We start from the raw sequence: 115,343 nt of genomic DNA, 5'->3' as shown, positions 1-115,343 counted from the left end.
TTCTTAGAAAAAATGATAACGTCACAAGGAGGAGATTTCTCATTAATTAAAAATTATAACGATAATTTTAAAACTAAATATTCAATTCAGATAAGAGCAGATAAAGATGGGTATCTTGAATATAATTCTGCATATGATATGGGGATATTATCTGCTTTACTTGGTGCTGGAAGGTTTAAAAAAGATGATATCCTTGATTATGGCGCTGGAATATATCTAAATCGACAAACATATGATAGGGTATTAAAAGGGGACATTATTATGACTTTGTTTACAAACATTAATAATGAAGATGAATTTGTATCTAAGGCGAAAAAAATTATATCTATTAAACCAAAAATAAGCCATAAACCTATTATAATTAAACATATGACAAGTTAATTTTAAAAATATGTGTTTTTTTTTAACAAACAACATATTAATTTATGATATAATTTATTTTGTCTACTAAGGATGAAAACCTCAAGACAATTGGATTATTTATTTATGCTGATTTAGCTCAGTTGGTAGAGCAATTGACTAGTAATCAATAGGTCGAAGGTTCGATCCCTTTAGTCAGCACCATTATCGGGGGATTAGCGAAGTGGCTAAACGCGGGTGGCTGTAAACCATCTCCTTACGGTTCGGCGGTTCGAATCCGTCATCCCCCACCATTTTTATTGGGCTATAGCCAAGTGGTAAGGCAAGGGACTTTGACTCCCTCATGCGCCGGTTCGAATCCTGCTAGCCCAGCCAATATTGTCTCGTTAGCTCAGCCGGTAGAGCAACTGGCTTTTAACCAGTGGGTCATAAGTTCGAATCTTATACGGGACACCATTATTTTTTTATCCCCGGGTGGCGGAAGTGGTAGACGCACTGGACTTAAAATCCAGCGGTATTAAACTACCGTGCCGGTTCAAGTCCGGCCCCGGGGACCATTTTTGAAACAAACCAATGTTAAATTGGTTTTTTTATATACAAATTAGTGTTTAGAAATAGTAATTATAATAACAATAAAATAAAGGAGATTAAGTATACTAAATTTACATCTGGTCTCTTGTATACTTAATGAGAACTTTTAGATTTTTATAAAAAGTAGATAAATATTTACTTTGTAATTATAAAATAATAAATAAAAAAAATAATTGCAACACCTTTTATAAAGTATTTGCAATTAAATATTAAAATATATTTTATCATTAAAATGGCTTTAAATTTACAAAAAAACGTATTCTATATTTGAAAAAATATATTCAAAATTTGTACAGCTTCAATTAATTTGTATTGTATAAATTATTTGGTAACACTAATTTTTAGGTGATGGTGCTGGTGTATCTCCACCACCTTTGTTACTTCCAGCATTCGCTTTATCAATAGCAGAAATTAATGTTTGGGAATATTGTTGGTCATCAACGAATGATTCTTTGATACTTTTTGTAAAATCATCAATTCTTTCTTGTTGCGTATTATAATTTGCAGTATCTTTTATTTTTGGTGCATCCGGTTTATTTTTATCATCTGCATCTTTTGATGTATGATAAGGAACAAAATTAAGGAATTTTCCACCTCTAACTAAAAAGAAAACTGGTGAATTTGTTGGTGTTACTGGTAAACTTGAATTTAAATATGTACTAACATAAGAGACTGCAATATTATATGCAATTTTTGTTTTTATATTATTTTTTTCAAAGTTATAATAATAATAGTTCTCAATAAGACTTTGTCTTATTCATCCCCATACTTTTTTACTTCATCATTCTGCAAACATATCTTTTGCAGAGTCAACTGTTCATTCTAATTTATCTATTTTTTTAGAACTAGAAATATTACCATAGCCATTTAGGCGGTAGTCATCATTATCTGTAAGATCTTTTGGAGATGTTGAATGTATTGATAAATTTGTTAAATATTCATTATAAATACTCTTCATTTTAGAATCATAATAATTAACACCGTTGTCTGTGAATTTTATATCAGATTCATAACTAATTGACCCAGGATCATCTTTTACATGATAATATACAAGAAAAGTTTCGCTATTTTTTATTTTATTCTCAAATGCACTTCAATATCTATATGGAGAAGTACAACTCACAACCGTTGAAGAAGAACTAGCGGCAATAGAAAATGCCCCTAATATTGAAAGTATTTTTTTCATATAATCTCCTATCTTTGTATCAATACTATTATATTATATATTTAAAAATCATATCAAAAAAAAACAGCAAATATTTGGCTTTTATTATTATTTTTTTATAAGTTTTGCAAATAGAAAATAAAATAGGCCTCAATTAAAAATAATCACGTAATTCTTTAATTTATCTATTTAATCTTATTTAATTTTGATAAAATTAAATAAGATATAAAATAAGGAGAAAATAATGAGAGAGGGAGTTATATTAAGATGTGATGTATGTAAAAACGAAAATTACATCGCTAAAAATGATAAAAAAAAGGAAAAAATATCGGTTAAAAAATATTGTTCTGCTTGTGATTTGCGAGTTATTCATAAACAAAAAAAATAATTTTTAAGGTATTTGGGTTTTTTAAAAAAGGGAGTTTGTATGAAGAAAAGTATCATTAATAAGATAATAGATTCTAATAATGGAGATTGTATTTTATTATATTCACCAGAAAATAGATATTGATTTAGTAAATTTACATCTTCTCTAGGATATTTATTAATATTTAAAGATAAGTCATACCTATTTTTAGATGGAAGATATATAACAGCTGCAAGAACTTCAAAAGAATTAACAAATATCGATGAAATTGTTGAATTTTCATCACCAAATACTAAAGGTATTTATGAGTTAATTAATGAAAAGCTTGTACAACATAAGGCAAAGAATGTTATTTTTGAATCAAATTGAGTTTATTTTTCTTTTTTAAAAGAGTGAGAACAAAAGATTAAAGCAAACTTTATTGGTTATAATTTTATTGCTTTGAGGGAAATCAAAGACCAATGAGAAGTGGACCAAATAAGAAAAGCTTGTGATATTACACACGAAGTTTTTTTAGAGGTGTTAAATTTCGTGAAGCCAGGGATAACAGAAAAAGAATTAGCTAGATTTGTTTCAGATACATTTCTAAAATTTGGTGCAGATAAATTGAGTTTTGACACTATTGTTGCTAGTGGAAAAAACGGTAGCAAACCGCATGCTGTCCCTAGTGATAAAAAAATTTCTGAGAATGAGTTTGTTACATTAGATATGGGTTGTTTTTATAATGGCTATTGTTCTGACCAAACAAGAACATTTGCTATTGGTCAAAATTTTAACCCAAAACTTAAGGAAATTTATGATATTGTCTACAAAGCGCAATCTGCTGGGATTGAAATGATTAAACCTGGTATTAGGTGTGAAGATGTTCATAAAAAGTGCTTTGAGATTATTGAAAAAGCTGGTTATGGAGAGTATTTTACTCATGGAACTGGTCATGGAATAGGGATTGAAATTCATGAAGAACCACGTAATGCAATGGGCTCACAAACGCTTCTTCAAAAAAATATGTGTGTAACAGTGGAACCGGGAATATATATTCCCGGAATTGGTGGAGTAAGAATTGAAGATGATATCCTCGTTAAGGAAAATGGCTATGATTATCTTACAAAACCTTTTAGAGAATTACAAATAGTTAAGGTTAAGTAATTAAAGTGATGGACCATTCACTTAAACATTTAGCAATAATTTTAGATGGCAATGGCCGTTGAGCAGAAAGGGAGAGTAAACCACGTTCATACGGACATAAAGTTGGTTTTGAAAAAATTGAAGAATTATGTGAATGAACAATTGAACAAGATATTAGATATCTATCATTATTTTGTTTTTCTACAGAAAATTGAAAGCGTGATATAAATGAGGTTAGTTATCTATTTAATTTGATTAGCACATTTTATAAAAGATATAAAAAATTTTCAACGAAACACAAAATTAAAGTTATATGAGTTGGTAGACGTACAAAGATTTCAGCAGATATAAAAGAAAAACTTGAATTGTTAGAAAATAAGACAAACATTAAAGATCAAATTTTAACACTAAATTTATGCATTGATTATGGGAGTCTTGAAGAAATAAAATACTCTATAGCTAATATTTTAAATGATTATAAAGATAAAAATACTTTCCTTAAAAACTTTCAGGAAATAGATTTATTTAAATATATGTACACAAATCAGTCACCACCTGTTGACTTTCTTGTAAGACCTGGTGGTGAGAACCGAGTTTCAAATTTTTTATTATTGCAGTTATATTATGCAGAGTTGTATTTTTGCGATAAATACTGGCCAGAATTTAATAAGAATGATTTTCAAGAAGCAATTGAAAATTATTATAGTAGGAAACGCAGATTTGGAGATGTTCTTAAAAATGAATAATAGAAGAGTAAAAGATAAGGATAATGTTAATAATTTTGTAAAGACAAAAAGTGACAAAAAAGATAATTTTCTTTTTTCAAATAATCTTTTTTTGAGGGTTTTATCTGCAACATTCTTACTTATAATATTATTTATTTATTGTTCTTCTGGTCTCTTTTATATTTTTTACAATCAGTATAGTTTTGCTAAAATTCTTGGTTATATTTGTATTGGAATTTCCTTATTAATAATAAATATAGCGCTAATCGAGTTAACTAAATCATATAAGATTGGGAAATGATATTTATATTTATATGTTAATATTATGGGAACTGTTTTATTTCTTTTTCCAACCTCGTCACAAATGTATAATTTTGATTTCTATAATCATCTAAATCTTAGTTGATTAAAAGGTTACATGTTTTCTGTTTTGACTATTGGAGAAATTATATTATTGGTAATATTTATCTCTATATATAAAGATATAAAGGACACACTATTTTTTACAATTTTGTTTATTATTATAGTTTTTGCTTATAAAGGTTTTACAATTGTTAGTTTAAGAGTTGGAGAAGTTACTAATAAAACAAATGCATATTATTCATATAATACTAATTTATGAATTTGATTAATTGCTATATGCTCAGATACATTTGCATATTTTGGTGGTTCAAAATTTGGAAAAACAAAATTAGCTCCCAAAATTAGCCCAAATAAATCATGAGAAGGGGCATACATTGGGTATGCATGTGCATTAATAGTAAGTCTTGTTTATTGCTTTGCTTTTTATTATTCATCACCATCACATAAGAATGCGCCATTTAGAACCTCAATGATGGAGTTAAATTCTGATTGAAAAGTAATATTTATATACTTTTCATTATCACTGGTATTTCCCTTTATTGCTATATTGGGTGACCTTTTGTTTTCTTATAATAAACGAAAAAATAAAATAAAAGATTACTCAAGAACAATTCCAGGGCATGGGGGATTGTTAGATAGAGTAGACTCTGTTACCCTGTGTTTTTTCTTGATGTTTTTGCTTGTAGTGGTTTTAAATTAAATTATGAAAAAAATTGCAGTTTTTGGCGCAACTGGTTCTGTTGGTTTACAAGCTTTGTCATTATTAAGAGAAAACAGAGATTATGAATTAGTATGTGTATCTGCTTATACTAATAAAATGGCAATAAAAAAAATTATCAAAAAATTTGATTCTATTAAAGCAATAAGTTTAAGAGATTTTATAGGTGTTAAAAATATACATGAACATAATAACATATTAGATTTATTTGCATATGATTTTGACTATATAATTAATGCTGTTTCTGGTTTTGCTGGTTTAAAAATAACTTTAAAAGCAATTGAAGAAAATAAAATTATATTCTTAGCAAATAAAGAATCATATGTTACTGCTGGTAAATTAATTAATGATTTATTAAAAAAATATACTCAAGCAAAAATTTTTCCCTTAGATAGTGAACATGCAGGACTATTCCAGCTTTTAAAAAATGAAAAAAGCGAGGATATTAAAGAATTAATTATAACAGCATCTGGTGGCCCTTTTCTTAATAAGTCTCTTGATGAGACAAAATATGTAAGTTATGATGAAGTTTTTAAACATCCAACATGAACGATGGGTAAAAAAATAACTATAGATAGTGCGACAATGTTTAATAAGGCATTGGAGATTATTGAAGCATCTAATATGTTTCAAACAAAAAATATTAATGTTTTGGTTCAGCCACAATCACTAGTTCACGCAATGTTAAAATTTAACGATGATTCATATAAAATGTCATTCTCACTTCCTGACATGCAGCAAGTGATTAGTTATTTTTTAAATGATTGTCGCTTTCATTCTTTTTTTAATCAAAAAAACATTGATTTTTCAAAAATGATTAATTTTTCACTACAAGCAATAGACCGTGAAAGATTTATACCGATCAAATTAGCATTCGATGCTATTAATTCTTTTAACTCAAAGGCTATTTCTCTAAATGCTGCTAATGAAGTTTGTGTAAGTGCTTTTATTGCAAAAAAAATAAAATTTTATCAAATAACAGAGGTAGTTGCAGAAGTTTATAAAAATAGTGTAAATAAAGAACTAAAAAATTACACAGAAATTTCAAAATTTCACGAGGCAATTTGTCAAAAAACTTTACTATCTATTGAAAATATATAATAAACATTATATTAATTTATTCTTTAAGTTAAAATATAAAGGTAAATTATTTATTACAAAAAAATTAGGAGTGTAAATGGCTATTTTTCTAGGAATATTAATTGGTATTATTTCATTATTAATATTAATTACACTTCATGAATTGGGTCATTTTGTTGTTGCTAAATTATCGGGAGCATATGTATATGAATTTGCCATTGGATTTGGGCCAACATTATTTACAATCAAAGGAAAAGAAACGTGGTTTAAATTTAAAATATTTCCATTTGGAGGGTTTAATTATATAGCTTCAAAAGATGTTGACCCACCAAAAGGTAGGGAAAATGAGGATGTTCCTGACGAGAGAAAACTTGAATCTATTAATCGCTGAAAAAAAACTATTTTCATTATTTGTGGTCCACTTGTAAATTTAGTTATTGCTTTATTTTTATTTAGTACTGTTATTGGTGTTAATAAATATTACTCAAATGACATGTATTTTTATGGAGCAAATTATTCTTCAATTTCTAAAAGTTCTGCAGATGAAATAGTTAATAAAGGCGATGTTAAATTGAAATATGAACAAGATTTAACGCTGATTGGAATGAGAATTTGATCATTTAATAGTGATGAAAATAAATATTATTTAAATATTTCTTCTTTAGACAACGATAAAGACAAGGCTACTACTAATAGTGATCCTGAAATAGATTATACAAATGTCAAAAATTATTCCTATGCAGATAACTATAAAAAAGAAAATGTTTTCCTTAAAAAAGATAGTAAAAATGCACCAACTTATTACACAACCGTATATTCATTTATTGACCAAGTTGCTTCAACAAAATCATTAGATAATAAAGGTGGTAAGTTAAAATTTGACGTGCAGTTATTATTTCGTCAACGAGATAGTTATTCTGAAAAATTTATTAACAATAAAATTTTTTATTCTATGATTGGAAATCACCCATACAAACCGGGTGACAATATTGGAATATCTCCGCCAACACATTATTTTTTATCTTCATCTCAAGCATTTGTTTTTGGACTAAAAGAAACATTCATTCAAATTTTTTCAACAATAAAAGCATTTGGAAATCTTTTTGTTGGTAATTTTAAAAGTCTATCAGGCCCTATTGGTATTATTAATGTGGCTTCTAAATCTATTTCTAATTCTTCTCAATTTTTCTTATTTGTCGGTTCAATTAGTGCAAGTTTATTTATGTTTAACATGTTATTTATTCCTCCACTTGATGGATATAGAATGATTGAAAATTTTATTGAAATGGTTTTAAAAAGAGAAATTAATACAAAAACAAAATATTGGATATATGGCATTGGAATTTGTATTATGCTTGGTTTGATAATTTTATCAACAGTTGTTGATATAACACGATAGAAAAGGTAAATAATGGACGATTACATTAAAAAAATTATTGAAGCATCTAATAACAGTTTTCAAGATTCAGAGCTGGCTTTATTGTCGAAATTAAGGATCGATTCTGATAATATTGTCTATGATAAGGTAAAATCTATTGCTCGAATTAAGGTTCTAGCAAATATTTTCTTACCAACATCAATTTTAAAGAAATTAGAACCGGGTTTTGAAAATACCCATATCAGTGCGATTTATATTATTAAAGCACATTTAACAGATGAGATCTTTTTTGATTATCTAGAACACATTCATTATACAAGGGTTCGTCAAAACAATGATGGTTTTTTATCTGTCCTTTTTAAAAAACAATATATAAGGTTAGATTTGGATAATAACAATATTGATTTTATTATCCCTGATGAAAATCTTAGACAAAAAGCAAAAGAGAATATTGATTATTTAAAAATTCGTTTACAAAAATATGGTTTAGGATATTTTAATACAAAAATTATAGTTGATGAATCTATTTTAAATATAGCAAAAAAAGAAATTGATGATAGTATTGTCAAGTTAGAAACAAAACCAATTATTAATTCAACTCCTAAAAAGGAAAATAAAAAAATATGATCACAATCTTCGAAAGTTAATTTAGATGAAAAAACTTTTAATACACTATTAGAAATTGAAAAAAATTCAAGAAAAATTGTTGTTCATGGTGAATTAATAAAAATTATTATAACTGTTACATCTAGTGGTCTTAAAATATATAAATTGCATATTTTTGATGGATATTCAACTATAATTGCCAAATTATTTGAACCCAAAAATTCAAATAGTCTTAATTTCTTTAATAAATATGATGAAAATAATACCTTACACATAAAGTACAAAGAAGAATTTATCAAAATTGGTGATTGAATTTCAATTCTTGGTGATTATCTATACAGTGATTTTGAAAAGGAGTATGAATTTTCAATTACAAAGTATAAAAAAATAAAAGTAAGCAATGTAAAAATTTTGGATGATGCAAAAGTAAAAAGGGTTGAACTGCATACACATACAAATATGTCAACCTATGATGGTATTTCTACACCATTAGATTATTTAAAATACATAAAGGAATTGGGTATGAAGGCAATTGCTTTTACAGACCATCTTAATGTTCAAAATTTTCCAAATATATTTTTAGCTCAAAAGGAAATTAATAAAGGTTTAAATGATGAAGAAAAAATAAAAGTAATTTATGGATGTGAGTTAAATATTATTGATGAAAAATATAATATTGTTGAAAAACAATTTACAAAAAAAATTACTGAAGTCGATTTTGTAGTTTTTGATTTAGAAACTACAGGACTAAGTCCTGAGCTAAATGAAATTATTGAATTTGGAGCAGTTAAATATAACAGTAAATCTGGTAAGAATGAAAAAATTGATATTCTTATAAAACCTAGAAAACCAGTAAGCAGTTATATAACAAATCTTACACATATTACAAATGATTTACTTAATGACAAAAAATCTATAGAAGAAGAAATGCCAAGAATTTTAGAATTTATCGGTGATGCTGTTCTTGTTGCTCATAATGCCTCATTTGATATGGGTTTCTTAAATTCTTGATTGAAAAAACTTGGATATGACATAATGCCAAACACTGTTATTGATACATTACCATTAGCTAGATGTTTATGGCCAAAATTGAAAAGTCACCGTCTCGGAGTTGTTGCTAGAAAATATTCTGTTAATTATAATGAGGAAGATGCCCATAGAGCAGACTATGATGCTGAAGTTTTAAAAGATATATTCGAGAATATGATAAATTATGCAAGACTTAATTTTGACATACACAATATTGACGATATTAATAAATTAATAAAGCAATTTAAAAAAAATAAGGACAAAAATATAATTATTAACCGTGGGTTTCATTTAAATGTCTTAGTAAAAAATTCTCAAGGTATTAAAGATCTCTATAAAATTGTTTCCCACTCTCACACAGATGGTTATTTAGGTTCACCAAAAATAACCTGAAAAAAATTAGAAGAAATCAATAAAAATAAGAATCTTTTAATTGGATCTGGTTGCGCAGATGGTGAGGTTTTTAATTTAGGGCTATTTAATACTTCTGAAAAATTAGAAAAAGAGATTAAAAAGTATGATTATATTGAACTTCAACCTCTATCATCTTATAAATATTTAATTGAAAAAAATATAGTTTCTGAAGGAGATTTACTTTTACTAATAAAAAAAATAATAAAATTAGCAAAGGAAAATAACATATTATTAGTAGCTTCTAGTGATGCCCATTATATCGATAAAAGTTTAAAATCTGCTAAAGAAATATTTATTTATGCTAAATGATTAAAAGGGGCAAGACATCCTTTATTTGATTTTTCAAATCGAATTAAAACTTTTCCAAATCAACATTTAAGAACAACTAATGAGATGTTAGAGGAATTTAGTTTTTTAGAAGATGAAAAACTAATCGAAGAAATCGTTATAACAAATACAAATAAAATTGCGAGCCTTATAAATAAAGATATCATACCAATTAAAACAGATATGTACCCCCCGGTTATGGATAATAGTGATAATAATTTAAGAGATGAATGTTATAAAAATGCAATTAAAACCTATGGACAAAAGTTACCAACTATTGTTAGTGAGAGGTTAGAAAAAGAAATTAATTCAATTATCAACTGTAAGTATGGGGTTATTTATTGGGTAAGTAGTTTATTGGTTAAAAAAGCAAATGATGATGGTTGAGTTGTTGGAAGTAGGGGTAGTGTTGGTTCAAGTGTCACAGCTACATTTTCAAAAATAACAGAAGTTAATCCATTGCCACCACATTATTTATGTCAAAAATGTCAGTTTAGTGATTTTGATGCTGGCAAGGATTATAAATCTGGATTTGACATGCCAACAATTAGTTGTCCAAAATGTAAATCAAAATTGATTGGTAATGGCCATAATATTCCTTTCGAAACTTTTTTAGGATTTGATGGAGATAAAATCCCAGACATTGATCTAAATTTTCCTAGTGTTTACCAAGAACAAGCTCATAATTATTGTAAGGAGATTTTTGGAGAAAACAATTGTTTTCGTGCAGGAACTATTTCAACCGTTGCAGATAAAACTGCTTTTGGTTTGGTAAAAGAATACCAGGAAAATGTTGGCAGCGATGTAAATATTACAAAGGCAGAAATTGAGCGTTTATCTATGAAAATCACTGGCGTTAAAAAAACAACCTCAAAACATGCGGGAGGAATTATTATACTTCCTAATGGTTATGAAATCGAAGATTTTACACCTGTAAATTTTCCAGCAGATGATATTGATTCAGACTGAAAAACAACACACTTTGATTTTCATTCCATTCACGATAACTTATTAAAACTTGACCTTTTAGGTCATGATGACCCAGTTATGATTAGAAAATTATTTGAATTAACAGGTGTTGATCCATTACAAATTCCAATGAATGATGAAAATGTTTACTCTCTTTTTATAAATTTAAAAAAATTAAATATTGACTTATCTGACCTTGATGAAACAACTGGTGCAATAGCTTTACCAGAATTTGGAACCCGTTTTGTTAGGGGGGTACTAAAAGAGACTCAGCCTAAAAATTTTTCAGATTTAGTTCAAATATCTGGGTTAACACATGGAACAGATGTTTATAATGGGAATGCTCAAACATTAATAAAAGAAAAAAAAGCAACACTTTCAACAGTTATTGGTTGTAGAGATGATATAATGGTTTATTTAATTGAAAAAGGATTGGATAAGAAATTATCATTTTCAATAATGGAAAGTGTGCGTAAAGGTAATGGTTTAAAGCCAGAGTGAATTAATGAAATGAAAAAAGCGAATGTTCCAGATTGGTATATTGAATCTTGCTTAAAAATTAAGTATCTTTTTCCAAAAGGCCATGCAACAGCATATGTTATTATGTCATATCGCATAGCTTGGTTTAAACTGTATTATCCAGAAGAATTTTATACAGCATGACTAACACTAAGAACAGATAAGTTTGATATCCATGCTTTTTTAAATGATAAAAGCTACTCATTAAAAAAAATTAATGAAATAACATCTATGCAATATAAATTAACAGATGGAGATAAACAAATAGCTTTTTATGAAGTTATATATGAAATGCTTTCTAGAGGAATTATCTTTAAAAATATTGATTTTAATATATCTCAAGCTGCAGATTTTAAAATAGTTATTAACGAAAATACACAAGCAAAAGAAATTTATTTGCCGTTTGTTGTAATTGATTCTCTAGGACCAACAGTTGCTCAATCAATAATCACAGCAAGGGATGAATCTGAGATAACTTCAATCCAAGACTTAGAAAATAGAACAATTATTAATAAAACTCATCTTAAAAAATTTACTGAATTAGGCATTACAAGTTCATTAAAACCAAGTAATCAATTAACTTTTGAGTTATAATATATATAGATGAACTTAAAAATTGATAAAGAAAAAATACAACTATTAATTAAACCGATAATTGATAAATTAAATTTGCAGATATATGAAATAAATATGCTTAAAGAATTTGATAAGAATGTTTTGCAAATTTTGCTCCAACATGATGAAAATCATCCAACAGTTAATTTTGATCTTTTAATTAAAGCAAATGAGGAAATTTCTTTAATATTGGATGATAATGAGGATCTTTGCTCTGAATATATTTTAGAGGTCGCTTCTGCTGGTTTAGAAAGAAGAATTCATTCTAAAGAACAACTAATTAATCAAATATCTAATTATTTATATATGGAAATCAAGAAAGAAAATTTCTACCATAATGTAACATTAGAATCCTATGAAAATAATGAATTTATGTTTAGTTATTTAGTTAAAGGTGTTAATAAAAAAATAAAATGTAAATTTGAGGATATAAATTTTATTAGATTTGCAGTAAAATTTTAAAATATTGGTAACATTTATATTATAATATTAATATATGAAAAATGAGGTTATAAATGAAAAAATTATTGTCTATACTTAGTTCTTTAGGACTAACAACAAGTTGTGCTCAATCTTTTTTTTCTGTTCAAAGTTGTGGTCCAGACAAAGTAATGGCAAGCGTTTCATCATCGTTGGAAGATTCCTTATTAAATTTGACCACACAGTTTTATCCAAAGAATCCATCATCACCACCAGATCCATTAAATCCAGAAGAAGGTTCTGATGCATCAAAGCCTCTATGAAAAGATGGTGTATATAATATATATGATACAACGTACACTAAAGGCGGTGTTTCTTCTGAAAACACTGTTGTTAACCTTTCCTTGCAAACACTCTTTGCACATTCAAACAATGTGCCAAAAGATGCTACAAAACAAAACCTAATACCTTTAAATAAAAGGATTGATAATATTTACTTTGGAAATGCAAAATTATATAACGGTTTGCTACCCCAAGGTCAAGTTGATGAATCTTATTTAGATTCTTTTTATAATTTATGATTGAGTACACGAATGGACATATTAAAAGACGAAATCGCATCTGTGTTAGATAAATCAATAAAAAAATTATCAGAATCAGATATTGTTAACACGTATAATAGTTTGTCTCCAAATGTAAAATTTAATAAAGAAGTTAATGTTGGCGCTGAGAAGGGTGAAACCCCATTTGAAGATGAAAAAGATAATCCCAATCCTCCAAGTAATGATTTTCCCGTTGGTAATTGGTATAAGAGAATTTATACAAATTATGCTGAGGTATGTCAAAGTCAAATGGACCAATGAATGCATGTTATTAGTAATGATGATTTTACTAATATACAAAACAACAAAACATATTCTGCAACTATCTATTTTGGAAGAGTATCTGCTAGTCTAAAAAACCAGTCTGTTAAGTTAGAAAAAAAATTAATTTCATTTATGTTTAAAAAGTAAGATAGAGGAGAAATTTGTTTGCAAAGATATTGCCTGGATTATTATTTAAACGATGAAAAATGCATTGAAATTAAAGAAATATTTACAAAAGATTATATAGATGAGATATTTTTATTTATCCTAAGAAAACTAAAAATTTCCTATTATTGTGAATTGGCAATTTTTTGAGTTAATGACACGAAAGCAAAGGAATTAAATATAAAATATCGAAAAAAAAACTATATTCCAGATGTCTTAAGTTTTCAGGTTGATGATAATTTATTTTTACAAACAGGAGAAAGAATTATTGGAGATCTTTTTTTAAATTTTTCAGAAATGCAAAGAAAAATCAAGACTAATGGGAACACTTTAAAAAGTGAAGGTGTTTGGTGTATTGTGCACGGGATTTTACATTTACTTGGATATGACCATGAAAATAGTAAAAAAGAGGAAGAAGAAATGTTTACTTTAACAGAAGAGATTATGAGTAATTTTAACCTTACTTATAGTCTCAAATAAGTATTGAGAAGAATATTTTTTTATTGATTCTTAGGCTAGTTTATATAGTTATTATCTTAAAAATATATTATAATAATTAAAGGTAACTATGGCAAAAGAAAAAAAACATAATAATTCAAAAAGAAGAGTATCTCCCGGATTTAAGTTACGAAAAAAATTCCATAACGCGTTTAAGGGTTTGGTTGTTGCTTTAAGAGAGGAAAGTACTCTAATTTATTATGCAATAATAACAATTTTAGTTATTGGAATTGGTATTTGAGTTGAATTGGATAGTATTGAGTGAGCAATTTTACTACTAACAATCGGAGTCTTATTTGGAATTGAGTTTTTAAATACTGCTATTGAGAATTTTGTAGATTTACTTAGTTTTGAATACAATGTTCACGCTAAGAAAATAAAAGATATTTGTGCAGCAGCATCTGTCTTGAATTCAATAATGTCAATTGCGATCGGAGCATTTATTTTTTATAATCCTTTTGTTGCGAGAATTGAAGATTTTTTAAAGTAGAGAGTGATAATGAAGAAAATGGTAAATAAAGATGATATTTTTAAGGAGCTATTAGAATTGGCAAAAAGAGCATATGTTCCATATTCTAATTTTAGAGTTAGTTGTATTATTAAGCTAAAGAATAATGAAAAAGTTTATGGAATTAATATAGAAAATGCTGCTTATTCACCATCGCTTTGTGGAGAAAGAAGTGCGCTTGCATCATTAATATCTCAGGGTTATAATAAAGATGATGTTGAAAGCTTTTATCTTTATACAGACTCTAAGGGTATTGGAACAATGTGTGGAGTTTGTCGACAATTTATGATTGAAGTTCTTGATCCTAAACAATTAATCACAATTTTTAACAAATCTGGTCCTTGTTTAGAAGCAAGATTAGAAGAATTTTTACCTTATTATTTTGATAAAGGAAAATTATAAAAAAATGTATTTATTAGGTGAAATGAGGTCTTGAGTTGTTATAAGATTAGATCATATTGTCACAAACAGTTTGGCAATAATTGGTTTTATAATGATATCCTTTGGCTGCATTATTTGTATTGGTTTTCACTGACGTTTACTAAAGCGCAAGCTATTTACAGTTAAAGATGGAACAAAGTTATTTGAGAAATTAAAGTACGATTTGCGCATAGATACAAAGATAAAGGTCTCAAAAGAGAGACTGTATTCTGATCAAAATTACGCACAAACAATATTTAGAGGAGCAATGGACTATAATCGACGTGATGTCGTTGCCTATTTTAGTGAAAGATCTGCTAGAATTATGATTAGAAATTGTATAAGCAAATATGCGTGATTAACATTTTGATTATGGTTTTTATTCCTAATAATAGTTTTTGGTGGAACTTATGCAGATTTTGCTCATTGACTTATAAGAATTCGAGATTTATCTCCAGATAATACTAGCGGAATGATATCAATTTTTATTGCATTCCTATCAATTACTAGCCTTACAGTTTTATTGCGCTATTGAGAATATAAACGGCTTAAGGTATTAATTAATGATGAAATAGTAAAAATACAATTAGCAAAAAAACAAAAAGTTTGAATAAATTATCTTTGAATATACTATTCTTCAATTTTAATTCAATCTCTAGGATTAATATTTATTATTTTTAATATGATAGTTGCATAAAAAAGAAGGAAATATGAGTTCATACAGTAGATATTTAAGAAGGATAAATAGAATTGGTGGTTCCTATAAAAGAAATAGGGCAAATGTTCGCCAAGACAATATGATAAGAGGGGGAATGGGAAACTTTCTTACTCTTAAATTTTTAGCTTCTAAGTATGTTAAAATAATGTCTGAGGGAGATTATGTATATCGTGTGAGGGTTCTTGTAAGATCAATTTGATTAGCACCATTTTATCTGATGTTTTTCTGTTTATATATATATTATAAAATATTTGTTTTTAAACTTGGAACATTAGATCCTAGTCAAAACAAATTATTAAATGTTACTTTGATAATATCTGGTTATCATTTAATAATAATTTCTATGGTTATAATATATTTTTTTTATCAGTCGATGGGAAAGTATTGTTGAATTTTTACAAATCTCTGTAGTGTACTTTATATTGGTGAAGTCCTTATTATTTGTTCGGTTTTCTTTTTAGCAAAATGAGGAGGACTTTTATACAAATATAATGACATTTCTGACCTTTTATATATATTAAGAAATTATTGATTATTTATAGTTTTTTATTTCTTAGTTATTATATTTATGCGCCCATTGGGAAATATATTTCAAGATATAGATATGTGGAAAAGAGAATGAGAAAGAATTGAACGATTTCAAGACACAAAAGATAAGGAAAATGCATTTATATTTAAGAGATGAATAACCCCAGAAGAAGTAAGAGCAAGAGCGATATTACGACACGTTGCTATTTATGGAATGATTCTTTCCAATATCTTTATTTTTATTGATGTTTTTTGACCACAATTTAAATTTGAACCAATTGCATATTTTTATCTAATATTTAGCTATTTTTTATATGTTGGAAGTCATTTTTTCCCATTTAATGTATATAGTTGTATTTATTATTGGTTAGCTTTTATTGTTAGTACAGGAATGTTTATTTACTCTTTATATATGATCCAAGAATATGCTTATGACCATTATTATATGTATGCATATTTTTACTCAATAATTCCATGATTTGCTAGTTTAAGGTCTGCAATTTTATATGGTTGAATTTTAAAAGAAAAGCCAGAAATTAAGGCGATAGTAATTACTCAATTCGAGAAGCCGGAAGATTTTGAAGATTATCTAAGAGAATTAGAAGAAAATAAGGACAAATTATTACCAACAGAGTCTGTTGATGAAGAAAAAATTGATTATTCAAATAATGAAATATAGAAAGTTAGATAATGGAAGAGAAGAAATTTAAAACTGGATTTGTATCAATAATTGGAAGACCTAATGTTGGAAAATCAACATTATTAAATAAATTATTGGGTACAAAAATTTCTATCGTTACCCCAGTTGCACAAACAACAAGAGATAGAATAGCTGGAATTTTTAATTCTGACGCTGGACAAATTATATTTTATGATACTCCTGGCTATCATACATCTAAAAAGGAGATGAATAATTACATGAATAGAATTATTTTTTCTTCTTCAAAAGACAGTGATGTTATTTTATTTGTTGTGCCATGCAATGAATGAATAGGGGAAAATGATAGATTTTTATTAGAAAAAATTATTAAATTTAATACTCCAGTAATCCTTGTGGTCACAAAAATTGATCTTTTAGAAAAGGAAAATGTTGAAGCAAAGGAAAAAGAATGGCGACAATTATGAGATGGTTGAGTTGATATTGTTAAGATAAGTTCTCCAGTAAATAAAAACCTTGATCAATTAATTGAAAAAGTCTATAATTCACTTCCATATAGCGACATCCAATATTATCCAATTGAACAAATAACTGATAGAACAAACAAATTTATTATCAAAGAACTTATTCGTGAAGAAATATTAATTAAAACAAAACAAGAAATCCCACATTCTTCTGCGGTGCTAATTGAAAAATATGAGGATAGAGAAAAAACCCTCTATATTAATGCAACTATTTTTGTTGAAAGAAATTCTCAGAAACCAATATTAATTGGAAAATCGGGTTCTAAATTAAAATCCATTGGTACAGATGCTAGAATAAAGATTCAAGACTTTTTACATTGTAAAGTTTATTTAGAACTTTATATAAAAGTTAAAGAAGATTGAACAAGATCTGGAAGTCTTTTAAAGAAAATGGGTTATGATGAGATCTCTTAATTATAATTTGATTTATAATTTTCTATCTAAATTTTGTATTCTTTTTTCTAATTTATATATAATTTAATTATGAGTTTTACAAAAATTAATGCAATCGTTCTAAATAGTTCAGATATTGAATATAATAAAAAAGTTATCACTGTTTTTTCTCGCGAATTTGGTAAGATGTCAATATATGCACTTGGTGTAAATACAATGAAATCTAAAAATAGATATGCTATTCAAGATATGTCAATATCACAATTTGAAATCTTTAAGGCTAGAAAAAAAGAAAGTATGTCTAAATTAAAAACTGGATATATCATAGAGAGTAATATAGAAATTGCAAAAAACATTCAGAATTATCTTTATTTAAAAATATCTGTTGATATTCTCTCAAAATTAGTTGATGGGGAATACTTAGGGACTAAAAAAAATGCAATTATATATGATACACTAATAAAGTATTTAGAATATTTAAGAAATGATAAAAATACCTTTCAAGCATATTTATTTTTCTTGTGCTTTTTAATATCTTTTACAGGGTATATATGAATTTTAAATAAATGTATAAGATGCAATAAATTTCCTAAAAAACTAATAGCTAGATTTGATTATGTAAATAAGGGTTTTGTTTGTTACTATTGTTTGCACCTTGGAGAGGTTGTCCAACCAGATTCTTTTATCGAAATGTTAAAAGATCTTAAAGGAGAAAAATATTCTTCAATAATAAAGAAAAAGTATAATATTATTGATCTTGTCGTTCTGCATAATGTTTTAATTGAGTTTTACAATTCAGAAGTAGGGATATTTGTAAAAGAAATAGACATTTTAAAGAAAAATGCCACAACAAACTTAGACGAAAAAACTAAAAAGCTTTATATGTAATTTATTTTAAACTATTATTTTGTTTATAATCATACTTTAAATAATTTAATATATAGATATTTTATGAATGAGGAAATAAAAATACATCCAACAATATTTCCAACCATTACCGGAATAAATGAAATACTTAATTTTTCTAAGCTAATAGTATTATTTAAGCCAGGAATAAAAGGTAGTAAAACTACAAGAAACATAATAATAGACATAGTTAGTGTATAGCGATAATCTGGTTTATCCTTATAAAATAAAATTTTATTTGTTCTCAAAATAAAAAATAAGAGAATTTTAGTTATAAAAGATTCCACAAACACTGATGATTGAATTAATTTTATATTTTCTGATGTTGTGTTTTGACCTTTATATCAATCCAAACCAAAACAAATAATAACCAAATTCATTGTTGATATTATTGGTTGGACAATAGAGTTTATAAAGACATAGATAACAAGCTCGCGTTTACTTCATTTTATTGGTTTTGCTAGTTGTTCATTATCAACTTTATCAACCATAAAAGCAATATAACATATATCAACAAGTAAATTTTGAATTAAAAGGTCAATATTTGTCATTGGCACAAAAGTCAATCACATTCCATTGATTGCTAAAAATAGAAATAAACCAATATTTGTTGTAATTGCTAACTTTAAAAATTTGATTGTATTTAAGAATGTAATTCTACCTCATTTGATCGTATTATCAAATGTTGTTAATTTATTTTCCAAAATTATTATATCTGCAAATCTTTTTGCAAGAGGCATTGAGTTATTGGGTGTTATTCCTATATCCGCTGCTTTTATGGCTTGTAAATCACTTCTTCCATCCCCAAGAAATCCTACCACATGATTATTTTTCTTATAAGATTTAATAACCTGAACTTTTTGAATATTGGTTAACTTATTATAAATATTTGTGTTTGATATATTAAATCACTGTTCTTTTGCATTCATTTTTGCAAACCCTTGACTATCTAAAGGACTTATTTTATCTATCCCAATTAATGAACTAATATGAGTTAGATAATCCATACTATCATTTGATTGAATTTTAAAATCTACATTATATTTATCAAACATAAACATTGCATCTTGAGCATCATCTCGTAATTCATCATAAAATACTATAATACCTTCAAATGTTAATATATCTTGTGATTCTTTTTTATTTATATTTATTTCTTTGGTTGCAACAATGAGAGGTTCTAATCCTTGGGCCAAAATTTCACGACAATATCCATTTATTAAAAATAAGATATCTGTTGAGATATTCCATACATTTTCACCGTCGCGATATTTTTCCAATGATTTAAAAATATCATCAAGTGAAGTAACAACTATTTTTAATTCAATATTGTTTTTTCGAATGAAAACACTTCCATTCTTTTGTGTTAATGATACATAAAGTTCTTTTGAAACTTGGTAATCTTTAACAAAATCGGGGACATTTTCATAGTGGTTAAGTATTGCCTTTTCATAATGAAAATGCATTGAATGTTGAAAATAGGCATTTAAATAAGCTAATTTCATTACATTATCAGATTTATTTTTATTAATATCTATCCCCTTTATCAAGGTTGGTTTATCTTTTGTAATAACCCCCTTAACATCACTAATAAATAAATCCATTGCACCTAGATTTTGAATTGTATCTAGTTTTTTAACAATGATGTTATCATCTTTAATATGTTTGCTTCCATTTTGGAGAATAAAACCAATAATTGCTGGAAGAGCTTCGGGTATAAGGGAAACAACAATTGTAATTGAATATAAAAGTGTATCAAGAATTACTCTAAGACTCTCGACTGTTGTAAAATATGAAGTTAGAAAAATTATTGGAAAAACAATAAGGACACTTAAAAGTAAATATTTTGTTATTTTTGTAATTCCTCTTGAATAAAAGTTCTTATTTTCTTTCGATAAATTATGGTCCACATAGTTTGATAATCTTTTTTTACCTATTTCTATTGCCACACAAATAGCATAACCATCAGTAACATATGAGTGAGCCAATATTATATTTTCTAAATCATAAAATTCTTCAACATCTTTATATTTATTACTCTTTCCAACTCTTATATCCTTTCCACGGAAAAGATTGTCATTTACCTTAAAATTATGTGATCATAAAATTCTCATGTCACATGGTATTGTATCTCCAACATTTAAAATTATTACATCACCATTTGTTATTTTGTCATATTTAATTTGTGTGAGGTCGTTGCTTATTTTTTCAAATCTTATTTCATCAATAGGTGGGATCTCATTTTTAATAATAAAATAGTTATTAACCTGCATCTCACGAGATATTTGTTCTGACTTAAATTCCTCATATCGCTCAATTATATTGATTGTAAATGTCATACAAAAAATTATAATCGAAACTATAGCGGATACTATCTCTCCAATATCTTGGTGGTCCTTATTAATAACAAAATAAGTTAAAAAATCAAGGATGATAAGACAAATTAATAAAAGATTAAAAGGTTGAATACAAACTAATAAACTATTTTTTAAGAAACTAAATCTAGGTTTTTGACTAATATTTGTTCCAAATTTTGATATTCTCTTCTTTCTAGACTTGTTATTTCCAAAAGCTGGGATATTTAATTCCTTTAAAAGATCGTGATTATCTAGTTTAGAATATCTAAATAGTTGGTTTGTGAATTTTTCTTTAATATATTTTGAACTAGATTTCTTTCTTTCTTTCATTTTTTTCCCTTTCTTTAATTATATATAAAAAATTACTTATGACATTCATATTGCTATTTTTTTCAACTACAAGTTAAAAGAATTTGAAAATATTACAACTTATTAATTAATAAATAAATTTATATTTAATCTTATTTTTTATTAAATTATCACACCTTTTATAAATATGATATAATTAGATTGAGGTGATTTTATGAGACGAAAATATTATCAACATGACCATTTACGTAAAGGTTGAATTAAATGTCTTTCTATAATTTATATAATTCTGGGAGCAATTCTAATATCTGCAACATTTTATTTAAAATCAAACATTTTAGAAGATAATACTGATATTTCTAGGGAATATGCAATTACTCTAATCTATGTTGCGCAATTTATATTTATTTGTGGAATCTCATCTGCTATACTTATTTTGTATCTATTAAAATTCTCTGATGAATTTTTAATGGAGAATAAATATGCGCTAGTTTGTTTTGGGATATTGGGAGGTCAATTTCTAATTCCATTAATTATTAGTTATTGTATTCCAAACACAGAATCTACAACAAGATCTTCTACAAAAATAGTTTTATCTAAATTAACTGGAATAATATGTTCTATTATTGGAATATTAGCTTTCATTGATTTGGCTGGAATGTATGTATTAAATAATAATTATATTACAAATAACATGTTATTAAAAATAGCTATTGCACCAGGTATATTCCTTATTTATGGTTTAATAAACGTTCTATTGTTTAAAAAAGATAGAATTGATGGAATATATGAAAGTAATTCAGCTGGAGGATTTTTTAAAGGTTTATTCGCAATGATAAATATTATATTTATCACAATTGGGTTAGTAGTGACAATATGAATGTCAATACTTTCAATATTGAGCGGAATTGCTAGAATGTTTTCGGCAATCTTTGAGAGCAAAGGAATTTTATCAAGTGGTCTTAACTTCTTCTATGCACAACTTGAAATAATGAGAGGTATTTTTATTGTTAAAATGGCAACACAAACATTAAAAACAATTTACGCAAGAAAACATTATACAATGCAAAAATCATTATATCTTGAAAACCATTTAGCAAAAGCAACAAATAGTTAATAAAATTATAAATATAGCAACCTAAAATTCAATATTAACAAAAATGTTGGTATTGAATTTTATTGTATTGTTATTTAACTATTAGTTAAATTATTTAAAAAATTTAAATTTAATATAGAAATGAGAAACTATGAAAAAAAATATTTTAATTGTTGGTACAAATGCAAATAATATGAACGGACACCCAACAGGATTGTGAGCTGATGAAATTATCGAACCATGGGAGATTTTTAATGCTAACAATTTTAAAACAACAATAAGCAGTTTATTAGGGGGCAATATTCCAATTGACCAAATTTCTATTAACAATGATTATTTAGAAAAGTATGATAAGGAATTAAAAATAATCACAAATTCAAAAAAAATAACAGACCTTGATTTAGATGAATTTGATGCTATTTACTTTGCTGGTGGCCATGGTGCACTTGTAGATTTTGCAAATTCAAAACTTGTTAGTGATTTGATTAATAAGTTTTTAGATGATAATAAATATGTTGCTGCTGTATGTCATGGATTATCTGCATTATGTAATGTTAAAAGAAATGACAAATGAGTAGTAGAAAATAAAAAGATCACCGGTTTTACAAATACAGAAGAAATTAAGGCAAAACTTGAAAAAATAGTTCCATTTTCTTTAGAAGATGTTTTAGTAGAACAAAAAGCAAACTTTATCAAAACCGATGATTTTTCTGCCCACACGATTGAGGATGGTTTAATTTTGACCGGTCAAAATCCTCAGTCTAGCAAAAAATTAGCAAACCTTATTGTAAATAAGATAGATTCTAAAATTGATTAGTAAATTTTTAGATAGAGGAGCTCGATTGATTATAGTTTGAACATAAATAAAAACCCTTTTAAACCCTAAATTTTAATGAAATTTACACCTCTTCAAATAGGCTATAATTGTTTAATTAATTATTTAAAATAAATTTTTATTTTTTTGATTGCAAATATTTCTAATTAATAATCCACAAGTAGCACTAGCATTTAAGAGAGTAAAATAGCTGTAATTTAGCACACTAGCGGGTCCTTTATTTTTATTATATTTGTGATAATTTATTTATAATTAATGAGGTTGTACATAAATTTATAATAAATCAAGATATTGGTGTATAATAATAATGTGTAGTGAAAGCTACCACTCAGGAGGAAGAAATGAAAAGATTATTAGGATTTCTAGCATCTATTGGAATTATGGCTGGTGGAGCATCAAATGTTATGGCCATGACACCTATTAATAATCATCAAAAAATTGACAATAATGGAATAAAAAATTATAATTTAAAGGAAAAGGATCGTATTTCTGGTGAAAAAACATTAGTATTTCAATTTTCTGGTTGAATTGATAAAAATAAAAAATTTGTAGGTGGAGACGCTGATTATACTAGTTCATTAATTAAACAATATAATGATATACAAAAATGAGTTGTAGAAAACAAAGCTTCAAACATAGAATTAAAATCAACTATAAGCAAATTTGCTGCTACAGCAAATTATGGTAGAAGACAATTAATAAATGATGTGTCTTGATTATTTCAAAAAGATGTAAAAATCAAATCTGCAATAGCACATTCAGAAAGTGTCGGTTATGGTGATTATTCTTACTCAAATACTGTCAAGATTTTAGTAAATGGGAATGAAGAAATAAAAAATTTCAATAGTTATGGAGAAGAAGTGTTTGCTGATTTTCAATTGGAATCAAAATATACTATAGATATTAATTTTGACTATGATGTTAAAAATGATATTAATTATACTGATAGCAAATATAATTCAGAAATTAAATTACCAGATATAGGTATAAAATTTAGCGCAAATGATATTGAAACTATTTTGTCTTATTCTAAATCTACATATTCTAATTTAGTTAATAAATATATTAACTCTGTAAAGGGAACAAGTATATCTCACAATAATGTAATAAGTATATCAAAGGCTATAAAAGGTGAAGATAATAATTATACAATAGGGGATAAATTTCAAGATTCTTACATTGTAACTGACCAAATATTTTATGTTTCATTCACATCAATAGATACTGATGGAACATTTAATATGTTAATTTCTTATTAAAAAAAATTATAAACTCAATATTTACTAGTAAAAATAGCTTAAATTTGATTATCGAGTATATAATATTTATTATTAATATAAACAAATATCGCTTCTAATGGGGTGATATTTTATTATTTTTAAAGTTATTTTTTTATATCTAAGATCTAGTATATTTACTAACTATTGAAAAATCTCTAATATACGTTTACATCTTTAATTTCTTTTTTAAATTGTAAAAAAATCTTCTTTTTTATTATTGGCAGATACATTTTCTTTCTTAGAAACCCTTATTTATTAATAAATACCATTATAACTAATAAAAAACCATTATATTTTCTAATAAACTTTTAAATTATTCCCTTGCTTGTAAATACTTCTTACTAAAATATAATGGTAATATTAAAATTGGATAACTATTCTTAAATATTTCACGTTATTAGAAGATTACATTTGGATTAAAACAACAATAGATTTTTCAGCATCATAAATATTCAGTTAAATAATTTGTGTTTAATCAAAATTTCTAAATAAAAATATATTTGTAAAATAGAATGATAAGCATGGTTAACCCTAAGGGGAGAGAAGTTAAATAAATATCTCACCTCTTTTTTGTTTGTAAATATAAGTTTGTAATAAATTTTTGTTTTTAATAAATGTTTTGAATGTTTTGTAAAAATCTGAAAGTGAATTAAAGTGATTTCCAACTGATAAATAGAATTGTTCTTTAATTCAACCATTTAATGCCTCGGTTGATGAATTGTGTTTAAAACCTGAATCGGACATTGATATTATAAAATTATGCTAATGATTTTCATAATTTAGAACTTCATAGGAAAGATTAGCTGAACCTCTATCCATTTGAACTATACAATTTGTGAAGTCATTTTTTGACAGATATTTAGATATACCATATAATGTTGAAACAACAGTTTTTTTGTTTTCACCCTGACCGATTGAATATGACACAACCTTTCTAGTAAATCAATCATAAGCAATTTCACATAATAACTTAGTTCTTTTTCCATTTATAAATAGATCTTTAAATCAAGTTCCATCAATACCAATTTTTTGTCCTGGACATGTTGTATATGTATCATTTCCAATTAAATCATTTCTAATGTTTTGTTTAATTCGCACTGCCTTACTTCTCTTAGTTCAAGGAACAGCTACAGGAAATTTTAAGGGGTATTTTAATTGGTAATCTCGAATGATTTTTCGGCTAACATTAACATTATATGTAGTTTTTATCCACTTATTTATTGTAAAAGCACTCCCAGGAGCATTAAATGCTGTATAAAATTTAGTAATCATATCTTCTGTATTAGGATTAGCTTTTGATATATATTTAGGGATGAAAGGTGGATAATTTCAGTATTTGAATTCCGATTTTTTTAACAAATTAAAACGTTTTTTGAATGCATAATATTTACTTACAGATACTCCCAATACATCACACATTTTTTTAACAGTTGCAGCCCTTTTAAATTCCTTTATATATATTTCACAAAATGAATGATGCTTATATGAGTTAGTCGTCATCTTCTCCTTCATGTCACGCATCTGTCATGAAGGATCGAACTTTTTTAGCACATTGTTTTGCATCTTAAGTTTTTCATTTTCCCATTTTAATTCTTTATTTTCTTGCTTCAGTTTTTTCATTTTTTTATTGTTTAATATTTCTTCAGATTCAATTTTTGTCATATATTCTTCTTCTTTCATTGAAGATAATTTTAATTCTTCAATATTATTATACCTAATAATCCAATATGAAATAAGCGGTGCACCAGAAGTTATGTTGTATTTTTTAACTATTTCACAAATTTTCATTCCATTTGAATAGTCTAATATTGCTTGATATTTTGTTTTGTAACTATATTTTTTCATAAAAAAAGTAACCTTTCTAATAGTGAGAGGTAAATATTATTTCCTCCCTTAGGGTTACCTTTGCTAATATGAAAGAAAGTTAAAGTAGTTTTTAAATGATTAATAAAATTGTTAATTATTTAGTGATTTAGATCTTTAATTGACAAATTATTTTTAAAGTCAGAATTAGAAATTTATTCTATAAAATTATTTTTCTGTTTCATACAATTGAGAACCTCTTATGAAAGATTAGCTAAAAATCTATCTCTTTATATATAGTTAGAAAAATTATTTTTGTGAGATATTTAGATATACCATCTAATTTTTGAATAACTTTCGAGTATTTTTATATACTCCAATTTAGTCTATATATACACCGAATAAGAACCAGTTTTTATATTTTAATCTTTGTTTTAATCTTCGTTTTGCTTTTTACACTTTTTTAAATCATGTCTTTGTGTATAAAATAATAATTATTTAATATTTTTTTTACTAATTTTTAACTTTTCAATCTATTAAAAAATAAATTTTATTTTTTTTATCACCCGTACACTAAACTTTTCGTGCATAAAAAATTAGGAACTATTAACAATATGTGATAATTTCATAGATAATATAAATTTTTAGCCAATTTTACAGCAGAATCCCCTTGCTTTTTTTTTTTTTTTACAGGATAATAACTAAGTGAGGTTTTTAGTTGAAAATAAATGTACTAGAGTTATTCTCTGGAATAGGAGCACAAAGAAGAGCGTTAGAAATATTAAATAAACAATTTAAAACTAATTTTGATGTTATTGCCATAAGTGAGTGAGATATTTGAGCTAATATAGTATATAATACAATTCATAATAATAAAGAACAAAATGATATTATTGATATAAATGAGAAACTTGAATATTTAAATAATTTTACACATTCGTTTGATTCAAAAAATCCTGCAAAAAATTTAAATAAATTATCTGATAATGAAATAAGCGATCTTTATTGGTCTTATAAAAAAAATAATAATTTAGGAAGCGTTACAGACATTAATGAGGATATAATATTCTCTAAAATTGGAAATATAAAAATTGATCTTTTAACTTATTCATTTCCATGTCAGGATCTATCTAATGCTGGTAAAAATTTTGGAATGGCAAAATCAGAAAATACAAGGTCAAGTTTGTTATGACAAGTTGAAAAAATTTTAGATATTTTAAAAGTAACTAATCGCTTACCAAAATATTTATTATTAGAAAATGTAATTAATATGCTTTCACCAAAACATAGAGTTGATTATGAAAAATGAATATCGAATTTAAGTGAAAAATATGGTTATAAGACAGCAACGATGAAAATAAATGCAAAAGATTATGGTATACCACAATCTAGAAATAGGGTTTTTGCAATAAGCACATTAAATAAAAAAATAGATACTGGCTTCTTTACAAATAAATATACTAACACTATTGACACTAAATCACTTTTTAGAAATATTATGATTGAGAGTTTAAAAAATACTATATTTAAAAATACAAAGCTTGATTCGTATCTGAGGACAAATTATAAAAATATTAAATTTTTTAAAGAAGCTTATAATTCAATCCCAAATAATACTCAAAGTAGAATAAAAATGGGAAAAGAAAACCCAAAATTAAATGATAATAAGAGAGAATATTCTAGAACTATAACAACAAAACAGGATAGACACCCAAATGCAGGTGTTATTAATATAGGTTATAGTTTGCTTAAAGATTATATAGATGATAGTAAGTCAGAATATAGATTTTTAACACCAAGAGAAACTTTTTTATTAATGGGTTTTGACGATATTGATATTGATAAAATTTATGACGAATGTAGTTATATAAAACCAGATATTTTATATAGACAGGCTGGAAATTCTATTGTTGTCAATGTACTAATAGTTTTATTTTATTACATTTGAAATTTAGAAAATATAGAATAAGGTATGATTATGAGCAATTCAAATTTTGATTTAATGAGTAGAATCAAATTATTCTATTCAAATAACGATATTGGTTATAATAGTGAAATGAATTTTTGAAGAATTGGAACATCTATATCTTCAATGATTGAATCATTTATTAGTGATAATAAAAAATGTTTTTATCTAAATGGCCAAGATGATAAAGGAAAGTACATTGTTAGTTCAAAAAAAATGCCGTGTTCTGCAACAACTATACATCAATCAATTAGAATAGGTTTAATATTTAATGTATTTAAATTTGAAAATAACTTTAAAGAGTTTATAACTAAAAAAAATAAAGATTTTATCAATGCTTGAAAAACAAATAAACTTGTATTAGAATATAATGAAGATTTAAAAAGTTATAATAATGCAGCTTATTGAATCATTGATAAAAAAGAAGATATTAGAAAAAATTGAAAAATGATATCAAATAATTATCCTAACTCTTTTATATACGATGACTTAAGAGATATTATATTTAATATTAGTATATATAATTTAAATTATAACGGAGAACTCAATAATCAAGAAATTGAATGTTATTTATCAGATCATAGAAAGAAAAAAAATTTCAAAGAAGGTAATTATTTCAGAGAGTATAAATTAAACAAAAATTTATTAGATGCGTTTAAAATTTTAATAAAATAGGGGGACATATATGAGCAAACATTTTAGTTTTTTATTTGATACAGAATATAGCAATATAGCAATAGAAATAGAAGAAATAGAGAAAAAATTAATTAGCAATCCAGACGACAATTCTTTTTTTATAGATTGTGGGATAGTATTAGAAAAAATATTAAATCAGAATATTAATATAACTACGCAACTAAATCAGTCGCTTAGTAAATTAATCAAAGCATTCATAGATAGTGAATCTGCAATTATATCCAAACAATCATTAGTAAATCCTGAGTTAGAAAACGCAGGCTTTAACAATGTAATCAAGAGAGCTTTATATTTTATACGTGATGTTAGAAATAGAGCGGCTCACGCTGATAATGAAAAGTATTCATATGGTAATAATGGGATTTCCTTTAAAATTAATGCTCTTAATGCCCTTTATTGTATAATGTCTTATATTATATATGAGCGCAGTAATAAAAAATTTAATATCGAACCATTTGATGAAAATATTTATTTTGAAAAACTTAATATGCCCGCTATTAAAGATGTTGAAAAATACAATTTTAATGATTTAAGCATTGCAATCGAGTCTGCTCATCTTGCAAAGTACATATTAAATAAAACTATATACTTCATCATTCCTGAATATCAAAGAAAATATGTTTGAACTATTGACCAATGCAAAGATCTTTATTATAGTATATTAGAAAAAATAGATAAAAATGATATAAATTCATCATATTTAGGAACTATGGCATTTTCATCTGAAAGTTCTAATGAAGAAAAAATGGTAAGAGTAATTGATGGCCAACAAAGAATAACAACATCATTATTACTATTAATAGCAATTTATAATTCATATTGTAGCCTTAAAAGACAAGATATTGACAATACTATTGTAATTCCAAGTGAATTAAAACATTTTTTTGAGAACTCTAATTATACTGAAAGTAAAATTGATTATCGATATATTGCCTCAAAAGAAAAGAAAGAATTAGAAGCATTAAAGTTTTATTTAAAGTTAGATAAAAGTAAGAGTTTAAATGAAGTAAAAAATATGTTTTTTGGTACTAATGTGTATAATAATTATAATTGATTTTATGAAGAAATTAGTACTTTTGATTATGAACGTCTTAATACTTTTTATGAAACTTTTTATAATAAATATGTATTTGCAAAAATTTTTTTTGATATTGAAAAAAGTTCTGAAATGGAAATATTTGAGGATTTAAACTCAAAAGGTACAGACCTAAGTAGCTATGATTTGGTAAAAAATCATTTATTTAATTGCATTGAAAATAATTCTTATAAAGCCAATAAAGATTTAATAACTAAATCCTTTATCGATAATTTTGATATTGACCATTATAAGAAAGATGTTAAAGAAGATAAAGTTGATATGCACTATTTAGATTTTTTATATAACTTTGTAACATATAAACACGCAATTTTGGGTAGTAATGAAAATATTGATAAAAACAAACTATCAATATTAAAAAATTTTAAAATAATTTACAAAAATAATAATATTGATTTTAGTGAATATAAATTAAGATGTGATGAAATTGGTAAATATTTTAAAATATTTATGGATATTGAAACAAAAAAATATTTAAACAAAAGCAACTGCTTAAATTTTTCTTTAGTAGAATTACAAAATCTTGAACAAAAAGATTTATCAATAGTTTATTTTTGGTTGATAGATAATCTTGGGGAGTGAGATCAAGGCAGTCGTGAAATTACCATTTCTAAGGAAAATAGAAAATATTTCAGAGATTCACTATTTGCAATAGAGAAATGGATTTTATTTTTAATTCAAGTGCGTGGTACTGGTCAATCACTTAAAAAATCATATTTAATGATGATTGATTTTCTAGAGGCAAATATTGATAAAAGTGATAATAAAGATCTAGAAAATATTCCTAAATTAATCAATAATTTCATATCAAGAAAAGATATAAAAGAAGAGAAACATAAATTGAACAATAATACTTTTTTACCACAAGTAGATGAAATTCAACAGTCATTAGTTAATAAAATATTACAAACAAAAATTCAAGAAGCGTTTTTAAGAAGAATACAATATCATCTTATTAATAAATCAAATACAACTAATCAAAATATTTTTAGAGAAAAAGAAACTATAGAACATATAATGCCAAAAACATTAAGTAAAGACTGAGAAAATATGTATAAGGGTATGTATGGATATTCAGCAGAAGATTTAGAAAATAAACATCTAAAATATTTAGATTATTTAGGAAATTTACTATTAATTGAACATAAATCAAATTCAAAGTTGGGAAATAAAAAATTTGATATAAAAGTAAAGGAATATGAAAAAGATTCAATTGTATCTATTTGCGCAAACATTAATTTTACATATGAAGATAGAATGCGAAATGTGATTAGTTCTGATACTTGAAAATTTGAATATATTGAAGAAAGAACAAAAATTATGGCAAATATGCTAATTAACGATATTTATAAGCTTGATAAATAGAACCAAAAGAACAAAAGTGATAATATTCGCTAAAGATTATAACCTTAATGGTATTGAATATCATAAAAAAATGATATTTTTTTGTGTTTAAATAAACAAAAGTAACATAGGTGGAGGAAATAATATTTACCTTGTACTAAAAAGGTTACTTTTTTATGAAAAAAATATAGCTACAAACAAAGTAATTTCATTTTTAAATCATGCAACAAAATAAAGATTAAGGAAATAGATAAAAAACATAATATAACTTTCATATTAACAAAACGATGAAGAAAATATAAATTATAAGCAATTGGATATAGCAAAATTAGCAAGATAATTTAGATTCTCTAAATCTCAGTCAATGAAAATCCTTAAATTCATCTATTGAAAGGGTGATTTTAGCATTATTATCGCAATCTAAAATTAGATATGAACAAATAAAATTACAGATTAAAAAACACTTTCAAAAATTATTATTATCAAATAAAATAATAAATATATAAGAAACAAAATTTGAATAAATATTAGAGTATCATATTTTTATAAATAATTACTTAAAAAAAGATTGGATAGGATAAAAAATTCTATTTTATATTAACCCAATAAGATCTAATTATTACTTTTTTATAATCAAAAATAATATAAAATGATTATAATAGTGATTTCATCTATGAAACAGATGGCAAAATAAAAATTATTGTTGTTGGGGGTAAATAATGAGTCAATTTGATATATATGATGAAATATTAAATATTTCAATGAATAAAAATAATAAAAGTTATTACATTGCAAAATATTTCATTGATAATTTGGATAAGATATATGATATGAAAATCTCTCAATTTTCTAAAAATTCCTTTTCAAGTTTGTCATCAATTCATAGGTTTATAAAACAACTTGGATTAAGTAGTTTTAAGGAATTAAAATTTATTTCTAAAAACATTACAGATTCTAAAAAAGGAACAAGCGGTGTTAAGGAAATACTAAATAACAGTATTGTTGAAAATATATATAATGAAAATATTGAAACAGCAAAACAAACCTATAAATTACTAAATTCACAATATAAAAAAATATTTGATATATCAAATAAAATATTAAATAGCAAAAGAATAGTAATAGCAGCTTTTGGTGGAACATATAATATTGCTAGAGATTTTTACAATAAATTACAACGAATTGGTATATTTTGTAATATATCTCAGGATGTTAATAATCTTTATTTTTTAAGCAAATTACTAACATCTAATGATTTATTTTTTATTGTTTCCTATAGTGGAATAACTGAAGAAATATTAAAGGTTATAGAATATTTAAATATTAATAAAATAAATAAGCCATTTATTGTATCAATAACTAAAAATGTTGATAATCCTGTTATGTTAAATTCTAACATAAATATTGTAGTAGCTTCAAATGAATCTATTTTTATGCAATCATCTTCATCTTCTCGCAGTGCTTTACTTTTTGCCCTTGATAGTATATATTTAACAATTATAAATTCAGATAAGGAAAAATACATTGATATTTTAACTAGAACAACTCTTCATAAATAGATAAATATTCCAATTTTTGACATCTTAGTTTGTATTTATTTTTTTTATAATATTTTTTCCCAATGAGATTAAAATTAAATCATCCATAAGAAGGGAGATAAATTATGAAAGAGAAGAAAGATTCATTTAAAACCGCTAGTGATATTTACGATATTTTTCAAAATAGCATAATGTCATACACTAATTGTATGACAAGATTAAGAATTAAGGTTAATGAAGATTTATTCGATAAAATAAAAATTGATGATATAAAATCAATTAAAAATGTTATCGGGGTCATAATAAACAATACTGAATTTCAGATTGTTTTAGGAGTAGGTTTTGTAAATAGAGTTGCTAGCGATTTTAAAAAAATTTTGGAAATGAATAAGCTGAACAATATTCAAGACAATATTTTTAATGAAAATAGTAATAGTTTAGAAGCAAATAGAGAATCTAATTTTATAGATAATAAATTTGATTTAAAAAATAAAAATAAAAATAATCTAGTTTTTATTTTTAATAAATTTGGTAATATATTTACACCTTTAATTCCCGCTTTCTTAGCGGCTGGAATTTTACAGGCAATTGGAAGTATTATATTAACATCCTATGGGCAAAAAAGTCTACCAACACCAGCAACTTCTTGAGTAAAAATAACTACACTATTATTATCTTTGCTAATTCAGATACTGTGTGTTATAATAGGGTGAAATGCTGCAAAGGAATTTGGGGGGACTCCAATAATTGGCGCAATCCTAGCGTCAATGTACACCCCCTTATTTGGGCAAATAGTGGCTAATGTATTTGTTATAGAAAGTAATAAAACATCTGCTAATTTTATTGGTATTCACATTAATGACATAAGTAATAATTGATTTACCGTTGGTATTTTTAGAGATAAAAAAGCTGATGGTTTAACTGGGTCAATTTTAGGCGCTATAACAATTTCTATATTTGCATCTTTTATTCAAGTTGAAATAGAAAAAGTTATTCCAGATTCAACTAAACTTATTTTAACGCCATTGCTTGTGTGTATTATTTGCTTAATGCTTCAATTTATTCTTTTTGTACCAATATCTGGTTATATGTTTAAAGGAATGTCATTCTTTTTTAAACAAATTACAACAAATAAATGACTATCTCCATGACTTGGTGCTATTCTAGCCTTTATATTTTTATGACTGGTAGTCTTTGGTATCCATCAAGGTCTTACACCTATATATTTAATATTAATATCAGATACAGGTTTAAATACATTATTTCCAATAGTTGCAATGGCTGGTGCGGGACAAGTTGGTTCTTCTGCTGCTTTATTTGTTAAAGCAAAAAAAGGATCTAAATTGAGAGCTCAAATAGCTAGTGCAATATTTCCGGGAATATTAGGAATAGGTGAACCATTAATTTATGGAATTATGCTACCAAGACTACGCGCATTTTTAACATCTTGTTTAGGGGCGGCTGTTGGCGGTTTATTTATTGGTATGCTTCCGTTATTTGGTATATATATTGGCACAACAGCTATAGGTTGTTCTGGACTTTTAGCATTACCTTTACTTAGCAGTAGCTCAGGGCAAGTTTGAGTTGGTGTGTTATTTTACTTAGCAGGTCTTATTGTCACATACTTTTCAAGCTTTGTGATCACATATTTATTTGGTACAAAAGGGGTGGATTTAAATTAATGAAAAGTTAAATTCTAATATAGGAATTAATATTAATAAGTATTTAAATATTTCAAAAAATATAACATAGAATATGTTTCTATGTTAGAAGATATAATAAAAACGAAGAAAAAATTTCTTGTTGACTAATATAAAAAAAATAAAAAAGATCACCAGTAAAAACAAAAATTATATGATGTTAACAGAAAGAATTTTAATTTATTAGATTTTAATAACACTAAATTATATAGTATTTTATTAGATAAAATACAATTTATAAATAGTTATTTAACTTGTCACATAATAACTTTAAAACAGTTATTTAATTGTTGTCTATTTAAAAACACTATTTATATTGACAATTTATTTGCAAGTTAAAAAAATTAAAATTACTAAGAGTGTATAATATTAGTGACAATATTATTTCTTAAAGTTAGATTTAATTAATTCATAATTATAAAAATAAAAATATCAAAGTTTAATATGATGTGTATTAATAAGGGTTATATTTAATTAACACTAAAAGTGTAAAGACTATACTGGGGGCTAAATATTTAATTTAAAAATATAAAAATATTAGCGCGATAAATGTTACATTTAAAACTAAACTTGCAAAATGAATAATTAAAAATTTATATTAATGGGCAAATTTAAATCTTAAAAGGAGAAAATAATGAAGATTAAAAACATTGATACAGAAGAAAGAAACATTAATACTATAGATATTGATAAATGTTCATCAATTGAAATTATTAAATTAATTAATAACGAGGACAAAAAAATTGCATATGTTATTGAAGAGAATCTAGAAGTAATTGCAAAGGGAATAGATTTAATTTTTGACAGAATTAAAAATAATGGGAGGGTGTTTTATATTGGTGCTGGTACAAGTGGAAGAATAGGTATTTTAGATGCAAGTGAGATCTTGCCAACTTATAATGATGCAAATACATTTTATGGTATAATAGCTGGTGGTGATAGAGCGATAAAGAATCCCATTGAAGGGGCTGAAGATTCAGAAAATTCATTTGCAGAGGATATTAGTAGCTATAATTTATGTGCAAATGATGTAATAATAGGGATTGGTGCATCAGGGATGACCCCTTATGTTGTATCAGCACTAAAATATGCTAAAAAAAATAATTTATTAAGCATTGGTTTGTGTATGTCTAATTCAAATATTTTCAATAGTATATGTGATCTAAATATAAAAATAATAACTGGACCCGAAGCTATAACTGGTTCAACAAGAATGAAGGCTGGAACAGCTACAAAAATGATTTGTAATATGATTTCAACAGCTATAATGATAAAAAAAGGCAAAGTTTACAGTAATTTAATGGTTGATTTAAAAGCGAGTAATGAAAAATTAAGAAAAAGATGTGTTGATATATTTATGACTATATCTTTAATTAAGAATAAAAAATATGCAACAAAAATTCTTATCGAAAATGACTGAAATATAAGAAAATCTTTAGAAATTATAAATAAAAATAAATAATATACTATATAAGTAATAATGTATGTTAAATATGAGTTACAAATAAGCAAATATTTATAATATTTTTGAATATATTAAAAATTTTGAGAAAACTTCAAATGAAATTTCTATTTTTCTCATGTAAAAAATACTTAATTTTTAAATAAACGGCGAAAATTATCGGAATTGAATTAAAACTAAGTTGTAAACATAAAAAAATGTTTTTTTTGTATTTATTTTCTTGTTTAGATATAAAACTATTAATTGTATATGTATTTTTAATAAAATTATGTTTTTAGTTTGTAAAAGGGGATTCTAGAATCAATAAAAACAGCAAAAAAAACGATTTTAGCAAAAGACCTGTGCTTACAAGATTTTTTGTTTTACAAAATTATATAATTTGATACAAGAAAAGCCCCTAAATAAATGTTTTTAGGGAGTTTTATCACCAAAAACATAGAATGATCTATATTTTTGGCATATTTGATATCACTACCTATCCAGCTACAATAATTTTTGTTGTGTTCTTTTTTTACCAAAAATAAAAACAAGATTATATTATAAAAACAAGAATTGATTAACTTATTATACTTAAACAAGAATTGTTTTAAAACCTAACAGAAAATACCCCATATATTATATTCAACCCTATTTAATCTAACGCTTGTAAATATCACTTCTTAATGGTATAATATATATGTAAAAAAATATGAAGGGTGGAAAAGGTTTGAATGTAGGTTTTTTAAAAAGACTATTTTTCTATCGCAATATAGATGGCATTGGTGACATTGAAAAGGAACTAAATTACTTTAATTATTTTGGAATAAATGATGAAGAGTTAATTGAGATGTTATCAATGTTAAAGGAAAATGAGAATGATCTTGGTGCGTTTAGAAAAAAAATTTATGAAAAAATTCTTTACCAAATAGATTTTTATTCAACTCATTATATTGGTAGTAATGGTGAATTTATTCTTGAGAAAGATGAAAAGAAGATCCCTGCAATTAGAGCGCATTTTTCTGCAATTATATTTTTTGGCGTAAGGCTATTAGCACAGGAATATTGATATATAAGAAATATTGTTAAAACAAGTTTTAACCCCATTATTACGGTGCCCTCATTTGGAAAAAATAAGTACACATATACTGATTATCTAGAGAGTATTAAGTATTTTTATCGCGAAATGCAATATTTCCATATGTTGACTATAGATAAAAATAAAGAATCATTTCAGCTTTATTCTAATCACGATAAGCATATATATAATGGAGATTTTGATATTAAAAGCTATAAAAAAATATTTATGCTAATATGGATGCACACATATGTGAGAATTTCAGATAATATATATCAATATGGCCTTGAATTTGAAACTGAGGACCCTCGCAAACCGTATTTTTGTCCAAATCTTCTCTCGCCAATTGACATTATTATTGTTAAAAGTGATGAAGATATTAACGAAGATATTCGTAAACGTCGTGAAAAAGATTGAAGAATTCGTGAAAGTTATGAAATTAAAGGAAAAATAGCAAATGCTGCTGCAAATGCTGCTAAGAAAATCAAGCTTTATGATGGGTTACCCTATTCTGTTGATGATTTTATGATGGTTATCGGAGCAATGCAAGATGTTTTGGAATATCAATCCACATTTGAGGTTGACGATTTTGTAACAATTCTTAAAAATAGAACAGACACAACAAGACCAGACAATAAAATCCCCCGGGAGATTTTAAAATCATTTGTTATGAAAATGACTATAAAAGAAGAGGATATATTAGAAACTGATGATTTGCACGTATTTGTAAGGCCACTTATATTTTTTGAACAAGATGGAAAAGAATATGTTCATTCTGAATATGAAATAATTTATTTTACAACAACGATGATTGAAAAATATAAATTTATTGAAAAGGATAAAATTAAAGACTATTATAATGAGTATTTTCCAATTATTAACAAAATTGCTGTTGAAGAGACGATAAATGCCACACGAAGATTTAAAGTAAAGTGGCTCTCAATGCGAAAACATTACTTTTGATTAGAAAATAAGAAAACATATAAAAAATTATTTAACCTGGTTGATGATATCATATATTTTCCCGATACTAAGATGGTTGTATTTATTTATTGGGTTAATGTGTTACCATTAACAAAATCATGGGGTTTATATTGTGAAGATTTCCAATTAGTTGTTGGAAAAAATGCAATTGTTAATACAATTATAAAAAATAAAGTAACTTTAATTGAAATGCATTTTGATTTAATTAAGAAGATGTTTAAAATAAAAGACAATGTTTCAAACAAAACCACATTTCTTTTTGATGGAACAATTTCAATTGAAACAAGACAAATAGTGGAGGATCATGTTGTTAACTTATGTCCGATAAAATGTATTGCTGACTTCTTTGTTAATGATGTGTATAAAAAATAAATGGTATATTTTGCAAGTAGATTTGACCCAATTACACAAGATGAAATAAAGGTGATTGAGTTTTTAAAAAAACAATATCAAGAATTGGGCCTATTATTAATTGAAAAAAATGGTCGAGAAGGATATGAAAATAGGGTCAAAATAATCGAAAAAATATGTCCTGGATTTATAATCTTAAATAGCGATAAGATAAATAAAGATGAAACAATATTTACTTTAGATGAATTTGAAGACCTATCACAATATCAAATATTGACAAAGGAGTTTTTAAATAAAAACAATATTAAGTTAGATAATATATCTAGTGATGACATAATTTATTTAAATAACTATAATTTAGTTCATAAGGATATTAGAGATTTTATAAATTATAACCTTTTATATATCAGAGAAAGATTGTTTGTTTTAATGGATTTAAAAAGATTAGAACATAGCCTAAATGTTGGTCAAGCTGCATATGACCTTGCAACAGATATTAATTATAATGACCCTAAAAAAGCAAGATTTGCAGGCACATTACACGACATTGCAAAAAGATTCTCAGTAGAAAAAACAGAAAGATATATTAAATCTATAAAAATGGATAAAATTTTAAAAGAGCCATGACAAATCCACCATGGATTTGCAGGTGGGGGATATTTAAAGAATAACTGATTAGTTAACGATAAAGAGATTTTTGACTCGATAATATACCACACCGTTGGGCGTGAAAATATGACTGTCTTAGATAAAATAGTATTTTGTGCAGATAAAATAAGTTCGGATCGAGATTATGATGGTGTTGAAAAATATAGAGCTCAGTGCTTTTCTAACTTTGAGGAAGGTTTTAAATCTTTATTAAAGAATCAATATCAACAAGCATGTATAAAAAATGGAAAAGATTCAATTGGAAAATTATTAATTAAAACATATAATTTCTATTTTGATAAGGAGTTGTAATATTAAAACTGTATATTTATTTGCAATGGAAGAAGAGGTCCAAGATCTCCAAAATAGCTGTGATTATGTAAAAATTCTTGCACATCCTTACCAAGTGTGGGAAAATGATAAATCATTTATTGTTGTGTGTGGAATTGGAATCGCTAGAAGTTCTGCTTGTACTGGGTGAGTTATTGAGAAACTAAAACCAACACAAATAATAAATATTGGTTTATGTGGTGCAACCGAGAGTAATTCTATACTTGATGGGTTATTTATTAAAAAAGCTTATTACTCTGCTGTTGATCTCACTCCTTTTGGATATGATTATGGTCAGCATTCAAAAGGAAAAAAGTTTTATCAATCAAATATTGAAAATGTTTTAAAAGTAAAGGAAGCAAATATTGCTTCAAGTGATATATTTATAAATAATATACAAGGGTACGACAATTTTATAAAAAAAATAAATGATAAAATTGAATTATTTGATATGGAGTGTTGTTCTATCTTTCAAATTTGTGATGAATTTGGCATAAAATATGGGGCAATTAAGATAGTGAGTGATGTTTTAAATAAATATCAAGATAACAAGTTTCAATTTGAAGAAATCATCCTCCAAGGAGCAAAAAAAATAAAAGAAATTGTTAGCAAAATTAATAAAAAAATATAAGGAGAATAATATGGATATTAATTTAAAAGAGTTTGATAGTGAGCAGAGAAGAATAATTGAGTGTTGAATTGAAAAAAAATTAGACGAGCGTCTAATAAGATTTTTAGCGAATAAGAATTTTAGTGCAAAAAAAATGTGAGCAATGTTAACTGCTATTCAAAATAAAATATCTTCTGCTAATATTCGCATCTTAGCAAATAGTCGTTTTGACTCTACAAATATATATAAAACAATTGATGCTATTAACGATAAAATAATCGATGAGAATTTTTTAACTACTTATGATTTTTCTCTACCATTTAATATTCAGTTTGCAATCTATAAAAAAAACGGAGTATTATCTGATGAATGAAAAGAATTTATTATTGCCCTATTTCCAACAGATATCAATCTTTGTGAATTAGATTTTCTAATAAGTTTTATTGATGAAAATATGGATTTAAATTTAATTAAAAAATATATTCGTAAACCAAAAGATATAAATTATTTTGTTAATTTATTTTCAATTGTTAAATCAAATTTAAAAGATGATGAATTTTTAAAATTGATATTAAGGGAAAACCCAAATTATAATAAAACAGTTGTTATAATTGATCTTAAAGAATTTGTTGATAATCAAATAATTAAAACAAAACTCTTAAAATTAAATGTAAAACAATTACAAATTATTTTGGAATTATCCCAAGAAGAAAAAAGCCCAATAATTTTAGACTATTTATATAATTATAAATGTAAAATATCAAATATTAATGAAATTGAGTTAGTGAAGGAAGTGTTGGATAATACAAATTCTGTAAAGAATATAAAAGATGAAATGTTAACAACTATTTTTGATAAAAATGTCAGTCCACAAAAAATCTTGTATATTTCACAAATTATGCTAAAGTTTAAGCAATTGCCAATTGTTAAATTTGCTAAAATATTTAATTTTTCTAGTTATGAGGAATATGAGGAACTTGTTAAAAAAGTCCAAGGACATAAACTTGTTTTTGATAATATCATTAAATATTTTAAATCAACATTTAAAAAAGAAGATGCACTTAAACAAATCGAAAATATAGTGAACAAGGTTTCAGAAGATAAACTTCTTGATTATGTTGAAAACGTAAAATCCAAGACAAGCTAATTTAAAATTTTTTAGAAGTTTATATTTTAAACGCTAAATAATAATAAATATATATTAGGGTATTTTTACTATTTTTGTTGATTTACAAAGAAAAATTTATTATAATTATAATTGAGCTCAAATTAAGAGCAAATATTTAAAAGGAGGATTTATTTATATGATTAAACCATTAAATAACAATGTGTTATTAAAAAATGACAAAAATGATGATACCTTAAAAAAAGTTAACGGTATCTTTTTAAAAGAAAGCAAGGAAGATGAACAAGATAACATTTCCTTAGTAGTTGAATTGGGAGATAGCGTTTCTGATGGCAATAAAAAGTCATTAAAAAAAGGCTACAAAGTAATATATAAACAATATTCTGGTTCAAAGTTTACATTTGAAGATATTGAATATGTACTTATTAGTGAAGAAGATATATTGGGAGTAATTGAAAATTAATTTTATAATTTAAATAAGGAGGATAAATATGTCAGAGAAAAAAATAATATTTGGAGAAGATATAAGAATTTCTATGCTAAGGGGTATAGATAAGTTAGCAAATACAGTTAAGGTGACAATTGGTCCAAAAGGAAGAAATGTAGTTTTAGAAAAAAGTTATGGAAGCCCATTAATTACAAATGATGGGGTTACTATCGCAAAGGAAATTGAACTTAAAGACCCATTTGAAAATATGGGAGCAAAATTAGTTTCAGAAGTTGCATCAAAAACCAATGATCTAGCAGGAGATGGAACAACAACAGCAACAGTTTTAACACAAGCGATTGTTAAGGAAGGTATTAAAAACCTTGTTGCTGGTGTTAGTCCTATTGCGATTCGTACTGGAATTGAAAAAACAACAAAAGAAGTTCTAAAACACTTAAAAACCAATTCAAAACCAATTAATAGTAAAAACGAAATTGCCCAAGTTGCTAGTGTTAGTGCAAAAAGTACTGAAATAGGTAAATTGATCGCAGATGCTTTAGAAAAAGTTGGTAAAGATGGTGTTATAACAGTTGAAGAATCAAATACATTTGAGACTTCAATCGCAACTAGCGAAGGGTTACAATTTGATAAAGGTTACATTTCTCAGTACATGGTTACAAATGAAGAAAAAATGATTGTTGAATTTGACAATCCATATATTTTGGTTACTGATAAGAAAATATCAAATATCAAAGAATTATTACCAATTTTAGAATCTGTAGTTGAAACTGGAAAACCATTACTAATAATTGCAGAAGATGTTGACGGAGATGTTTTACCAACACTTATTTTAAATAAAGTACGTGGAGCTTTCAATATTTGTGTTGTAAAATCTCCTGACTTTGGAGATACTAAAAAAGGAATATTGGAAGACGTTTCCATTGTAACTGGGGCAAAATATGCTAGCAACGATTTAGATGTTGATCTAAAAAAACTAACTCTTGATGACCTTGGTCAAGCTAAAAAGGTAATAGTTTCTAAAAATGAGACAATTATTATTGATGGAATGGGTGCAAAAAAAGACATTAAAGCTCGTGAAGTAATATTGCAAAAACAAATTAAAGAAACAACATCTAAATATGATGTTGAGAAACTACAAAAAAGACTTGCTAAATTAACGGGTGGGATCGGTGTTATTAAGGTTGGTGCACCAACAGAAACAGAAATCAAAGAGAAAAAACTAAGAATTGAAGATGCATTAAATTCTGCAAAAGTTGCTATAGATGAGGGAGTTGTTCCTGGTGGAGGAAGTGCTTTTGTGAAAGCTGCCTTAAAATTAAAAGATTTTAAATTGGAAGGTGAAGAAAATATTGGAAGAAATATCCTAATAAGAGCTCTTGAGGCACCATTTAAACAAATAGTCGAAAATGCTGGACAAGATGCTTCTGTTATATTTGCAAAATTAATTGAACAAAAAGATAATTTTGGATATGATGCATTTGAAGATAAATGAGTTGATATGTTTGCTAAAGGAATTGTTGACCCATTAAAAGTATCTAGACTATCTCTAGAAAATGCTGCAAGTATTAGTGGATTAATTCTGACAACAGAAGCAGGAGTTTGTGAAATTAAAGATAGTGATAAAAAAATATAAAATAATTTTTAATAAAAAATAAATATTTATTTATGAAAAAAAGTGTATAATAAGAAAAGAATTGTTGTATTTTAATTCTATCTAAATACACTTTTTTTATTAAATACAAAAAGTACAAACAAATAACAAATAACAAATATAAAATAAATAAATACAAACAAACATAAAAATATAAACAAATACAAAGAAATACAAACAAATAATAAATAAAATGCTAATTTTCAAATATATATTCTATTTTTAGATTATATAATTTTAATATTAAATTAAAGAGGAGGTTAATATTAAATGATAAAAAAAACATTATTAATTTGTACAGGAACTTTTATGTTTGTAGGTGCTGCATTGGCATCATTTTTACCCACATACACATCTACCAAAAGAGATTGATTAAAAAATCTTTCTGAAATTCCAGATAAAGATTTAGCCCCCGCTATTTATAATGATGATAAGGTTCAAGCAGCTGCATGAACTGGTGAACCAGGAACTCGTCAAGGATATGGGGGCGAAGGTAGTGAAAGTGATAATTCAAATAATTGTTTATGATCAGGTCTAGCTCTACAATATTATTTATACAAGAATTCAGATGTTAGTTCAAACACTATAATTAAAAATTGACTTACAAGTATTAAAAAGAATATAGATGGTAATAATAATCTTGATGATAAATACTTTTACATGGGAGTTATTTCTGGAATTATAACAGTATCTGGCTATGCAAATACTTGCTATCAAGAATTTTGAGCAGAGTCATATACAAAATGACTTACTACACCAGATGCAATTAAAAACAAAAGTTGAGCACTTTTAAATCATTTTTTTGTAGATATTTATCCTACTTTATTAAAAAGTTACAATGGATATTTATCATTTGGACAAGATAATAGTGTTATTTTGCCATCTAAACTTACAGACTTTATAGACAATGATTATAATACTAATAATACCGAAAGTAAAAAATCAAATTATTATTATTACACAATTGGTGAAGATTTTTCTAATGCAACTAACAAGTTTTCAAACGCTGGAGATTTATATTATAAAAAATATGGCAATGATTATGCTTTTGGTCTTACAACTGAACTTGTTGCAAATCAAAATACAAACCCAGCATATATTATTTATTCAATTGTAGATATTGATTCTGCCATTAGTTACTATAGATATCAGAATGCTATTGCCTATTCATCTGCAAATAACATATTTGGAACAACAAATATGGGTGCAATTAAAAGTTGGGAAAAAGAAACTGGGATATATATATCAGACCCAAATATTGGTTATTTTAAAACAATTATGAATGATTCTTTAATCAAGGCTGATGATAGTTCTAAAACTGAGTTTAATACATTTATTTCAAAATCTAAAAAAGATTACTTTAATACATTTGATGATCTTGATTCTAAATTAACAGGTTTAACTCTTAATGGAGAAGTTGATAATACCACAGGGGATGATGTTTCAAATATTTCATGAAAAAAAGCAATTGATGCTATGACATCTGACGGAAATTGAGATAGTTCTTATATAAATGACCTAAAAGATCAATTGATTTTATTATATGACTCAACACTAGAACTTTGTGATTTTTCTGTAAAAGATAGCAACAAAGATACAAATTTGTTTTTGTATTATTTAATTGGTATTGTTATTGGTCCTGGAAATACATTAAATCCAGATGGTGATTCAAACGCTAAACCAACTAATACATTAGCTTTCACTTCAAATTATATAACTGATACTAGAGATACAAATACATTTGCATATATTGCATATACACAATCATCGTTACAAGATTATCGTGACCCAAAAAATAATCAACAATACCAACTTAATTGATGGTCATCACCAAATAATTTTACTACATTAGACCACGAATTTGGACATGCATTAGATGGTTTTTTAGGAACAATAACAAATTATCGAAAACAAATGATTGATTCAAGTGAAATGGTAAATAAAAATTATAATATTAACTCTTTATATAAGGGGGATAAATTTGGATATGGAGATTATAGCGCCAAGCCAAATTCAAATAAAAACAGTGATTTGGCTAAGTATATAGTTTTTGGCTCAATTGCTGTTGCTGGTGTTGTTGGTACAGTTGTAATTGTTTCTATAATGCGTAAAAGACGTAGAGGTTAAATTTATAAATCCTAATAAGGGTTGATGAGAGAAAATTGTATTTTAAAATGACGTTTAATTTCAAAAAAAATAGTTATTTATAAAATTTAAGAAAATCTTATTTAAACCTAAGTGATGAATTTAAATAATTAATAAGGTAAATATGTTTATTGGAGGATAAAACCTCCATTTTTTTATAAAGAAAAAAAATAATGATAAAATAAAATTATTGTAAAAATATGTAAGCTGAAAAATTTGAAAGTAATAAAAGGGTAAAAAATAGTAAAATAGCTAAATATATATTATGAATCTCGATTGGTATATATTTGAGTAAATAATATAAATAGTAAAAAGAAAAAAACTAGGCGTAATCAAGTACACTTAGATTTTTCTATGCTACTTTTTACTAATAAGATAAATATTATTTCTTTCTTATATGTATGTTTTGTTGTATACTACAAACTATATTTATAAGTTCTATTTTTATCAAAAAAATATTATCTAAATTCTAATAATGGTATAATTTAATTGTAGTTTTATTATAAAAAGGAGTATTTGACGAGAAAGAAATTATTTATACCATTATTATGTGTGATGACAACATCGCCATGTGCAATAACTTGTTCTATGAACATATTGGCAAATAACACCAATAATAATAGAAATATGTCTAATATTAAAAAAACAACTTTAGATGACAGATACCATAATTATCAAAAGTTATCGGATAATGTTATTTTTAAATCAACATATAAATATATTCAGGGTAAATCATCTTGCTATTATGATGATACAGGATTAATCTTTACTGCAGTATCTAAGATAAAGGAACTAAAAGATGAAGGAGCTAAAAATATAATTATTTTTCAACACAATTAGATGAAAGCCACGGTGGTGGATATGGATACATGAATAATATGCAGGTGCTAGAAGTGGATATTCAAGATTTTATTGATGAAGGATCTGGTGATACATCATTTTTTAAAAATTGTAATTTTAGTGGATTTGAGGAATATACTTGAAATTTTATTCCAGCAAGACCTAATTACACTTGAACATGAACGTATACAGATAGAAATAATAAAAAAATAGAGGTTCATGATTTTCAACAACATGGATATGGTGCTGGTGAAAGAGAAATGCATTTTAAAATGACATTTAATTACGAAAAATAGTTATTAATAAAATTTAAGAAAATAAGACTTAATTATATATACAATCTTATTTTCATGTAAATATTGTTAGATATTTAATAGTAAGGACATAATGAATAAAAAATTTTTAAATTTAAAAATAATTAAAAATTATATTAAACAGAACATGTGATTAATTATATCTTTTATGATTGTATTTTTATTTATAAATACAATATTTATTCTTATTAATAGCTTATCAATCATATTAAACAACGTATCAAATATGAATAAATTATTTATTAATAATTATTTTTATCAAGATACCATTAATGGGGCTATTTCTGATTTTGGTTATGGTCATTGATGTACTTTTGTATATAAAAATATCGGCTTAGTTTGATTTTGTTTATTTAATCTAATATTGGTAAATAAAATTATTGTAAATGAAATTATTAATGGCCACATAACAACGTTAATGACATCTTCATACAACAGAACAACAATAATATTGTCAAAAATATGTTTTCTTATATGTGCAACATTAATTGTATTTTTTCCAACTTTTATATTAACAATCTTATATTCTGCAATTAAAACAGAGGATTGTTATTTATATATTGGTAGAATTATTTTATATCAAATATCATTTATTGCATTCGTGACATTACTAACATGTATTTATGTTTTTATTGGTAATTTATTTACTGAAATAAATTATCTTTCATTAACAGTAAATATTTCAATTACATTATATATAATAATTATGTGCCTTGTTACTTCATTTATAAATGAAGATAACCAGTGAGTACAATATTTGTCCCCAGAGTCACTTGTCCCAAATATTCTAAACTTTACAATATTCAATAGTGATGAAAAATATAAGGTGGGGTTCTATGGTTTTGGTGAACCCAAAATAAAAAATCTCACTTTTTCAGTGGTAAGTGTATTTTTAAATATTGGTCTTGCAGGACCATTTGTATACTTTTCTATTTACAATTTTAATAAAAAAGAACTAAGTCTATAATTCAATAGTAATATCAAATGTATTAATCAATTTTTATTTACTAAAAATTGTTGTAATTGTTTTAAATTTATAATTTGTATGTAAACAATTAATTAAAATTAAAAAATTGGATATAATATATGTATAGAAAAATTTTACGTTTTAAAAATTAATAGTTTTATATTAAAATGGGGAGATAAAATATGGTCAAAATTAAGGATATAACAAAAGTTTATGGGCCAAAAAATGGTAATTTTAAGATAAATATTAATATTGAAAAAGGTCAAGTTTATGGCATTGTTGGACCAAATGGTGCTGGAAAAACAACACTAATAAGACAAATTTTGGGATTTATTAAACCCAATTCAGGGTCAATAACTATTAATAATCTAGATGCTTGGAAAAATAGGGATTTAGTTATGGAATTTACTGGCTATGTGGCGGGAGAAATAGCTCTTTATCGAGACTTCACAGGCATAAAATACTTAAACTTGGTTGCAGACTATAAAAAAAATATTGATGGAGAATTTGTAAATAAATTAATTGCACATTTTGAAATCGATACAAAAGTAAAAATTAAAAAAATGTCAAAAGGAATGAAGCAAAAAATTGCAATAATAGCTGCAACTATGCACAAACCAAGCTTTTTAGTGCTTGATGAACCTACATCTGGGCTTGATCCTGTTATGCAAGGACAATTTAACACTTTGATAGCCAAACTTAAAAATGATTATCAATCAACAATAATTATTTGTTCACATATATTTGAAGAAGTTGTGACTCTTTCAAATAGAGTTGGATTTTTAAAGGAGGGAAGTATAGTTGACGAATATGAGGTTAAAGAAAATGATATTAATACATTAAACGCAAAATTTAGGGAAATCTTTAAAAAAGAAAGCATTTTATAATGAATGATATATTAACTAGTAAAATTAATTTTAAAATAATTTGAACTCAGTTTAATCGGTATTGAAGATTGATTTTATTTTTTGCAATATGTTGATTTTTTATAAATTTATTTATTATTTTAATGTGTTATTTAATTACAAAAGATAAATCTATCAGCCCATATTCTACATATAATTTTATTCGTGATGATAATACAAATGAATTTATTAAAAATGGGGGTGATTATTATTCTGGAATAGGGTCTTATTTTCCAACAATTTATTATATATGTGGACTTATTTTATTTTCAATGTGTAGTATTTCTTTTATAATGATTACTATTTTATTTGATATTAGAGAAGGCTATATTTCACAAATAATGACCACAACAATTAAAAGAAATGATATTTTGTTCTCAAAAATATTTTTTTGTTGATCGGCATTATTTGTTTCTTATTTACCAGGATATTTAATTAATATTATACTTTGTTCTTTTGCAAGTGATGCAAATATTTATTTAGGAAGAATTTTTTTAATAGGATTATCATTTTTTATCTTCATATTAGCTTTATCTTCATTATTTATTTTTATTATTCTTATTTTTAATGACTTTATTTTTATATCTTTGTCAGTTTGTGGTGTTATTGTTGTTTACCTTCTAGTTGTTAATATTTTGCAAATGATGATTACAAATAAAGAAATTTTTAATAAAATTGGTATGATGTTAATCACACCAAATCCATTAGAGTTTAGGCATATAAATTTTAGTTTACCTGCCAATTCTGATCTTTCACAATATAAAATAGAGGTGTATGACACTATTAATAATGAAAGTCTAAAACAAGAATGAATAACATTACCAATAAATATGACATTTGCAGTATTTATTTCCTATTCATCTATTATTTATTTTAAAAAAATGGATTTAAGAATCTAATAAAAAAAGGAAGCTTAATTCATTATTAATAATATTTACATTTATTGTTTGATGACAATAAATCAAGATGTTAGATATTTAAAAAAATATAAATTTATTTTTGAAAAAAATAGCAAAAATAAGGAAAACTAGGTAAAAGGAGTATAAACCTCTATTTTTTTATAACGAAAAACTAATAATAAAAATGCATTATCAAAAATATTTAAAAAATGCCAAAGTGAAAAAATTGTAAAATTCTATATATATCTTCTAAAACCAAATCGGTATTATTTGAGCATGGCAAAAAATTTTAATATTTTATTTTAGAATAAATTATAAAAGTTAAAAATTAGGCTAGAAAATCCAAAAATGTAGTTAATAAAGGATAATTAAAATTAAGAATAAATAAATTAAAAAATAAAAAAAGGAATTTAATTGCTAAAAAAACAACAGAAAAAGTACAATTAAACAACTGTTATAAAAAATAAATATTAAATTACTATTTTTAAAAATATATTAGTCTTGTAAATATGGGACATAAAAATTAATAATTCATTTATATTATGGTATTTTTTTTGTAATGAAAGTATTTTAATTTTCTCCAAACGAATAACAAATTAAATGTTTATAAAAGACCAAAACACAATAATATACAGAGATTGGACAGTTTAATAAAATAAAAAATTAAAAATTTAACTCATGCTTTTAATCGCCTTTTAAATTTTATAAAACATTAATTTAATGAAAGAAATGGATTGAATATTATTAGTGAAAAGATAAAAAACTAGGTGTAATTTGGCGCGCTTAGATTTATTTTATTCTTATCAATATGTTATATTTTTTATAAAAATCACTATTATATAGGAAAAATATATTATAATATATATAGATAAATATTAATTTACAAGCTTCTTTTCGCTGTGTTTATTATTTATTCTTATTCAATACAGTAATTAAATAACCTTACCAATTTTATATTATATAATATAGGAGGTATTCGTGTAATGAAAAAATTAATGATATTATTGGGTTCAATTAGTTTATTTGCCCCATCATCGGCTATGCTGATTTCTTGTTCTAAGGCAAAGAAAGAAGAGTCTAAATTTGATGTTAAATTTGAAAAATCAGATTATACTGTTCTAACCGGGGCGGCGGTTACTGTTAATATTTCAAATTTTTCATATTTACAGAAAGTTGGATACACTAACAATTGTAGTGTTGTTATTGACGATCCTACAATAGCAAAATTTGTAGATACACAAGAAAATGATGTTAATAAAAATTATCAAACACTTCAAATAAGTGGGATTAGTGCTGGCACTACAAAAGTAACAGTTGAATTCACAAATTTAGCTAACACCGACGTTAAGGAAGGTACATTTAATATAACTGTTATGGATTTTTCACAATATCAAGTTAACTGAGATACAGATACAAAAACAATTGACCCACTTGCTGAAAAAATAAAGGTAGGAAACCTACCAGAATATCAAAAATTTACCAATTTAAACTATAAAGATTTTTCAATTAATATGAAATCGGAAAATGAAAATAGTACAGACATTAATCTTTTGTTGAATGGTTGTGAAATTGATGAAAAAGGAGATATATATCTTAATGTTGACTATTCACAATTGCCACCTTTGGGTGAAAAACAAAAAGAATACACTCTTGGTACAGTTACTTTCACATTATTAAATACATCAGCAAATTACACTTCAAATACAGGAGATATTTCCTTTAATCCTTTTAAAGGAGTTAGAAATTTTACAATAGAGAAATCTAATGAAAATGATATTAACTTAAAAAACCCACAAGATTTTACTGTTAAATTTAATGATAATATTCCTTTTAGTGATATTGAAAAATCTAAGCCTAAAATAACATTTAGTGGTGGTAGTGATGGTGATTTTACAGCAACACCAAAATTTTCTGAAGCATCTACATTAGTGGATGTGGAAAATAGTTCTTATACTCTTAATCTTACATTTACATTCCCACCAACAAGTTATGCATCAGGGAATATTACAATAGATATTCGTTTTAGTTCGGGTCATTTCGTTTATTATACAAATCAAAGCTTTAAATACAGCGCAAATAGAGTAAGCGCTGGAGGTCAATATGATAAACCCACAGATAATGATATAGGCTATGTTAGCAAATATTCAGATTCTAATATTTTTAAAGCCTGGCAAACAGATAAACCTGCGCCCCAATCTATATCTATTACAACATCATCTAAATTAGATGATATCGTAAAGGGTGGGTATAAATATAAAGATACGTTAACAATTGCAGATAATCAAAAAGGCAGCGATGCTGATTATTACAGCTGGAGTAAACTTAACAACTTTGATCTTTCAGAATCAGAAAATGCTAAGAATTTTAAAGCCTTAGATTCAAAAACATCATTTTCTAAAATAACAGCTTTTTCAATTGACACAATCTCAGTCAATGCTGATAATAATTTAATTTTAAATATTAAAAAGTTAGAAAAACAAGTTACCGATGGGGGAACAATCCATTTCATATCTAGATTTTATGATGATATTGGAAATGTGTGCTGTGCAACAGCAAAATTTACATATTCACAATCAAATATACCAGTAAATATAGCAACATTTACAAGAGGAAAAATTCCATATAGTGACCAATCAACAAATCAAGGAGATTCGCTATCTAATTCAATTCATTTGACAGATGATGATCTTTCTTTTGACTCATTTAGTGTTTCTGCCGATGACCCAGAGAAGTTAGCAACATCTACAATAAGAAGTGATAATCCAGAGATATTATCAGTTGAAAATAATTTAGAAAAAAAATATGACAATAAATATTATATTAAAATGAAACTTATTGGTCAAAAAGGAAAAGATGTAGAACGAGGTAAAGCAAGACTAACACTTAAATATAACGATAATAACTTTGCATTAGATGTTTACTATGGAACATTTATTGGTGCTGATGCAAGTTCAGGAAATTATGAAATTTTAAACAATAAAACTTCTGGGTCTGTAAATTATTTTATTAGTTCAAACGCTTCAAATAGAGCAATTGATGTTAGTTATTCAAGTAATTATGGTGTGAATAATGCTCCTAATTTAGAATTTGCAAATGGTTATAATTACTCTGGTAGTGAATCACCATTTAAATTTAATGATTATTCAAGTATCATTGGAGATGTTACTTTTGATGGTGATATAAATGTAACTGGTAGAGGTGTTGTTTCTGTTTCATATGCAAATAAGATTTATGGAAACATATTATTTAAAGGAAACGTTACATATACTGCAAATAACGATAAAGATTCTGAAGCATGTGGAGTTATAAGTGAACAATATCTTAGTGATGCTTATAATAGTACAAGAATATCAGAAGATAAAGAAATTAATTTTATGAAAGATGTTAAAGCTTATGCAACTGATAATATTGGTTCTGGTGTTGGCATTATCAACACAATTATGACTGGTGCAATTGGTCAGGTAAATGTTGAAGGTTCTGTGTTTACTGGTCAAGTCTCTTCAGGTGGTTGACAAAAACTAAAACCTGTTGGAATTATATATTCAAAAAGTTCAAGTTGACAGACACGACAGGGATTTGATAGTCTTAAAGGATTAAATGTAAAAGGGTCTGCAAGTATAGACCGTTGTCAGCATCTTGTTTATGATTATGGGGCAATAATTTATAATTGTGATCAATTTTGCTCACCGATTGCAAATATAAATATTGGAGGTGAGGTGTCTGGTGGTCCACTTCTTTATTCGATCTCATCTACTTCTAATCCATCTAAAGTTTTTTCTTTATATTCAATTAATATTAGCAAATTTACTCTAGTTAATTTTTTTTATAGAACCGTTGTTGAATTACAAACTGGAGCTGGATTTAGTTCTTATTTTACTGTTAAAATTGGTGATAAGACTAAAGAATTTCATCCAAAACGATATGCATCATTAGAAACATTTACACTTGATCAATGAAACATATAGAATACATCAAATTGGAGAAGTGTTAAGAGGAATTTATAACTATTTATCATATTATTTTAAATAGTTAGCTAAATTTATAATCAATTATTTAAAGAAAAATATAAAAACCAAGTGTAACTTATTTCACTCTATTTTTCTTACTAATTCAAATTATTCCCAATTATTTTAAAAAAATAAGATTTTAAATAAAGAAATAATTTATAATATATAAGGTGATAAAAATAGGTCAATTGGTTATGTTAATCTACATTTATTTTTATTAGTTTTTTATACATTTATTATAGTAATAAAAAATTTGCAAGGTTTTGTATTAAATATAAACATAGAAAGTTATTGAAAAATGAAAAAATTAATGATATTATTAGGTTCGATTAGCTTATTTGCCCCATCAACAACTATGTTGGTTTCTTGTTCTAAAACAAAAAACCCAAAAAATGTAGTAGTAAAAAATGATGTTAAATTTGAAAAAACAGATTATAATGTTTTGGTTAAAGGAACAGTTAGTGTTAATATTGCAAATTTTGCAGATCTAGAAAAAGCTGGGTACACTAAAAATTGTAGTGTTATTGTTGAGAAATCTGCAGTAGCAAAATTTGTTGATACACAAAAAGATGTAACAAATAAAAATTATCAAACAATCCAATTAAGTGGAATTAGCGCTGGAACTACAAAAGTAACAGTCCAATTCACAAATTTGAATAGTATAGATGTTAAAGAAGGTTCATTTAATATAACTGTTGTGGATTTTTCACAATATAATGTTACTTGAGATACAGATAAAAAAACAATTGACCCAAATGATAAAGAAATAAAAGTAGGAAATCTATCTAATTATCAAGAGTTTGTAAAAATGAACTATAAAGATTTTACAATTAATATGAAATCAAAAGATGATGGTGTTACAGATATTAATCAATTGCTAAATGGTTGTGAAATTAAGGATAATGGAGATATATATCTTAATGTTGACTATTCACGATTGTCACCTGCCGGTTCTGCAAATGGAGAATACAAACTTGGTACAGTTACTTTCACATTATCAAATACCTTTGCAAATTATACTTCAAAAAGCGGAGAAATTTCTTTTAATCCTTTTAAAGGGGTGGAACAATTTTCAATAGCAGAAAAAAATCCAACTAAACCAATAGATCCAACTAAACCAGATCCTGGTTTTGATTTATCAAAAGGCAATGATTTTACTGTTACCTTTTACAACAACACTATTAAGTTAAAAGATATCCAAGCGGTTACACCAAAAATAACTTTTAGTAGTGGTAGTGAAGGTGATTTTACTGCCTCTGCAAAATTTTCTGAGCCATCTAAATTAGCGGATGAAGATAAAACTTCTTTTAATCTTAATCTTACATTTACAACCCCATCGATAAGTTATGCATCAGGAAATATTACAATAGATATTCGTTTTATTTCAGGTTCTTTAGTTTATTATGCAAATCAAAGCTTTAAATATAGTGCAAATAGAGTCAGTCCTGGAGATTCTAAACAATTCGATAAACCCTCAGATACTGACAAAGCGTATACTAGTAAATATTCATTATCTTCTAAATTTAGTGATTGGCAAATAGATAAACCAGCAGCCCAATCTATAGCTATTACAACAGCAGCTAATTTAGATGCAATTACAACAGCTGGATATAAATATAAAGATACATTAACAATTGCAGATAATCCAAAAAGTACTGATGATGATAACTATTATAACTGGAGTAAACTTAACAACCTTGATCTTTCAAATGAGGAAAATGCTAAGAATTTTAAAGCCTTAGATTCAAAAACATCATTTTCAAAAATAACAGCTTTTTCAATTAATAACATCTCAGTTGGTACTGATAATAATTTAACTTTAAATATTAATAAGTTAACAGATAAGGTTGCTAACGACGGAATAATACATTTTGTTTCTAGATTTTATGATAAAGTTGGAAACGTATGTTGTGCAACAGCTATTTTTAATTATTCTGCATCAAAAAATTTACCTCCTAATAATGTAACATTTACAAGAGGTTCAATTCCATATGTTGGGCAAGATGGACCAACAAATCAAGGCGAATCATTATCTAAATCAATTCATTTAACCGATGATGATCTATCTTTTGACTCATTTGGTCTTTCTACTGATAATAATGACGCATTAGCAGACGCTACAATATTAAGTGATAAAACAGATATATTAGCAGTTGACAATAAATTAGAAAAAAAAGATGACAATAAATATTATATTAAAATGAAACTTATTGGTCAAAAAGGAAAAGATGTAGAACAAGGTAAAGTAACACTAACACTTATAAGTGGTGATAAAAGTTTTACATTAGATATTTATTATGGAACATATGTTGGAAAAGATGCTACCTCAGGAAATTATGCAATTTCAAACACAAAAACTTCTGGGTCTGTAAATTATTTTATTAGTAAGAATGCTACAAATAGATCAATTGATGTTAGTTATTCATCTGATTATGGCAAGGACAGTGCCCCTAATTTAGAATTTGCAGATGGTTATAATTACTCTGGTAGTGAATCACCATTCAAATATCATGCTGAAGAAAATATGGTTGGAAATGTTACTTTTGATGGTGATATAAATGTAACTGGAAAAGGAGTTATTGCTGTTGATTTTGCAAATGAAGTTCAGGGAAATATATTATTTAAAGGGAAAGTTACTTATACCGCAAATAACGATAATACTTCTGAAGCGTGCGGTGTTATAAGTGAAAAATATGGGAATTACGGTGATAATGCTGTAAGAATATCAGAAAACAAAGAAATTCATTTTATTAATGATATTCAAATATATGCATCTGCAATTGTTGGTGCTGGTGTTGGATTTATTAATACAATTATGACAGGTATTATTGGTCAGGTGAATGTTGATGGTTCTGTAAATATTGGTTCAAATGAGGATTCTTCAGATTATGTTGTTCCAAAACCAGTTGGAATTATATATTCAAAAAGCGAAAGTTATCAACAGCAGCAAGGATTTGATAATCTAAAGGGATTAACTATTAACGGCGATGCAAAAATATTTGATAAACTTTATGGTATCTTAGATGTAGATAATAGTGCGACAATTTCTAATTTTGATGAGTTTTATTCTCCAAATGCAATTATTGATATTAAGGGAGAAGCTAGTTGTAGCATAGGAGGGGATGTAGGTCCGTTAATTTCCTCAGTCTCAAATACCTCTGATGCATCTAAAGTTTTTGCATTCAAGGAAGTTAAAGTTGGTTACTGATTTCATAGTGATGAAAATAATACTATTATTAAATTACAAACAGGATCTGGTTCTGTTTCTTCAAATTTAATTACAGTTGGGACACTAGCAGCTAATCAAAAGGTCATACCAAATACTAACTATCCATCATTAAAGGAATTTACAGCTAGTGACTGGAACCTAACTTAATGGCGTTTAATTAACAATGTATTAAATATAAAGATAGAAAGATATTGAAAAATGAAAAAATTAATGATATTATTAGGTTCGATTAGCTTATTTGCACCATCAACAACAATGTTAGTTTCTTGTTCTAAAGCAAAAAACCCAAAAAAAGCAGAAGTAAAAAATGATGTTAAATTTGAAAAAACAGATTACACTGTTTTGGTTAAAGGAACAGTCAGTATTAATATTGCAAACTTTGCAGATTTAGAAAAAGATGGGTACACTAAAAATTGTAGTGTTATTGTTGAGAAATCTTCAGTAGCAAAATTTGTTGACACACAAAAAGATGTAACAAATAAAAATTATCAAACAATCCAATTAAGTGGAATTAGTGCTGGAACTACAAAAGTAACAGTCCAATTCACAAATTTGAATAGTATAGATATTAAAGAAGGTTCATTTAATATAACTGTTAAGGATTTTTCACAATATAATGTTACTTGAGATACGGATAAAAAAACAATTGACCCAAATGATAAAGAAATAAAAGTAGGAAATCTATCTAATTATCAAGAGTTTGTAAAAATGAACTTTAAAACTTTTACAATTAATATGAAATCAAAAGATGATGGTGTTACAGATATTAATCAATTGCTAAATGGTTGTGAAATTAAGGATAATGGAGATATATATCTTAATGTTGACTATTCACGATTGTCACCTGCCGGTTCTGCCAATGGAGAATACAAACTTGGTACAGTTACTTTCACATTATCAAATACCTTTGCAAATTATACTTCAAAAAGCGGAGACATTTCTTTTAATCCTTTTAAAGGAGTGGAACAATTTTCAATAGCAGAAAAAATTCCAACTAAACCAAAAGATCCAACTAAACCAGATCCTGGTTTTGATTTATCAAAAGGCAATGATTTTATTGTTACCTTTGACACCAACACTATTAAGTTAAAAGATATCCAAGCAGTTACACCAAAAATAACTTTTAGTAGTGGTAGTGAAGGTGATTTTACTGCCTCTGCAAAATTTTCTGAGCCCTCTAAATTAGCAGATGAAGATAAAAATTCTTTTAATCTTAATCTTACATTTACAACCCCATCAATAAGTTATGCATCAGGAAATATTACAATAGATATTCGTTTTAGTTTTGGTCCTTTGGTTTATTATGCAAATCAAAGCTTTAAATATAGTGCAAATAGAGTCAGTCCTGGAGATTCTAAACAATTCGATAAACCCTCAGATACTGACAAAGCGTATACTAGTAAATATTCATTATCTTCTAAATTTAGTGATTGGCAAATAGATAAACCAGCAGCCCAATCTATAGCTATTACAACAGCAGCTAATTTAGATGCAATTACAACAGCTGGATATAAATATAAAGATACATTAACAATTGCAGATAATCCAAAAAGTACTGATGATGATAACTATTATAACTGGAGTAAACTTAACAACCTTGATCTTTCAAATGAGGAAAATGCTAAGAATTTTAAAGCCTTAGATTCAAAAACATCATTTTCAAAAATAACAGCTTTTTCAATTAATAACATCTCAGTTGGTACTGATAATAATTTAACTTTAAATATTAATAAGTTAACAGATAAGGTTGCTAACGACGGAATAATACATTTTGTTTCTAGATTTTATGATAAAGTTGGAAACGTATGTTGTGCAACAGCTATTTTTAATTATTCTGCATCAAAGGATTTGCCTCTTAATAATGTAACATTTACAAGAGGTTCAATCCCATATGTTGGGCAAGATGGACCAACAAATCAAGGTGAATCATTATCTAAATCAATTCATTTAACCGATGATGATCTATCTTTTGACTCATTTAGTGTTTCTGCTGATAATAATGACCAAATAGCAGATGCTGCAATATCAAGTGATAAAACAGATATATTAGCAGTTGAAAATAAATTAGAAAAAAAAGATAATAAATATTATATTATGATGAAACTTATTGGTCAAAAAGGAAAAGATGTAGAACAAGGTAAAGTAACACTAACACTAACACCTACAAGTGGTGAGAAAAGTTTTACATTAGATATTTATTATGGAACATATGTTGGAAAAGATGCTACCTCAGGAAATTATACAATTTCAGACACAAAAACTTCTGGTTCTGTAAATTATTTTGTTAGTAAAAATGCATCAAATAGATCAATTGATGATAGTTATTTATACAATTCTGGTATAGACAGTGCTCCTAATTTAGAATTTGCTGATGGATATAATTATTCTGGTAGTGAGTCACCATTTAAATATCACGGTGAAGTATGCATTGTTGGGGATGTTACTTTTGATGGTGATATAAAGGTAACTGGAAAAGGAGTTATTGTCGCTGCTTGAGCAAATGAAGTCGATGGAAATATATTATTTAAAGGAAAAGTTACTTATACTGCAAATAATGATAATACTTCTGAATCATGCGGTGTTATAAGTGAAAAATATGGGGATTGAGCAAATAATGCTACAAGAATATCAGAAAACAAAGAAATTCATTTCAATGGAGATATTCAAATATATGCATCTGCAGATGTTGGCGCTGGTGTTGGATTTATTAATACAATTACAACAGGTATTATTGGGCAAGTAAATGTTGATGGTTCTGTAAATATTGGTTCAAATGAGGATGGGGGTGTATATGTTGTTCCAAAACCAGTTGGAATTATATATTCAAAAAGCGCTGCTTATCAACCACAGCAAGGATTTGATAATCTAAAGGGATTAACTATTAATGGCGATGCAAAAATTGAAGGGAGCGAACAAAACCTAGATGAAGGAAATAGCGCGATAATTTATAATTTAGATGAGTTTTATTCTCCAGATGCAACTATAGATATTAAGGGAGAAGCTAGTTGTAGCATAGGCGGGGATGTAGGTCCAATAATTTCTTCAGTCTCAAATACATCTGATGCATCTAAAGTTTTTGCAGCGCAAGAAGTTAATGTTCATTCTTGGTATCATAATAGTTCAGATAATATTATTATTAAATTACAAACAGGATCCGGATCTGTTTCTGGAATTTGAGTTAAGGTTGGTGATAGCAATCAAAATAAAAATGTCATACCAGATAATAAATATTCGTCATTAAAGCTATTTCCAGCCAGTGTCTGGGGTCTATAATAATGGTGTTTCATTAACAATATATTAATTTTTCTTAAAAATATACTAAATATACAAAGAAAAAATAAATTTATTTTAGAATAAGATTAACGCAATAAGCGCATTATATAATTATTGTAACAATAGAAATACTAAATATTTTTTACAAATATGATATGACAAATTTTATAATATTCCACCATACTGCAAATTTTTTATAAAAATTGAGATTTATATAAAATTTAATCTCTATATCCACAGTTGATAAAAAATGCTTAAGGCATTTTTTGTCATTTATATATAAATGATAAAAATAATTAGATAAATATGCTATAATATGGAAAATGGGAAATAAATATGTTCAATGAAAAAAATATCGAAAATAAATTTTTAGAAGAAATTGCCAAAAAAAAAGAATTAGCTATCGAGAATAAGGATTTTATCCTTTTTAAAGAAAAAAACAAACATGCAGCAGAGCAATTGGATGATAAAATTAATAACTTTTTTAGTGCAAGTAATTTTTCAACTGTTAAACAGATTCCATTACCAAAGCCAATTAAAGATGAAATTGCGTATTTTAACTTTATATCCGAGAGATATGATGAAGTATCTTTATCACAAAAGTTGGATGTTATGAGAAAAAAATTAGAAGATTTTGATTCGCCATTTTATATGTATATTGATACAATGAAACAAAAAATTGATAACGGTTATATTGAATTAAGAGGACGAGATTGGTTAAATGAATTTTTTCGAACATGAACTTTTATGTTAAATAAAAGAATACTAGATTTTAGATTAAAGGCTGCAGACGATCTACGATATGATTTTTTAGTTGAAATTTATGAAATAATCAGAAAATATGAATCATATTCTAAGATTTATCAAAATTTTTATGATGTTTTTGGAAAAAATGTTGAAATTGATGAAGAATTAGATAAAAAAAATATTGATTCTGTGGCAAAATTTGCAGATTACCTTTATAAAGACCCTAGTATATTAAAAATAGTTGAATTGCTAGGTCGTCTTAACGGAGAAGATGATAAGTTTGAAAAAAATATAACAGAGCAAATTGTGACATATCCAACATATAAAAAGCTACCAACTAATCCCGAAGAAATAGTTGGTGTAACTGCTTCAAATAATATTGAAAGAATAATGCCTTCAGAACTTGTAAATCTTTTTGACCCAGAATTAGAAGTTATTTTTTATAAAAAATTTGTGGAAAGTGAATTGCAGACACTCTTATTTGAATCAAGAGAAGTTGTTATTGAACACGATATTGAAGAAGTAGAATATGAAGCTCCAATCCCAATTGATCAAGGAAAATTTATAATTTGTATTGATACATCAAGCTCAATGGAGGGGGCGGGTGAGTATATTGCTAAAGCACTAGCACTTGCAGTTGTTAAGGTTGCTTTAAAAGGGGATAGGGATATTGTGATATACAATTTTGCCCAAGATGTTGAGGAATTTACAATTTTAGCAAGGAAGTTAAATATAGATAAGTTATTAAAATTCATTTCTAAATCATTTTACGGGTTAACCAATGCAAGTCCAGCATTTGACCAAATTATGGATAAAATGTGAGAGGAAGACTTTAAACGCGCAGATTTATTGATGATTTCAGATTTTATGCTAAATTCAATGTCTAATGTTCAGAGACTTCGTTTAACTAATTTAAAACAAAAATATAATCGTTTTCACTCATTGGTTGTTGGTGGAATGCCAAATATAGCTTCACAAGATATATTCGATAATGTTATGTATTATGACCCAGATGACCCAGAGTCTACTTCCCAAATTGTTAAATCCTTAAATGAAACTCTTGATAATTTGCGAGAACTAAAAGAAGAAGAAATTGCATTTCGTGATGAACAAATTGCCAAACTAAATCAAGTTCTTGATAAAAGACGTAATCGTAAGGTAGTTGAAAAACAAACAAAAGCAGAAAAAGCTAAACTTGAAAGAAAGAAAAAAGAGAAAGCAAAAGCAAAATTAGATAAATTAAAGCAGAAATATAATGAAGTCGATAACTAATTTAAAATTATTGCAAAAATAGACTTAATATCTTTTATATAAAAAAATATCTACATATAATTGACAAATATATCTAAATATTGGTTCAATTATCTTTTTTTTTACGATTTATACTAAAATTAAAAAAAACACAAATATATCTTTTTTCCTTGCTTTATGATATACTTTTTAGATATAATAATATTAACATCTCAATAATTGCTTGTTTGTTGAGATAGTGTTTGTTTTTTTAAAAAAAAAATAAAAACTCACAAGCCAAGAAATATTAACTTTTAGGTTAATTTTTCTTTATAAACAACCACCCCATATAAAATGGGTAGAAAAAAGGAAATGGTGAATATATGATAGGAATCATAACAACGGCATATTTTAGTGTAAAAGACCGTGAAGGAATAAAAACACTAAAAAAATACTGATGAAGAAATGTTGTTATTCAAATAGTAAGGTTTAAAAACAAGTCTTTCATAATCGCAACTACTGGTTATGGTAAGGCTAATGCAGCAATGGCGATGACATATTTAATGGAAAAATATGCAGAAATGCAAACTGTAATTAATATTGATCTTGCTTTATCTACAAATGATAAATTTGATACAGCAAGTACAGTATTGGGAACAAAATTCATTTACCGTGATGCAGATTTAACTGTATTTAAGGATATTAAATATGGACAAATAGTTCATGAACCAGAGGCATTTACATTTAACGATGAATTTGTACAGGAAATTAGAAACTTTAAATTAGGAGTATCAGACGGTATTATAGGAACTGCTGATATGTTAATTTATAATTCTAAACAATTTAAAGAAATGGTTGACAAATATGGTCAATCAATTGATGTTATTGATACTGAGGCTGGTGCTATTGCACAAGTTGCAAAAAAATCAAGTATAGGTTTCCTCTCATTGAAAATTATGTATAATAATGCATTATCTCCATGAGATAATGATCCATTACATAAATTTAAAATGTATGAAACATCAAACACCTTAAAATATTTAGTTGCTAGATTGTTCAATTTATTATCATCAAAATATGTAATTGACTTTTCAAAATGTAATAATGATGAATTGGAAGCTATTTTTGAATTATATGAATGAGAACATGATGGATGAATTGCAAAATTCAAAGCAAATACAGCTAAATTACTATCTGGAATCGGACCATCATTATTATTGGTAGATGGGAAAGAAAAAACTTCTGAAGCTTTGGACATTATTGAAGTAATGAAACCAAAATTTGATGAAGAAGGACCATCAAAAGTTATTTTAGGGGAAGATGAATGAAAACATGCTCCTAAGAAATGATTGCGTAAAATGTTATTTCTTGAAAACTATGATATCAACGATGATGAATTATTGTGAAATAAATCAGCAAAATATGATGTTAAAGTAAAACATTTCTCATCAATTGAAGATGTGTGTAAAAACATATCTAAAGCAATTGCAGACAAATGTCAAGATAAATCAAGTTATACTTACGAAGGTGCAACAGTTGTTAATAAAAACTTATTAGTAACTATTGATATGCCAATTACTTTCTATATATCAAATAATGCTACTCATGAATTTGTTGAAGATAAAACATTTGGAACTAAATTAGTATCAAATGAGGTTATTAAACACTTGAATGAAATGTTAAAAGAAACTGATTCTCCATTTGCAAAAATAAAAATCTTTGCTAAGATACCTGCGTTGAGAAATAAAAGAATCTCAATGTGAATTGAATCAAAAAATAAAATTAATTCAAACATTAATTTTGGTACATGAAACAAAGGATTTGCAAATAAATACACAGTTGTAGATATTATGAGAACTGACTATGATCCAATTAAAGTTGGTTCATTTAAAGTAACTGTAAGATTGAAACCTGAATAGGTATTAGTTAACTTAAAACTAAAATAGAGATATAAATCTCTATTTTTTTTATAAATAATAGTTTTTTTATATTATTTTTATAAAATAATATATATAATAACTATATGTGAGAAGAAAAATAAATTAATATGAAATTAAATAATGAAAAAGATGGAATTGTTGATGATATAGTGTCAACAAAAGAAGTTCTAGAATCTGAAAAGGATGTTTTTACAAAAGAAGAAATTGATGAATCATTAAAGAAAGTAAATTCTAATTTATTAAATATAGATATTGAAAATATTGAGAGTTATCTTTTATCTAAAAGAGAGCAAATGATTCTTATCAAACAATACTTCAAAAAACGTTTTTGAAAAGAATTGCTTTTAGTTGTGTGGGCTAGCCTATTAACAACAATAACATTTGACTATTTGATAAGTTCAACCGGTAAAACTGGTAATTTTTCTTTTGGTTTTGGAACAATATGTAGGTTTCTAGCAATTGTAACGTATAAAAATGATATATCAAAACAAGGTTCATTTTATTTTATATACTATTTTATTTTAAATATTCCTTTAATTATTTTTGGCGCTTTCAAGATCGGGCTTAAATTTACATTGTCATCTTTTATATATATTACACTATCTATGGCTTTTGATCAATTATTACAAGTTATCCCATTTCTAAATACAAAAGAATTCACATTTATTGTTAATTATCAACAAATCATATCAGATTCTCCATTATCTGGACAGATATTTTTATTTCTTTTTTCAGCGTTATCTGGGTTATTATTAGGTTATGCTTATTCAATTTTGTATAAAATAGGGTCTTCTTCTGGTGGAAGTGATTTTGTAATTTTCTACTTCTCAATGAAATATAAAAAACCATTAGGAAATATTGCTAGAACTATTAATATGATTATTTTATTTTCTGTTGTAATTGCAAATTCGCTAATAATTCCACTTGCTGAAATACCAATTGCACAGAGATATAATGTTTTATCACAATACACTTTTAACGATGCAAATGCTTATAAATTGGGTAATGGACAAACATTATATGAATCTGTTAAAGCCTATTTAATCTCTCGTGATCCCACTGCTACTATTAATCCAAATAATTGACTAGCAAATTTACGACAAGCTGTAAATTTAGGGTATGGAAATCAAATCAATGGTCCAATTGCTTCTAAATTAAGAATATTCTTTATTTTTGGACCGTCACTATTTTCATCATTATTGGGTGTTGTTGTCCAAAGTTTATCAATTAATTGATTATACCCTCGATATAAAGTAAGAACACATATTATAACCACAAGAGAAGAAGAAAAAATTGTTAATTTTTTGTCAGATAAAGGATATAAAAATGATCTTGTATCTTGAAATGTCATGAGAGTAAATCCAACTACTAAAATTGAAAGATCAAATATTTTGTTATCAATGTTAATGTTAAATTGAAAACTAATTGAAAAAGATTTATTTATGATTGATCCTGAGATAAGAATTGTGACACTTAAAACTTCATCTATAAAAGGTTTCTTTAACCTCGAAACAGAATCTGAATTTGAACATGCAAAAAAAGTTGCAAAAAATAATGTTATGAAAGATTCAAATGAACTACTTAGAATTAGAAATTTAGCTTTGCAAGTTGCAAAAAAAGAGGAAGAGAGATTAATTAAAAAAAATAGTAAACAAAAAAGTGAACAAAATTATAACAAAAATAATAAGGATTCATAGCCAAATAATTTAATTGTATGTCCTTTATAGATTAAAAATTTAATAATTTTTATCAATATAAGCAATAATTTTGTATGTTAAGGTTGATTTTGTAATATAATAATTAAAGGTTTTAATAAATTTTTGAAAATTATTCAATTGATAAAAATTAGTAGGGAGCATTAAATGAAAAGAAATGAATCTAAAACAGTTAAACTTAATTCCCAAAAACGAAAATTTAAACGTACATTTATAAGAAATCAGTTTTTACGTATAGTATCACTTCTTTTAATATTATCTTCAATGCTAATTGGTTCATATTTTTTATTGTCTAATTATTATGAAAATAAATCATTTGATGCAGATACAGGGGGTTATTATTCTGCCTTAGTGTCTGTTAATGATGTAAGCTCAAATTCACAACAAAATCCAGATGGTCAACCAAATGGTGATTCTTCAAAAGCTGCAAAATCTTTAGAAACTCGTTTAAATCCTTTGGGGGTTAATAGCATTTCTGTTGAAAAAGTTGGTTCTAACTTTTTAAAAGTAACAGCGCCTAAGAGTTCATATTCAAATGAAACACTTTTTAAAAATGCGATTGAGCGTGCTGGGTCTGTATATTTCATTTCAACCGACGGTAAAGTTAATACAAAATATGATGATTTATTAGTAAAAAATTCATCTAAAACTCCACCAACTTATTCTTCATTAAAAGCAGATGATTCTGATATTAATTTTACAAGAGACCCAATGTCTAACTATATAAAAGGTGCTAAAAGCACAGCTATTTCAATTACAACTGGTAGACTCCCGGTAATAGAGTATGAACTAAATTCAACAAATTTAGTTACATATTTAAATTCTCTATCTGGAGGTGGAACAACACCCAAACCAAATTTAACCCAAAATAATAATGAATGTACAAAATTATATGCCGGAGATGACTCTGGCGGGGGAAGTAGTGGTTCTAAGGACTTCACTGGTGGAGCAGCTATTTTAGTTGATGCAGATTCTATGTATAATTTAGTAAGAAACTATTATCAAGCAGCATCAAATAAGCTATCAACCAAAGATAAAGTTGACCAATACTACAAATATTTTATTACTCCATTAAGACAAACAATGCAAAAAAAACGTTCTAGTGGAACAACTGCAGATAAATTGATAGCAGATATTATTTATGATATGTTTTATTGTTCATATACAACTAAAGATAATCCAAAGCATGTTTTTTATGATTCATTGATGGATGATTCTAATGCAGATATTTCATCTGCTGGTAATTTTTATCAAAATGGTATATATAATACATTAAAGTTCTTGGATTCTACTTCAAATTATGTGTATGATTCAAATGCAACAACAAAAGATTTTCAAACTGGTGGAACATATGCGGCTACACATTTATTTGATAGTTCATCTTCTGAAGGAAAAAAATCAGATAAAAATTATGGAAATACTCATGATATTTTCTCATCAATTAATCCTGTAATATGTGATCTAATTCTAGGCTACAAGGGAACAGGTAGTAGTTTGATTGATGGAAACGTTTTAAATTCCTTAATGAACTACTTTGTCTTTGACGGAACATTAAACACTAGTTCAACGCAAACAGCACAGGTGGGCCAATCATTTGTTTTAAATGGTCAATATCTTGTTACATTTGTAAATTCATATTCATTGGCAAAATTGGGTTCATCATTATTTAATGCCTCAAGTGCTGGATTTAGATACGAGGTTTCTTCGCTATATGAATTTGGACCAAAAGTTTCACCTAATTATTTAGAGGTATTTTATATATTCATGGGAATTCTTGTAATTGCCTTGCTTACATATTTAGTTCTTGTTTACAGGTTATTGGGAGCTGTCGCAATTGTAGCAATGGTCTTGATATCTGTCCTTATATTTAGTGTAGGTGTTTGATTCTCAATTCCAACAGGAATCGGAACAATTATTACCTTATTTATTATTATTGGACTCAATACAGAATTATATGCACAGTTCTTTGAGAATATAAAAGAAAACGTATTTACAAAAAAAAGGTCGATTAATTCTTCATATAATATTTCAATTAAGGAATTTTTACCAACAATTATTGATGCAATTTTGGCAATTTTAATTCCATTAGTTTGTATGTTGTGAATATCTTCATCTAATTTAAAACTTCTAACAATTTCTTTATCTTTATCATTGTTATTCTCACTGTTTATGTTTTTAATTATATCTATATTGTTATTTAAAATTTTGTGTAAAACTAGATGATTTGAATCATACCCATTTTTATTCCCAACAGCAAAAGTTACAAATTCAACAGATAATTTTTATATTTATTATTTGATAAAAACTAAAAGAGATCGAATTAATTATTTATTAAATAAAAACAAGATTGATAGCGTAGCAGTTGAAAAAAAATATGATAATTTAGTTTTTTCGGTAAATGAAACAATATCATACTACAAAGAACAAGAAGGCAAAAACAATGCCCAAACAAAAATTTCTATTCTTAACAAAGATATTGATAAATTAGAAGCTAGCAGAAAAAAAACTTTAGATAGAATAAATTCAAGAACTAAAGATTATAATTCAGAAATTAAAAAATTAGAAACTCATGTTGATAAATTGCTTATAAAACTAGAGAAGAAAGAAACTAAACTGGTTAAAACAGATATCAAAGAAGAAAGAAAATTCATTAAACGTCTAAATAAAAGAATTTTAATGTTAGAAAAAAGAGAAGCTTATTATGATGAAACATATGAAGTTGCTAAACTTTCAAAAATAAGATTTAAAATTGAAAAAACTAAAATTATTTTAGAAACTAGAAATGATTTTTTAAATGAATATTTAAAAAATGAGGAAGATTTATCTAAAAATGCACCAAAAATTATTAATACTGTGTTAGATGAATACTTATCAAGAACAGAAGATGATTTTTATGATAGTGAAGTTGTTCAAATTGAAGATAGATTTAAAACAAATTCTAAGTTAAACCAAATTAAAATTGGAAAAAGGTTAGTTTCAATTGGGGCGGTTTTAATCGTTCTTATTTCTGCTTTTATGGGATTTGTTATTGGCCCACATTATGATTATTCATTTGCAAATAGAGTTGATTATACATTTTGAGGGGATACAGTAGAAGATGCATATGAAAGTATGGAATCTCTCGATAAAGATAGTTCTATTGGTGATTTTTCAAGTCAATTAAAACAAGATCTAAAATCGGATATTGCAGATTATGAAAAAGCGCGTACTCAGAAAACTAATCTTGTAATTACTAAAGATGAACTAAATAAAAAACAAGCTCAAGTTGTTGGTAATTTCTTAACAGAAATATTGGCAAATAACATATATGCTAACTGATTTTTACATAATGCAATTCAATCTTCAAGTATTGGAGATATTGCAATTATAAATGATGTTTATTCAACATATGGTACTAATTTTAAATTGCCAACCTCATCTTCTAATGAAAATACTGAATCTTATCAATGAGTTACAATTTCTGTTCAGTTGTCAAAATCTTCAGAATCATATTTTATTAAACAGATTCTAGCAAACACTTTTAAAATTAATTTTCAGGCAACGACAGTTTCTGATTCAGGAGGAGCAATAGCCAAAAAAACTTCTCCATCATCTGCAATAGAACAAGTGAAACAGTATATTTATGCATTTATTTTAGGGATGGTTTTGTTATTGTTCTACTACCTATTAAGATATAAATGAACTTATTTTATGGCAATGTTATTCTCCATATTCGTTATCATCGGTCTTACATTTTCAACAATTATTGCATTCTATGTTCCTTTCGGAATTAATACTTTAATAACTTCTATATTTGTATTTGCTTATGCAATGTTAAGTTTAACAACCACTTTCTTATATGCTAAAAGAAATATAACTGTTCGTGATGAGGAAAAACTAACAGAATTATTTAAAAATGAAATTGAAAATATTTTAACAATTAAGAAAGAAAATAAAAAACGTAGTGATAAAAATTATGAATTTCGTCGAGAGATGAATGACAAAATAAAAGTACTACTAAAAAAAGATCCCTCTGTTACCAAAGATGAATATAAAAAATATTGAACAGAGATCACTGGTGAAGAAAAATATAATGTTAGAAAACAAATTTTTGAATTAAAACAAGAATATCGTCAATTTAAAAAACTAAACCGAGTAGAATATAATAATGCTAAAATCTTAAATAAGAAAGAAATTATTAAAGAAAAACAAACAAATCAATATATTCAAAAAATTAAGTCATCAGTATATCAGTTATCACTTAGACGTATGATCTTAATTACTATATTTTACCTATTAATAAGTATAGGAGTTCTTGTTGCCTTTAATCAGATTCTTACAATTGGATTTACAATCTTAATTGGTGTATTAATATCAAACCTTGTTATCTTATATTTAACAATTCCATTATTGGTATGGTTAGAAGGCTTCCGTATTCGTCAGAAAATTGCAAATAAAAAACATATTAATAGCATTTATGTTACTGGTGAAGAACAAATTATTGCTGGTATCAATAATTAAAGATAGGATTGTGATAAACTATGAACCTAACAGACTACGTTATAAATATTAAGGATTTTCCTATTAAAGGTGTTGACTTTAAAGATATAACACCGCTCTTAAATAATAATGATGCATTAAAATGTGCAATTGAGAAGTTTGTTGAAATTGCAAAGACTATAGAATTTGATGCAATTATTGCCCCAGAATCTCGAGGATTTATTTTTGCAACAACGATCGCATACTTGTTGAATAAAAGGGTTATTTTGGTGAGAAAAAAAGGAAAATTACCACGGAAAGTTTATGCCTTTAAAGCTTCATCTGAATATGATGCCCCAATTTTAGAAATACATGTTGATGATATTAAGAAAAATGATCGATTAATTCTTATTGATGATGTATTTGCAACTGGTGGAACTGCAAAAGCAATTAAATTAGCTGTTGATCATTTAGGTGGAGAATTAGTTGGGGGAATTTGTCTTATTGATCTTGTCTTTTTACATAAAAATGAAGACTTCTTTAATAAATGTCATTTTAAGGCGATTATTAATATTAAATAAACAATTTTACAATTAAAATCGATATAAACTATATCGATTTTTTTAATTTAAATATTAATAAAAATAATTTTTATTTTCTGATGTTTGGCAATAAATAATCTTTTTTTGATAAAATAGATTAGATTTTAAGATAAAATAGTAGTATGGAAGAAGATTACACAGAAGAAGAATTTAGATTTATAGAAATTGAGGACCCACAAATCCTTTTTGATGAGGTTTCAAAGTATATAAGTGACAATAGTTTACTTGAGCGAGTAAAAGATGCTTATTATTATGCTAATAAAAAACACTCAGGACAGATGAGAAAATCTGGTTCACCTTTTATTGTTCACCCTTTAACTTGTGCTTATTATCTAGCCCAATGAAAAATGAATATTGATACAATTATAGCTGGTTTGTTACACGATGTTATTGAAGATACACCAGTTTTAAAAGAAGAAATTGAATTGAGTTTTGGAAAAAATATTGCCAATATGGTTGATTCTTTATCAAAATCAAATTTTTTAACAAAAGAAAATAGTAGTTTTTTAAAAGGTCAGTATTTAGAAAAACTAATTTTTGGTCTAGTTAAAGATATAAATGTTATTTTTGTTAAATTAGCAGATAGAATGAGTAACGTTTTAACACTCGGGAGTTTAAAGCCAGAAAAACAAATTCGTATAGCTAAAGAGACGTTAGATATTTATGTTTCTATCGCAAATAGATTGGGAATGAAAAAAGCTAGAGAAAACTTAGAAGAAATCTGCTTTAAAATAACAGATCCTGTTTCTTATAATTTAATTAGTGAAGAATTGTCAAAATCTGAACAAAATCGTGAACAGATGGTAAAGAAAATATCTGTAGAAATTGCCAAGAGCTTAGATTACTCTTCAATATTGGGAACAAAAGTATTTGGAAGGTATAAAAGTAAATACTCAATTTTTTCTAAAATGCAAAGATTAAACCAAAAAATAATTAATCTTGGAGATGTTTTAGCATTTAGGGTTATAACAAAAACTATTGATGATTGTTATTTGGCTTTATCTGTTGTTCATAAATTATATACACCATTACCAGGAAGATTTAAAGATTATATTGCAACCCCCAAAAATAACATGTATCAATCTCTTCATACTATTGTTATTTCAAAAGATGGCTTTGTTTTTGAAGTTCAAATAAGAACATATAAAATGAATGAAATTGCAGAATCTGGAGTTGCAGCTCACTGAAAATACAAAAGAGGAGAAGATGACTTCTCAGAAAAAGAAAAAGAAGAGCAAAGAAAAGAAAAAACAGAATATATAAATAATCTTTTAAATATTTCAAATCAACTTAATGATCTTTCTGATAATTTTAATAATGAAATTATTGATGTTAATGTAAAAGAAAATATTAATGAAATCATTAAAACAGACCTACTTCAACCAACTGTATATGTTCTTCAAGTTGATGGTAGTGTTTTTAACTTTCCAATTGGAAGTACTGTTTTAGATTATTCTTACAAAATTGACCCAGCTAAAGCAAATAAAACATCAGGGGCATTAATTAATGGAATTGAAAAATCATTTAATTATGTTTTAAATAATGGAGATATTGTTGAAATTTTATACTCAAAAGACCAGAGACCTGATAAACTTTGATTAAATTATGTCCGTTCAAATGATGCTAAAAAATTAATTACTACATATCTAGAAGATAAAACTAATCAGGTTGAAGAAAAATTATCAGATAGTCAATTAATAATTAGAGCAGCAGAACAAGTTAATGAATACATTATTAATCATAATCTCAAATGAGATATTGATGACCGTAAAATTGCAGAAAATATTCGAAAATTAAAATTTAAAAATAAAGATTTATTTCTCCTAGCGATTGCTAAGAAAGATATATCAATAGAGGATGCTATTAATTTTGTTTATTTAGAGGATGTAGACCTAAAAAAAATATCTCCAATTGTTAAATCTTTAAAAATATCAAAATTTAGCCTAAAAAATGGAAGAAATGATATTAATATTGGAAATAAAATTAGAATAGAGTGTCAATTGGCGAGATGTTGTTATCCGTTGCCAATTGACGATATTATTGCTTTAAATGATAAAAGTACTGATCAATTGCTTATTCATCGAGACATTTGTCGAAATATATTATCGATGGCTAAAACAGATTTAATAGAAAATAGTTATAATGCTAGTTGAATTGCTAATAATGTCCCAGAAAACTTTTACATAACAAATATAGTTATTAAAGTATTAATAAATAATAAAGTTATTAATGATGTTGCTAATATAATCTTAAATAATAATGCAAATATTATTTCAATTAATCCAAGATATGAAAGTGATATTCAAATTATAAATATTTTATTTGAGTTAAAAGGAATTTCTAATTATAATGCTTTAGTTGACAAAATAAAAGAACTTCCTGGGTATATTTCATCTGCTAGATATTCATCAGAGGATAATTAATAGATAATAGAAATGAGATGTAATGAACGTTGCGGTTTTAGAGCTTTTTATATGATTATTTTTAATTATTTTTTCTTGATGTATTATTTTCCTCATTAAGGGATATCAAAGAATTAAATTTTATAAGTCCTATTGGATTGTTTTTTCTGATTTTATTTTTTGGACATTAACTTTATACATAACATTGGCATATGCGATTGTTCGTTGAAGAACAACGGTTAGTGGATATTATCTTTCAATTTCTATTTTTTACTCTTTAGTTGCTTTCTTTTTCTATATTGTCTCACTATATATAATTTTTATCTATATGGAGAGATTCAAGGGTGATAATATATTTTTCACATCAATTATTTTACCAAAGAAAAAGTTAAATATATTTATTTACATACCAATTTTTAACATTGCAACTTTTTTAATAGTTTATCTTATAAAAATTATTGAAAAAGATAAGACAAATGAAAAGTTCAGCGATATGCCTATTTAAAAATTTGCAATGAAATCTTTAGAAAAGAAATTAATAAGAATATTACAAATATGCTATCTTAAATAATTGGTGTTTTTATTTATTTCATCAATCTGTAAATTATTTAATTCTAATTAATATTTTTTTAAAAAATATTTTAATAATTAGTGATATAGAAGATATTTTTTCTCCAAATCTTCTCTTTTTATGTTATACTAATAGTAGTCAAATACCTAGTGAAAAAAGACTGCAAGAGTCTTTTTTTCATTAATTTTTGTTTGGAGGTTTAAAATGTTTAATAGTGCATGATTTATTGATTCTGTAATGGATATTGTTAGAGAAAAACAAATTGATAAGGAAGTAATTTTTGATGGCATTCGAGATGGGTTTAAAAAAGCTTATGAGAAATACTTTGACCCAGAAGCTATAATTGAAGTAGATATTAATGAAGAAGAAAAAGAGATAAAGGTTTGAAAATTATTAACTATTGTTGAAGAGGTTGATGACGATTGATTGGAAATCTCCCAACAAGATGCCAAAAAACTATATCAAAATGATAATATTGGTGATATTGTTCGAGAACCTATCGATATTAACACTGAATTTTCCAACTTAGCAGTTCTAAAAGTTGGCCAAGCTGTTAAACAAAAAATTAGAGATGCTGAAAAATCTGTTATATTTAATAAATTTACACCAAGGATTGGTGAAATCGCTAGTGGAATTGTTAAGGATATTACAGAAAAAAGTATTATTTTAAGCGTTGATGGTTTAACACTTCCGTTTTGAAATATGAAGCTAATTCCAGGTGAAAATTTTGGTGTTGGAGATCGTGTTTTCTTTTACATAGAATTTGTGGATAAGGATAATAAATTCCAACAAGTTGGTTTGACTAGAATTCATCCACGTTTTATTGAGAGACTAATGGAAATTGAGATTCCCGAAATTACCTCTGGACTTGTTAATATTATGAAAGTTGCTAGAGAACCAGGGTTTAGATCAAAGGTTGCTGTTAGAAGTAATGATCCAAACATTGACCCAATTGGTTGTTGTATTGGACCAAATGGAAGTCGAATTAATGGAGTTTTAAAAGAATTATATAATGAGAAAATAGATATTGTCCTTTATGATGATGATAAGGACCAATATATAATGAATGCACTATCTCCGGCTCGTGTTGTTTCTATTCAAAAAAAAGAGGGCGTTGAAAATCAATATATTGTTATTGTCCCAGAACAACATATTTCACTTGCTATTGGTAGAGGTGGTTATTTAGTAAAAGTTGTTGCTAAATTAGCAGAAACTAAAATTGATATTTACTCAGTTGAGCAGGCTAAAAGTAAAGGAATTGAGATTATATGAAATGGGAATCTCTCAGAAAAAGATTTAGAAGCTGGTAAATGGTTACAAGAAAAGAATTTTAAAAATTGAGGTAATAAGTTAAAACAAACAGTAAGACCCATATCAAAACAAGTAAACGATTATTTAGAAGAATCTTATCTTAATCTAGATACAATAGATTTCAATGATAATTATGATACTAATAGCGCTGATGATGATTTTTATAATTTAGACCACGAAGATTATTTAACAGATGATGAGGACTAATATTATTGGCTTCAAAAATAATTAGCTATCGTCGAGACATTATAACCTATAAGAAATTTTTAAAATCAGAATTATTAAGACTAACTTTTAATGACGGTAAATTTATTATTGATAAAGATAATTTAAATAATAAAAGAGGTATTTATTTATATCTTCCAAATTTTAAGGTTGGAAAATTAATTAGAGCTAAATCGAGAATTTCTAAAGCTTTTAAAATAACTCTCTCAGAAGAACAAATATTAAAAATCGAAAAGGAAATCGAAGAGTGGATGAAAGACAAAAAGCTATAAATACAATTGGAATGATTGTTAAATCTAATAATTTTATTTATGGAGAAAGATTGTTAGAAAATCTAGATAAAGTATTTCTTATAATTGTTGCATCAGACATTTCTTTAAATTCTCTAAAAAGAATTAAAAATAAGGCAAATAATAATAACACAGAAGTTAGTGTATTAAATATTAATTCTAAAGAACTAGAATTTATCAGTAAAGTAAAAAATATTAAAGCAATGGGAATAACAAATAATGAACTTAAAAAATTATTGGATAAAAATATATCTTTTTTAATAAATTTAGAGTAAGATAATATAAAGAGGTTAATGAATAAATAATGGAGGTTTAATTGTATGGCACAACAAAATAAAAAAAATAATATTAATAATAAAAAAAACGTTGGGGGACAAAAAAACAACAACAATAAAAATGTTCAAAAACAACAAAAAAAACATATCAATGCCCATATAAAAAAATCTCTAAACGAGACTATTGAAACTGGTCTTGTCAATGGTATATTTGTTTATACTTCTGAATTATCAATTAAGGATTTTGCTCAGAAAATAAATAAAAATGCAAAGGATATTATTAAGCATTTTTTTAACAATGGAATAATGTTAACCCTTAACAATATTCTTTCAGAGGAACAAATGGGAGAGTTATGTTTAGAATTTGGTTATGATTTTCAAAAAGAAGTTAGTGTTACAAAAGAAAATATATTTGATACATTAATGTTAAACGAGGATGATTCTAATTGAGAAAAACGACCGCCAGTTGTGACAATTGTTGGCCACGTTGACCACGGTAAGACAACATTATTAGATGCGTTAAGAGATTCAAATGTAATAGATACAGAACATGGTGGTATTACCCAACATATCGGCGCTTATCAAATTGAATCAAAAGGTGGAAAAATTACATTTTTAGATACACCAGGTCACGAAGCTTTTACAGAAATGAGAGCACGAGGTACAAATATTACCGATATTGTTGTTTTAGTAGTTGCTGCTGATGATGGTGTGAAACCTCAAACTGAGGAGTCAATTGATCATGCAAAAGCAGCTAATACAAATATAATTACATTTATAAATAAAACAGACAAGCCACATGCAAAAACGGAAAATGTTAAATCAGAATTAATGAATTTTGGTATTGTTGCAGAAGAATACGGTGGAGACATTCCTTTTGTAGAAGGAAGTGCTAAAACAAAGATTGGTTTGGATAAATTAATTGAAACAATTAATATTGTTGCAGAAATTAATGAATACAAGGCAAATCACAAAGGTGCTGCTAGGGGAGTTGTTATTGAATCTCATTTAGATAAGCGTCGTGGACCAATTGCAACAATTCTTGTTCAACACGGAGTATTAAGAAAAAAAGACCTTATGGTAGCTGGTGGTACTTATGGTGTTGTTAAGGAATTGGAAAATGAACATGGCCATCGTTTAACGGAAATATATCCATCTCAACCAGTTGTGGTAATGGGACTTAATGAAACACCAATGCCAGGAGATAAGTTTTTAATTGTTGGTGATGAAAAAACAGCAAGAGAAATAGCTAAAGCTCAAAAATTAAAAATCCAAAATTTATTAAATAACAAAAAATCATCATTCTCGCTAGAAAATATTAAAGAACAAATAGATGCTGGAGAGCTAAAGTCAATTAATATTATTTTAAAAGCTGATGCTCAGGGGTCTGTTGAAGCAACAAGAAACTCTTTATTAAAAATTAATATTGAGGGAGTTAAAATAAATATTCTTAGAGCAACAGTTGGTGCTATATCATTATCCGATATTACACTAGCTCAAGCCTCAAATGGGATAATATATGGATTTAATGTTCGTCCTACTGGAGAAGTTCGAAAGAAAGCTGACGAAGAAAAAGTAGATATAAGGCTACACACTATTATCTACAAAATTTTAGAAGAGATTGAAGATGCTGCAACTGGTATGTTAGACCCTATATTTGAAGAAGTGATCACAGGCCAAGCAGAAGTAAGAGCGATATTCAAGCATTCACAAGTTGGAACGATTGCTGGATGCTATGTTATTAATGGAAGTATATATAGAGGAAGTTCTGTTAGAATTATTCGTGATGGTATTGTTGTATATTCTGGTGAAATTTCTTCCCTTAAGCATATTAAGGATGAAATTAAGGAAGCGAAAGAAGGCCATGAATGTGGAGTAACAATCAAAAACTTTAATGATATTAAAGAAGGAGATATTATTGAAGGGTATAAAAATCAGGAGGTAAAATAATTATGCTAAAAGACATTGAAAGATTACAATCAACCATTTTGAGAGATGTTAATATAATATTGCAAAAGGAAATAAAAAATAACCATGATTTTTTGTTAAGAGTGAATGTTGTTGAAGTAAGATTATCAAAAGATAAGAGTCATGCAAAGATTTATTATACAATATTATTAGATGAAGATCACGATATCAAAACTTATGAAAAAATATTAAGTGATAATCTTAAAGAAATTAGGATGTTACTTGCTAAAAAAATTAATGTAAAAAGCGTACCAAATTTAGAATTTGTTTACGACCAATGAACAGATAGCGCTGAGAATATTGAAAAAATATTAAGCGATATTAAGAAAAAACAAGGCGATGATAATTAGCGTTGTACCCAGTTTATAATAAATAAGTCACAAGATAATTTTTCAATTATTTGTGACTTATTTTATTTTTAAAATTTAAAATTTCTTGGATAAAATAATAAGGTTTTAAATCTATCAATAATTTGATATTGATTTTAATTTATATTTTAGGATAATAGATAATTTAATATTGACAATAAATATATAGCCGCTGTTTCTGCTCGCAAAATATTGTCACCAAGACTTATGGGGATATATCCAAATTTAGTCAATTCATCAACTTCGGTTTTATCGATTCCCCCTTCAGGTCCAACAATAAATGCCACTTTATTAATTTTTTTTGTTAATGATTTTAAAGAAAAATTTTTCTCCTCTTCTCAAGCAATAATTTTAATATCAGCTTTTATGGTTTCTATCTCTTTTATATTTCTAATTATTTTTTTTAGGTGTGGAATTTTTATTTGTTTAGATTGTTCTGCGGCAGATTTAATAATTTCTCCCCATCTTTTTAATTTCTTATTTTCATTATTTTCATTTATTTTTACAACGCTTCGAATAAATTGACAAGGTCATATCTCATCAACACCAATTTCTGTTAATTTTTGTAATAAAAAATCAAATTTTTGTTCGCGAATTATTCCAACGATTGCAATAATTTTATGTTTTTTATTTTCGATATGTACTTCTTCACTTATTTTGACATTTAAAAAATCATTATGAAATTCATAAATTGATGTTAAAAATAGTCTGCCTTCGTATACACACTCAATCTTATCGCCAATATTTAATTTAATAACATTTTTAATATGGTGAAATGTATTGCCTCTAAGAGTTATTATTTCTCTATTCTTCTCATTTGTAAAATATCTATGCATATTAGTATTCTACATTAATAATAGTAATAAAGTTGCAATAATTATATAATATTGTAATTTATTGTTAATAAAATAATTTTAATGTTAAAGTAAAATAAGGGATAATTGGCCCTTAAATTTGATAAAATAAAGATATTGAGGCTTTTGATGAATTTAGATAAGAAAATTAAAACACAAAATATTAGAATGCAATTATCGATAATTGAAAATATAAAAAAAGCAAAACTTATTCAAGCCAATGACCAATTTAGGTTCATTGAGAATAATATTTTATTTATTAAAGAACAATTAAAATTACTAAATATAGATATTAAAAAGCATGGAAGATATAAAAATCAAAATACAGATATGTTGGCAATCGATATTGAAAATAAAAAAACAGCTGTAATTGATTTGCTAGCAATAAAATATGTTAGTAAACAAAAGTATTTAGAGTATAAAAACCATAATGAGGTAGAAACACACCCAAGAAATTGTTATTTATGTCAATTAAAAAAAAGAGTTTTTGCATTTATGAATTCTAAGTATCGCAATCTTGAAAATATTAGTATTGAATTTAAATCAAAAACTATTTCAGGATTGGCAAATAGTAAGAAGTATCAATATTTTGATTCAATTAATGTGGTTTTTAATTGTCAAAAGATACAAAGATTTGAACAAATAATAATTAATATTCGTTGTTGTTTACAGTCAAAAAATTTTCCAATAATTATTTGCAATGAAATGAAGATTGAGTTTTCATTTAGTTTACAATTTTTATCAAATTTTAGAAAGTTAAATGCAATTACTCATGGATATCTAAGGTTTTTATTTTTTGAAATTGATAGTAGAGACTTTACGCTATTAAATATAAAAGAGAGAAAATCATGAGAAAAGATTTTATTATTATCACTCAATAAAAAGCAATGATTATTTATTAAATATGGATTTATGTCCTATATGATAAAGAAAATAATAAATTCAGATTATTTAAAAAAATGAATGGCATATGTTTATAATAATAATTTAACAGATGAAAATTTAGTCACAAAAATTTTTGAAGATAAAAATTTTCGATATAAAAAAATTAGTCTATTTGATAAAATATTGAAATCTTTACAACTTGAAAATTTTGGAAGTTTTACTAATAAAATTTGAGAATCTTATAATCACTTTTGAAATGATTTTAAAGAGTATGTAACCAATATTTATAATCCATCAACACATAAAATATTGATCGAAAAAATTGATTTAGAATTTTTACTTGAAAATCAAGTTTTAATTACATTCGATCAAATATCCCAATCATATACTCTAAAAAATAGCACTAAATATTTTGAGGAAACTCAAATCAAAATAAGAACCGCAAATATTTATGCTGATGGAGTTACTGGAGAAAAAATGGTTCTTTTTAGTATATTTTATGAATACAAATTTAATAATGAAAGTAAATATCGAAGCGAAGATATAGATGGAAGTGAATATGAAAAATAGCAAATTCTTAATAGATTTCAATAATAGTGTTAAAAAATCACTAATTGATACAACAATTGATAAGAAAGTCTTATATTTTTTTAACCTTATTAAGGAAACTTTTGAGAAAATTGATATTAAAAAAATAGGGGATTTTAGGTATAAAACTTATGAGAGAAGCCTTGAGATTATAAATTTAGATATTGCATTTGTTTTTTATAAAACCCAAATACCAGAACCTAAAAAAATATTTACAATCGTAAGTGAGCTTGCAAGTAGAGTTAATAAAACTCATTCCGTTAATATTTCACAAAATATTATTCAAATTATATTCAAATCAGATAAAGTTAAATATATATTTAATGCTATTATAATGTATGTTAATAGTAAGGATGATAAACATTATGCAATTATTAATAATAAATGAAACGAGGAAAATGTTCTAAAAGTTTGTGATGACTTCTTAAAAGCAAATAAGATAAGTTCTGGCTTTTTGGTAAATATTAAACACTTAATTAATTTTGTTTTAAAAGATGATTTTGCATATACATATAATATTGATTATATGATATTGAGGGGTTTTTATGAATATATTGCCAAAACAATTAAAGATTCTATTGCAAATGAGTGAAATAGCAGTTTTGATATTAAGAATTTTCTAAAAACTGAAAACCTTAGTTTTTGATTAAAGCATCATATTAATTTTCAAAGCTTGGGTTTTTATATTTTAAATAATATGTACAAGAAAACAACATATTTCTTTAGTGAATTTGACGATATGATTATCGAGCTCTTTGAAAGTGTTTCTCGATATTCGTTAAATTCAATAACAGGATTTGTTGTGCCTGCCAATTACTTTTCTTTTATTGATATTTTTAATATTAAAAATAATGATGAGCTTCGAAAGTATCAAAATAATATGAAAGTTGAGTCTGGTTATTCAATTTCTGCTTTTGATTATGCAAGACAACACGATCTTTCTTTTGTTTGTACACCATATTTAAAAAGTGGTCAAGCTAATATAAACTTATTACGATATGAAATTAATCGCAAATCCAAGGTTATTTTTAATTCAATCCCATCTAATCTACGTGATGATATTATAACTTCTCGAAGTCGTGAAAATTTAGAATATTTAAATCAACTTGCATATAATTTTTTAAGTGCATATAAAAGTAAGATTGAGTACTTAAAAATATATTTTGATAAAAAATATCCATTGATTAGAAATCAAGGATATTCATCAATAATTGATATGATTAAAAAAATTGTAAATAGTTTAAAAAATACTGATTGAATCTTAGAAAATGATTTTTAGAAATTACCATTTTTCTTTATCTTTTAGCATATCTCTTAAATTATCGGTTCTTTTAATAACATAGTCTTTTTCAATTTGAGCTATTTTTTTAAATGATTCACGAGAGATTCTAATTCTTGCTCGCTTTAATGAATCATCACAATAAACTCAAGTAAGGTATGAAATATGTAGTCCGCGTAAATACACAAGTTCGTCATCATCATACATTTCATAACTAGCTTTTCTTGCTTCGCTTTGAGCAAAATCAATCCATTGTTGAGGGTTTATTTCTTTATTATATGATACATAAATTAACTCTTCATAAGTAAGGGCATTTTTAACAACTAAATCTTCTAAATTAAAGATTGTATCTGCAATTTCTTTAAGATAGTCCTTATCAAACTCATCTCCTTCTTTTGGAGAGTGTTTTGCAACATAAAATAATTTAGTAATAAGATTGTTTAGTGTGTTTGTCCCAGAAAAAACATTTTCTCGATCAATTAAAATTCTCAATTCTGCACTTACACGTTTAGAAAATTCAGTTTTTATTAACATAGATATCTGTCCCCAAATTCCATTTATTTAATTTATTATACCATATTTTGCTATTCTTTTCTACTAATTATTTTAAATTAAATATAGACCCATCTAATATAATTTATTTATGTGTTTAGGACTTAAAAATAGTCAATTGTATATTTTATCTACAAACATTTTCAAAAATAATGTATAATAAAAATAATGATATTTTAATTATTAAATGAAGGGAATATGAAAATGAAAAAAATTTTATCTTTATTAGCACTATCTTTGGGAATTGTTCCCTCAACTAGTGGAGTTATTTCTTGTAATTCTTCAGACCCAAAAAATGGAGGAGATAAATCAGATAACGGTAAGGACAAAATTGAAGTTACTAATAACATTAAGTCTTTAGATCTTAGTGCTGTAACAAAAACCCAAAATATAGCAATAAAAAGTTATCCAACTATGCTAAAAAAAGGTTATGTTTTTAGTGTTACTGGAAAGAATTTTCAATCTTTTAATAAAGACAAAGACCCATTTACAGTTTCTAAAATAACAACCTCAGGTGTAACCACTGTTGAAATGAAAGGTTTTGGAACTGGGACTTTAAGTATAACTGCTAAAAATGGTTCTAAAGTGTTAACATATGATATTGCAATAAAATGTGTCCCAGCGATTGAATTATTATCATATAATGGTAATAAAAATGAAGATAATTTTCCATCTTCATTGGAAATATTGGGTGGAGAAAATGGTTTTCCAACAGCAATTAACAATAACAAAAATAAACCAATTGCATTTTCATTTGCAAATATTAAGGACTTAATTGCCCTTGGTTATGATATTAAATATAGCTTTGTGCAAACATATAGTCATCAAGAAAATATATTAACTGGAGCCGATGGTTCAACAGAACCAATAACAGGCACATTAACACAAGAGGGTGATAAATATTTCACAAAAGATAGTAATAATAATATTGTTTTTAATGCAAATGGTGATAAAATTAAGTCTGCGGGTGAGGGTACTTTCACATTTACCGCAACTTTAAATACAAGCGACACAAGTGGTGTTGGTAAAAAAACAGAAGAAACTTTTAATAAAATATTTAATGGAAGTGAATATACAACAATTAAAAGCTCTGGTGTATTAGTTCAGGCTTTTGGATACTCTAAATTAAATTTTAAAGATGGAGAAAATACATTAACACCAGAAACAGCTTCTATGCCAACATCATATACTAATGGTGATAGTTTTTATAATATTAAGGATTTAGATGCTGGTAAAAAAGATTATAAAGTCACTCTTGACACAGGAAAAACAAAAACAGTTGGAAATACTGCAACAATAGCCTTACTAATTCCAACTGATTATTTTAAGGACCCTATACAAAAAGAAATTGGTTTAAGCGCTTCTAAGGCGACTCTTGCTAATAATGATACAACAAATATTACTGTTTATTATATAGGAAAAGATAAAATTTCTGTTAAAGACAAAAATGATTCTACAAATACAAACTTTAGTTTTGATGAATCAACTAACAAGTTATCTATTTCAAAACCAGGAACATATACAGTATCTGCTGGAGGTTTAACTACAGATGTTACAATAACCCTTGGGGAAAAAACACAACAAAGTGACCCAGTGGCTCCAATTGTAGATTTAAAGGATAAGGAATCTTCTGTGTCAACTAAAGATATAGCTAGTCAACAAAATTGATCTCTTCAAAATGCAACTTATGTTAATTTAGCGGTTCTTTCATCCTTTATGGATAATAGCAAACAATTTTATGCATTTTACGCTCAGTCAACTGATCTAAGTTTTACTATTTCAACAAATGTTGAAAAATCAGCTAAGTTTCTAGGAGCTGTATTATCTGGTAAATTTGATATGAAGGTCTTATTGCAAACTCAGGGTGGAGACGATAGTTCAAGCTCAAGTGTTTATAATGAATTTATTGATTCGCTATCTAGTTTATATTTTGGACAATTAGAAAAGAAAAATAGTAATTAAATAAGATTATATATAATGAATTACCATTATTTATTAGAAAAAAATTTATTGATAAAAGGCATGAATGGGTTTACAACTAATTATAATTATAATTTTATTTGCAATTTGAGTAATTGCGTTGTTTATATTTTTCTTACTGGCATATTTATATCATCTTAGCCATTATGGGTTTAAGGAGAAAAGGGATGAGATTTTTTCTCTTTTAAAAACAACTAATGATTATCAGTTAACCCCAATACATCCCGAAGACATTAAAAACTTTATACTGGATGATGGAGAACTTTTATATAAGATAGAAAAAAATAGTCATTATTTTTTAACAAATAAAAAAAAGGCAATAAAAAGAAATGAAAATGAGACTCTAAATAATTGTTTTTATTTAATGTTAGATTTTTTTAAGATTGGTCAAAATAAAATATTTGTTGAATATATAAATTTGTTTATTACAAGTTCTAGATTAATTTTAGAAAACAAAGAAGAATTCATTGTTATTCCTTTTTCAAAAATAAGACACATGTATTATTCATTAAAAAGATATATAGATGAGTGAAAAAATTGCCTTATTGTCTTAACGGAAAAAAATTATTATCAAATAATAGTTAATGATTATGATACTTTCTTAATATTGAGAAAAATATATAGCACATATTTAGATTAAACGCGGGGGATATATAAATGAATTATGAGTATTTAATTAATATTGTGCTATTAATAATAATATGTGTTATTGATTATTATACATACATTTCAATTAAAATCCAAGTCAAAAAAATAAAAGTTCTTGAATATGATAGGGTATGACTTTCAAAAAGATATAAATTAACAAATATTTCTCATAAATATTATTTACCACTATTATTAATTGTATTTACATTATTTGCAATATTATCTTTAATTAATTCTCAAAATATGGTATTATATTATATATATGTAACATTGTTTTTATTTGATGTTATTTATATTATGTTTTGCTATATTTATTGTTTTTCAAACAAAAATGGACTGTTTGCTTTATCTTATGATAAAAAAATTGTCACTATTTCTAGTGTAATCTCAATTGATGATGTTTCAACTGGCCTATATAATAAGCGACATACAGCTATTTATCTTATTTTAAAAAATGGTGTAGAAATTAAAACTCTATATGATATAGATTTTTACGAGTATATTGAAAATCTATTTAATTTAAAATTGGAGTTAATAATATAAAAGAAGGGTATGAGTACAAAATGAAATATGATGTTTTAGAGTTTGATCCAGAGCAATTAATAAAAATAAGTAGTGGTTTAGAATTGGGGCTTTCGAAGGAATCTATTTCTCTTGTTGCTTGTCCATATTTCAATAAAGACCAGATGGAGTGATTAAAAAATTGTCTTTTAAGAAATTACCCTCTATCTTGAGTTTCATTATTTGCCCACGAAACAAATGATAGTAATTTCTTGAAAAGAATGTATGAGTTAATTTGTCATTTAGTTAATTGAAAAATTAATGATTTAATAAAAAAGAATGAATCTATCGGCCTTGTTGAATCTGTTAAAACACTAACATCTTATTTACGTGAATTGGAAGATACAAAAAAAACTGATTATAATGACCCAAAAATATGAAAGAAAATTGCATATTCACAATCAGCAATTAATGAATCATTAATTAGAGAAAATCATATTAAAAGGCTTTGTTATTTATTAGACAATCGATTTTCATTTGATTGTGTGGTAAAGGCTTGTTTTTTACAGAGAAAAGATTTTGATATATTCATAGACATTAACTTAGAGGGATATAATGAAAAGCAATTAGATGTTATTTTAGATGGAATGCTAGATAGAATTGAATATCAATTATATCTTGCGAGCGAATATTCTGCTAACATGATGAGATTAATCTATGAAGCGCTAAAGGATGGTGTTAGCCCAAAAAAAATTAGAGATAATATCTGGATGAATTCAACTGAGAATGATGTTGCTCGTTTAATTCGTGAAAAAAATGCATATCAAACAAATCAATTAAACTATCAGTTAGCACTCAAAAAGTATAAAGATAAAGAAATTAGGCGTTGTATTATTTGTGAGGAATATTTTACAATTGACCAGATGTGAGACCTAAATATTGACAATTCTATATGTGTTAAATGTCATGTTAAAAATAAAAATTCTAATAACAATAAGATGACAGTAAAAAATATTAAAAAAAGATAATATTATAAAATCTCCTAAATATTTTTATTTGTAAATATTATTAACTGCTTTTATTCTATATAACAGCCATGGTATAAAAAAATTCTTAAATTATAATTTAAGAATTTTTAATTTTTTATTGCTGCACTAACTTGTAATACATTATCAAAAACTAAATTTTTTATATCTTTTTCAAATATACAAATAAACTCTATGAATATATCATTATTAAACAAATCATTTATTGTCTCTAATAATATTGCATACTCATTAAAAAGTATATATGGGTCTTCTACTGATGATAAATAAAATTTATATTTTTTGAATTTACTTATTTCTATCTGTTCTAAGTAAATGTTTGTAATAAATTTTTTTGATTTAATAATTGTGATAGCTTGTTCTAGAGTATCATCTATTTTAGCATCAACTGTTTTCTCTTCTTGTGAGATTTTATATTTTATACTTGTTAATGCACTTTTTCAACTTTTTGCTCTAGGTTTTTTTAGGTGAAGAGGTGAAACAGTTCATTTATCTGCATCGATATCCGCTTCTCTTATATCATTATCTTCTAAGAGATTAATAATGTCAAGAGCACACATATCACGATATAGTAGGTCAGAAAAATAATCATTTGACCCAACTCCTTCAGTTTTAACAATATTAAAAGCCTTTGTTATTGTACTATAAAATGTAAAAAATGGTGTAAAGTCGGGTTTGAACAATAACAGAGGTATTGCCTCTCCTGTTGAACCTGAAATTTCTTTATATGACATTTTCTTTAAAGGAACAAAAAATCTAGTATTAGATACTCTATATAAAAATTCTTCATCAAAAAGTAATTCTTCTTCTAATAGATTTGATCGTTTAAAATATTCTAAAGGATTTGCTTGTGCTAATGATAAATGGTGTATTTTCTTTAGATTCATTACGCTATCTATCCTTTTAAAATTCTTTCAAAGATTCCATAATATTATCTAATTCACTTTTTACAAAGTCATTTATATCCATTTTTGAATATGGTTCAACTTTTGTCCCAGATATAACAATTGGACGATTAATTTTTGCTCCTGCAAATTCTCAAAGACCTCTTAAATATTCAGTGTGGCTTGAAAATGGATATCAACCAACGGGTGCCCCTTGAGTTGTAATTATTTGAACCTTTAGTTTATCTAAAAGTCCAATTGCATCACCTTTTTTTGAATATTTGTATGAAAATAATTTATCTGCTAAAAATACGTGGTCTATATAGTTCTTAAGTATTGCTGGGATATTAAAGTTCACCATCGGAGAAGCTAGGATTAATTTATCCACAGATTTTAACTGATCAATATATTTTTCAGAATCATCTTTATTTCAAAAGTTTCCCATATTATCTCTTGTTAATGCTTTTTGTGCCATTGGTTCATTAGTTAAGTCTAATTCAATGATTTCATCATTTTTATATTTATTTTTGTATACTTCTATAAATTTATTTAATATTGCTGTTGAGTAACTAACTTTATCATTAATCATTGTTACTTTTAATACTAATACTTTTGCCATAATCTATCTCCTTATTTACGCTCTAATTATATCAAAAATTTAGATAATTATGTTTTGAATAGAGTAGGTGTTTTGATAATTTTTATATATAATTAAATAATATGATATTTATATGGTTATACAAATTTAGAAGACGAGAAAAGTAAATCTTAGTGTATTTGGTAATTCAATCTTAAGTATGTTAAAATCCCCTTGTTTTTGTTAAAAATAATTTTTTATTTTTTTAAAAAAAGAGAAAAAATTATTTTTTTTAATAATATATTTATAATGATTTATAATTTTATTAAGGAGGATATTTCTATGAAAGAATTAGTTTTAGTTGAAGTAAATGAATCATCTATTTTAGATGGAAATTGATATTTTATTTAATATAAAATCAAAAAAATTGGAGAAATCCAGTTTTTATTTGCTAATTTTTATTTGAAAACCTTAAAATGATATAATATAAAATTTATGTTATAAATATAAAAGATATAAATTTATTATCACGTAATTTCTTATAAGTATAATTAAAATGTAAAGAAGCGGTAAAGTTATGTATCCTCTATGGAATAAATCTATAAATTATTTTATGATTAATGAGAAAGTGCTTAGAATTGGTACAGATGATAACAACATTTATTATCTGGATGATGAAAATGGGTATTGAAGAAAAGCCTTAACACTATTTGATGGCTATAATGATGCTAATAAAATTGCTAATAATATTGGGATTAAAAATGCAGAAATACATTTTTTTATTGATGGGATCAATAAATTAAAGGATAAAGGATTTTTATTAGTTTTAGATAAAAAGTTTACTAATGAAAAATGATTTGAAAGGTATCGATCAAATATTTTTTACTTTAATTCTGATAAAATTAATGGTATTGATTTTCAAAATAAATTAAATAAAATTTCAGTTTTAATTATTGGAGTTGGTGGTGGTGGATTTACAATACTATCACATTTGGTGTCATTGGGAGTTGAGAATATAACTGTTATAGATTTTGACAAAGTGGATTTATCAAATATATCTAGACAAGTTTTGTGAGGTGAAAAGGAAGTCTCACGTGACAAAATTGATGTTGCTGAAGATTATTTTTTAAATAAAAATTCTAAAGGAAGAATCAGAAAATTAAAATGTAATATTGAGAGTGTAAGTGATATTCAAAAGTATGTAAATGATGTGGATTGAGTTTTTTCTTGCGCAGATGACCCTCCTTATAAAATGCAAAGAATTGTGAACAAGGCCTGCTATATTGCCAATAAGCCAGTTTTGTTCTCCTTTTGCCAAAAAAATAATGGCAGATATTTTTTTATGGACCCCGCTAAATCAGGGTGCGTTGATTGCCTATTTGTTGGAACAGTTGATGAAAAGTGATATAACTTTATTTTAGCTTTAAAAAATTCAAACTTTGTGCCTCAAACCTCAGCAACATCATATACTATAAGCTTATTGTGTTCTATTATAATTCAAAAATGAATTATTTTATTACAAGATGGTAAATTTAATAATTGAATTACAAGATTAGATTTTGATACACTTAGTTTTACAAAAGTGACAGAATGATACAAACAAAAAAATTGTCCTACTTGTGGTGATAATAACATAACGGATAATAATTTATTAAGTTTTTTTAAATTAATGGGTAATATTGAAAATAATGACAATTAACAAATTATTGGATTATTTTGAAATTAATATTAATAGGATTAATTTATAAGGGGGTAAGATGTTTAAGTTAAAAAACAAGACATTTGTGATATTAAATAAGTCTTTAAAAAAAGATTGGATAATTTTATTAGTTTTTTTTATAATGTCAGTAGCTTTTGCTGGACAAGTATCATCATTTGTTTATGCTACAGATAAGGATGATAGTGTTTTTTCTAAAATGTATTATTTAGATATTTATTATCATAAGAATGGGTCGATAGGTGGTAATCCTCAACATTACATTGGTATTAATAATATGATTTATTTTTTATTATCTGGACCAATTATTGTATATGTTTTATTTTATTTTATGTTAGCGTTTACAATTCATTTTTTATTAGAAGCCTATTCAAAAAAAATTACAATATGACTAACAACACCAATTTCAAGACAGAAATTATTTCTTAGTAAATTATTAAGTATATATATTGAAATAATAATAATTTTGTCACCAATTTTATTAACATCTTTTATATTTATCTTTAAAAATGAAGCAATTGATTCAACAGATTATCTTAATTATTTAACACAATTAGTTTCATTTATTATATTTGTATTATTATTAACATCTTTATATGCGCTAGTGTATTTATATTTATTTGAATATATTAAGACTGTAAATTTTATATTTTTTGCAATAACACTTGCCATGATTGGAGTTTTCATTGCAGATAATGTTATTAAATATAACAGTGTTGATGGTTTTGTTTCAAAAATGTTCTACTATATTGATATATTTAACTTGGCTGGAAATCAATTTGATACAAAGAAAACAAATATTTGAATACCAGATCCTGAAAAAAATATTTATATGATAAATAAAGTTAATCCTAAACATAACTATTTACAAGGGTGATTATTTATTATATTTGGGTCTTGTCTTGCTTGTTTTGTCTTTTTTATTGATTTAAAAAAATTTAAAAAAATTGATTTTAATATTTAGAAAAAGGGGTTTTTAAAAATGGTTATAAAAGATATTACAAAAGATTATGGACATAAAAAAGGCGCTTTTAATATCAATATAAATATTAAAAAAGGTCAAATATATGGGATAATTGGCCCAAATGGTGCTGGAAAAACAACGTTGATTAGAATGATAATGGGATTTATAAAACCTGATAGTGGTGAAGTAATGATTGATGGTGTTAATACTTGAGATAATTCAAAAATTATTATGGATAAAGTTGGATATGTTTCTGGTGAAATTGCAATTTATGAAAAAATGACCGGGCGAGGTTATTTTAAGTTTGTTGAACAAACAAAAAACTTTATAAATAAAGACTTTTTTGATAATTTAGTAAAATTCTTTGAAGTTGATCTTGATGTAAAGATTAAAAAACTATCAAAAGGAAACAAACAAAAAATAGCAATTATCGCAGCGTTAATTCATGACCCTGAATATATTATTTTAGATGAACCAACATCTGGGTTAGACCCATTGATGCAATTAAGGTTTAATGAACTGTTATTGAACTTAAATAAAAAAATGAATAAAACAATTTTAATTTGCTCTCATATTTTTCAAGAAGTTGCAGCAGTTTGTAATCGGGTATGTTTTTTAAAAGACGGAATGATAAAAGAAGAATTTGATGTTGATAAAAATGATTTATTAAAAATTGAAAATAAATTTAAGGAAATATTTGAATTTGATTCTAATAGCATATTTAAAACCTAATAATAAAATAAATTTAAGATTATTAATATTAGTTCTACAAAGTTATTTTTCATTTAATTTTATTATATAATGTTAAAAGAAATTAATTTATTTTTTGATATAATAGGTTAGTTTTTATATCCGCTTTTATAGGTGTAGAAAAAAGATAAATATTCATATTTTAAATAAAAATAATAGCCTTAGAATAAATCAAAAAATATAATGTCCATCAGAATGTGAAAAAAATGTTGCTAGCCAATCAATAGTGATATAAAATTATTTTTATTTTTCAATCTTAAGAACCACTTTATTTTTTTTATGATCAACTATTTTTAAAGCCAATTTAACACAAAAATCTGTCGCTTTTAAGGATGGATATATTATCAATGGGCACAAGGTCATTGTGAAGAAACAATCGGTTGGATAATGTAGTGTTGAAATTGTCAGTGTTAATAACATTCCAAATAAATGCACTAATCATAAAATCATAAAGGAAATTTTTCATTTCTTTTTAATATTTTTATTTTCATAAAGAAAAATATATCCATATCCAAATGTTGTAAATGTGGCATTCATATGTCCACTTGGAAAGTTTATTACATATCAACCTGTTGGCATATTCTTAGTTGATGAATCTGTAAATCAATTAAAAATTGCTCAATGTTTTAAATTTGATACCCAATCACCATTAATTTGTCATCATTGAAAATAATTTGATGGTGCTCAATTATTGTTGTTTATTTCTCTTAAAATATTTGCTTTAAGTTTTGGCATATCTGCATCTGTAATTCCATTGATTTTTCGAATAGCAGGTGTAAGGTCTATATCTATTGCCTTTCTTCTTCCGGTCAGTTTATCTACATCCCCCCAAGTTATTTTTCCAACAATATCTTCGAAGTTTGTAAATATATATTCTGGTCTTCCAGTTGATTGTTTAATAATAATGATAAAAAAGTACATTATTAATACATAGATGATAAGAAATAGGGAACGATGTCAATATTTATCCTCAATAAATGTTGGAAATTTAGCAATTTTAAAATGGATAAGATAGGCAACCGCAACAAAAATTATCGTATTTATCACAGTGATAGCAATTATTCCATATAATGCTGATTTTCCATCAAGCAATACTGAAACACAAATTCCAAAACCTCATCCATCATCTGCATTATAGGTTGAATAAATGATATATCAATTATATACTATTCAAAAAATTGCCAAAAATATATAAAATCCATAAACACTTCAATGCTTTTGTCTTTTAATTTTTGCCATAAATGATTCAAACAAGACAATTGCACAGATAGGTAAAAGAACAGTTAATTGATTTGTACCAATATTAAAATAAAAATAACAAAAAGATTTTATAAAATGACTTTTTTGCAAATCCCATCCATAAGCAACTCATTTATTATCTAAATCAAAAAAAGAAGTTGTTATAAATCCAATTAAACCAATAAAAAAAATAACAATAAATGGAATTTTTATGTAAACATTCTTTTCATTTGTTTTAAAAATATTTTTTGATAAATTCTTTAGTTTTTTCACCTATTTATTATACATATTTAATAACATTTTAAGCATAAAAGTAAAATAAATTTAGGCAAAAATAATAATTTTAGTATTAATTAATATAAAGAACTTTACTAACATCTTTGTTTATATATGCAAAAATTGCCGATAAAATCTATTTATATTTACGGTTTTAAACTTAAATTATATTTATCCTTCAAGGCTTATATTCTTATATAATAGGAGATTATTTTTTAGGTTTTTAAATAGCAAGATCACAATTAAAGTTGCGATATTTTTTTTCAATAATTTGTAACAAAATATAAATAATTAGATTATTATGAAATATATTTTATATTGTGATAAAATATATTTGCTTACTAATTATTGACAAATTAAGAAAAACATTAAACATAAAAAAATAACCAAAAAAAGGAAAAAGATTAAAATGATTGATATAAATGATAAAATTATAGCCGTTTTTATTGACTTTGACAATTTTAATAACGAAGCAGATTTAAAAATTTTATTTGATGAACTAGAACAATATGGAAGTGTTATTTATAAAGGGGCATTTTATACAAATACAAAAGATAAAAATGTTTCTGAAAAATCAAAGGAATATGGAATTAATGATTTTATTGTTGAACCTTCATACTCGAATGGAAAAAATGCAGTGGATATTAGGATCGCTTTAGATGTTATGGAATGATTGGAAAAAGAATATGTAGATTGTTTTGTCTTAGCAACAAATGATTTAGATTTTGCTCCAATTGCCAAAAGATTACGTCAAAAAAATAAGATTGTTATTGGTGCTGGAACAGCATCTAAATCAGAAGATTATAAAAAACTATTTAGTAGATATATAAGTATTGATATTATTAAAAATGCAACGCACTCAAAGCCTATTGATGATGTTAAAGATAAAAATGTTACCACCATTAAAGATAAAAAAATTCCAATTACCAATAGTTTAATTGAGTTGATTAAAATTACAACATTAATTTTAAATAATAATGAAAAAGATGAGGAGGGTTATATTCAGTTTTCATTTGTAATTGAAGAATTGTATAAAAAAATCCCAGATTTTAACCCAAAGAACTATGGTTCTCAAAATAATAAACCATCTTTATTTTTTAAAGAGAAATTGAAGGATAATTTTGATATCAAGCAGGTTGGAAAAATACACTATATTCGAATTAAATAGTTTTTAAAATTGTTTATATTAATATATAGATATAAAAAATTTTTTTATTTAATTTTTACGTTAAATAATAAACAAATAATACCATTCCTTTAAATAAATATGTTTTAATAATTATAGGGAAAAGAGAAATCCCGAGAACTGTGTCTCTGCTCATTGGTTAATTTTATACTTTTTAATCAATCTAGACAAAATTTTTAAAACTCTTAAATTTTAATATATATTATACAAAAAAATATCTAAATATTTTTTTGTAATTTTTAAAAATTTATAATGGAAGGAGTTATCTAAGTATGGATAATAAATATTTAACATGTCCAAATTGTGAACAAAAAATATTTTTAGAGGAATTATTTAATCACGACTCTCAAGTTTTCAACGATTTTATCGACGATAAGGTTGCAAATAAATTAGAAAAAGCAACCGAAGAAAAACTAATAGCCGATAGGGCTAAAATAGAAAAAGAATTTCTTGAAAAATTAAGAATTTTAGAAGTACAATCACAAAAAGAAATTAGTTCTTTAAAATTAAATTTAAACGATTATCAAAATAAAATAAAACAAATCGAAGCTTCTAAAACAGCAGAAATTCTAAATAAAGAAAAGGATACACAATTACTATTTAACCAAAAAATAAAGGAATTGGAATTAAAAATTAATAACTTTGAATCTGAAGAAAAAAATTTAAAATTAAAATTTGAAACTGATCTTGCAAATAAAATGTTAGAAATAGAAAAAGCACACACCAATAAAATAGATAGTTTAAATTTACAAATTAGAGAGTTAGAACAAGCTAACTTAAGATTGCGTATAATTGATTCAAAATCTAAAGGAGAAAACTTTGAACTTGAGGTTGAAAAAGAACTTCGCAAAGCATTTGGTTATTTAGATAAAATTGAAAAAATAACTACTGGAGATAAAAAGGCAGATTATTTACAAACTGTTAGAAATTCTCAAGGTAAAGATATTGGTAAGATTGTTTATGAGGTTAAAAATGCTAAATGGAGTGATGCTTGATTGCCAAAATTATCTGTTGATGTTTCAAATAATAAAACAAAATATGGTATATTAGTTGCAACAAGTTTTAACGATAAATATAAATCAATTCCATTTATTAGAAGTGATGAATGGGTAAATATATGAATGAGCGACTCTGAAAGTTTTATATTTGTTGGCCAAATTGTACGAAGATTAATTGAAATTGAATTTGATTTCGAAGAAAAAAGAAAATTATTAATAGATTCAAACGATTCAAAGGATTCAAAATTATTAAAAGAATATGAGGAAAAAATCAATTTAATATCTACTTTCATGACTGAAGAATTACCAAAATTTATTCGTTCTTTTAAAAAACAACTAGGAGATATTGATTCTGTTAAAAATTCATTAAATAAAAATGCAGATACACTTGCTAAAGCCCACAGTATTTTAAAAGATAAATTAGAAAAAGAAATTATCATAAAATTAGAAGCGATTACAGGAATCAGAGGTCAAGATTATGATAGTAATGAATAATATAAGTAATGACCATAAATGCAATAACTCAAGGTTATAAAAGTGAGTCGAATTAATTTCTCATTAATTTAAATGGGTGATTATATTTAAAAAATAAATAAAATTAGCAGAATTCTTTTAAAATAATTTCATTTAAAAAATAATTTACAATTTTTTAAATTATTTTTTTATTTATCTTTTTACATAGGAAAGGACGTTACAAACAAGATAATCCTTATTTTATTCACATATAATAAAATTATAAATTCACCCTGTATAGAACTTTTATTTTAATAATCAATATTTATAATAAAAATAGCATAAATTTCAAATCGAATAAATAAATATTTATTATTGTTTTTTTTTATATTTTTATTGTAATTGTTTTAATAAAGTGGTATAATTGAGAAAATTATTATGGGGGTTATATGAAGAGAAAATTATTCTTTTTTGCATCATTCGCAGTATTACCATTACCAATTCAACAAACAATATCGTGCGAAGCTGAATCATTTTATATGCTAAACCCAGTTGATAAAAATGGTGCAACATTTTATGTTGAAAAATCATTACTTAATAATGATGGAACCTTAACAATAAATCCGTATTGGATTATTGAAGGAGGATTTACAAATCCTACATATATTGATATTTTGATTGACAATAAAGTAGTTAAATCTTATTCTCCTAAAACAGCGCTTTCTGAAGAAAAAGATAATACCATAACAACGATTGATATAATAAGGGATAATGATGATAACTATAATCTTATAAAACAAAACTATATGCAAGGTTCTAATCGAGAAATATACAATTTACCCTTAATGATAAAATTTAATAATAATGAAATATCAAATGAATCGCAAAGTTCAAATATAATTGTGAAAATGTTTGATAAAAAATATGTTGAAAATAAACCAATTAAAGGTGATGAATTAACATATCTTAATATTAATATCACTTTAAATTATAGTAAATTTTAGAAAATTGAGAGGGTATAATTATGAAAATTGAATTTAATGATGTTAGTAAGATGTTTGATGAAGAATCTGGTTTAAATAATATTAACCTTACAATTGACAGAGGTATAATTGGTTTACTTGGTGTTAATGGAGCTGGAAAAACAACATTTTTACGTCTATTAACAGGGCTTATAATTCCGCGCGAAGGTGAAATTATTATAAACAAAACCCATACAAATAAAAAAGAATTTAATCTTGATAGAATTGGCTATATATCTAGTGAAGATGACCTTCCAAAATCATTAACAGTTAATAAATTTGTTAAAATTTATAAGTATATGAATAGTGAGAAAAAAAGTAAAATTAATGCCATTGCAAAATTATTAAACTTTAAGATAACATCTAAGAAAAAAATAAAAGAACTTTCAACAGGGATGTTTCAAAAATTAAAAATATGTTTAATTTTGGGTTATGACCGAGATATTTATTTGCTAGATGAACCAACAATTGGTCTTGATCCTGTTGCTTCAAAATTATTATCAGACTATTTAAAACAAATAGCAAATGATAAAATTATTATCTATGCTTCACATATTTTAGAAGATATAGCAAATCTTTGCAATAAGGTTATTGTAATTAAAAATAATGAAATATTTAAAAATGAAGATGTTTCAAATTGAGATGATTTAATTTCTAAACAAAGAGAAATTTATTACGAGTATTATGAAAAAAATCAAAATATTAGTGATGTTTTAAACGAGGCAGATGATGACTAAAAAGGATATTAAGATTCAGAAAAAAAGTAGATTTAAAAAATATTATGGTTTTTTTTCTGCAATATTGAGCATTAATAAAGCATGATTTATTTGTGCAATTATGATGCCAGTATTTTTAGTAATTGTTTTTAGTTTCTTTTATCTCGATAAAAAAGCTCACGGATTAACATGGGGTAATTTTGATTTTAGCAAAAAATCGAATGAAAATATGTTATCAATTGCTTTTCATAATATTTCTATAACCTCTTCTTTTTTCTTTGGGGTTTTATATTTTACTCTCCTAGTGACTGTTTGCTTATTTGCTTACTTTTTATTTTTTTCCCAATTAAAAAATAAAAAATTTAGATTTGCAATTTATAGTGGATTATCAAGGAATGAAGTATTTTGAGTTTTAGTATTTACATTGTTCTTTTATATTTTTTCAAATGCACTAATAACTATTTCGATTACAGCAATGCTTGACAATCCTCTCTATCGAAACAGATGAATTGGTTGTTGGGAGATATTTAACATTTATCTTAATATATGATTATTCTCTCTAGTAATTATTCTTGGTGGATATTTACTATGAAATAAATCACTTGTCCTTTATATTGTATTTTTGTCAATCATCTCATTCTTTTTACTTGCTTTTGCTGCGATTGTTAGATTTGATTATTTTATTTTATCTTTAGAATATATTGGAAAAAAAGAGGGTGGTAATCGATATTTTATTTACTATGCAACTCTATTACCAGAAAATATTGTCAAAATTTCTAGATACTTTCCACTTATATTTTCTTCAATGACTAGTATGGCAAGAAATACAATTGAAAATCTTATTAATATAATTTATTGTTTTGGAATTGGGTCTTTGATCTTAATTTATTTAATTTATTTAAATAAAAAAATAACATTATAGTTATAAATGAATTTGATAGCTATTAATTAGTTGCTAAATAATTTGTTTTTAGATTCAATAGTTTTTAATCTTAGATTAAAAACTATTTTTAATATTTTCTAAATAAAAAAAATTTAGACCTAAAAAAAATTTATATAAGCAGAATTGGTGAACAATTTATTTATTTTCTAAAATAGAATTTAATTTTAATGAATAAAAACACCAAAAACATTTTTTTTAAGCAAATATTTGGAGTATTTTTTTTTGTTACAAAATAATCATATATGTAATATGAAAATTAAGTTAGTATTAGGGTGAAAGGAGATATTATGAATGAATTTATATATTTTATAAAAGGGTTCTTTGGAGCACCAGCGATACTACTTGGTTTATTTTCAATGTTGGGTTCTATTTTACTTAAAAGAAAAGCAACTGAAACTATTGAATCTTCATTAAAAGCAGCAGCGGGATATTTAATTCTAATTGGTGGAATTACAATTTTATCTAGTACCTTAAATGATTTTACAATAGCATTTACAAATTTATTTTATTTATCTGGAATAATACCAAATTCAGATGCGTTAGCAGGGAGTATTATGAATGCGATTCCCGATATTGCAACTGTTGCGTCACTTATCATGTTTATTGCGATTATTTTAAATGTAATCTTGGCAAAAACTAGCCGATTTAAATATATTTTTTTAACAGGACACCACATATTATACTTATCTGTGGCAATATCAATAATGTTTTATTATGGAGGAATCGATCTTTCTAAAGATATGTGATTTTACCTAATTGTTGGTTCAATTTTTGTAGCAATTTATATGCTACTTTCACCAATGTTATCAAAACCATATATGGAATTTTTAACCAATGACAATAAAATGTATATTGGGCATGCAAATGCAATATCATTTGCAATTGCTGGTAAAATTGGAGAGTTAGTTGGAAAAATAAAAAAAGGAAAAATAAAGTCAACAGAGGAAATTAATTTTCCTACCTGATTAAAAGTTTTTTCAAATTCAACAGTTGCTGTTACTGTGACAATGCTGTTAATATTTGGAATTACATATGGTTCATATTGAAGTATAAATGGTAAAGCAGATATGGTTGCTAAAAATATTATTGCAAGTAACGAGTCTGTGATTACTAAAATAATAATTGATTCAATTAAATTTGCTGCTGGAGTTGAAATTTTAATTTTTGGAATTAAAACATTAACATTAGAATTAATTCCCGCCTTAGAAGGTGTAAGTTTAAAATGAATCCACGGAGCAAAAATGGGTGTTGATTGTAGTATTGCGATGTATTATTCACCCAATGCTGTTTTAATTGGTTTTATCTCTAGTTTTATTGCAGGGATAATTGGAATGTCAATTACTATGGCTTTAAATATAATTGATCCAAAATTAATTAGTGCGATTGTTATTCCTGGAATAATTGCTCATTTTTTTACAGGTGGAGTAAGCGGAACATTTGCAAATATTAAAGGTGGTATTTTAGGAACTATTATTGCTGCTTTTGTAAATGGAATCTTGCTCACAATAATTCCGATTATATATTTATTAATGCAATCATTATATGGATGGGAATTTGATACAAGTACCCATACATTACTATGAGCAGAGTCAGATTATGCTGTATTTTCTATATTTGGATGATTAATAAATATAAATATCTTTGAATGAATTTTGTTAGGAGTTGCATTAAGTGCTATCCTTGGACTTGTGATTGATGGATATTTATATAGCAAAAGACATAAAAATGATATAATTAATAATAAAATTGTTGGTCAAAAAATTAAAAGCGTTATTGGCGATGATGTTAAAGAAGAAAAATTAAAAGATAGAGAGTAGGTGGCTAAATGAAAAAAATCTTAGTTTTTGGTAGTGTGAACATGGATCATGTATATTATGTGGACAAATTGCCAAATAAAGGACAATGTATTTTATCAAAATCATTTAACACATTTTGTGGAGGAAAAGGCGCAAATCAAGCAATTGCCATTTCTAGATTAAATGGAAATGTTGAGATGGTGGCAATGGTTGGGGCAGATGATAATGGTGAAAAAGCAATTGAAAATTTAAAAGCAAATAATGTTAAAACTAGTAATGTTGAAATTAATCACAAAATTCCAACTGGAGTGGCAAATATTATTGTTGATGATAATGGGGATAATATTTTAATTGTCAATGTTGGAGCAAACTTTGCTTTTACAAAAAATGACATAAACAAATACAAAAAATTAATTGATGATTATGACATAGTAGTTAGTCAACTAGAAATATCGTTAGATTTTATTGAAGAACTATTAAAATATGCTTCATTGGCACAAAAAATAGTAATTTTAAATCCAGGTCCAGCACTTAAAATTAAAGATGAGATATTAAAATATTGTGATTTTATTATTCCAAACGAGTCTGAACTTGCTATTTTAATTGGTGAAAAATATAGTGAGGATTTAGAGGTGATTAAAACTTATGCTAAATCTTTACAATTAATATCTAAAAAAAATATTATTGTAACATTAGGAGATAAAGGAAGTATTTTTGTTGATATAAACAATAATATATCAATAATTGATGCTTATAAAATAAAGTGTGTTGATGCAACAGCAGCTGGAGATACTTTTATTGGTGGTTTTGTTTTAAAATTGGCTTTAGATGTTAATATAAAAGAGGCTATTTTATTTGCAACAGCAGCTTCAGCATTAACAGTTCAAAAAAAAGGAGCTCAAGTTTCAATTCCAAACTATAAGGATGTTGAAGAATTTATAAAAAAACAAGGAAAGGTGAATATACATGAATAAAAAAATAGTTGCAGCTAGTATATATGTATTTAATTTTTTAGAAATTGGAAAGAAGTTAGAAGAACTAATTGCTTGTGGAGTAAAATGAATTCACGTTGATATAATGGATGGTTTGTTTGTAAATAATTATGCATTATGTCAAAAGTTTTGTGCTGATATAAAAAATAAATATAAAGATATTATTGTTGATGCTCATATGATGTGTCATAATAGTGACAGGTTTATAGAATCATTTGCAAAAACTGGTATTGATTATTTTATATTTCACTATGAATCTATTACAGATAAAACTAGTAAAAATATAAATTCGATTATTAAAAAAATTAAAACAAACAACGTTAAGCCAATTATTGCTTTAAACCCAGAAACATCAATATCTATAATTGAAGAATATATAGACAATCTTGACGGAGTTATGTTGATGAATATAACACCAGGATTTAATGGTCAATCAATAATTGACTCTGCAACTAAAAAAATTTCTGATCTTTCAGATTTTAGAAGTAAAAAAAATAAAGACTTCTTAATTATGGTTGATGGGGGATGTAGAGAAGAAACATATAAAGATATTTGCCAAGCAGGTGCTGATGTTATTGTTGTTGGTTTCTTTGTAAACTATGGTCCAAAGGAAATGAAGGTTCAAGTTGATAAAATTTTTAATTGAAAATAATAATAATTATGGTCTGATAAATTATTGGCTATTAAACTAGTCAATAATTTATTATTTTATAAGGAGGGTACAGTGAACAATAATTTAACAAGTACAGAAGAATTCATTTTAGATCGTATCAATGAAGATATAGAATTTTTTGTTAGAAATAATTTAAAAATTTTGGCAAAAGAATTTACATGTGGTGAAGCAACGATTATAAGACTTGCTAAAAAATTAGGATATAATTCATTTCGTGATATGCAAATTCAGTATAGTCCAAAGATTAATGTTAATGAACTATTAAAGGTAAAAAAAATAGATGGAAATATTCAATCAATAATTGATAATGTTTCTGCTTTTCATGTTTATTCTATTATCGAAACTAAAAGAATATTAGATTCTAAAAAAATATATGAAGCAGTTAACCTTATTTTAAAAGCCAAAATTATTAGTATATTTGGAATTGAAGAGAGTTATGTATCTGGAACTTACTTAAAGCAATCACTACAAAAAATTGGAATCAATGCAACAAACAATGTTTCAATTCATGGTTTGATAACCCAATTAGAATTTATGGTAGACAATGAGTCACTATTAATTGTATTTTGTGCATCTGGAATAACAATAGAAAATTTGTGAGCAGTTAAGCAAGCGGTAAATAAAAAAATAAAAATAATTTGAATAGGACCAATTCAAAATGTTGATCCAAAATTAGCAAAAAACATAAGTATTATTTTAACACATACAGAACATATAAAAGAAATGGTAAGATTTCCTAAAATATCTGCTAGCGCATCACAAGCATTTATATGTGACATTATAATAAGCGTAATTATAAATGGTGACAAAAAGATCGTTGAATTTCTTAATAAAACTAACAATAAAATTATGAAGTGAAATAAAAGAATGATAGATTTGTAGATCTTTGAGAAAAATATTATTTCATTGTGTTTTAAAATATGCAATTAAAATTTAGCTTGCTTATTAACATTATTAGAATGGTTAATATTATTAAAATAGTAAAATTAAATTTGAATGAATTTTTACAATACTATTTTACCTTTAACAATATTTTTTTTATTATAAAATAAGTTATAATTTATATAGACAAATACTTTACATTAGTAATTCAGTAGATTATAATCATATGTATGAGGGGAGCATAAGATTATGATATTAAAATTGATATTGCACATAATACAATAGCTATTTTGTAACATAACTTATTTTAAGAAGATTTATGAATATATATATTTTATTTTTATTTGGCATTGTTATATTTTCAGTGATATTATTTTTTATCCCATCTTTATTTAAAAAAATTAAAAAAATTAAAAAAAATAAAAAAAATATCAGAAATGAAAATATTAAAGATGATCAGATACTTAACAATAATAATAATGGGGGTAGTGTTTTCAAAAATGTTTATGAAAAAGATGAAAATAAAGGTAAACAAATAAAAAATAATAACTATAAATATTATAATAACATTGAGAAAAAAACTTTTAATAATGAATTAACAAAAGAAGTAAAATTTATAGATTGCTCATTAATAAAAGATTATTTTATAATAGAGTCAATTTTTGATTACTATAATTGCAATAAGTTTATAATTGATTTTATTAATTCTAAAAAATATAGAACATTAAATATATTTTTTACACTATGAAAAAAATACAAACAATATTATTTATTGAGTCAGTTTACATTAAGATCTAAAATAAAAGTTTGCAAATTTAATAATCATGATTCAATATATAAGAAATTAAATATTAATTTACAAAATAAAACTTATATACAATATAGTAATTATTTTTGTGGTATTTGATTTAGAAATAATGAAAATTCAATTTTTAATTTTATCGGCAATTATCATAAGGATAGTAATTATTGTATTAATAATAACATTGATTATTTATTAAATAAGCAAAATAATGGTAAATGTTGTGATTGTTTATACTATAGTGTCGATAAAGGTGAAAGTAATAAATTAAATATATATATTGAAGAAAACACATTATACAAAACTAAAAAACATTATCTAAATGAGCTTAAAAATTTAATTAAAAAGCAAATTGATAATATAGTTAAAGAAATTATAAAAGTTATTGATAATATTTTTCCCGATAGTATGTTTATTAAAAAAGAAACTGCAGAAGAGTGCAGAAAATATTTTAAAATAATTACATACACATTATTAAAATCATTGTGTACTAGCGAAGATGAACATATACAAGGTAATTTTAATATTTTATCTATTATGAAACATGCATTTGATAATAATAAGATTACAATAATAAAGAAATTTTATTCTCAATATATAAAAGAAAAGGATGAGGGATTATTTATCTTACTCAATAAGTTATCACTAGATAAAAATTATGAAATTAACAAGCCAAAACTAATTGAATCAGAAGAATGTTATAAATATTTTATAGATATTGAAAAAAATAGTGATTATTTTTTTAATAAGGATATTATAGATATTGATGAATTAATTTTCAATAAAGAGTCATCTGCACTTTTGATAAAAATACCAGAGGAAAATAAAATATTAACAAATATCATTGAATATTTTAAAAAAAGTATAGAAGAAATAATTGAAACATATAAATCACTTAAAATTGATATAAAAAATATAAATGGGCTTGAGGAGTATAAGAAAACTCCAAAATTTATAGAATCAATTAATTTAAAAAATAAAAAAATAATTGATAAATCAATTAAAAATAGTAAAGAGGATTTGTTAGATCATAATTCTTCATCGTTAAAACCACGCATATTAAAAAATAATTTTAATGAATATAAAGTTGATAATAAGAAAAAATCTCCTAATAATTTTAACACTAAATTAAAAGATGAAAAAAAGAATGTTGAAAAAGCAGATGATAATGTTATTAAAAAAGAAAAAAATAATTCAAATGGTCGAGTGAGATAATATTATGTGATAATGTTTCAAAACTTTAATTATATATTTTTACAATAAGACATTATTTTTATTCTATTTTTCCTAATAATATGAATTATAAGTTATATCATATTATTTACTCCACACTATTCAATTTGTGGATATAAAAATTAAAATTTGATTTAATTATTATCAAAATATAATTAAATATTTAATAATAAATTAATATTATTGTTTTACATTGTTTTTATATTATTGTAAATTGTCATATTTAAAATTTTAATATACATTATAATAATTATTATTAATATTATATCAACAAATATTTATTTTTATATAATAAATGATATAGAATAAAATATAGAGGTTAATATGAATTTAAATAAGAAAGAAATTGATTTTTTGATTAATTTCAAGGCAAACTTTAAAGAACATAGTTTATGAAGTCAAAATAAAGTTATTAACCATTATAAACTATCAAAAGCTTTTATTTACAATTTGCTAAATAAATTAGGATTCAAAAAATGAAAGGAGTTTTTGTTTTCTATTAATATTGCAGATACAACAAGCCCCATCAAAGCAGAAATAAAACACGCAGTTAATATTGAAAAATTTGTTGATATATTAAAGCACAAAAAATTATTTATAACTGGTGAAGGTTATAGTAAAATATCTGGCTATGAATTTTTGTATTTTATAAATAATTTTAAAAATGACTGTAAATTAGTAGAAATCAAAAGGGACTGGACATGAAAGTTTCTTGATGAAAAAATGTCAAATTCCTTGTTTTTAGTTTATTCTTCGAAAGGAAAAAATATAAATATCTTAAATTTCCTAAAATATGTTAGTTCTCTTGAAAATAATATTGTATTTTGCATAACCGATAACATCTCAAATATTTATAAAGATTATGTAAACTTTTTTATTTATTCAAATATAGATTTTATAAATCCTCTATACTATATTAATACATCGCTCTCACCAATTATACCCCAAATATATATAAATCACGAGATAAAAAAAGCATTTCTCTCAAAAAAATAGACCAAAAGTCTATTTTTTTTGTAAAATTTTATATCATTAATTAATAAGTTAATATAAAAGTACACACATAGATGTGTTAGAGGGGAGGAAAAGTATGAAGATAGTTGCTGTATGCGGTAGCGGACTTGGTTCAAGTTTTATAGTTGAAATGAATATAAAAGAAGTTTGTAAAAGTATAAATTTAAATGCAGATGTAAGCCATATATCAGTTGATTCATTTAATCCAATAGGCGTTGATTTAGTTGTATGTGGCGCAGATATTGCAGATAGTTTAAATTTTGAAAACAAAATTGTTTTAGTCAATTTAATGGATAAAAAATTATTAAAAGAAAAACTACAAAAATTTGGAGGTTAGTTTAAATAATGAAACAAAATGAAATAATTGATTTTTTTGTTAATTTTCTAGCAACACCAGCTCTATTAATGGGGATTTTTGGAATGATCGGTTCTATTGTACAAAAAAAACATTCCTCAGAGGTCTTTATATCCACAATAAAAACAATGATCGGTTATTTGGTGTTGGCTGGTGGAGCATCATTACTTGTTAGTTCTTTAACTGGTTTTGATTTAACTGTTCGAGAATTATTTGGTGTTAGCCCTGTAATTCCCAATAATGATGGTATAGGTGGCCTAGTTCAAGGTTCATTAGGTGTTATAGGTACGTTATCTTCAATTGTAATGATAATGTCTATGATCGGAAATATAATCATTGCAAGATTAACTAATTTAAAATATATTTATTTATCTGGACACGTATTATTTTACATATCTATTTGTGTAGTTGTAACCTCTGTTATGGTTGGTCTTGACCCAAATAGTGATGGATGAATCATTATTACAATTGGTTCTTTGATTGTATCAATGTATATGGTCATAAGCCCGGCAATATGCCAAAAGTTTATGATAAGTATTACCTCAACAAATGATGTTGCTATGGGTCACACAAGTGGACTTAATTATTGTATTTCTGGATACATTGGATTAGCTATATCAATACTTTCTAAAAATAAAATAAAAAAATGTGATGATATTAAAGTGTCTAAGAAGTTTGCCTTTATAAGAAATAGAAGTGTTTTAATTACAGCAACCATGACTCTTATTTATGCAATTGTCTTCTTTACTGGTTGAGGGGTCTTAGGAAAAAAATGATATGTTGATAATAATATTATAGAAAATAGTAATAGTATGATAATAATTGTTTTAATAAAATCTTTAACATTTGCAGCCGGAATGGAGGTTATTTTATTTGGTGTTCGAACAATCTTAAGTGAATTAATACCAGCTTTTAAGGGAATTAGTGAAAAAGTGGTTCCAGGAGCAAAACCAGCGTTAGATTGTCCAATTGTATTTCCTTATTCTCAAAATGCTGTATTTATAGGATTCTTTGGTTCTATTTTTGGGGGTTTATTAATGTTTGGTTTATCAATTCTTATAAGTGGAACCACAACAATAACATCAATTATAATTCCAGGGACAATATCGATATTTTTTACAGGAGCAACAGCTGGTGTTTTTGGAGATACAAAAGGAGGAAGACTGGGTGCTATTATTGCTGGGTTTGTAGATGGATTTTTAGTAACATTAATTCCTTATTTATTTATTTTGGCAAATCTATTGCCTAAAGAAATTTTAGCTATTAGTGCAACGTGGGGAGATTCTGACTTTTGTATTGGGTTATTTATTGGGTTTTGAAAATATATAAACCTTGGTTTTGATATTAAATGAGCGATATTTGCAACAAGCATATTTGCGTGGGTTTTGTTGATAACATTTGGTTCAATAATCCAATTTAAAAAAAATAAAAAATCTAAAATAGAGGTTGAAAAAAACAAGCAAATAAATAAAATAGACAAAAAAGAAGTCAAAGATGAAAAAGTTGAAAATGGAAAATAACAGCATTATAAATTTAGAATTAATGAGATATTCTAATAAAAAATATAAAGATATTTGAGATGCAATAAGAGATTCATCTAGTGTTTTGATAAAGAATAATTATATCACAAACAAGTGATTAGAAAAATTAAAAAGTTTAACAGATAACTATGGTTATTATTTCATCCTTACAGATGACATGGTCTTTCCGCACATTTCCCCAGGAAGTGAAACGATAAAAGATTGCGTTGCATTTTCAATTCTAAAATATCCAGTCAATATTGACCACAAAAATCACAAAACAAGAAAAATAAAATTTATTCTTACTCTTGTTTCAATAACTGGAGATGGCCATATGGATATATTACAAAAAATAATTCAATTATGAAATGATCATCTATGATTAAACTTAATTGGTAACATTAATAGTCAAAAAGAAATGATAAAAATAGAAAGATACCTAAATAAATTAAAAGGTATAGGAGAATAATAATATGATAAAAAGTACAAAAGAATTACTATTAGATGCTAAAAAAAATAAATATGCAATCCCAGCATTTAACTTTGATAATTTCGAAATATTAAAAGGAATAATTGAAGCAGCTGAAGAAACAAATTCACCCGTAATTGTTGAAACAATTGAAAAAATGTTTGACCATCATGGTTTTGATGTATTAACACAAATGGCTTTAAGAATGATTTCGGATGCAAAAGTACCAATAGCTTTACATTGAGATCATGGGTTTAATGTTGAACCAATAAAAAGAGCTGTTAGAAGTGGATTTCAATCTGTTATGATTGACGCATCATTAAAGAAATTTGCAGAAAATGTAAAAGTTACAAAAGAAGTTGTTGATTATGCTAAAAAATATAATGTTAATGTTGAGGGAGAAATTGGACATGTTCACGGAACAGATGAAGTTGAATATGAAGCAAATCAAGCCTACACTGATGTTAATGAAGCAGTAGAGTTTTATAATAAAACAGGAGTTGATTTTCTTGCAATTTCTGTTGGTACAAAACATGGAAAAAATAAAGGTAAAATAGAGGTGCAAATAGATAGAATCGAAGCAATTGCAAAGGCTCTACCTCAAGCAATCTTAGTTTTACACGGAACTAGTGGTACGCCAGAAGATCAAATAAAAAATGCAATCAAAGCTGGGATATCAAAAATAAATGTTGGTCAAGCTTTGAAAGTTGGTGCATACAAAAAAATGGTTCAATTCATTGAAAATAGTAATTATGAAGGTTCATGAACATCAATGGATAAAGAAGTGATTGATGTTGTAAAAAACAATGCGATTAAAGTAATTAATTTACTAGCTTCTAATGGAAAGGCAAAAAATATAAAATAAAATAATATGAAAAAAATTGGCTTACTATGTTCTGGAGGAGATGCTCCGGGAATAAATTGTTATATAAGATGGATAATTAATAATGCGCCCAATTATGATCTAGATATTTGTTTAATCGAAGAAGGCTTTAAGGGACTGTATGAAAATAAATTTATCAAAACAGATTTTCAAAAAATTGAGTATAGCTATTATAACGGTGGAACAATTATCAAAACTTCTAGATTTTGTGAATTTAAAAATAAGAAAATCCAAGAAGTTTGTGTAAATAATTTATTAGCAAATAATATTGATACATTAATTGTAGTTGGTGGTAATGGTAGTTATCTAGCAAAAAATATTATCAAAAACTATAATATAAGAACAATAGGAATCCCAGAAACAATAGACAACAATGTTGAAAACACAAACTTTAGTCTTGGTTTTATGACTGCTGTTGAAACTGTTGCCAATTCAATTAAAGCCCTAAAAGAATCTGCTGAATCACATGGGCGATGCTATATAATTGAAATTATGGGAGATAAAAGTGGTGATTTAACAAAAATAGCCTCAATATCTGCAAAGGCAGATATTTGTTCTACGCCAGAAGAAAAACTCTCTTTCGAACAAATAACATATAAAGTTTTAGAGTTAATTAGCAAAGGTAAAAAGAGTATTATCATTGCAATAACAGAAAAAATGCACAATAGTTATGAGGAGCTTATTAATTTAATACATAACAAGACTAAACTCTTAGTTAGACCATATATATTGGGTTTTATACAAAGAGGTGGTAGTCCCACAGCTTTGGAGAGATATTTTGCTGCAAATCTTGCATTGGTTACTTTAAAATTTATAAAAAATTTTAAAGATAGCGGTGATATAGGAATAGAGGGAATTAATAATTACTCTATAACTTCAAATAAAAATAAACAAATAATTAATCTTAAAAATTCAGATTTTTTTGATTTAATTAAATAAAATATATTAGCCTTTTAATAATTAATAAAATGGCATAATTTACTGGAGGATAGATTCCCCAGTTTTTTATTTAAAATGCTATAATATGCCTATTATTTTTTTAAATTTAATAACCATTATTTTAAAAAAATGAATATTTTAGTTATTTTTTTTATTGCATTTTTATAATATTTATGATTTAATAATATTAGGTTAAGATTGCCTAAAAAGAAAACATGCGATTGATTATATATTTATTATGATTAATCCTGACTGATTTTTAAAAATCTTATTCCAATTTTATATTTGGAACTTGTTAAGCAAAAGAATTATTTTAAGAAAATACATAGTTTTATTGATTAATAAGTATTGAGTATTTAAATAGAGTAAAAAAATTGTTAGAAAAAGATATGAAGCAAACCAAAAATAATTATAACATTTAAAAATACTATAGAGAAATTTTTAGACAATAGATTTGATTTTATAATGGCAATTTGTATAAAAGAGGACTTTATTAATAGTTGCCAAAAAAAGATGAGTATAAATTATACTGATAATTGATAGAAAATATTTATATATGAAATCTAATTAAAAAAACAATTTTAATATGATTTACTGAGTAAGAATATCAAAAGAAGAAGCAAAATAGTATATTCACAAATTTTAAATAAATTTAAACAATAATTAATAACTAAAAGACAAAGAAGAAATAAAAAAATTAGAGAAGAAAACAATTGAATAGATAATTATTATAAGAATAAAAAGAATGAGTAATTAAGACATATTAACTTATATAAAAATACCAAAGAAAAAGAAATATCAATCACCGATAAAATGGCACAATCAAGAAAAAAAGTGTTTTAGTAGGAGAAGCGGTGGAATATGAATTTAAAAAGTATAATAAAAGATATTTAATTAATAAAAAAGAAAATAATTGTGCTATCAGTAGAAAGAAGTGTATTTGAAATAAGTAAAAAATTATATTATTTTTTTAGTAGAAATTATAATATAATTTTGAATAATTAAGGGAGTTTAAATGAAAATAAATTTACATAAGCATACATTAAAAATTAAGCAAGGTGAAAAAGATACAAGAAATTTAGATATTTCTAATCCTAAAGAGGTTGAAAAATTTGTATCAGATCTAGAAGAGGCAAATGTTATGATATTGGCAATAACAAATCATAATTATTTTGATCTAAATCAATTTAATTTTTTAGAGAAAAAATTAAAAGAAAAAAATATTTTATTATTACCTGGTGTTGAATTAGACATTCTTGATGAGAAGGATAAAATACATAATTTAAATGTTATTGTTAGTAATGAAAAAAAAGAGGAATGAAACATTTTATTATCATCACTAATAAATAATGTTGTTCCTGAAGAATATAGATTAAAAATTACTGATTTTAAGAAAAAGTTTAAAGATTTTGTCAAAATATGCCTCATGCCTAATAAACAAAAAGGAAAATTTGATTTAGCAGAACATGAATATGAATTACTAAGTGATCATAAATCTATTAATTTTTATGAAACAAGTAATCTTACATCTACTCAAATTTTAGCAATTCAAGGAGTTCCTGCTATTAATGGTTCCGACGACCTTGATACAAATAAACCAAATTATGCAAAATTACCAGATATTCGTAATAGGATTGATACATTTGAAAATTTAATTCATTTTTTTAAAAAAGACCCTACATTTATGACTAAATATATTAGAGAAAAACATTATGGTGATTTTGATATAAAACCATATGGGTGGGCAAACAACTATATGATTCCAATTTATAAGGATGTTAATGTTATCATTGGTCCAAGAGGAAGTGGGAAAACTGAATTATTAAAAGCCATTAAAGATAAGATTATTAAGGATAATGGTGAGATAATTAAATTATGAGAAGACTCAAAATCTAATTATATAAAAATGATAGATTCACTAAATAATAAATTAAAAATAGAAGAAGATATTACTCATTATTTTGATGATATTAATAAATTGATTGAAGGAGAGGATATCCCACAAACTGTTAATATTTTTAATAATTACAAGAAAATAATAAATTACTACAAAGAACACAAAAAAAGTGATAAATATCATAAATGACAAATATTTACTATAAATAAAATTGAAACTACACCCCCTATAGAATATAATGCAGAACTTGACCGATATTTAACCAAAATAGAAGCTTTGAAAAAATCGCTTAAAATTATTGAAGACTATGAAAAAGATAAAGAATTTCCTGATTTTTTAACTACAAAATCCTACATATTTAGAATAATAAAAAAATTAATAAATGAACTAAAAAATCTTTGTAAAGAATATAGGGGTCCACGTTTTATAAAATCCATTTCATCAAGTATAAAAAAAATAATTGAGGATAATACATCGAACCCCACTATGCCAGATAGTTTAGATCTATGTCATAATTATTTATTTTTAAAAAGTAACTCTGAAAAAATTTTAAAATTAATAGGTTTGAATAAAATTAAGTCCAACGTAATTAAAATAGGTTCTATAAGACCTAATTTGCAATTATCAATATTCAATGAATTTTGTATTAACCCAAACCCAGATGAGGCTAAATGACAAATAAAAGCTGAAAAATTTTCAAAAACAGCACTTAAATTTCTTGGTGAAATTGCTGATAATTGAAAAGATAAACTCTTTTATTTAAAAATGAGGGAACTTAAAAAATTAATGCAAGATAGTAAAATAGATCAATTAAGATTTGATAATTTAATATGAAAGCGATCTAAAATTATTGATCAAAATGGAAAAGACCATAATCCATCAACTGGTGAGGAAGTATTGCTGACGTTGACAAACTATTTAGATACAGAACGAGAATTTTATTTCCTTGATGAACCTGATAAATCACTAGATAATTATTTTACAAATGATGAAATTGTTACAAGAATTAATTCACTTGCAAAAAATAATAAGGTAATAGTTTTAACAACACATAATGCAAATATCGCAGTTAGAACATGACCATATTCAGTTATATATAGAGAATTAGGCGAAGAATCTTCTGAAAATGAAACATATATAGGAAGTCCCTTTTTAGAATATTTTCAAAAAAATGATGGAACACAAACAAAGTATAAATGAAAGGAAATAGCAGTTGAAATTCTTGAGGGTGGAAAAGATGCATTTCATGAAAGAGGTGATTTATATGAAACAATCAAACAAAAGGATTAAAGTAAGTTTAAGTGAAAACGATGAATATATCGATATTAATTTAGGAGATAAGTTATTTAATCTTAAATTATTAGATCCTTCTGAAAAAAACTTTGAAGATTTTTTTTCAAGATTATTGAATTTTATAGAATCTGTTAAAGATGATATAACTGATGAATCAATTAATGTAGAATATGTTATTAACACCGAAAAAAAAGATATTAATGAATCTATAAAAAATAAATTTTGTGAGTTACTTCAAATAGAAGTTGACGGAATTATCAAAGATATTAAAAAAATATAAAAATATTCTAAAAAACGAACAAAATTTAATAATTGTTAAGTAACATTTTGATTGGGGTTTAATATTTAGAGTTTTAGCTGAGAAAAATAATGTCTCATATCACACTGTGAGGAGATGGTGCTTGGATTATGAAATTTATGGAGAAAAAGCATTAGAAAATAATATTAGTAAATTTAAAAATATGGGCATAAAGTTAATAACTATTAAAGGAAACAAAAGACATTTAAATTGTTAGATTAAATAAACAACTTAAAAGAAAAAGTTGGAGCTTGAGATATTAAAAAAGTATTAAATAGATTTTGATTTAAGTTCGGCTAAAAAAATACATATTATTTTTAATTATCACAATGGTTTGTATGGTTCTCCACAAATAAAATTCATTTTAAATAGAACAATGCAAATTAGTTGGTCTAAAATAGCGAGATATATGAGAATTCTAGTCTTAAAATCAAAGATAAGGGTCAAAAAAGATTTAAAAAACAAAATGAGATTAAAAAACGTAATAGTGGTTATACTAATATTGTTAATAGCTAATGAGATCTTTACCAAAAAAATTAATTGTGAGCAACTGATGTTACCTATATAAAATATAGTAATAAATTTGCATACTTGAGTATTTTAAAGGATTTAAAAACTGGATTTGTTGTTGGATACAAAGTATCTGAAAGAAACGATAGCAAACATTATATGGATACATGAAAAGCAGCTCAACATATCACGATAAAAGGAAAATAAAAATAATTCATAGTGATAATTGTTATCAATATACTTCAATTTGAATTAGAAAATTTTCTAAAAAAGAAAACTTATTTATATCATTATCAAGACTATGTAATTCTATTGACAATGCTGTAGCAGAAACATTTTTTTCTCAATTAAAAACTGAGTATAAATATGTTTTATATCAAAAAACATTTTCAGATGTTTGTGGGAATATATATATTATAATTATGAAAAAATAACTGTTAAAAGCAATGGGAATATTATGAAAGAATAATTATCAAAAGCAATGGGCATACCCCAGCAGATATTTACCTTTCCAAAATAAAATGCCATTTCCAAGAAGAAATGACATTAAATTTATAAAAAAACATTTTTTATACTTGAAAAAGTATATTAAAAAATTATTCCTTTTACAATTTATTTAATTAGATATTTATTTCTAACAATTAAAAAAGACTTTTAAACAAAAATAGCCCAAATATCTAATTTCTTTCTTTTTTTTGAAAAAATCAATATAATTAAAGAAAGGAATTATTTTATGAGTTTAAGTAATTTATATAAAGAAATAAACAAAAAAAAGATTGCTATGAATGAAAATAATCGCTTAATAGCTGAATACTTTTTAGCAAATTGAAATAATATTAGTGATATTTCAATAAAAAAAGCATCACATTCAACAAATCAATCACCAGCAACAATTACTAGATTTTGTAAAGAATTTGGTTTTGAAGGGTTTATAAACTTTAGAAAAGAAATAATGATGATCAATGACAACTTTGTTTTAAATGATTATGAACTTATATTTAATGAAGAAAGTTTTATGAATATGGATTCTTTTGTTGATAAGTATTTTGATATTGTTGATAAGCAAAATCAGATTTTGAAAAATTTAGCAAAATCAGATGTTATTTCAAAATTTGCAAAAATGATTTTAAAGAGTGAACAAATTATAATTTGTGGCATGAATATAAACTATAATCAATCAATTGATTTTAAAAATAAGTTAATATCGTCTGGTAAAAATTGTATTGTTGAACAAGATCTACATCTTTTACAAGGAATTACTAATGCAAGTAAAAAAAATAAATTAATAATTACAATTAGTTTATCAAATGAAAACAAAGAGGTTATTGACTTGGGTAAGAATGCATTATTACATAATGCTAAATGGGTTCATATTTCATCAAAACCACAAAAATATAATTACACTCCAA

The 115,343-nt window shown here is 25.3% G+C and carries 93 protein-coding genes and 5 tRNA genes (2 of these 98 cut by a window edge); 89 read left to right on the top strand and 9 right to left on the bottom strand.

The genetic code is table 4. The features are described from left to right. From AAHM97_RS03595 to AAHM97_RS03570, 6 genes are all read left to right on the top strand, one after another. On the top strand, window positions 1-381 hold the final stretch of the coding sequence (locus AAHM97_RS03595) for a thymidine phosphorylase (protein WP_342268574.1). Its footprint begins 924 nt before the window's first position; only the last 381 of its 1,305 coding nucleotides appear in the window; the start codon falls outside the window, past its left edge; its stop codon occupies window positions 379-381. Between the two features lie 107 nt (window positions 382-488). After that, window positions 489-564: transfer RNA gene (locus AAHM97_RS03590), tRNA-Thr, on the top strand. Window positions 565-569: 5 nt separating this feature from the next. Beyond that, window positions 570-653: transfer RNA gene (locus AAHM97_RS03585), tRNA-Tyr, on the top strand. 7 nt (window positions 654-660) lie between these two features. Next, window positions 661-735: transfer RNA gene (locus AAHM97_RS03580), tRNA-Gln, on the top strand. Window positions 736-740: 5 nt separating this feature from the next. Next, window positions 741-816: transfer RNA gene (locus AAHM97_RS03575), tRNA-Lys, on the top strand. 12 nt (window positions 817-828) lie between these two features. After that, window positions 829-917: transfer RNA gene (locus AAHM97_RS03570), tRNA-Leu, on the top strand. Window positions 918-1,285: 368 nt separating this feature from the next. Here the strand turns inward: AAHM97_RS03570 and AAHM97_RS03565 are convergent. Continuing rightward, entirely contained in the window at window positions 1,286-2,137 is an 852-nt protein-coding gene (locus AAHM97_RS03565; protein WP_342268573.1) for a lipoprotein, read from the bottom strand. A 223-nt stretch (window positions 2,138-2,360) separates the two neighbouring features. Here AAHM97_RS03565 and rpmG point away from each other — a divergent pair, with 223 nt between their 5' ends. The 16 genes from rpmG to recO all read left to right on the top strand — a co-directional run bounded on the left by rpmG (window position 2,361) and on the right by recO (window position 18,937). Continuing rightward, on the top strand, window positions 2,361-2,504 hold the full coding sequence (gene rpmG, locus AAHM97_RS03560) for a 50S ribosomal protein L33 (RefSeq protein ID WP_342268572.1): 144 nt from the start codon (window positions 2,361-2,363) through the stop codon (window positions 2,502-2,504). 39 nt (window positions 2,505-2,543) lie between these two features. Beyond that, complete coding sequence (locus AAHM97_RS03555; RefSeq protein WP_342268571.1) at window positions 2,544-3,629, top strand: aminopeptidase P family protein; 1,086 nt, start codon at window positions 2,544-2,546, stop codon at window positions 3,627-3,629. Between the two features lie 8 nt (window positions 3,630-3,637). Beyond that, window positions 3,638-4,354, top strand: a complete 717-nt coding sequence (gene uppS / locus AAHM97_RS03550; protein ID WP_342268570.1) for a polyprenyl diphosphate synthase — start codon at window positions 3,638-3,640, stop codon at window positions 4,352-4,354. Beyond that, window positions 4,347-5,396, top strand: a complete 1,050-nt coding sequence (locus tag AAHM97_RS03545) for a phosphatidate cytidylyltransferase (protein ID WP_342268569.1) — start codon at window positions 4,347-4,349, stop codon at window positions 5,394-5,396. The genes uppS and AAHM97_RS03545 overlap by 8 nt, the downstream gene beginning before the upstream one ends. A 3-nt stretch (window positions 5,397-5,399) precedes the next feature. Continuing rightward, complete coding sequence (locus tag AAHM97_RS03540) at window positions 5,400-6,515, top strand: hypothetical protein (protein WP_342268568.1); 1,116 nt, start codon at window positions 5,400-5,402, stop codon at window positions 6,513-6,515. 76 nt (window positions 6,516-6,591) lie between these two features. Further along, complete coding sequence (gene rseP / locus AAHM97_RS03535; protein WP_342268567.1) at window positions 6,592-7,893, top strand: RIP metalloprotease RseP; 1,302 nt, start codon at window positions 6,592-6,594, stop codon at window positions 7,891-7,893. A 12-nt stretch (window positions 7,894-7,905) separates the two neighbouring features. Next, complete coding sequence (locus AAHM97_RS03530) at window positions 7,906-12,330, top strand: PolC-type DNA polymerase III (RefSeq protein WP_342268566.1); 4,425 nt, start codon at window positions 7,906-7,908, stop codon at window positions 12,328-12,330. A 9-nt stretch (window positions 12,331-12,339) separates the two neighbouring features. Next, window positions 12,340-12,813 carry a hypothetical protein gene (locus tag AAHM97_RS03525; RefSeq protein ID WP_342268565.1) on the top strand — a complete coding sequence of 158 codons (474 nt, stop codon included), beginning with the start codon at window positions 12,340-12,342 and terminating at the stop codon, window positions 12,811-12,813. Between the two features lie 53 nt (window positions 12,814-12,866). Next, complete coding sequence (locus tag AAHM97_RS03520; RefSeq protein WP_342268564.1) at window positions 12,867-13,784, top strand: lipoprotein; 918 nt, start codon at window positions 12,867-12,869, stop codon at window positions 13,782-13,784. An 18-nt stretch (window positions 13,785-13,802) separates the two neighbouring features. Continuing rightward, entirely contained in the window at window positions 13,803-14,282 is a 480-nt protein-coding gene (gene ybeY / locus AAHM97_RS03515; RefSeq protein ID WP_342268563.1) for an rRNA maturation RNase YbeY, read from the top strand. 88 nt (window positions 14,283-14,370) lie between these two features. Beyond that, window positions 14,371-14,790 carry a diacylglycerol kinase family protein gene (locus AAHM97_RS03510; protein ID WP_342268562.1) on the top strand — a complete coding sequence of 140 codons (420 nt, stop codon included), beginning with the start codon at window positions 14,371-14,373 and terminating at the stop codon, window positions 14,788-14,790. 9 nt (window positions 14,791-14,799) lie between these two features. Next, window positions 14,800-15,210 (top strand): cytidine deaminase, encoded by a 411-nt coding sequence (gene cdd / locus AAHM97_RS03505; protein WP_342268561.1) that lies wholly within the window; start codon window positions 14,800-14,802, stop codon window positions 15,208-15,210. A gap of 4 nt (window positions 15,211-15,214) precedes the next feature. Further along, window positions 15,215-15,925 (top strand): hypothetical protein, encoded by a 711-nt coding sequence (locus AAHM97_RS03500; RefSeq protein WP_342268560.1) that lies wholly within the window; start codon window positions 15,215-15,217, stop codon window positions 15,923-15,925. 13 nt (window positions 15,926-15,938) lie between these two features. After that, entirely contained in the window at window positions 15,939-17,153 is a 1,215-nt protein-coding gene (locus AAHM97_RS03495; protein WP_342268559.1) for a hypothetical protein, read from the top strand. An 11-nt stretch (window positions 17,154-17,164) separates the two neighbouring features. After that, complete coding sequence (gene era / locus AAHM97_RS03490) at window positions 17,165-18,070, top strand: GTPase Era (protein WP_342268558.1); 906 nt, start codon at window positions 17,165-17,167, stop codon at window positions 18,068-18,070. 69 nt (window positions 18,071-18,139) lie between these two features. Beyond that, the gene (recO, locus tag AAHM97_RS03485) at window positions 18,140-18,937 is read left to right on the top strand and encodes a DNA repair protein RecO (RefSeq protein ID WP_342268557.1); all 798 of its coding nucleotides are present in this window, start codon (window positions 18,140-18,142) and stop codon (window positions 18,935-18,937) included. Between the two features lie 23 nt (window positions 18,938-18,960). Here the strand turns inward: recO and AAHM97_RS03480 are convergent, their stop codons facing one another. After that, a complete protein-coding gene (locus tag AAHM97_RS03480) occupies window positions 18,961-21,642 on the bottom strand; it encodes an HAD-IC family P-type ATPase (RefSeq protein WP_342268556.1) in 2,682 nt (893 codons plus the stop codon). Window positions 21,643-21,835: 193 nt separating this feature from the next. Between AAHM97_RS03480 and AAHM97_RS03475 the strand changes: the two genes are divergently transcribed. The 3 genes from AAHM97_RS03475 to AAHM97_RS03465 all read left to right on the top strand — a co-directional run bounded on the left by AAHM97_RS03475 (window position 21,836) and on the right by AAHM97_RS03465 (window position 24,811). Continuing rightward, window positions 21,836-22,738 carry a hypothetical protein gene (locus AAHM97_RS03475; protein WP_342268555.1) on the top strand — a complete coding sequence of 301 codons (903 nt, stop codon included), beginning with the start codon at window positions 21,836-21,838 and terminating at the stop codon, window positions 22,736-22,738. A 130-nt stretch (window positions 22,739-22,868) separates the two neighbouring features. Beyond that, the gene (locus AAHM97_RS03470; protein WP_342268554.1) at window positions 22,869-23,534 is read left to right on the top strand and encodes a type 1 glutamine amidotransferase domain-containing protein; all 666 of its coding nucleotides are present in this window, start codon (window positions 22,869-22,871) and stop codon (window positions 23,532-23,534) included. Between the two features lie 359 nt (window positions 23,535-23,893). Then, complete coding sequence (locus AAHM97_RS03465; RefSeq protein WP_342268553.1) at window positions 23,894-24,811, top strand: hypothetical protein; 918 nt, start codon at window positions 23,894-23,896, stop codon at window positions 24,809-24,811. A gap of 567 nt (window positions 24,812-25,378) precedes the next feature. Here AAHM97_RS03465 and AAHM97_RS03460 read toward each other — a convergent pair. Next, on the bottom strand, window positions 25,379-25,576 hold the full coding sequence (locus AAHM97_RS03460; RefSeq protein WP_342268552.1) for a hypothetical protein: 198 nt from the start codon (window positions 25,574-25,576) through the stop codon (window positions 25,379-25,381). Window positions 25,577-25,594: 18 nt separating this feature from the next. Then, window positions 25,595-26,677, bottom strand: coding sequence for a hypothetical protein (locus tag AAHM97_RS03455; protein WP_342268551.1), 1,083 nt, complete (start codon window positions 26,675-26,677; stop codon window positions 25,595-25,597). A gap of 676 nt (window positions 26,678-27,353) precedes the next feature. On the opposite strand from AAHM97_RS03455, the gene dcm reads away from it, so the two are divergent. From dcm to rbfA, 33 genes are all read left to right on the top strand, one after another. Next, on the top strand, window positions 27,354-28,604 hold the full coding sequence (dcm, locus tag AAHM97_RS03450) for a DNA (cytosine-5-)-methyltransferase (protein WP_342268550.1): 1,251 nt from the start codon (window positions 27,354-27,356) through the stop codon (window positions 28,602-28,604). 9 nt (window positions 28,605-28,613) lie between these two features. Next, a complete protein-coding gene (locus AAHM97_RS03445) occupies window positions 28,614-29,276 on the top strand; it encodes a hypothetical protein (protein WP_342268549.1) in 663 nt (220 codons plus the stop codon). Between the two features lie 10 nt (window positions 29,277-29,286). Beyond that, entirely contained in the window at window positions 29,287-31,758 is a 2,472-nt protein-coding gene (locus AAHM97_RS03440) for a DUF262 domain-containing HNH endonuclease family protein (protein WP_342268548.1), read from the top strand. Between the two features lie 698 nt (window positions 31,759-32,456). Beyond that, window positions 32,457-33,296, top strand: coding sequence for a MurR/RpiR family transcriptional regulator (locus AAHM97_RS03435; RefSeq protein WP_342268547.1), 840 nt, complete (start codon window positions 32,457-32,459; stop codon window positions 33,294-33,296). A gap of 104 nt (window positions 33,297-33,400) precedes the next feature. Next, window positions 33,401-34,957: a PTS transporter subunit EIIC gene (locus AAHM97_RS03430; protein WP_342268546.1), complete on the top strand. Its 1,557-nt coding sequence runs from the start codon at window positions 33,401-33,403 to the stop codon at window positions 34,955-34,957. Between the two features lie 652 nt (window positions 34,958-35,609). Further along, the gene (murQ, locus tag AAHM97_RS03425; RefSeq protein WP_342268545.1) at window positions 35,610-36,437 is read left to right on the top strand and encodes an N-acetylmuramic acid 6-phosphate etherase; all 828 of its coding nucleotides are present in this window, start codon (window positions 35,610-35,612) and stop codon (window positions 36,435-36,437) included. A 706-nt stretch (window positions 36,438-37,143) separates the two neighbouring features. Then, window positions 37,144-38,847, top strand: a complete 1,704-nt coding sequence (locus AAHM97_RS03420; protein ID WP_342268544.1) for a hypothetical protein — start codon at window positions 37,144-37,146, stop codon at window positions 38,845-38,847. Continuing rightward, a complete protein-coding gene (yqeK, locus tag AAHM97_RS03415) occupies window positions 38,848-39,786 on the top strand; it encodes a bis(5'-nucleosyl)-tetraphosphatase (symmetrical) YqeK (RefSeq protein ID WP_342268543.1) in 939 nt (312 codons plus the stop codon). A gap of 25 nt (window positions 39,787-39,811) precedes the next feature. Continuing rightward, entirely contained in the window at window positions 39,812-40,435 is a 624-nt protein-coding gene (locus AAHM97_RS03410; RefSeq protein ID WP_342268542.1) for a 5'-methylthioadenosine/S-adenosylhomocysteine nucleosidase, read from the top strand. 10 nt (window positions 40,436-40,445) lie between these two features. Next, window positions 40,446-41,561, top strand: a complete 1,116-nt coding sequence (locus AAHM97_RS03405) for a hypothetical protein (protein WP_342268541.1) — start codon at window positions 40,446-40,448, stop codon at window positions 41,559-41,561. Window positions 41,562-41,718: 157 nt separating this feature from the next. Then, on the top strand, window positions 41,719-42,003 hold the full coding sequence (locus AAHM97_RS03400; protein ID WP_342268540.1) for a co-chaperone GroES: 285 nt from the start codon (window positions 41,719-41,721) through the stop codon (window positions 42,001-42,003). Window positions 42,004-42,031: 28 nt separating this feature from the next. Next, a complete protein-coding gene (gene groL, locus AAHM97_RS03395; protein ID WP_342268539.1) occupies window positions 42,032-43,621 on the top strand; it encodes a chaperonin GroEL in 1,590 nt (529 codons plus the stop codon). 288 nt (window positions 43,622-43,909) lie between these two features. Next, window positions 43,910-45,766 (top strand): hypothetical protein, encoded by a 1,857-nt coding sequence (locus tag AAHM97_RS03390; protein ID WP_342268538.1) that lies wholly within the window; start codon window positions 43,910-43,912, stop codon window positions 45,764-45,766. Window positions 45,767-46,300: 534 nt separating this feature from the next. Then, a complete protein-coding gene (locus AAHM97_RS03385; RefSeq protein WP_342268537.1) occupies window positions 46,301-46,624 on the top strand; it encodes a hypothetical protein in 324 nt (107 codons plus the stop codon). 29 nt (window positions 46,625-46,653) lie between these two features. Next, on the top strand, window positions 46,654-46,920 hold the full coding sequence (locus AAHM97_RS03380; RefSeq protein ID WP_342268536.1) for a hypothetical protein: 267 nt from the start codon (window positions 46,654-46,656) through the stop codon (window positions 46,918-46,920). 91 nt (window positions 46,921-47,011) lie between these two features. After that, window positions 47,012-47,905: a hypothetical protein gene (locus AAHM97_RS03375; protein WP_342268535.1), complete on the top strand. Its 894-nt coding sequence runs from the start codon at window positions 47,012-47,014 to the stop codon at window positions 47,903-47,905. A gap of 182 nt (window positions 47,906-48,087) precedes the next feature. Beyond that, the gene (locus tag AAHM97_RS03370) at window positions 48,088-48,792 is read left to right on the top strand and encodes an ATP-binding cassette domain-containing protein (RefSeq protein ID WP_342268534.1); all 705 of its coding nucleotides are present in this window, start codon (window positions 48,088-48,090) and stop codon (window positions 48,790-48,792) included. Then, on the top strand, window positions 48,792-49,709 hold the full coding sequence (locus AAHM97_RS03365; protein WP_342268533.1) for a hypothetical protein: 918 nt from the start codon (window positions 48,792-48,794) through the stop codon (window positions 49,707-49,709). The genes AAHM97_RS03370 and AAHM97_RS03365 overlap by 1 nt, the downstream gene beginning before the upstream one ends. 983 nt (window positions 49,710-50,692) lie before the next feature. Next, window positions 50,693-53,674, top strand: a complete 2,982-nt coding sequence (locus tag AAHM97_RS03360) for a hypothetical protein (RefSeq protein ID WP_342268532.1) — start codon at window positions 50,693-50,695, stop codon at window positions 53,672-53,674. Between the two features lie 340 nt (window positions 53,675-54,014). Continuing rightward, entirely contained in the window at window positions 54,015-57,092 is a 3,078-nt protein-coding gene (locus AAHM97_RS03355; RefSeq protein ID WP_342268531.1) for a hypothetical protein, read from the top strand. Window positions 57,093-57,143: 51 nt separating this feature from the next. Then, window positions 57,144-60,218, top strand: coding sequence for a hypothetical protein (locus tag AAHM97_RS03350; protein WP_342268530.1), 3,075 nt, complete (start codon window positions 57,144-57,146; stop codon window positions 60,216-60,218). A gap of 336 nt (window positions 60,219-60,554) precedes the next feature. After that, window positions 60,555-62,237: a hypothetical protein gene (locus tag AAHM97_RS03345; RefSeq protein ID WP_342268529.1), complete on the top strand. Its 1,683-nt coding sequence runs from the start codon at window positions 60,555-60,557 to the stop codon at window positions 62,235-62,237. Between the two features lie 341 nt (window positions 62,238-62,578). Then, on the top strand, window positions 62,579-64,114 hold the full coding sequence (gene fib / locus AAHM97_RS03340; RefSeq protein ID WP_342268528.1) for a cytoskeletal motor fibril protein Fib: 1,536 nt from the start codon (window positions 62,579-62,581) through the stop codon (window positions 64,112-64,114). Between the two features lie 128 nt (window positions 64,115-64,242). Then, complete coding sequence (locus tag AAHM97_RS03335) at window positions 64,243-65,832, top strand: YitT family protein (RefSeq protein ID WP_342268527.1); 1,590 nt, start codon at window positions 64,243-64,245, stop codon at window positions 65,830-65,832. A 165-nt stretch (window positions 65,833-65,997) separates the two neighbouring features. Beyond that, complete coding sequence (locus AAHM97_RS03330; RefSeq protein ID WP_342268526.1) at window positions 65,998-70,350, top strand: protein translocase SecDF, variant type; 4,353 nt, start codon at window positions 65,998-66,000, stop codon at window positions 70,348-70,350. Window positions 70,351-70,370: 20 nt separating this feature from the next. Continuing rightward, window positions 70,371-70,889, top strand: coding sequence for an adenine phosphoribosyltransferase (locus AAHM97_RS03325; protein ID WP_342268525.1), 519 nt, complete (start codon window positions 70,371-70,373; stop codon window positions 70,887-70,889). Between the two features lie 143 nt (window positions 70,890-71,032). Next, a complete protein-coding gene (locus tag AAHM97_RS03320) occupies window positions 71,033-73,333 on the top strand; it encodes a RelA/SpoT family protein (protein WP_342268524.1) in 2,301 nt (766 codons plus the stop codon). A 22-nt stretch (window positions 73,334-73,355) separates the two neighbouring features. Then, window positions 73,356-73,817 carry a hypothetical protein gene (locus tag AAHM97_RS03315; RefSeq protein ID WP_342268523.1) on the top strand — a complete coding sequence of 154 codons (462 nt, stop codon included), beginning with the start codon at window positions 73,356-73,358 and terminating at the stop codon, window positions 73,815-73,817. Between the two features lie 270 nt (window positions 73,818-74,087). Continuing rightward, the gene (gene nusA, locus AAHM97_RS03310; protein WP_342268522.1) at window positions 74,088-75,401 is read left to right on the top strand and encodes a transcription termination factor NusA; all 1,314 of its coding nucleotides are present in this window, start codon (window positions 74,088-74,090) and stop codon (window positions 75,399-75,401) included. Between the two features lie 5 nt (window positions 75,402-75,406). Then, window positions 75,407-75,691: a DUF448 domain-containing protein gene (locus tag AAHM97_RS03305; RefSeq protein WP_342268521.1), complete on the top strand. Its 285-nt coding sequence runs from the start codon at window positions 75,407-75,409 to the stop codon at window positions 75,689-75,691. Continuing rightward, window positions 75,667-75,984, top strand: coding sequence for a hypothetical protein (locus AAHM97_RS03300; protein WP_342268520.1), 318 nt, complete (start codon window positions 75,667-75,669; stop codon window positions 75,982-75,984). The genes AAHM97_RS03305 and AAHM97_RS03300 overlap by 25 nt, the downstream gene beginning before the upstream one ends. A 45-nt stretch (window positions 75,985-76,029) precedes the next feature. Next, a complete protein-coding gene (infB, locus tag AAHM97_RS03295) occupies window positions 76,030-77,934 on the top strand; it encodes a translation initiation factor IF-2 (protein ID WP_342268519.1) in 1,905 nt (634 codons plus the stop codon). 2 nt (window positions 77,935-77,936) lie between these two features. After that, entirely contained in the window at window positions 77,937-78,302 is a 366-nt protein-coding gene (rbfA, locus tag AAHM97_RS03290) for a 30S ribosome-binding factor RbfA (RefSeq protein ID WP_342268518.1), read from the top strand. 146 nt (window positions 78,303-78,448) lie between these two features. On the opposite strand, the gene AAHM97_RS03285 is transcribed toward rbfA, so the two are convergent. Then, a complete protein-coding gene (locus tag AAHM97_RS03285; protein WP_342268517.1) occupies window positions 78,449-79,156 on the bottom strand; it encodes an RsmE family RNA methyltransferase in 708 nt (235 codons plus the stop codon). A 147-nt stretch (window positions 79,157-79,303) separates the two neighbouring features. Between AAHM97_RS03285 and AAHM97_RS03280 the strand changes: the two genes are divergently transcribed. Then, window positions 79,304-80,629, top strand: coding sequence for a hypothetical protein (locus tag AAHM97_RS03280; RefSeq protein ID WP_342268516.1), 1,326 nt, complete (start codon window positions 79,304-79,306; stop codon window positions 80,627-80,629). Then, the gene (locus AAHM97_RS03275) at window positions 80,619-81,926 is read left to right on the top strand and encodes a hypothetical protein (protein WP_342268515.1); all 1,308 of its coding nucleotides are present in this window, start codon (window positions 80,619-80,621) and stop codon (window positions 81,924-81,926) included. The genes AAHM97_RS03280 and AAHM97_RS03275 overlap by 11 nt, the downstream gene beginning before the upstream one ends. A gap of 3 nt (window positions 81,927-81,929) precedes the next feature. Here AAHM97_RS03275 and AAHM97_RS03270 read toward each other — a convergent pair whose 3' ends face one another. After that, a complete protein-coding gene (locus AAHM97_RS03270) occupies window positions 81,930-82,460 on the bottom strand; it encodes a hypothetical protein (protein ID WP_342268514.1) in 531 nt (176 codons plus the stop codon). A gap of 222 nt (window positions 82,461-82,682) precedes the next feature. On the opposite strand from AAHM97_RS03270, the gene AAHM97_RS03265 reads away from it, so the two are divergent. The 4 genes from AAHM97_RS03265 to AAHM97_RS03250 all read left to right on the top strand — a co-directional run bounded on the left by AAHM97_RS03265 (window position 82,683) and on the right by AAHM97_RS03250 (window position 86,635). Beyond that, window positions 82,683-84,440, top strand: coding sequence for a hypothetical protein (locus AAHM97_RS03265; protein WP_342268513.1), 1,758 nt, complete (start codon window positions 82,683-82,685; stop codon window positions 84,438-84,440). Between the two features lie 64 nt (window positions 84,441-84,504). Next, entirely contained in the window at window positions 84,505-85,098 is a 594-nt protein-coding gene (locus tag AAHM97_RS03260; protein ID WP_342268512.1) for a hypothetical protein, read from the top strand. Window positions 85,099-85,115: 17 nt separating this feature from the next. Beyond that, entirely contained in the window at window positions 85,116-85,649 is a 534-nt protein-coding gene (locus tag AAHM97_RS03255; RefSeq protein WP_342268511.1) for a hypothetical protein, read from the top strand. Window positions 85,650-85,669: 20 nt separating this feature from the next. Continuing rightward, window positions 85,670-86,635 carry a hypothetical protein gene (locus tag AAHM97_RS03250; protein ID WP_342268510.1) on the top strand — a complete coding sequence of 322 codons (966 nt, stop codon included), beginning with the start codon at window positions 85,670-85,672 and terminating at the stop codon, window positions 86,633-86,635. A gap of 107 nt (window positions 86,636-86,742) precedes the next feature. On the opposite strand, the gene AAHM97_RS03245 is transcribed toward AAHM97_RS03250, so the two are convergent. Together AAHM97_RS03245 and AAHM97_RS03240 are read right to left on the bottom strand one after the other, a co-directional pair. Continuing rightward, window positions 86,743-87,540, bottom strand: a complete 798-nt coding sequence (locus AAHM97_RS03245) for a hypothetical protein (RefSeq protein ID WP_342268509.1) — start codon at window positions 87,538-87,540, stop codon at window positions 86,743-86,745. 16 nt (window positions 87,541-87,556) lie between these two features. Continuing rightward, complete coding sequence (locus AAHM97_RS03240; RefSeq protein WP_342268508.1) at window positions 87,557-88,156, bottom strand: FMN-dependent NADH-azoreductase; 600 nt, start codon at window positions 88,154-88,156, stop codon at window positions 87,557-87,559. A gap of 571 nt (window positions 88,157-88,727) precedes the next feature. On the opposite strand from AAHM97_RS03240, the gene AAHM97_RS03235 reads away from it, so the two are divergent. From AAHM97_RS03235 to AAHM97_RS03225, 3 genes are read left to right on the top strand one after another with little or no spacing between them, the layout of a single operon-like run. Next, window positions 88,728-89,813 carry a ThiF family adenylyltransferase gene (locus AAHM97_RS03235; RefSeq protein ID WP_342268507.1) on the top strand — a complete coding sequence of 362 codons (1,086 nt, stop codon included), beginning with the start codon at window positions 88,728-88,730 and terminating at the stop codon, window positions 89,811-89,813. A 58-nt stretch (window positions 89,814-89,871) separates the two neighbouring features. Further along, on the top strand, window positions 89,872-90,795 hold the full coding sequence (locus AAHM97_RS03230; protein WP_342268506.1) for a hypothetical protein: 924 nt from the start codon (window positions 89,872-89,874) through the stop codon (window positions 90,793-90,795). Window positions 90,796-90,813: 18 nt separating this feature from the next. Next, complete coding sequence (locus AAHM97_RS03225) at window positions 90,814-91,527, top strand: ATP-binding cassette domain-containing protein (RefSeq protein WP_342268505.1); 714 nt, start codon at window positions 90,814-90,816, stop codon at window positions 91,525-91,527. A 261-nt stretch (window positions 91,528-91,788) separates the two neighbouring features. Here AAHM97_RS03225 and AAHM97_RS03220 read toward each other — a convergent pair whose 3' ends face one another. After that, on the bottom strand, window positions 91,789-93,057 hold the full coding sequence (locus AAHM97_RS03220; protein WP_342268504.1) for a phosphatase PAP2 family protein: 1,269 nt from the start codon (window positions 93,055-93,057) through the stop codon (window positions 91,789-91,791). A 412-nt stretch (window positions 93,058-93,469) separates the two neighbouring features. Here AAHM97_RS03220 and AAHM97_RS03215 point away from each other — a divergent pair, with 412 nt between their 5' ends. From AAHM97_RS03215 to AAHM97_RS03115, 22 genes are all read left to right on the top strand, one after another. After that, on the top strand, window positions 93,470-94,228 hold the full coding sequence (locus AAHM97_RS03215) for an NYN domain-containing protein (protein ID WP_342268503.1): 759 nt from the start codon (window positions 93,470-93,472) through the stop codon (window positions 94,226-94,228). Between the two features lie 290 nt (window positions 94,229-94,518). After that, a complete protein-coding gene (locus AAHM97_RS03210) occupies window positions 94,519-95,739 on the top strand; it encodes a DUF2130 domain-containing protein (RefSeq protein WP_342268502.1) in 1,221 nt (406 codons plus the stop codon). Between the two features lie 407 nt (window positions 95,740-96,146). Continuing rightward, window positions 96,147-96,701 carry a hypothetical protein gene (locus tag AAHM97_RS03205; RefSeq protein ID WP_342268501.1) on the top strand — a complete coding sequence of 185 codons (555 nt, stop codon included), beginning with the start codon at window positions 96,147-96,149 and terminating at the stop codon, window positions 96,699-96,701. Between the two features lie 20 nt (window positions 96,702-96,721). Beyond that, entirely contained in the window at window positions 96,722-97,456 is a 735-nt protein-coding gene (locus tag AAHM97_RS03200) for an ABC transporter ATP-binding protein (RefSeq protein WP_342268500.1), read from the top strand. After that, entirely contained in the window at window positions 97,449-98,357 is a 909-nt protein-coding gene (locus AAHM97_RS03195) for a hypothetical protein (protein WP_342268499.1), read from the top strand. The genes AAHM97_RS03200 and AAHM97_RS03195 overlap by 8 nt, the downstream gene beginning before the upstream one ends. 308 nt (window positions 98,358-98,665) lie before the next feature. Then, window positions 98,666-100,195 carry a PTS ascorbate transporter subunit IIC gene (locus AAHM97_RS03190; protein ID WP_342268498.1) on the top strand — a complete coding sequence of 510 codons (1,530 nt, stop codon included), beginning with the start codon at window positions 98,666-98,668 and terminating at the stop codon, window positions 100,193-100,195. Window positions 100,196-100,203: 8 nt separating this feature from the next. Continuing rightward, window positions 100,204-101,148, top strand: a complete 945-nt coding sequence (gene rbsK / locus AAHM97_RS03185; protein WP_342268497.1) for a ribokinase — start codon at window positions 100,204-100,206, stop codon at window positions 101,146-101,148. Continuing rightward, window positions 101,141-101,818, top strand: coding sequence for a ribulose-phosphate 3-epimerase (locus tag AAHM97_RS03180; protein WP_342268496.1), 678 nt, complete (start codon window positions 101,141-101,143; stop codon window positions 101,816-101,818). The genes rbsK and AAHM97_RS03180 overlap by 8 nt, the downstream gene beginning before the upstream one ends. A 72-nt stretch (window positions 101,819-101,890) precedes the next feature. Beyond that, window positions 101,891-102,721, top strand: a complete 831-nt coding sequence (locus AAHM97_RS03175; protein ID WP_342268495.1) for a MurR/RpiR family transcriptional regulator — start codon at window positions 101,891-101,893, stop codon at window positions 102,719-102,721. A 319-nt stretch (window positions 102,722-103,040) separates the two neighbouring features. Beyond that, window positions 103,041-104,738, top strand: coding sequence for a hypothetical protein (locus tag AAHM97_RS03170; protein ID WP_342268494.1), 1,698 nt, complete (start codon window positions 103,041-103,043; stop codon window positions 104,736-104,738). 342 nt (window positions 104,739-105,080) lie between these two features. Next, entirely contained in the window at window positions 105,081-105,752 is a 672-nt protein-coding gene (locus AAHM97_RS03165; RefSeq protein WP_342268493.1) for a hypothetical protein, read from the top strand. A 94-nt stretch (window positions 105,753-105,846) separates the two neighbouring features. After that, window positions 105,847-106,107, top strand: a complete 261-nt coding sequence (locus AAHM97_RS03160; protein WP_342268492.1) for a PTS sugar transporter subunit IIB — start codon at window positions 105,847-105,849, stop codon at window positions 106,105-106,107. 8 nt (window positions 106,108-106,115) lie between these two features. Then, window positions 106,116-107,645 carry a PTS ascorbate transporter subunit IIC gene (locus AAHM97_RS03155; protein ID WP_342268491.1) on the top strand — a complete coding sequence of 510 codons (1,530 nt, stop codon included), beginning with the start codon at window positions 106,116-106,118 and terminating at the stop codon, window positions 107,643-107,645. Then, window positions 107,635-108,114 (top strand): PTS sugar transporter subunit IIA, encoded by a 480-nt coding sequence (locus AAHM97_RS03150; RefSeq protein ID WP_342268490.1) that lies wholly within the window; start codon window positions 107,635-107,637, stop codon window positions 108,112-108,114. The genes AAHM97_RS03155 and AAHM97_RS03150 overlap by 11 nt, the downstream gene beginning before the upstream one ends. 4 nt (window positions 108,115-108,118) lie before the next feature. Further along, on the top strand, window positions 108,119-108,979 hold the full coding sequence (locus AAHM97_RS03145) for a class II fructose-bisphosphate aldolase (protein WP_342268489.1): 861 nt from the start codon (window positions 108,119-108,121) through the stop codon (window positions 108,977-108,979). 6 nt (window positions 108,980-108,985) lie between these two features. Beyond that, window positions 108,986-109,936 carry an ATP-dependent 6-phosphofructokinase gene (locus AAHM97_RS03140; RefSeq protein ID WP_342268488.1) on the top strand — a complete coding sequence of 317 codons (951 nt, stop codon included), beginning with the start codon at window positions 108,986-108,988 and terminating at the stop codon, window positions 109,934-109,936. Window positions 109,937-110,951: 1,015 nt separating this feature from the next. Then, window positions 110,952-113,123, top strand: a complete 2,172-nt coding sequence (locus AAHM97_RS03135; protein WP_342268487.1) for an ABC transporter ATP-binding protein — start codon at window positions 110,952-110,954, stop codon at window positions 113,121-113,123. Then, a complete protein-coding gene (locus tag AAHM97_RS03130; RefSeq protein ID WP_342268486.1) occupies window positions 113,098-113,406 on the top strand; it encodes a hypothetical protein in 309 nt (102 codons plus the stop codon). The genes AAHM97_RS03135 and AAHM97_RS03130 overlap by 26 nt, the downstream gene beginning before the upstream one ends. A 292-nt stretch (window positions 113,407-113,698) precedes the next feature. Further along, complete coding sequence (locus AAHM97_RS05360; protein ID WP_425288834.1) at window positions 113,699-113,992, top strand: transposase; 294 nt, start codon at window positions 113,699-113,701, stop codon at window positions 113,990-113,992. Then, the gene (locus AAHM97_RS03125) at window positions 113,965-114,141 is read left to right on the top strand and encodes a DDE-type integrase/transposase/recombinase (RefSeq protein WP_342268485.1); all 177 of its coding nucleotides are present in this window, start codon (window positions 113,965-113,967) and stop codon (window positions 114,139-114,141) included. The genes AAHM97_RS05360 and AAHM97_RS03125 overlap by 28 nt, the downstream gene beginning before the upstream one ends. After that, on the top strand, window positions 114,102-114,368 hold the full coding sequence (locus AAHM97_RS03120; protein WP_342268484.1) for a hypothetical protein: 267 nt from the start codon (window positions 114,102-114,104) through the stop codon (window positions 114,366-114,368). Before AAHM97_RS03125 ends, AAHM97_RS03120 begins: the two co-directional genes overlap by 40 nt. A 299-nt stretch (window positions 114,369-114,667) precedes the next feature. Continuing rightward, window positions 114,668-115,343, top strand: the 5' portion of a protein-coding gene (locus AAHM97_RS03115) for a MurR/RpiR family transcriptional regulator (protein WP_342268483.1). It continues 134 nt past the right edge of the window; only the first 676 of its 810 coding nucleotides appear in the window; it begins with the start codon at window positions 114,668-114,670; its stop codon lies beyond the right edge, outside the window.

This window comes from Spiroplasma endosymbiont of Aspidapion aeneum (genome assembly GCF_964031045.1).
Taxonomy (GTDB): Bacteria; Bacillota_I; Bacilli_A; order Mycoplasmatales; family Mycoplasmataceae.
This window is presented reverse-complemented; position numbering and strand designations above follow the sequence as displayed.